The 115,343-nt window shown below is 69.7% G+C and carries 80 protein-coding genes and 9 pseudogenes (1 of these 89 running past the window's edge); 55 read left to right on the top strand and 34 right to left on the bottom strand.

What is annotated here, in order from left to right:
• Positions 1-214: 214 nt before the first annotated feature.
• A complete protein-coding gene (locus tag ACFY0T_RS02025) occupies positions 215-682 on the top strand; it encodes a hypothetical protein (protein WP_388863874.1) in 468 nt (155 codons plus the stop codon).
• A 186-nt stretch (positions 683-868) separates the two neighbouring features.
• On the opposite strand, the gene ACFY0T_RS02020 is transcribed toward ACFY0T_RS02025, so the two are convergent.
• The 3 genes and pseudogenes from ACFY0T_RS02020 to ACFY0T_RS02010 form a co-directional block, all read right to left on the bottom strand.
• Positions 869-1,951 carry an RICIN domain-containing protein gene (locus ACFY0T_RS02020; protein WP_388864204.1) on the bottom strand — a complete coding sequence of 361 codons (1,083 nt, stop codon included), beginning with the start codon at positions 1,949-1,951 and terminating at the stop codon, positions 869-871.
• Positions 1,952-2,064: 113 nt separating this feature from the next.
• Positions 2,065-3,648 (bottom strand): annotated as a pseudogene (locus tag ACFY0T_RS02015) (glycoside hydrolase N-terminal domain-containing protein); the annotation flags it as partial.
• Positions 3,649-3,892: 244 nt separating this feature from the next.
• Complete coding sequence (locus ACFY0T_RS02010; RefSeq protein WP_388863872.1) at positions 3,893-6,124, bottom strand: alpha-L-fucosidase; 2,232 nt, start codon at positions 6,122-6,124, stop codon at positions 3,893-3,895.
• A gap of 465 nt (positions 6,125-6,589) precedes the next feature.
• Here ACFY0T_RS02010 and ACFY0T_RS02005 point away from each other — a divergent pair, with 465 nt between their 5' ends.
• The 12 genes from ACFY0T_RS02005 (at position 6,590) to ACFY0T_RS01950 (ending at position 18,271) form a co-directional block, all read left to right on the top strand.
• Entirely contained in the window at positions 6,590-7,651 is a 1,062-nt protein-coding gene (locus ACFY0T_RS02005; protein WP_388863870.1) for a sugar ABC transporter substrate-binding protein, read from the top strand.
• A 54-nt stretch (positions 7,652-7,705) separates the two neighbouring features.
• Positions 7,706-9,268, top strand: coding sequence for a sugar ABC transporter ATP-binding protein (locus ACFY0T_RS02000; RefSeq protein ID WP_388863868.1), 1,563 nt, complete (start codon positions 7,706-7,708; stop codon positions 9,266-9,268).
• Positions 9,261-10,304 (top strand): ABC transporter permease, encoded by a 1,044-nt coding sequence (locus ACFY0T_RS01995; protein ID WP_388863866.1) that lies wholly within the window; start codon positions 9,261-9,263, stop codon positions 10,302-10,304. The genes ACFY0T_RS02000 and ACFY0T_RS01995 overlap by 8 nt, the downstream gene beginning before the upstream one ends.
• An 87-nt stretch (positions 10,305-10,391) precedes the next feature.
• Complete coding sequence (locus tag ACFY0T_RS01990; RefSeq protein WP_388863864.1) at positions 10,392-11,726, top strand: L-fuconate dehydratase; 1,335 nt, start codon at positions 10,392-10,394, stop codon at positions 11,724-11,726.
• Complete coding sequence (locus tag ACFY0T_RS01985) at positions 11,719-12,621, top strand: amidohydrolase family protein (RefSeq protein ID WP_388863862.1); 903 nt, start codon at positions 11,719-11,721, stop codon at positions 12,619-12,621. The genes ACFY0T_RS01990 and ACFY0T_RS01985 overlap by 8 nt, the downstream gene beginning before the upstream one ends.
• Positions 12,612-13,049 (top strand): RbsD/FucU domain-containing protein, encoded by a 438-nt coding sequence (locus ACFY0T_RS01980; RefSeq protein WP_388863860.1) that lies wholly within the window; start codon positions 12,612-12,614, stop codon positions 13,047-13,049. The genes ACFY0T_RS01985 and ACFY0T_RS01980 overlap by 10 nt, the downstream gene beginning before the upstream one ends.
• Positions 13,046-14,089, top strand: coding sequence for a zinc-binding dehydrogenase (locus ACFY0T_RS01975; protein ID WP_388863858.1), 1,044 nt, complete (start codon positions 13,046-13,048; stop codon positions 14,087-14,089). The genes ACFY0T_RS01980 and ACFY0T_RS01975 overlap by 4 nt, the downstream gene beginning before the upstream one ends.
• The gene (locus tag ACFY0T_RS01970; RefSeq protein ID WP_388863856.1) at positions 14,086-14,847 is read left to right on the top strand and encodes an SDR family oxidoreductase; all 762 of its coding nucleotides are present in this window, start codon (positions 14,086-14,088) and stop codon (positions 14,845-14,847) included. Before ACFY0T_RS01975 ends, ACFY0T_RS01970 begins: the two co-directional genes overlap by 4 nt.
• Positions 14,844-15,476, top strand: coding sequence for a bifunctional 4-hydroxy-2-oxoglutarate aldolase/2-dehydro-3-deoxy-phosphogluconate aldolase (locus ACFY0T_RS01965; protein ID WP_388863855.1), 633 nt, complete (start codon positions 14,844-14,846; stop codon positions 15,474-15,476). The genes ACFY0T_RS01970 and ACFY0T_RS01965 overlap by 4 nt, the downstream gene beginning before the upstream one ends.
• On the top strand, positions 15,473-16,510 hold the full coding sequence (locus tag ACFY0T_RS01960; RefSeq protein WP_388863853.1) for a PfkB family carbohydrate kinase: 1,038 nt from the start codon (positions 15,473-15,475) through the stop codon (positions 16,508-16,510). Before ACFY0T_RS01965 ends, ACFY0T_RS01960 begins: the two co-directional genes overlap by 4 nt.
• A gap of 34 nt (positions 16,511-16,544) precedes the next feature.
• Positions 16,545-17,558 (top strand): aldo/keto reductase, encoded by a 1,014-nt coding sequence (locus ACFY0T_RS01955; RefSeq protein ID WP_388863851.1) that lies wholly within the window; start codon positions 16,545-16,547, stop codon positions 17,556-17,558.
• The gene (locus tag ACFY0T_RS01950; protein WP_388863849.1) at positions 17,549-18,271 is read left to right on the top strand and encodes a FadR/GntR family transcriptional regulator; all 723 of its coding nucleotides are present in this window, start codon (positions 17,549-17,551) and stop codon (positions 18,269-18,271) included. Before ACFY0T_RS01955 ends, ACFY0T_RS01950 begins: the two co-directional genes overlap by 10 nt.
• 18 nt (positions 18,272-18,289) lie before the next feature.
• Here the strand turns inward: ACFY0T_RS01950 and ACFY0T_RS01945 are convergent, their stop codons facing one another.
• Positions 18,290-19,714, bottom strand: a complete 1,425-nt coding sequence (locus tag ACFY0T_RS01945; RefSeq protein WP_388864202.1) for a family 43 glycosylhydrolase — start codon at positions 19,712-19,714, stop codon at positions 18,290-18,292.
• A gap of 401 nt (positions 19,715-20,115) precedes the next feature.
• Between ACFY0T_RS01945 and ACFY0T_RS01940 the strand changes: the two genes are divergently transcribed.
• Positions 20,116-21,549, top strand: coding sequence for a glycoside hydrolase family 43 protein (locus ACFY0T_RS01940; RefSeq protein WP_388863847.1), 1,434 nt, complete (start codon positions 20,116-20,118; stop codon positions 21,547-21,549).
• Positions 21,550-21,604: 55 nt separating this feature from the next.
• Here ACFY0T_RS01940 and ACFY0T_RS01935 read toward each other — a convergent pair whose 3' ends face one another.
• The 3 genes from ACFY0T_RS01935 to ACFY0T_RS01925 form a co-directional block, all read right to left on the bottom strand.
• The gene (locus tag ACFY0T_RS01935; protein ID WP_388863845.1) at positions 21,605-22,981 is read right to left on the bottom strand and encodes a glycoside hydrolase family 43 protein; all 1,377 of its coding nucleotides are present in this window, start codon (positions 22,979-22,981) and stop codon (positions 21,605-21,607) included.
• 151 nt (positions 22,982-23,132) lie between these two features.
• Positions 23,133-24,701, bottom strand: a complete 1,569-nt coding sequence (locus tag ACFY0T_RS01930) for an alpha-L-arabinofuranosidase B (protein WP_388863843.1) — start codon at positions 24,699-24,701, stop codon at positions 23,133-23,135.
• A 233-nt stretch (positions 24,702-24,934) separates the two neighbouring features.
• Positions 24,935-26,362 carry a glycoside hydrolase family 43 protein gene (locus ACFY0T_RS01925; protein WP_388863841.1) on the bottom strand — a complete coding sequence of 476 codons (1,428 nt, stop codon included), beginning with the start codon at positions 26,360-26,362 and terminating at the stop codon, positions 24,935-24,937.
• Positions 26,363-27,406: 1,044 nt separating this feature from the next.
• Here ACFY0T_RS01925 and ACFY0T_RS01920 point away from each other — a divergent pair.
• Complete coding sequence (locus ACFY0T_RS01920; RefSeq protein WP_388863839.1) at positions 27,407-29,362, top strand: alpha-L-fucosidase; 1,956 nt, start codon at positions 27,407-27,409, stop codon at positions 29,360-29,362.
• 287 nt (positions 29,363-29,649) lie between these two features.
• On the opposite strand, the gene ACFY0T_RS01915 is transcribed toward ACFY0T_RS01920, so the two are convergent.
• From ACFY0T_RS01915 to ACFY0T_RS01895, 5 genes and pseudogenes are all read right to left on the bottom strand, one after another.
• Complete coding sequence (locus tag ACFY0T_RS01915; protein WP_388863837.1) at positions 29,650-31,296, bottom strand: glycoside hydrolase family 27 protein; 1,647 nt, start codon at positions 31,294-31,296, stop codon at positions 29,650-29,652.
• Between the two features lie 92 nt (positions 31,297-31,388).
• The gene (locus ACFY0T_RS01910) at positions 31,389-32,813 is read right to left on the bottom strand and encodes a non-reducing end alpha-L-arabinofuranosidase family hydrolase (protein WP_388863835.1); all 1,425 of its coding nucleotides are present in this window, start codon (positions 32,811-32,813) and stop codon (positions 31,389-31,391) included.
• A 103-nt stretch (positions 32,814-32,916) separates the two neighbouring features.
• Positions 32,917-35,226 carry a beta-L-arabinofuranosidase domain-containing protein gene (locus tag ACFY0T_RS01905; protein WP_388863833.1) on the bottom strand — a complete coding sequence of 770 codons (2,310 nt, stop codon included), beginning with the start codon at positions 35,224-35,226 and terminating at the stop codon, positions 32,917-32,919.
• A 162-nt stretch (positions 35,227-35,388) separates the two neighbouring features.
• Positions 35,389-35,592, bottom strand: coding sequence for an RICIN domain-containing protein (locus ACFY0T_RS01900; protein ID WP_388864200.1), 204 nt, complete (start codon positions 35,590-35,592; stop codon positions 35,389-35,391).
• 121 nt (positions 35,593-35,713) lie between these two features.
• A pseudogene (locus ACFY0T_RS01895) lies at positions 35,714-37,474 on the bottom strand (family 43 glycosylhydrolase); the annotation flags it as partial.
• 755 nt (positions 37,475-38,229) lie between these two features.
• Between ACFY0T_RS01895 and ACFY0T_RS01890 the strand changes: the two are divergent.
• Positions 38,230-39,587 (top strand): annotated as a pseudogene (locus ACFY0T_RS01890) (glycoside hydrolase family 43 protein).
• 73 nt (positions 39,588-39,660) lie between these two features.
• On the opposite strand, the gene ACFY0T_RS01885 reads toward ACFY0T_RS01890, so the two are convergent.
• Positions 39,661-40,767 (bottom strand): ricin-type beta-trefoil lectin domain protein, encoded by a 1,107-nt coding sequence (locus tag ACFY0T_RS01885; RefSeq protein ID WP_388863831.1) that lies wholly within the window; start codon positions 40,765-40,767, stop codon positions 39,661-39,663.
• Between the two features lie 471 nt (positions 40,768-41,238).
• Here ACFY0T_RS01885 and ACFY0T_RS01880 point away from each other — a divergent pair, with 471 nt between their 5' ends.
• On the top strand, positions 41,239-41,802 hold the full coding sequence (locus tag ACFY0T_RS01880; RefSeq protein WP_388863829.1) for an MBL fold metallo-hydrolase: 564 nt from the start codon (positions 41,239-41,241) through the stop codon (positions 41,800-41,802).
• A 99-nt stretch (positions 41,803-41,901) separates the two neighbouring features.
• On the opposite strand, the gene ACFY0T_RS01875 is transcribed toward ACFY0T_RS01880, so the two are convergent.
• Positions 41,902-43,794, bottom strand: coding sequence for an amidohydrolase (locus ACFY0T_RS01875; RefSeq protein WP_388863827.1), 1,893 nt, complete (start codon positions 43,792-43,794; stop codon positions 41,902-41,904).
• A gap of 101 nt (positions 43,795-43,895) precedes the next feature.
• Between ACFY0T_RS01875 and ACFY0T_RS01870 the strand changes: the two genes are divergently transcribed.
• The gene (locus ACFY0T_RS01870) at positions 43,896-44,951 is read left to right on the top strand and encodes a LacI family DNA-binding transcriptional regulator (protein WP_388863825.1); all 1,056 of its coding nucleotides are present in this window, start codon (positions 43,896-43,898) and stop codon (positions 44,949-44,951) included.
• 137 nt (positions 44,952-45,088) lie between these two features.
• Positions 45,089-47,522: pseudogene (locus ACFY0T_RS01865) on the top strand (SpoIIE family protein phosphatase).
• A gap of 127 nt (positions 47,523-47,649) precedes the next feature.
• On the opposite strand, the gene ACFY0T_RS01860 reads toward ACFY0T_RS01865, so the two are convergent.
• Entirely contained in the window at positions 47,650-49,992 is a 2,343-nt protein-coding gene (locus ACFY0T_RS01860; protein WP_388863823.1) for an alpha-L-fucosidase, read from the bottom strand.
• A 340-nt stretch (positions 49,993-50,332) separates the two neighbouring features.
• On the opposite strand from ACFY0T_RS01860, the gene ACFY0T_RS01855 reads away from it, so the two are divergent.
• Both ACFY0T_RS01855 and ACFY0T_RS01850 read left to right on the top strand, forming a co-directional pair.
• Positions 50,333-51,772: an RICIN domain-containing protein gene (locus ACFY0T_RS01855; RefSeq protein ID WP_388863821.1), complete on the top strand. Its 1,440-nt coding sequence runs from the start codon at positions 50,333-50,335 to the stop codon at positions 51,770-51,772.
• A gap of 109 nt (positions 51,773-51,881) precedes the next feature.
• Positions 51,882-53,429 (top strand): non-reducing end alpha-L-arabinofuranosidase family hydrolase, encoded by a 1,548-nt coding sequence (locus ACFY0T_RS01850; RefSeq protein ID WP_388863819.1) that lies wholly within the window; start codon positions 51,882-51,884, stop codon positions 53,427-53,429.
• 117 nt (positions 53,430-53,546) lie between these two features.
• Here ACFY0T_RS01850 and ACFY0T_RS01845 read toward each other — a convergent pair.
• Positions 53,547-54,096 (bottom strand): annotated as a pseudogene (locus ACFY0T_RS01845) (TetR/AcrR family transcriptional regulator).
• Positions 54,097-54,286: 190 nt separating this feature from the next.
• On the opposite strand from ACFY0T_RS01845, the gene ACFY0T_RS01840 reads away from it, so the two are divergent.
• From ACFY0T_RS01840 to ACFY0T_RS01830, 3 genes are read left to right on the top strand one after another with little or no spacing between them, the layout of a single operon-like run.
• On the top strand, positions 54,287-55,633 hold the full coding sequence (locus tag ACFY0T_RS01840) for a flavin-containing monooxygenase (protein WP_388863817.1): 1,347 nt from the start codon (positions 54,287-54,289) through the stop codon (positions 55,631-55,633).
• Complete coding sequence (locus tag ACFY0T_RS01835) at positions 55,630-56,508, top strand: SDR family NAD(P)-dependent oxidoreductase (RefSeq protein WP_388863816.1); 879 nt, start codon at positions 55,630-55,632, stop codon at positions 56,506-56,508. Before ACFY0T_RS01840 ends, ACFY0T_RS01835 begins: the two co-directional genes overlap by 4 nt.
• Entirely contained in the window at positions 56,505-57,935 is a 1,431-nt protein-coding gene (locus tag ACFY0T_RS01830) for an aldehyde dehydrogenase family protein (RefSeq protein WP_388863814.1), read from the top strand. Before ACFY0T_RS01835 ends, ACFY0T_RS01830 begins: the two co-directional genes overlap by 4 nt.
• A gap of 79 nt (positions 57,936-58,014) precedes the next feature.
• On the opposite strand, the gene ACFY0T_RS01825 is transcribed toward ACFY0T_RS01830, so the two are convergent.
• The 5 genes and pseudogenes from ACFY0T_RS01825 to ACFY0T_RS01805 form a co-directional block, all read right to left on the bottom strand.
• Entirely contained in the window at positions 58,015-59,076 is a 1,062-nt protein-coding gene (locus ACFY0T_RS01825) for an AraC family transcriptional regulator (protein ID WP_388863812.1), read from the bottom strand.
• Positions 59,077-59,217: 141 nt separating this feature from the next.
• Positions 59,218-59,802: a dihydrofolate reductase family protein gene (locus ACFY0T_RS01820; RefSeq protein WP_388863810.1), complete on the bottom strand. Its 585-nt coding sequence runs from the start codon at positions 59,800-59,802 to the stop codon at positions 59,218-59,220.
• A 202-nt stretch (positions 59,803-60,004) separates the two neighbouring features.
• Positions 60,005-60,822: pseudogene (locus ACFY0T_RS01815) on the bottom strand (sensor histidine kinase); the annotation flags it as partial.
• Positions 60,823-60,878: 56 nt separating this feature from the next.
• Positions 60,879-62,630: a cellulase family glycosylhydrolase gene (locus ACFY0T_RS01810; RefSeq protein WP_388863809.1), complete on the bottom strand. Its 1,752-nt coding sequence runs from the start codon at positions 62,628-62,630 to the stop codon at positions 60,879-60,881.
• A 203-nt stretch (positions 62,631-62,833) separates the two neighbouring features.
• Positions 62,834-63,412 carry a hypothetical protein gene (locus ACFY0T_RS01805; protein WP_388863807.1) on the bottom strand — a complete coding sequence of 193 codons (579 nt, stop codon included), beginning with the start codon at positions 63,410-63,412 and terminating at the stop codon, positions 62,834-62,836.
• A 625-nt stretch (positions 63,413-64,037) separates the two neighbouring features.
• Here ACFY0T_RS01805 and panD point away from each other — a divergent pair.
• The 3 genes from panD (at position 64,038) to ACFY0T_RS01790 (ending at position 65,589) form a co-directional block, all read left to right on the top strand.
• Positions 64,038-64,457 carry an aspartate 1-decarboxylase gene (gene panD / locus ACFY0T_RS01800; protein WP_388863805.1) on the top strand — a complete coding sequence of 140 codons (420 nt, stop codon included), beginning with the start codon at positions 64,038-64,040 and terminating at the stop codon, positions 64,455-64,457.
• Between the two features lie 53 nt (positions 64,458-64,510).
• A complete protein-coding gene (locus ACFY0T_RS01795) occupies positions 64,511-64,855 on the top strand; it encodes a GNAT family N-acetyltransferase (protein ID WP_388863803.1) in 345 nt (114 codons plus the stop codon).
• 101 nt (positions 64,856-64,956) lie between these two features.
• The gene (locus ACFY0T_RS01790) at positions 64,957-65,589 is read left to right on the top strand and encodes an aspartate/glutamate racemase family protein (protein ID WP_388864198.1); all 633 of its coding nucleotides are present in this window, start codon (positions 64,957-64,959) and stop codon (positions 65,587-65,589) included.
• Between the two features lie 565 nt (positions 65,590-66,154).
• Here ACFY0T_RS01790 and gndA read toward each other — a convergent pair.
• Positions 66,155-67,594 carry an NADP-dependent phosphogluconate dehydrogenase gene (gene gndA, locus ACFY0T_RS01785; RefSeq protein WP_388863801.1) on the bottom strand — a complete coding sequence of 480 codons (1,440 nt, stop codon included), beginning with the start codon at positions 67,592-67,594 and terminating at the stop codon, positions 66,155-66,157.
• A gap of 398 nt (positions 67,595-67,992) precedes the next feature.
• Between gndA and ACFY0T_RS01780 the strand changes: the two are divergent.
• Together ACFY0T_RS01780 and ACFY0T_RS01775 are read left to right on the top strand one after the other, a co-directional pair.
• Positions 67,993-68,343 (top strand): annotated as a pseudogene (locus ACFY0T_RS01780) (transglycosylase family protein); the annotation flags it as partial.
• A gap of 150 nt (positions 68,344-68,493) precedes the next feature.
• Positions 68,494-69,192 (top strand): annotated as a pseudogene (locus ACFY0T_RS01775) (peptidoglycan DD-metalloendopeptidase family protein); the annotation flags it as partial.
• Here the strand turns inward: ACFY0T_RS01775 and ACFY0T_RS01770 are convergent.
• Positions 69,182-70,471 carry a DMT family transporter gene (locus ACFY0T_RS01770; protein WP_388863799.1) on the bottom strand — a complete coding sequence of 430 codons (1,290 nt, stop codon included), beginning with the start codon at positions 70,469-70,471 and terminating at the stop codon, positions 69,182-69,184. The pseudogene ACFY0T_RS01775 and the gene ACFY0T_RS01770 sit on opposite strands and share 11 nt — an antisense overlap.
• A gap of 210 nt (positions 70,472-70,681) precedes the next feature.
• Between ACFY0T_RS01770 and ACFY0T_RS01765 the strand changes: the two genes are divergently transcribed.
• The 7 genes from ACFY0T_RS01765 to ACFY0T_RS01735 all read left to right on the top strand — a co-directional run bounded on the left by ACFY0T_RS01765 (position 70,682) and on the right by ACFY0T_RS01735 (position 79,196).
• Entirely contained in the window at positions 70,682-71,443 is a 762-nt protein-coding gene (locus ACFY0T_RS01765; RefSeq protein ID WP_388863797.1) for a (2Fe-2S)-binding protein, read from the top strand.
• Between the two features lie 85 nt (positions 71,444-71,528).
• Positions 71,529-72,680: a glycogen synthase gene (glgA, locus tag ACFY0T_RS01760; protein WP_388864196.1), complete on the top strand. Its 1,152-nt coding sequence runs from the start codon at positions 71,529-71,531 to the stop codon at positions 72,678-72,680.
• Between the two features lie 79 nt (positions 72,681-72,759).
• Positions 72,760-73,980, top strand: a complete 1,221-nt coding sequence (gene glgC / locus ACFY0T_RS01755) for a glucose-1-phosphate adenylyltransferase (protein ID WP_388863795.1) — start codon at positions 72,760-72,762, stop codon at positions 73,978-73,980.
• A gap of 423 nt (positions 73,981-74,403) precedes the next feature.
• Positions 74,404-75,732 (top strand): wax ester/triacylglycerol synthase family O-acyltransferase, encoded by a 1,329-nt coding sequence (locus ACFY0T_RS01750; RefSeq protein ID WP_388863793.1) that lies wholly within the window; start codon positions 74,404-74,406, stop codon positions 75,730-75,732.
• Positions 75,733-75,844: 112 nt separating this feature from the next.
• Positions 75,845-77,368 carry an SDR family NAD(P)-dependent oxidoreductase gene (locus tag ACFY0T_RS01745; RefSeq protein WP_388863791.1) on the top strand — a complete coding sequence of 508 codons (1,524 nt, stop codon included), beginning with the start codon at positions 75,845-75,847 and terminating at the stop codon, positions 77,366-77,368.
• Between the two features lie 128 nt (positions 77,369-77,496).
• On the top strand, positions 77,497-78,162 hold the full coding sequence (locus ACFY0T_RS01740) for a hypothetical protein (protein ID WP_388863789.1): 666 nt from the start codon (positions 77,497-77,499) through the stop codon (positions 78,160-78,162).
• A complete protein-coding gene (locus tag ACFY0T_RS01735) occupies positions 78,159-79,196 on the top strand; it encodes a hypothetical protein (RefSeq protein ID WP_388863788.1) in 1,038 nt (345 codons plus the stop codon). The genes ACFY0T_RS01740 and ACFY0T_RS01735 overlap by 4 nt, the downstream gene beginning before the upstream one ends.
• Positions 79,197-79,233: 37 nt before the next feature.
• On the opposite strand, the gene ACFY0T_RS01730 is transcribed toward ACFY0T_RS01735, so the two are convergent.
• From ACFY0T_RS01730 to ACFY0T_RS01715, 4 genes are all read right to left on the bottom strand, one after another.
• Positions 79,234-80,847 carry a serine hydrolase gene (locus ACFY0T_RS01730; protein ID WP_388863786.1) on the bottom strand — a complete coding sequence of 538 codons (1,614 nt, stop codon included), beginning with the start codon at positions 80,845-80,847 and terminating at the stop codon, positions 79,234-79,236.
• Positions 80,848-80,982: 135 nt separating this feature from the next.
• Entirely contained in the window at positions 80,983-81,789 is an 807-nt protein-coding gene (locus tag ACFY0T_RS01725; RefSeq protein ID WP_388863784.1) for an SDR family oxidoreductase, read from the bottom strand.
• A gap of 81 nt (positions 81,790-81,870) precedes the next feature.
• Positions 81,871-82,431, bottom strand: a complete 561-nt coding sequence (locus ACFY0T_RS01720) for an inositol oxygenase family protein (protein WP_388863782.1) — start codon at positions 82,429-82,431, stop codon at positions 81,871-81,873.
• Between the two features lie 96 nt (positions 82,432-82,527).
• Positions 82,528-83,685 (bottom strand): permease, encoded by a 1,158-nt coding sequence (locus ACFY0T_RS01715; protein WP_388863780.1) that lies wholly within the window; start codon positions 83,683-83,685, stop codon positions 82,528-82,530.
• Positions 83,686-84,119: 434 nt separating this feature from the next.
• Here ACFY0T_RS01715 and ACFY0T_RS01710 point away from each other — a divergent pair, with 434 nt between their 5' ends.
• The gene (locus ACFY0T_RS01710; protein WP_388863778.1) at positions 84,120-84,296 is read left to right on the top strand and encodes a hypothetical protein; all 177 of its coding nucleotides are present in this window, start codon (positions 84,120-84,122) and stop codon (positions 84,294-84,296) included.
• An 82-nt stretch (positions 84,297-84,378) separates the two neighbouring features.
• Positions 84,379-84,861, top strand: a complete 483-nt coding sequence (locus ACFY0T_RS01705; RefSeq protein ID WP_388863776.1) for a GNAT family N-acetyltransferase — start codon at positions 84,379-84,381, stop codon at positions 84,859-84,861.
• A 52-nt stretch (positions 84,862-84,913) separates the two neighbouring features.
• Here the strand turns inward: ACFY0T_RS01705 and ACFY0T_RS01700 are convergent, their stop codons facing one another.
• Together ACFY0T_RS01700 and ACFY0T_RS01695 are read right to left on the bottom strand one after the other, a co-directional pair.
• Entirely contained in the window at positions 84,914-86,254 is a 1,341-nt protein-coding gene (locus ACFY0T_RS01700) for an amidase (RefSeq protein WP_388863774.1), read from the bottom strand.
• 323 nt (positions 86,255-86,577) lie between these two features.
• On the bottom strand, positions 86,578-88,014 hold the full coding sequence (locus tag ACFY0T_RS01695) for an amidase (RefSeq protein WP_388863772.1): 1,437 nt from the start codon (positions 88,012-88,014) through the stop codon (positions 86,578-86,580).
• Between the two features lie 99 nt (positions 88,015-88,113).
• On the opposite strand from ACFY0T_RS01695, the gene ACFY0T_RS01690 reads away from it, so the two are divergent.
• From ACFY0T_RS01690 to ACFY0T_RS01680, 3 genes and pseudogenes are all read left to right on the top strand, one after another.
• Positions 88,114-88,965: a helix-turn-helix domain-containing protein gene (locus tag ACFY0T_RS01690; protein WP_388863770.1), complete on the top strand. Its 852-nt coding sequence runs from the start codon at positions 88,114-88,116 to the stop codon at positions 88,963-88,965.
• Between the two features lie 101 nt (positions 88,966-89,066).
• On the top strand, positions 89,067-89,801 hold the full coding sequence (locus tag ACFY0T_RS01685) for a class I SAM-dependent methyltransferase (RefSeq protein WP_388863768.1): 735 nt from the start codon (positions 89,067-89,069) through the stop codon (positions 89,799-89,801).
• Positions 89,802-89,879: 78 nt separating this feature from the next.
• Positions 89,880-90,218, top strand: a pseudogene (locus ACFY0T_RS01680) (carboxymuconolactone decarboxylase family protein); the annotation flags it as partial.
• A 494-nt stretch (positions 90,219-90,712) separates the two neighbouring features.
• Here ACFY0T_RS01680 and ACFY0T_RS01675 read toward each other — a convergent pair.
• Complete coding sequence (locus ACFY0T_RS01675; protein WP_388863766.1) at positions 90,713-91,756, bottom strand: LacI family DNA-binding transcriptional regulator; 1,044 nt, start codon at positions 91,754-91,756, stop codon at positions 90,713-90,715.
• Positions 91,757-91,990: 234 nt separating this feature from the next.
• Here ACFY0T_RS01675 and ACFY0T_RS01670 point away from each other — a divergent pair, with 234 nt between their 5' ends.
• From ACFY0T_RS01670 to ACFY0T_RS01635, 8 genes are all read left to right on the top strand, one after another.
• The gene (locus ACFY0T_RS01670) at positions 91,991-93,280 is read left to right on the top strand and encodes an ABC transporter substrate-binding protein (RefSeq protein ID WP_388863764.1); all 1,290 of its coding nucleotides are present in this window, start codon (positions 91,991-91,993) and stop codon (positions 93,278-93,280) included.
• 6 nt (positions 93,281-93,286) lie between these two features.
• The gene (locus tag ACFY0T_RS01665; RefSeq protein WP_388863762.1) at positions 93,287-94,225 is read left to right on the top strand and encodes a carbohydrate ABC transporter permease; all 939 of its coding nucleotides are present in this window, start codon (positions 93,287-93,289) and stop codon (positions 94,223-94,225) included.
• Positions 94,222-95,133: a carbohydrate ABC transporter permease gene (locus ACFY0T_RS01660; protein ID WP_388863760.1), complete on the top strand. Its 912-nt coding sequence runs from the start codon at positions 94,222-94,224 to the stop codon at positions 95,131-95,133. Before ACFY0T_RS01665 ends, ACFY0T_RS01660 begins: the two co-directional genes overlap by 4 nt.
• 38 nt (positions 95,134-95,171) lie before the next feature.
• Positions 95,172-96,404, top strand: coding sequence for a glycosyl hydrolase (locus tag ACFY0T_RS01655; protein ID WP_388863758.1), 1,233 nt, complete (start codon positions 95,172-95,174; stop codon positions 96,402-96,404).
• A gap of 55 nt (positions 96,405-96,459) precedes the next feature.
• The gene (locus tag ACFY0T_RS01650) at positions 96,460-98,460 is read left to right on the top strand and encodes an endo-beta-N-acetylglucosaminidase (protein WP_388863756.1); all 2,001 of its coding nucleotides are present in this window, start codon (positions 96,460-96,462) and stop codon (positions 98,458-98,460) included.
• A gap of 29 nt (positions 98,461-98,489) precedes the next feature.
• A complete protein-coding gene (locus tag ACFY0T_RS01645) occupies positions 98,490-101,507 on the top strand; it encodes an alpha-mannosidase (protein WP_388863754.1) in 3,018 nt (1,005 codons plus the stop codon).
• Between the two features lie 238 nt (positions 101,508-101,745).
• The gene (locus ACFY0T_RS01640; protein WP_388863752.1) at positions 101,746-103,953 is read left to right on the top strand and encodes an MMPL family transporter; all 2,208 of its coding nucleotides are present in this window, start codon (positions 101,746-101,748) and stop codon (positions 103,951-103,953) included.
• 229 nt (positions 103,954-104,182) lie between these two features.
• Positions 104,183-105,163 carry a GlxA family transcriptional regulator gene (locus ACFY0T_RS01635; protein ID WP_388863750.1) on the top strand — a complete coding sequence of 327 codons (981 nt, stop codon included), beginning with the start codon at positions 104,183-104,185 and terminating at the stop codon, positions 105,161-105,163.
• A gap of 136 nt (positions 105,164-105,299) precedes the next feature.
• On the opposite strand, the gene ACFY0T_RS01630 is transcribed toward ACFY0T_RS01635, so the two are convergent.
• The 3 genes from ACFY0T_RS01630 to ACFY0T_RS01620 all read right to left on the bottom strand — a co-directional run bounded on the left by ACFY0T_RS01630 (position 105,300) and on the right by ACFY0T_RS01620 (position 107,838).
• Positions 105,300-105,947 (bottom strand): HD domain-containing protein, encoded by a 648-nt coding sequence (locus ACFY0T_RS01630; protein WP_388863748.1) that lies wholly within the window; start codon positions 105,945-105,947, stop codon positions 105,300-105,302.
• A gap of 142 nt (positions 105,948-106,089) precedes the next feature.
• Complete coding sequence (locus tag ACFY0T_RS01625; RefSeq protein WP_388863746.1) at positions 106,090-106,527, bottom strand: OsmC family protein; 438 nt, start codon at positions 106,525-106,527, stop codon at positions 106,090-106,092.
• A gap of 30 nt (positions 106,528-106,557) precedes the next feature.
• Positions 106,558-107,838, bottom strand: coding sequence for a YbfB/YjiJ family MFS transporter (locus ACFY0T_RS01620; RefSeq protein ID WP_388863744.1), 1,281 nt, complete (start codon positions 107,836-107,838; stop codon positions 106,558-106,560).
• Between the two features lie 354 nt (positions 107,839-108,192).
• Here ACFY0T_RS01620 and ACFY0T_RS01615 point away from each other — a divergent pair, with 354 nt between their 5' ends.
• Positions 108,193-108,972, top strand: coding sequence for an MIP/aquaporin family protein (locus ACFY0T_RS01615; protein ID WP_388863742.1), 780 nt, complete (start codon positions 108,193-108,195; stop codon positions 108,970-108,972).
• Between the two features lie 144 nt (positions 108,973-109,116).
• Here ACFY0T_RS01615 and ACFY0T_RS01610 read toward each other — a convergent pair whose 3' ends face one another.
• Entirely contained in the window at positions 109,117-109,818 is a 702-nt protein-coding gene (locus ACFY0T_RS01610) for a FadR/GntR family transcriptional regulator (RefSeq protein WP_388863740.1), read from the bottom strand.
• Positions 109,819-110,029: 211 nt separating this feature from the next.
• On the opposite strand from ACFY0T_RS01610, the gene ACFY0T_RS01605 reads away from it, so the two are divergent.
• The 5 genes in view from ACFY0T_RS01605 to ACFY0T_RS01585 are tightly spaced (at most 46 nt apart) and all read left to right on the top strand, a layout consistent with a single transcriptional unit that may run on beyond the window.
• The gene (locus ACFY0T_RS01605) at positions 110,030-111,118 is read left to right on the top strand and encodes a sugar ABC transporter substrate-binding protein (RefSeq protein ID WP_388863738.1); all 1,089 of its coding nucleotides are present in this window, start codon (positions 110,030-110,032) and stop codon (positions 111,116-111,118) included.
• Positions 111,115-112,650: a sugar ABC transporter ATP-binding protein gene (locus ACFY0T_RS01600; protein ID WP_388863736.1), complete on the top strand. Its 1,536-nt coding sequence runs from the start codon at positions 111,115-111,117 to the stop codon at positions 112,648-112,650. The genes ACFY0T_RS01605 and ACFY0T_RS01600 overlap by 4 nt, the downstream gene beginning before the upstream one ends.
• Positions 112,643-113,677, top strand: coding sequence for an ABC transporter permease (locus tag ACFY0T_RS01595; RefSeq protein WP_388863734.1), 1,035 nt, complete (start codon positions 112,643-112,645; stop codon positions 113,675-113,677). The genes ACFY0T_RS01600 and ACFY0T_RS01595 overlap by 8 nt, the downstream gene beginning before the upstream one ends.
• A gap of 46 nt (positions 113,678-113,723) precedes the next feature.
• Positions 113,724-115,079, top strand: a complete 1,356-nt coding sequence (locus ACFY0T_RS01590; RefSeq protein ID WP_388863732.1) for an L-fuconate dehydratase — start codon at positions 113,724-113,726, stop codon at positions 115,077-115,079.
• Positions 115,076-115,343: the 5' end (the start) of an SDR family NAD(P)-dependent oxidoreductase gene (locus tag ACFY0T_RS01585; protein ID WP_388863730.1), read on the top strand. It continues 488 nt past the right edge of the window; the window shows 268 of its 756 coding nt (coding positions 1-268); the start codon lies at positions 115,076-115,078; the stop codon falls past the right edge of the window. Before ACFY0T_RS01590 ends, ACFY0T_RS01585 begins: the two co-directional genes overlap by 4 nt.

The raw sequence follows: 115,343 nt of genomic DNA, 5'->3' as shown, positions 1-115,343 counted from the left end.
GCGGGCAAGTCCAAGGTCCGGCTGTTCCTCAGGCGCGGCGAAACCTGGACCTATGCCACCGCCGGCACCCGCGTCACTGCCGCCGAACTGCGCGCTTGGCTCCAGCTCGGCCTGGACGGACGGGATGTCCTACGGGAGGGCTGGGACGGCCGGATCACGGTCCGGTTCACCGTCACCGACGGCGATCGCACCTCCGCGGACGAGGTGATGCTGCGTGCGCGCCTGGCTCCGGCCGGCGCACGCGGAGGTGTCGTCGGTCGAAGTCGACGACGAGGCGATCCGGTTGACGGGCTCGCTCCACGGATCGACGGCGCGGGCGCACCACTACCGCTTCATGGCCCGGCTCCAGGCGAACGGCGGCCGCCTCATCGACGCCCCTTGTCCTGTCGATCCGTACGGCGAATTCCACATCACCCTGCCGGTCGACCTGGTGGCGGAACTCCATCCCGGCGGAGAGGCGCTGTGGGATCTGCGCCTGAGCGCGTATGGCGGGGCGGAGATCCGCCTGGCGATGGTGACCGGCGATCTCGTCGACCGCCGGGACGTCAGCGTGTTCCCGGCCATCCGGTGCGCGGGCCCCGGCGGTGGACTGTCGCTGCGGCCCCAGCTGACAGGTGATCACGACCTGGTGCTCAGAACCGCCGATGCGGTGCTGGGCAGACCGTACAGGGGAGTCTCGTGAACACCGCTCCGGGCCCTGCGCGATGACCCACCTGCCGTGCGCGCCGAATCCGCCATGGGTGCCGACGGCGCTCCAAGAAGGCATCGCATGCGTTTCCGGCGGATTCAACAGCGTGGTGTTGCTGTGCTGGGGCCTGCTCATGGGCATCGCCTTGGCCGGCACACGGGTGAAGTAGCGCGGTGACGGTCAGAGGGCGACGAGTTGCCACTGCTGGTTGGTTCCGTCGCCGACGGGCCACTGGATGACGCGGGCGCCGTCGTTCGCTGATCCGCCCTCAACGTCCGCGCACAGCCCGTTGCGGACGTTGACGAGCCGGACGTATCCGCTGCCCGCGTCGACGAGCTTCCAGTGCTGATTGTCGCTGCTGTTGTCCTGCCACTGGATGAGCTGGGCTCCCTGGCTGGAGCCTCCGGGGCTGTCGATGACCTTGCCGCTGTGGCGGGCGGCGAGGCGGAAGGAGCCGTCGGCGTCGGGCTGGAGCCGCCACTGCTGGTTCTGGCTGCCGGACCAGCCCCACTGGATGATTTTGGCGCCGTCGGCGGTACTGCCGCTGGTGACGTCGAGGACCTTGCCGCTGCGCCGGTTGACGAGCCGGAAGAAGCCGCTGAGCAGGGAGACGGTGATGTCCGTGCGCTGGCCGGCGGCCAGCGAGACCTTCTTGGCGTGGGTGCCGAGGGAGGAGGGCGTGACGGTGGCCGTGGTGGTCACGGAGTTCATGCCGCGGCGGCTGATCAGGGTGACGTCCTGGTTGACGGCGGAGGTGACGGACAGCTTGGCGGTCCGCGCGTTCAGGTCCCAGTCGAAGCTGTGGATCCGGATCCGGCCGCGGGCCCGGACCCCGGTGATCGTGCCCTTCGGCAGCTGGTCGGGCAGGGCGGGGAGGATCTCCAGCACCCCGGGCCGGCTGTAGATCAGGGCCTCGGCCAGCACGCCGGGGATGGCGTTCGCGGCGTCGGCGTTGTAGATGTCGAGGTTCGGGTTGTGGGAGGTCATCAGCGACTTGAAGACCATGTTGTTGCCGAGGATCTTCCGCAGGTTGCCGTAGACCTGTCCGCCGTCCTTCAGCCGGGCCCCGGCCAGTGCGCGGTGCAGGCTGCCGTGGGCGGAGACGTTCTGGTCGCCGCGCAGCTCGAGGGCCCGCTGCGCCGGGCGGACCAGGGAGGGCTCGTCCTCGGGGTTGATCTCGTGCAGCGGCCAGGCGCCGTAGAGATGCTGGACATGCCGGTGGTTGTAGTTGTCGGTGAGGCTGGGCCAGGACCATTCGGCCAGTGCGTTGTCGCTGTTGACGCGGTAGTCCGGGTCTTCTTCAGCAGCGCCGTCCAGCGGGCGACGCCCTGGCCGCTGCCCTGTTCGACACCGAGGGCGTTGGCTGCGTCGATGGCGGCCTGGAGGGCGTGCTTGCCGGCCATGATGTCGCCGGTGGCATTGATCGAGAAGTAGACGCCGGTGTTGCCGGGGGCGTTCTCCATGGAGAAGGACGGTACGAAGACCGACTTGCCGTTCGCGTCGGTGCGGGTGAGGAAGTCCTCGTAGAACAGGGCGAGTTCCATCAGTGCGGGACCGAGCTTGTCGCGCAGGAACGCCTGGTCGCCGGTGACCTCGTAGTACTCCAGGAGCGGGTAGAGCAGCCAGTCGGCGCTGCCGGTCCAGCAGTGGCCGGGGAAGTTGCCGTTGTTGAAGTGGAGCATGTGGCCGTACTCGCCGTCGGTGCGGGACGGGGCGAGGAAGCCGCGGGCTCCGTAGAGGTTCTTCGCGTTGGTGCGCCAGTCGTCGAGCTGGCCGAGGATGAGGTTGAAGTAGCCCTCCATGGCCTCGGTCAGATCCAGGATGTTGCCGCCCGCGACCTGGAGGTTGATGTTGGCGTCCGTGGTGAAGTCGTCGGCCCAGGCGGCGCCCCACGATCCGGCCCAGATGCCGGTGAGGCGGGGTGGCAGGATGCCGCTGGAGCTGATGAAGAAGTAGCGGCCGGAGTCGTAGAGACGTTCCAGCAGCGCCGTGTCGATGACACTGCGGTCGGCGTTCTGACGGGAGATCAGTTCGCTGACGGAGAGCTGCCGGTCGGCGGCCGGCACGTTCAGGTCGAGGCGGGAGCGGTCGTAGAGATCGGTGTGCAGGGTGGTGTGCCGCGAACGCAGCGCGGCGTAGTCGGTGCCGAGCGCGGCCAGTTGGGCGTGCAGCGGCTCGGAGTCCCAGCCGGTGGACGACTCGTAGCGGCCCAGCTTCGTCAGCAGCAGCACCCTGGCCGCCCTGGCCACCACGATCGTGGAGCCGTTGACGGTGACCGTGGCGCCGGTGCCCGAGGCGACGACACGGGTGACGCCCTCGTAGCCGAAGGCGCCCTGCCCCGAGGGGTAGGTGCCGCGCAGGTTCAGGTAGCCGGAGCCGCCTGTGACGGTGGCACGCGTGGTGAAGCTCAGGCTGCCGGGCAGACCGTCGAGTGCGGTGTGGACGCTCAGTGTGGTGTCGACGGTACGGCCGGAAGCGGGTATCAGCTCGTGGACGATGACCTTGTCGGCGCGGGAGACGAACGCCCGGCGCGTCCAGGTGCCGAACTGATCTGTCCAGCTCGAACTCACCTCGCCGGTACGGAAGTCGGTGACCCGCCCGTAGTTGTTGACCGTGGTCATGCCCGGGGTGTCGATGCGCAGTTCGTACGCGGGGTGGTAGGCCTGCGTCCAGCGCAGCGACCAGCCCGCGGCGAAGTCCCGGTTGGCCCCTGCGTAGTCACCCGCGAGCGCTTTGTCGCGTGCGCCTTCGAGACGGCCGGAGATCACCGGCGGGGTCACGTCACGGGTGCCGTTCGGCAGCACCAGCCGGTGGTAGTTGAACACCACCTTCTCCAGGGCGGGAGCGCCGTACAGCACGGCCCCGTATTCGCCGTTGCCGGTGAGGAATCCGTCGGTCCAGGAGGTGGCCGGGGAGGTGTCGTGGATGCCGCGCTCGGGGAGCGTGATCTGCGGTGGCACGGCCGCTTCCGCCCGTCCCGAGAGCAGGCCGCCGGGCAGGGCGGCGGCTCCTGCGGTCAGTGCGACCGCGGTGAGGAACCGTCTGCGGTCGATGGGGCTGGCCGTCACGGGGACTCCTTTGTCCGGTCGGCGGTGCGTGGTGCTGGGGGAGTGGAGCGGTGACCCACCGTCGTGGTGACCCACCGCCGCCCGGTCGACTTGGAACGGAATCCGGGCGGCGGCGGGGGGCCGGGGAAAAAGGGGCTCAGAGGGCCGTGAAGGTCCACAGCAGGTTGGTGCTGCTGCCGTACGTCCACTGCTTGGTGACGGAGCCCGAGGCGACGTTGCCGCCGCCGTCGAGTACCAGGCCGGTGGTGCGGTTGGCGATCGAATAGCGGTCGCCGCCCCGGTGGGTGATCTTCCACTGCTGGTTGGTGCCGCCGTTCCAGGGGGCCTGTCGGGCTGGAGAGCCGTTGTCGGTGGCGCCCCAGCTGTCGGCGACCATGCCGTTCGTGCGGTTGACCAGCCTGTAGTAGCCGCCTCCGACCGCCTCCGCCTGCCATTGCAGGTTGGAACTGCCGTCCCAGGTCCACTGCTTGAGGTTCGACCCGGAGGCCACGTTGCCGCCGCTGTCCAGGGCGAGGCCGTTGGTGACGTTGGTGATCCGGAAGTACGTCGCCGGGTTGAACTGGACCCTCAGCGAGGTGATCTGGTCGTTGTTGCCCGTGACCCGCAGATCGGGGTTGTCGGCGGTGAACGTCCAGGAGGTGCCGGTGAAGTTGTCCCCGGAGTAGCCGACCACCTGGTAGCCGGGGGCCGGCCTGAGGGAGGAGAGGGTGCGCGCGCCCAGTCCGGCCGCGGTCAGGTCGGCCGCGGTGTAGTCGCCGACGGTGAACACGGCGGCGCTGCCGGTGTAGTTGACGTCCGCAAAGGCGACGGCTCCGGCGAGCGGCCGCAGGCCCGGGATCGTGCCGGAGAAAGCGAGCTTCAGGACGTAGGCGCCCGCACTGTAGGGCGCCGAGGACGGCAGGGTGACCGCGAGGCCGGAGGAGTTGTGGACCGGCGTGGGCAGGTCGATGTAGGTGCCGGCGGTGGAGCCGAGGAGCTTGACCGAGGTCAGCGACGAGAGGTTGATCCGGTCCGAGCCGAGGGTCTTGATCGTCAGCGAGCTGCCCGGCCAGCCCAGGACGGTGGCGTACAGGACGTTGTTGGCCTTGTTGCGGGTGAAGCGGATGTCCTGCGCGGTGCCGGCGTGCGGGGTGGTGAACGAGCCGCCGCCCATCTTCGTCGGGCCCTCGCCGTACGCCGTCCAGGCGCGGGTCGAGTACACCGACTCGCCGAAGCGCTTCAGGTGGTCTCCGATACCGAGCAGGATGTCCTTCTGCGCCTGGGGGATGGTGCCGTCGGCCATCGGAGCGATGTTCAGCAGCACGTTGCCGTTCTTGCTGACCCGGTCGATGAACGAGTGCAGCATCTGCTGGGTGCTGTAGTAGCCGATGCCCTGGGTGTAGCACCAACTGCTGCTGGAGATGCTGTCGTCGGTCAGCCAGTACGGGGTGGTGATGTCGGCCGGGCCGCCGCGTTCGTAGTCGAAGACCTCGCCCTTGCCGTTCATGCCGTCCTTGTACGTGGCGACGACCTCACGGCCCCAGCTGTTGGCCTGGTTGTAGTAGTACGCCAGGAAGTTCAGGCGCTGTGTCTCGTCGACGGCGTCCATCCTGAAGTCCTGCCACAGGATGTCGGGCTGGGCGCGGTCGATGACCTCCTTGAGCTTGTCGAACCAGAGCTGGTTCTCCGCGGCCGGGCCCAGCTGCCCGTACAGCTTCTTGAGGCTGCTGTCCGTCTGGGCGGGGACGTGTTCGTAGAAGCCGTTGAAGTTGTACGCGTGGTGCATGGCCACCAGCAGCTTGAGGCCCTTGGCGCGGATGGCCGTGGAGAAGAGCCGCAGCAGGTCCAGCCCCGGGCCTTTGTTCACCGAGTTCCACTCGTTGACCTGGCTGTCCCACATGGAGAAGCCGTCATGGTGCTCGGCGACCGGGCCGGCGAACCTGGCGCCGGCGTCGACGAACAGCTGCACCCACTCGTCGGGGTCGAACTTCCCGCCGGCCGACTTCAGCTTCGGCGCGAACTTCACGAAGTTGCCCGCCAGGTCCTGCGCTCCGTTGATGAAGTTGTGGTACGGCCACGCCGACGGCTGGCCATAGGTCGCGATGTGGTGCTGGTTGGCGTTGCTGCCCGCCTGGTACATGCTCCGCGGGTACCACTCGTTGTCGTAGGCGGGGACGCTGAAGACGCCCCAGTGGAAGTAGATCCCGAACTTCGCGTCCTGGAACCACTCCGGGGCCGGCGGGTGCTGGTCGACCGAGTTCCAGTCGGGCGTGTACGTGCTGGGCGCCGCCTGGGCGATGCCGGCATCGAACACACCTCCGGCAACGGCCGCCGCGGCCACGCAGGTGGCTCCGGCCAGGAAGCGGCGTCTGTTGATCGAACTCGACATGGAGACATCCCTGGTGCAGAGGGGGGACAGGGGAATGCGCGGGGACACGAGTCGGCGCGGCTGCTGTGCACAGGGCGCCGCTTGTTACGCATGAAGGTCCGCCATGTCTCCCTGGGATGTCAACTGGTGTGCAGGGATGAAAAGCGCCGTACGGTCAGGCAATTGGCTCCATTTATGCAATTTTTGATGTGATTTGCGACTGCCCAAACATGGCATGTCTGTCAGGGCCTCGTGGTCGATTGGGGCCATTCATCGGCGAGAATTGATGGGATGGATCTTGCTCCTGTGCAGTGTCATCCTGTCCCCGGGCGGACTGTGAGCTGGAGTTTCGAAACGGATCAAGCGAGGGGCTGGACAGCACGCCAGGGAGGCGCCTATAAACATCCCATCTCTACTGCACGGCGATACATAGACGTCGTCGAGGCGAAACATCTCCCGCTACGGGACCGGCGCGAGGAAGCACCGATGAGAGTCAGAACCGCCCTCTGTTCAGCCGTCTCCGCCCTGTCCGCACTGGCGTTGCTCAGTGCGTGCGGCAGCGGTTCCACCACTTCGGCGTCGAGCGACAAGCCGCTGGTCGGCGTCGACTACCCCCGCTCCGACACCGACTTCTGGAACTCCTACATCAAGTACACGCCCCAGTACGCCAAGGAGCTGGGGCTGGACCTGAAGACCACCAACTCGCAGAACGACGTCGCCAAGCTGACCGCCAACGCGCAGACGTTCATCAGCCAGGGCGTCAAGGGCCTCGCGATGGCCCCGCAGGACACCGCCGCCATCGCGCCCACCCTCGCGCAGCTGGAGGCGAAGAAGATCCCCGTCGTCACCGTCGACACCCGCCCCGACACCGGCAACGTGTTCATGGTCGTGCGCGCCGACAACCGCGCCTACGGCGAGAAGGCCTGCCAGTACCTCGGCACCAAGCTCGGCGGCAAGGGCAAGGTGGTCATGCTGCAGGGCGGCCTGGACTCCATCAACGGCCGTGACCGCACCGAGGCGTTCAACGAGTGCATGAAGAAGAACTACCCGGACATCAAGGTGTTCGGCGAGGCCACCAACTGGGACGGCGCCGTCGCCGCCCAGAAGCTGCAGACCGACCTGACTGCCAACCCGGACATCAAGGGCATCTACATGCAGTCCAGCTTCGCCCTGTCCGGCACGCTCCAAGTCCTCAAGCAGAGGGGTCTGTTGGTGGACCCGAAGGACAAGAAGCACGTCTTCGTCGTGTCCAACGACGGCATCCCCGAGGAGCTCAAGTCCATCGCCGAGGGCAAGATCGACGCCACGGTCTCCCAGCCGGCCGACCTCTACGCCAAGTACGCCCTGTACTACCTCAAGGCCGCGATCGACGGAGAGACGTTCAAGCCCGGCAAGACCGACCACAACAGCACGATCATCCAGGTTCGCGACGGCCTGCTCGAGGACCAGCTCTCGGCCCCCCTCGTGACCGCCGACGGCGGCACCTACGGCGGCGTGCCCAGCATCAAGAGCGACGACAAGTCGCTGTGGGGCAACAACCTCGGCTGATTCCTCCGATTCCTCATCGGAATGGCAACGGCTCACGAGAACAAGGCGGTTGAGATGAGCGACGGGGAGCGAGCAGTCACCCCCGTGCCCGCCCCGGCGGACGACGGACGGGTCCCCGCGGACCCGCCCGTCGTCGAGGCGACGGGCATAGTCAAACGATTCGGTCCGACGGTGGCCCTGAACGGCGCCCGGATCACCATCAGGCCCGGCGAAACCCACGCGCTCGTCGGCCGCAACGGAGCCGGCAAGTCGACCCTGGTGTCGGTCCTCACCGGCCTGCAGGCCTCCGACGAGGGAACGGTGACCTTCGGCGGCGAGCCGGCCCCCCGGCTGAGCGACCGCGACGCCTGGCGGCAGCGCGTGGCCTGCGTCTACCAGAAGTCGACGATCATCCCCACCCTGACCGTCGCCGAGAACCTGTTCCTGAACCGGCACGACCACGGAGCCAGCCGCCTCATCAGCTGGCAGGCCACCCGTCGCCGGGCGCAGGAACTGCTGTCGACCTGGTCGGTGGACGTCGATCCGCAGACCCCGGCCGGTGATCTGAGCGTAGAGCAGCGGCAGTTCGTCGAGATCGCCCGCGCGCTGTCCTTCGGGGCGCGGTTCATCATCCTCGACGAGCCGACCGCCCAGCTCGACGGGGCGGCGATCAACCGTCTCTTCGACCGCATCCGCGACCTGCAGCGCCAGGGCGTGACCTTCCTGTTCATCAGTCACCATCTCCAGGAGGTCTACGAGATCTGCGACATGGTGACGGTGTTCCGCGACGCCCGGCACATCGTGACCGCGCCGGTCGCGGAGCTCCCCCGTGCCGACCTCGTCGCCGCCATGACCGGCGAGGCGGCGGCCGACCGGGGCGAGGAACGGGCCGGCACCCTCGACCCCGGCGCCACGGCCGCACTGAACGTCCGCGCGCTGCGGGGCGACGGGTACGACGACGTCAGCTTCCAGATCGGGGCCGGCGAGATCGTCGGCCTCGCGGGCGCCGCCGGCAGCGGGCGCACCGAGGTCGCCGAGACCGTCGTAGGGCTGCGGGCGGCAACGGCGGGCGACGTGGAGATCGCCGGGACGCGGCCCCGGCCGGGCAGCGTGCCCGCGGCGCTCGCCGCCGGCGCCGGGTTCGTCCCCCAGGACCGGCACCACCAGGGCTTCGTTCCCGACATGTCGATCGCGGACAACGCGACCCTGTCCGTTCCCCGCAGGCTCGGCCCCAACGGGTTCCTCAGCCGCGGCCGCCGGGACCGGCTCGCTGAGGGCATGATCGAGAACCTCGCGATCAAGACCCCGGGCCCCGAACTGCCCGTCTCCGCCCTCTCCGGCGGCAACCAGCAGAAAGTCGTCATGGCCCGCGCCCTCGCCGACGACCCCCGGCTGCTGGTCCTGATCAACCCGACCGCGGGCGTGGACGTGCGCTCCAAGGAGTTCCTCCTCGGCAAGGTCGAGGAGACCGCGGAGACCGGCACCGGAGTGCTCATCGCCTCCGACGAACTCGACGACCTGCGCATGTGCGACCGGGTCCTGGTGATGTTCCAGGGCCGTGTGACCTCGGAGATCGCCCGCGGCTGGCACGACCACGACCTCGTGGCCGCGATGGAAGGAGTGGACCTCCATGCCTGAAACCGTCCTCGCGGACACCGCCGCAGCCAAGGCCCCGGAGCCTGAGGCGAAGCGGACCGCGCTGCTCGGCGGCCGGATACCCCTGGCCCGGCTGCGCGATCTCGCGCTCGTCCCGGCCATCGTGGTCATCGCGATCGTCGGACAGATCGTCAACCCGGTCTTCCTGCAGGCCGACAACCTCATCAACGTCCTGCAGACCATGTCCGAGATGGCCCTGCTGGTCCTCGCCCAGACGATGATCCTGATCGTCAAGAAGATGGACCTGTCGCTCGAGTCCACCATGGGTCTCGCACCCGGCGTCGCGGCCTGGCTGGTGGTACCGGCCGGCGCGGGCCACGGACTCGGACTGCTCCCCGGCGCGTGGGCCATCCCCGTCACCCTCGCCGTGGGCGCGCTCGTCGGCGTGATCAACGCCCTGCTGATCATCCGCTTCGGCCTCAACGGCTTCATCGTCACCCTCGGCATGCTGATCGTGCTGCGCGGTGTCCTCACGGGCATCTCCGGCGGTCAGACCTTCTTCCAGCTGCCGGAGTCGATGCTCTACCTCGGCACCGCCGAATGGTTCGGGATGCCGGCGTCCATCTGGATCTGCCTGGTGCTGTTCGCCGTTGCGATCGTGGTGCTCGGCTGGACCAGCTTCGGCCGCTCGCTGTACGCCATCGGCGGCAACGTCGACGCCGCGAAGGCCGCCGGCATCCGCACCGACCGGGTGCTGTGGATCGTCATCGTCACCGGCAGCGTGCTCGCCGCCCTCGCCGGACTGATGCTCTCCGGACGCCTCGCCTCCGTCGCCTCGGCGCAGGGCAACGGCTACATCTTCACCGTCTTTGCCGCCGCCGTCATCGGCGGGATCAGCCTCAACGGCGGCAAAGGCACCATGTTCGGGGCCTTCAGCGGCATCCTCCTGCTGTTCATGATCCAGAACGTGCTCACGCTCGGCGGCGTCCCCGCCCAGTGGATCGGCGCCCTCAACGGCCTGATCATCCTGGTCGCGCTGACCATCTCGCGCATCACGGGCGGCAAGGTCCAGGAGTGAACCCGGCGGCCGTCCGGGCCGCCCTCCGACGCCCACATCTCGTCGCAAGGGGCTGTATCTGCCCCTGCTGTCACAGGAGTTGCCGCCATGTCATCCGCCCTGTCCGCTTCCCCGGCCTCTGCCCGCATCACCGCCCTGGACGTGCTGGACGTGCGTTTCCCGACGTCCGAGCACCTGGACGGGTCGGACGCGATGAACCCCGAACCCGACTACTCCGCCGCCTACGTCGTCCTGCGCACCGACGCCGGCGACGGGCTCGAGGGCCACGCCCTGGCCTTCACCACCGGCCGCGGCAACGACGTCCAGGCCGCCGCCATCGCGGCCCTCGCCCCGCACGTGGTGGGCCTCTCGGTCGAAGAAGTCTGCGGCGATCTCGGCGCGTTCTCCCGCTCCCTCGTGCACGACCCCCAACTGCGCTGGCTGGGACCGGAGAAGGGCGCCATCCACATGGCCACGGGCGCGGTCGTCAATGCCGCCTGGGACCTGGCCGCCAAGCGGGCCGGCAAGCCCGTGTGGCGCTTCCTCGGCGAGATGTCGCCCGAGGACCTGGTCGCACAGGTCGACTTCCGCTGGCTCAGCGACGCCCTCACCCCCGAGGAGGCACTGGAGATCCTGCGCCGCGCCGAGCCGGGCCGCGAGCACCGCATCGGCCACCTGCTCGACCAGGGCTACCCCGCCTACACCACCACCCCCGGCTGGCTCGGCTACTCCGACGAGAAGCTGGCCCGCCTGGCCCGCGAGGCCGTTGCCGACGGCTTCACCCAGATCAAGCTGAAGGTCGGCGCGTCCCTGGAGGACGACGTACGGCGCATGCGCACCGCCCGCGAGACGGTCGGCGACGGCATCCGCATCGCGGTGGACGCCAACCAGAGATGGGACGTCCAGGCCGCGATCGACTGGATGAGCGCCCTGGCCCCCTACCAGCCGTACTGGATCGAGGAGCCCACCTCACCCGACGACATCCTCGGCCACGCCGCCGTGCGCAAGGCAGTCAGCCCCATCAAGGTCGCCACCGGCGAGCACATCGCCAACCGGGTCGTCTTCAAGCAGCTCCTTCAGGCCGGCGCGGTCGACATCGTGCAGATCGACTCCGCGCGGGTCGGCGGCGTCAACGAGAACATCGCGATCCTGCTGCTTGCCGCGAAGTTCGGCGTGCCGGTCTGCCCGCACGCGGGTGGCGTGGGCCTGTGCGAGATGGTGCAGCACCTGTCGATGTTCGACTACGTCGCCGTCTCCGGCACCACCGAGGACCGGGTCATCGAGTACGTCGACCACCTGCACGAGCACTTCGTGGACCCGGTACGCATCGTCGACGGCCACTACCTGGCGCCGACGCTGCCGGGGCTGAGCGCGCAGATGCACGCCGAGTCCCTCAAGGAGTACGCCTACCCGGACGGCCCCGTCTGGACCGCTCGTGTCTGACGTCCAGGGCCTCGTCGACGCCCACCACCATGTGTGGGACCTGGACCTCCGGCCGCAGCCCTGGCTGGACGAGCCAGGGCACGAGCCGATCCGCCGCGACTTCAGCTCACACGCCCTGCGATCGGCCGCGACCCGGCCGATCGCCGGACGGCGGCTGACGAGCACGGTGGTCGTCCAGTGCGTCGCCTCCGTGCCCGAGACACGCGACCTGCTCGCCCTGGCCGACAGCGACCCGCTGACCGGTGCCGTCGTCGGCTGGGCGGACCTGACGTCCCCCGCGATCGGCGACGTACTCGACGACCTGCGGACCGGGCACGCGGGCCGGTACCTGCGGGCCGTACGCCACATTGTGCAGGGCGAGTCCGACCCGCACTGGCTCCAACGGCCCGACGTTGAGCGGGGGTTGCGGGCGGTCCGGGAGCGCGGGCTCGGTTACGACGTGCTGATCCGCAGCCACCAGCTCCCGCAAGCGATCCGGCTCGCGGAACGGCTCCCCGAGCTGCCGCTCGTCCTGGACCATGCCGGCAAGCCGCCGATCGCACGGCAGGAACTGACCGACTGGACCCGGTGGGTGCGGACACTGGCCAGGCATCCCCACGTCCGCTGCAAGGTGTCGGGTCTCGTCACCGAGGCCGACCACGATACGTGGACCGTCGACGACATCCGCCCCGTGTGGGACGTCCTGCTCTCCGCCTTCGGTCCCGACCGGCTGATGTTCGGCTCCGACTGGCCGGTCTGTGTCCTCGCCGGCGGCTGGAACCGCTGGCCCGCCACCATCGACGAACTCCTGGACGGCTGCTCCGGCACCGAGATCCACGCGGTGCTCGCCGGCACCGCGACCGCCTTCTACCGCCTGACCCCCGCCCCCACGAAGGAGGGGACACCGTGCTCCTGACGGAACTGCTGCACCCCGGCATCCTCGAATCCCTGGCCGGAGCCGGCCACGGCGCCCGTGTGCTGCTCGCCGACGGCCACTACCCCGCGAGCACCGCCACCGGCGAGCGCGCCAGAACCGTCCACCTCAACCTGGCCCCCGGCCTGCTGGACGTCACCACCGTCCTCGACGTTCTGCTGCGCGCGCTGCCCGTCGAGTCGGCCCACGTGATGGTGCCGCCCGAGGGCGAACCGGAGCCGCCGGCCATCGCCGAGTACCGCTCGATGCTGGCGCCCCTCCCGGTCGAGACGCTCGGCCGCTTCGAGTTCTACGACGCCGCCCGATCGCCCGACCTGGCGCTGGCGATCGTCACCGCCGACACCCGTACCTACGCCAACCTGCTGCTGACCATCGGCGTCCGCGCTGAAGGGACCCTGACGACACGATGACACTCGCCGTCCGTTACACATCCGCCCGCACCCTGGACACGGCTCCGGCACTCAGTGCGTCGCCGGGTCCCGATGAGGTGGAACTCGCCCCGGCCTACGTCGGCATCTGCGGCACCGATCTGCACATCTTTCACGGCGACATGGACGCCCGGGTGAGCGCCCCCGCCGTCCTGGGACACGAGATGTCCGGCCGGGTCGTCCGCGTCGGTTCCGGCGTGGAGGGCTGGCAGCCCGGCGACGCGGTGACCGTGATGCCACTGCGCTGGGACGACACCTGCCCGGCCTGCCGCGCGGGCCATCAACACATCTGCCAGCACCTCGACTTCATCGGCATCGACTCCCCGGGCGCGATGCAGCAGCGCTGGATCGTGCCCGCCTCGACGCTGATCAGGCTGCCCGACTCCCTCCCCCTCGACCGGGCCGCGCTCGTCGAGCCGACGGCGGTCGCCGTGCACGACGTGGGCCGGGCCGAGGTCGCCGGGGGCGAGAAGGTGGTCGTGGTCGGCGGCGGCCCCGTCGGCATCCTCATCGCGTTGGTCGCGCGGGCCTCGGGCGCCGAGGTCCGGGTGGTGGAGCTGAGCGCCCACCGCCGTCTGCTGGCCGAGGAGCTGGGGCTGACGGCCTGGAACCCGGCCGACGACGACGTACCGGCACTGGTGCGGGAGTGGACCGGGGACGCGGGCGCGGACGTCGCCTTCGAGGTGTCCGGCGCGGCGGCCGGCGTGGACACGGCGGTCGACGTGCTGGGAGTGCGAGGCCGCCTGTGTCTTGTGGCCATCCACCCCCGGCCCCGCGAGGTGAACCTGCACCGCTTCTTCTGGCGCGAACTCACCCTCATCGGCGCACGGTTGTACGACCGCTCCGACTTCGAGAAGGCGGTGACCCTGGTCGCAGACGGCACCATCCCGGCCGAGCGGCTGATCAGCAAGGTCGTCCCGCTCACGCAGGCGCCCGCCGCCTTCGAGGCCCTGGAGGGCGGCGGCGACGTGATGAAGATCCTCGTGGACTGCACCGACGACGCCCAGGGAGCGGCCGTATGACCGCCTTCGACCTCACCGGAAGGCTCGCCGTCGTCACCGGAGCCCGGCGCGGCATCGGCCGGGCCATGGCCCGTGCCCTCGCCGAGGCCGGTGCGGACGTCATCGGTGTGAGCGCTTCGCTGGAGGAGTCCGGCAGCGCGGTGGAGAAGGACGTCCTCGCCGCTGGCCGCTCCTTCGAGGCGATCCGGACCGACTTCGCCGACCCCGCCGCCGTACGGGCCCTGGGCGCAGACCTCGCCGGGCGCGAGCGGCCGGTGGACATCCTGGTCAACAACGCGGGCACGATCCGACGTGCTCCGGCCGCCGAACACAGCGACGCGGACTGGGAGTTGGTGCTCCAGGTCAACCTCAACGCGCAGTTCGCGCTCACCCGGGCGGTCGGCGCGTCGATGGTGGCCCGCGGCCAGGGGAAGGTCATCTTCACGGCGTCGCTGCTCAGTTTCCAGGGCGGCATCACGGTCCCGGGCTACACCGCGGCCAAGCACGGTATCGCCGGTCTGACCAAGGCGCTGGCCAACGAGTGGGCCCCGCGCGGGGTGAACGTCAACGCCCTCGCCCCGGGCTACATCGCCACCGACAACACCCAGGCCCTGCAGGACGATCCGGTGCGCAGCAAGGCGATCCTGGACCGCATCCCGGCCGGCCGGTGGGGCAGCGCGGACGACCTGGCGGGCGCCACGGTGTTCCTCGCCTCGGACGCCGCCGCCTACGTCCATGGCGTCGTCCTGCCCGTCGACGGCGGATGGCTCGGCCGATGAACGGCACCGACCCGGCCACCGTACTGGCAGGAGCCCGTCTCCTGCCGGTGCTGACCGTGCCGTCCACCGCGACCGCCGGCCCGCTGGCCGACGCGCTCGCGGCGGGCGGCGCCCGGTGCGCCGAGGTCACCTTCCGCACCCCCGGCGCCGAGCAGGTGCTCAAGACGATGGCCGCCCATGGGGGGCTCACCGTCGGCGCCGGCACGGTCCTCACGTCCGAGCAGGCGGAGCGGGCCGTGGCGGCCGGGGCCCGCTTCGTGGTCTCGCCCGGCTTCGACGAGGAGGTCGTCGCGAAGTGCCGCGAGCTGGGGGTGCCTGTGGTGCCCGGTATCGCCACCGCCACCGAGCTGATGCGCGCCCTGAAGGCGGGCCTCGACACCGTCAAGCTCTTCCCCGCCGAGCCGCTCGGCGGCCCGCGGACGCTGCGAGCGCTCGCGGCGCCTTTCCCCCGGACGCGCTTCGTACCGACCGGCGGGATCGACGCCTACCGCATGGCCGCCTACCTCGCCGACCCGGCGGTCCTCGCCGTGGGCGGCAGCTGGATGGCCACCGCTGCCCTTCTGGATCGGGGCGACTACGAGGAGATCCGCCGACTGACCGCCGAGGCGGTCGAGAGGAGCATGACGTGATCGACGTGGTGGCCCTCGGCGAGGTGATGCTGCGCTTCGACCCGGGCGAGGGGCGCATCCGCACCGCCCGCACCTTCCAGGTCTGGGAGGGCGGCGGCGAGTACAACGTCGTCCGCGGACTGCGCCGCTGCTTCGGCCTGCGCACAGCCGTCGTGACCGCTCTCGCCGACAACGCGGTGGGCCGGCTGGTCGAGGACCTGATCCTCCAGGGCGGCGTCGACACCTCGCTGATCCGCTGGGTGCCCGACGACGGCATCGGCCGCACCGCCCGCAACGGCCTGAACTTCGTCGAGCGCGGCTTCGGGGTCCGCGGCGCGCTGGGCGTCAGCGACCGCGCGCACACCGCCGTCTCCCAGCTGCGGAAGGGTGACGTGGACTGGGACGCCGTGTTCTCAGCCGGGGTGCGCTGGTTCCACACCGGCGGCATCTTCGCGGGCTTGTCCGACACCACGGTGGACGTCGCGGGCGAGGCCATGGCCGCGGCCCGCCGCCACGGTGTCACCGTCTCCTACGACCCCAACTACCGGCCCAGTCTGTGGGCCGGCCGGGGCGGCGCCGAACGGGCCCGCGAGGTCGACCTGCGGCTCGCCCGGCACGCCGACGTCGTGGTGGGCGCCCTGGGCCTGGCCGGGACGTACCCGGGACAGGCGCGCATCGGGGCCGGCGAGGCGGCGGACGCGCTCGCCGAGGTGGCCGGCCTGCTGCCCGAGGCGAAAGTGCTGGCAACGACCCTGCGCGCCGTGCCCTCGGCCGGGGTCAACGACTGGTCCTCGGCCGCCTGGTCCGCTGAAACCGGCTTCGTCACCGGCCCGCGGATGCCCGGCCTGCAGGTCCTGGACCGCATCGGCTCCGGCGACGCCTTCGCCGCCGGCCTGATCCACGGACTGCTCAGCGAAACCGGCCTGGAGCGCGCCCTGGCCTACGGCACCGCCCACGGCGCGCTCACCATGACCACGCCCGGAGACGTCTCTATGGCCTCGCTCGCCGAGGTCGAGGCGCTCATCGCGGGCGGATCGGCCCACGCCAGACGCTGACCGGCGTCACTCACCCGTATCCCAGGAGCACGTCTTGCACCAGCGGAAGATCCAGAACACGTCCGTCTCACTCACCGAGCTCGGCTTCGGGGCTTCCGTGATCGGCAACCTCTACCGCGTCACCCCGGTCGACGACGCGACCGCCGCCGTCGATGCAGCCTGGGAGGCCGGCCTGCGGTATTTCGACACCGCACCGCACTACGGCCTCGGCCTCTCCGAGCGCCGCCTGGGCGCCGCCCTGCAAGGTCGCCCGCGCGACGAGTACGTCATCTCCTCCAAGGTGGGCAGGCTGCTGGTGCCCAACGAGGAGCCGCGCGGCGTGGACAGCGAGGGCTTCGTCGTACGGGACGACCTGCGCCGGCAGTGGGACTTCAGCCGGGACGGCGTGCTCCGCTCCATCGAGGACACGTTGGAGCGCACCGGCCTGGACCGGCTGGACATCGTCTACCTGCACGATCCGGACGACCACTGGCGGCAGGCGGCCGAGGAGGCCATGCCCACGCTCGCGGAGTTGCGCGACCAGGGCGTGATCGGTGCGATCGGCGCCGGCATGAACCAGTCGGCGATGCTCGCCCGCTTCCTGCGCGAGACCGCCGCCGACGTGGTGATGCTGGCCGGTCGCTACACACTCCTGGACCAGTCGGCGCTGGACGAGGTCCTGCCCGCCGCGCGGGACCTCGGCAAGAGCGTGGTGGCGGTGGGTGTCTTCAACTCGGGACTGCTCTCCCGTGACCGGCCCACCGAGGGCATGAAGTACGACTACCAGGACGCCCCGCCGGCTCTGGTCGCCCGTGCCCGGGCGATCGCCGAGGTCTGCGCGGCACACGGGACCACCCTGCCCGCCGCCGCGATCGCCTTCCCGTACACGCATCCCAGTATCATCAACGTCACCCTCGGCATGCGGACTCCGGAACAGGTCAGACGAAACATGGAACTCCATGATCAGCGCGTCCCCGACGGTCTCTGGGACGATCTCCGCGCTCAGGGGCTGATCAGGTCGGACGTGCCCGCGGGGCATGGTGGGGGGAGGGATCCGCGGTGTCTCTGACGGACAAGGCCATCGATCAGATCCGCGAGCTGATCCGGACCGGTGCCCTCCCTCCGGGCTCGAAGCTCCCACCGGAGCCGGACCTGGCCGCTCAGCTGGGCCTGTCCCGCAACCTCGCCCGCGAGGCGGTCAAGGCGCTGGCCGTGGCGCGGGTCCTAGAGGTCAGGCGCGGCGACGGCACGTATGTGACCAGCCTCCAGCCGAGCCTGCTGCTGGAGGGGCTCGGCGGCGCGGTGGAACTGCTGCAGGGCGACTCGGTCGCGCTGCAGGACCTCATGGAGGTACGGCGGCTCCTCGAACCGATGGCCACGGCCCTTGCCGCCACGCGGATCTCAGATGAGCAGCTGGCCGAAGTGAAGCGGCACCTGGACGCAATGCGCGAGGCCCGCGACGACGTCGAACAGCTCAACGCCCACGACGTCGCCTTCCACCGCGCCGTCGTCTCGGCCACGGGCAACGAGACCCTCCTCACCCTCCTGGAAGGGATCTCCGGCCGCACCCTGCGCGCCCGCATCTGGCGCGGTCTGGTCGACGACAAGGCCGCGGGCCGCACCCTCGCCGAGCACGAGGCGATCTTCAACGCCCTGTCCACCCGTGACGCCGCCCTCAGCCAGGCCGCCGCACTGCTGCACGTGAGCAACACCGAGCAGTGGCTGAGGGAGCACCTGCGCTCGGCCGAGCCCTTCCCCGTCCGGACGGCAGAGCGGAAGTGACGGGCGGGCGCCGCCGGCTCACTGGGTGTAGAAGGTGGCGTCTGCCCGGTCGGTCGTCGTACTGAGAGCCTGGACGTACAGCAGGTAGTTGTAGTGGCGGATGTAGCGGCCCGGGAGGTTGTACGACTCGTACGAGACTCCGGCGGAGTCCGCGAGGCCGGCCCGGGCGGTGAAGGAGGCGTCGGACGCGAACTGCGCCGTCCCGTCGTTCTTCTCCACCCACACCTCGTAGTTCTTGTGGCGCAGGAAGTAGCCGGGGAAGTTGGCCGACTCCAGGGAGACGGTGCCCGTGCCGGCGAGGCCGGTGACGACGCGGAACTGCGAGTCGGCCAGCGGGGAGACGTTCGGCTCGATCTTGGCGCGGTACTCCCAGTGCCGAATGAACCGGTCGGGGAAGTTGTACGAGGAGAGCCGGATCGGGGTGAGACCGTCGGCGACCGGGATGCCGAAGTCGGGTGTGCCGTCGGCCTTCCAGTAGATCTTCTGGACGCGGGTGCGGCGGTTGGGGTCGTTGAGGGGGTCGCCGCTGATGTCCTTGTAGCTGCGGTCGTGGTAGACGAGGATGTCCGACTTGCCGTCCTCGGAGACCGTGAACTGGTTGTGCCCGGGGCCGTACTGGCTGGTGGCGGCGAAGCTGGCGAAGACCGGGCCGGCGCTCTTGGCCCACGACGAGGCGTTCAGCAGGTCGGCCGAGGCGGACGCGGTCAGCATGCCCATGCAGTAGTTGGCGTCGGTGGCGCTGGCCGAGAAAGTCAGGAAGACCTTGCCGCCCCGCTGGATCACGGCCGGGCCCTCGTTGACCGTCTGGCCTCCGGCGGTCTCCCATGAGGCGGTCGGCCGGCTGATCATGACCGGGGTGCCGGTGATGGTCCATGGGCTGGACATCTGCGCGATGTAGATGTTGGTGCCGCGGCCGACGGCCGGGTCGTTCTGCGCCCAGGCGAGGTAGCGGGTGCCGTTGACGGCGAAGGTCGTCGCGTCCAGGGAGAAGGTGTCCAGCGGCAGGGCGATACGGCCCTTCTCCGTCCAGGTGCCCGTGATCGGGTTCGCGGCCGTGCACTCCAGGACGTAGGGCCGGATCCTCCAGATGTCGTTGGCGGCGCCGGCGGCGAAGTAGATGTACCACTTGCCGTCGATGAAGTGGATCTCCGGAGCCCATATGTGGGCGCCCATCTCACCGGTGGAGTGCTTCGTCCAGATGGTCGTCTCGGCGGCCGACGTGAGGCCCTGGATCGTGGTGGCCCGGCGCAGCACGATCCGGTCGTACGCCGGAACCGTGGCGGTGAAGTAGTAGAAGCCGTCCGTGTGCTTGAAGATGTGCGGGTCGGCCCGCTGCTCGGCGATGGTGTTCGTGTACGTCACACCGGGGGAGGCGGGCACGGCGGCGTGGGCGGTACCGGCCGAGACACCGGTGATGGTGGCGGCGGCCGAGCCGGCGATCATGCCGAGGACCGTTCGACGGGTGAGTGCAGGTCTCACGGAGTACTCCCGCTGGTGCTGGTGCTGGTGCTGGTGGTGCGGCGATACCGCCTGTTCACACATTGCCGGTATATCGAACGCCGTTCGTAAACTCGGCCAGAAGATAGGGTCTGCGCCTACCCCCGTCAACACTTGTCACGCAAGTATCCCGAGCGTGTCGGATATGTTGACGCGCCTTGATTCCCCTCTTAAGGTCTGCCCGATCTTACGAACGTCATTCGATATCTCGTACAACTCGGCTGGTCGGACAGCACGCTGACTACCGAAGCATCCCCCGAGGCTCGCTGTGGCCGAACTCCGAACGCTGCCGGGCCCGGACGAGAGAGCGCCCGGGGTGGCATCTGACAGAACGACAGGAGATGTACATGCGCACGTTTCTCTCCCGGCTGACGGCGATACTGGCCGCCGCCTGCCTGCTCGTCACAGGCCAAGTCCTGACCGCACCGGACCGGGCGGCCGCCGCCGATCCCGGCTACCTGATGGTGCACTTCACCGGGGAGGGGTCGACCAATCAGCAGATGTACCTCTCGCACAGCACGGACGGCCTGCACTGGAGTGACCTCAACGGTGGCGGCATGGTCCTGCGCTCCACGGTCGGTACGAAGGGGGTGCGAGACCCCGCCTTCGTGAGATCCCCGGACGGCAGCAAGTACTGGATCATCGCGACCGACCTGTGCATCAGTTGCGGGCAGAACTGGGACACCGCCATCAACAACGGCAGCCGCAACCTGGTGGTGTGGGAGTCCACCGACCTGGTCACCTGGTCGCAGCCGTGGCTGCTCAACGTCGCCGGCGCGATCCCCGACGGCCGCAACGCCTGGGCGCCCGAGGCGATGTGGGACCGCGAGACCAACGACTACGTCCTGTACTGGGCGACGAACGTGCCCTTCAACGGCGCGACGAAGCACCGCATCTTCTACGCCCACACCAGCGACTTCCGCACCGTCACCACCCCGCAGACCTACATCGAGCGCCCCGGCTCCCAGGAAATCATCGACACGCAGATCATCGAGATGCCCGCCGGAGTGGGCAACTACCGCTACGTGCGGGCCTCCGGCGACGGTCAGATCACCCTTGAGGGCAGCAACTCGATCCTCGGGACGTGGACCAACCTCGGTAACCTCTCCGGCATCGGCCTCACCGGGTCGATGGTCGAGGGCCCGATGTGGATGAAGTTCAACGGCACCAACAAGTGGGCCCTCTACCTCGACCAGTACGCCTCCGGCGGCGGTTACATGCCGGCCCTGACGACCAATCCGTCCGATCCCGCCTCCTACCAGAAGCAGGCGTCGGGAAGCTACAACATGGGTGGCACGAAGAAGCGCCACGGCTGGATCATGAACCTGACGGCCGCCGAGGAGAGCCGCGTGCTCGCCCGCTGGCCCAACACCCCGGCCCAGCGGCTCCAGTCGTACAACTTCCAGGACCGGTACGTGCGCCAGACCAACTTCGACGTGCGCATCGACCCGAACGTCAGCCCCATCGAGGACTCCAGGTTCCGGCTGCGGACCGGCCTCACGGGCACCGGCACCGTCTCCTTCGAGTCGGTGAACTACCCCGGGTACTTCCTGCGGCACGCCAACTACGACTTCCAGCTGGTCCGCAACGACGGCAGCAGCCAGTTCGCCCAGGACGCGACCTTCCGGAAGGTCGCCGGGCTCGCCGACTCCACGTGGTCGTCGTTCCAGTCGATCAACTATCCGGACCGGTACATCCGCCACTACGCGTACGAGCTGAAGCTCGACCCGATCACCACCGCGACGGGGCGCAGCGACGCCACCTTCCGCGTGACGAACTGACCCGACACCGACAAGAAGGATGCCGGCGCCTCCGGGAGAGGTGCCGGCATCCGTGTCAGTACCAGAGGGAGAACGTGGCGTCGGCCCTGCCGACGGCGGTGGAGATCGGGTCGATGCGCAGCACGTAGTCGTAGTGCCGGATGTAGCGGTCCGGGTAGTTGTGAGAGCGGAACGACGACCAGGACGGGTCGGCGAGCCCGGCGGTCTTGTGGAAGGTGGCGTCCTGGGCGAACCTCGTGGTGCCGTCGTTGACGTCCAGTCGCAGCTGGTAGGAGGAGTGCCGCAGGTAGCGGGTGGGTTGGCTGACGGACTGGAAGGAGACGCCGGAGGAGTCGGCCAGCCCCGGCACCACCTTCCATTCCGAGTCGGTGTACGGGTCGAAGGGGTACGGGTCGATGCGGCCGATGGAGTCGGCGTGCCGCCAGTATCTGTCGGGGAAGTTGTAGGACTTCAGCCGGTTCCAGGCGGGCTTGCCCCACTTGGTGACCAAGGTGTCGTACACCGTCTGGGGGATCGGCTGGATGGTGGCGTGTTTGGAGTTCAGCGGCTGGGTGTAGACGCGCCGGTCGGTGGCGGTCCAGGTGCCGGTGGAGAGGTCGCTGGTCTGCCAGGCGTAGAACAGCGCGTTGGCGTCGCCCCACAGGTACCAGGTGCCGGAAGCCTGGGCGAGGATCGGGGCCTCGATGCCACCCAGCGGCGCCAGGCCCGAGGTGAAGACGGTGAAGCTGCCGGGGGCGAGGGAGGTGGACTTCGCCCCCACGAGCTTGTTGTGGCCCTTGAAGTACAGGTAGTTGACACCGTTCACGTTCATGACCAGGGAGCCGTCGATGACGTCGTAGCCCGGGTCGAAGAAGACCTGCGGCGACGTCACCGTCTGGAAATCCGTGGTGTAGTTCACCATGATCACGTTGTGTCCGCTGCTGTTGACGGCCGAGTAGATGATGGCGTACCGGCCGCGGGAGGCGTCCCAGAAGGCCTCGGGCGCCCAGCTGTGGGTGGCCATCGAGTGCAGTTTCAGCAGGCGGTAGTTGTCGAAGGAGCGCAGGTCGGCGGAGTCCCACACGTGGATGACCTGGCTCTGCTTCGTCCAGTCGGTTCCCTTCAGGTTGGTCGCCATGACGACGTAGGTGCCGTCCTGCTTGGGCAGGATGAAGGGGTCGCGCAGACCACCGTCGCCCCCGGTCGGGGTCACGACGGGGTTGTTCTGGTTCAGCGGCATCCACTGCAGCGCGTCGGTGCTGACCGCGAGGTGCAGGCCGTAGTCCGTACCGAGGTTTCTCGGTGACTGGGTGAAGTAGCCCATGACGAACGGGTCGCCCGTCGCGGCGCTCGCGGACTGGCTTCCGAGGGTCAGCGCGCCGGTCATGGACAGCGGCACGGCCGCGGCCATGCCGAGGAACAGCCGGCGCGACGGGAGGGGGGTTGCGCTCATCTGGTGTCTCCAGGGGTGCAGAGAACGGGGAAGTGACCGCCGCGTCGAAGGACGATCTCGATCGATGTGTCGAACATCGTTCGGTGAACGGTGGTGGCGCCCGAACCCGTGGGCGGCCCGGTCAGGAGACGCCCACGGGTTCGGTCCCTCGTCAGCTCCAGGGAGACGCGGTGAGCCAACTGGTGTCCTGGGCCCACGACCTCGTGGCGTCCCAGGTGTTGGTGCCGCCGTTGCTGGCTATGTAGGCCGTGTAGTTGTAGTGGCGGATGTACTTCGTCGGGAAGTTGACGGACTGGAAGGAGGTGCCGACCCCGCTGTTGCCCGCGGTGGGGCAGAAGGTGGCGTCCTTCGCGAACGAACTGCCGCCGCCGTCGGTGTTCAGATAGAGCTGGTAGCTGGAGTGGCGCAGGAACTGGCCGGGCTTGTCGGCGGACTCGAAGGACAGGCAGGAGGTGTTGGCCAGGCCGGCGCGGACGATCCAGGTGGCGTCGGCCTTGTCGGTGGCCGAGCTGGCGGAGTTGATGCTGGAGATGACGACCTTGGTGTCGGCGTCGTTGTGGCGCAGGTAGTGCGAGGTGCAGCAGGGCGAGGTGGTGGCCTTCAGGGAGACCCGCGAGCCGGGAGTGAGGGTTCCGGTGCTGGTCGAGCCGCTGTTGTAGCCGGCGGCGGTGATGTTGGCCTGGACGGCGTTCTCGGTGGCGTCCGAGGGGTAGCCCTGGGTCATGACGCCCTCGTAGAAGGTGCCCTGGCCGGTGTTGCTGTTGTCGCCGCCGATGCCGAGGATGATCGCGCCCTGCTTCTTCATCGGGTTGTAGCCGTCGGCGTTGGGGCGTACGCCGTTGTAGAAGGTGGACAGGTCGCCCGACTGGGCGTTGCCGCCGCGGATGGCCCACTGGTTCGGGCCGCCCTTGACGATGGCGGTCACGAACCGGTGGTTGATGGTCGGGTCGCCCGCGTTGAATCCGCGGTTGACTCCGGAGAACAGGCCGTTCTCCAGATCGGCCATGATCCAGGGGCCGGGGCCACTGCCGGAGCCCCAGCCCGTGCTGTTGCCGAAGTAGATGGCCTCCATGGTGCCGTTGCCGTCGTCGTTGCCGGTCGTCTCGGCGTTGCCGTAGTCGAAGCAGCAGCCGGCGTTGTAGTGCGTGCCGTCGAAGATCGCGTACATGCCCTCGGGCTGGTCGCCGGTGGCGATGCCGTTGGTGTTGTTGTTCCGGTAGCCGGTGCCGGGGGCCACGTAGACGCCGTACGCCTTGTGTCCGCCGACGGTGATCGGCGCCTCGAAGGCGTTGGCCAGGTTGTCGTTCCCGTTCTCGGCAGGCCCGGGCCAGTGGCCCCTGAGCGCCTGGGTGAGGTTGTTGCCCTTGGGGGACTGGTCGTAGATGACGGTGATGACGCAGCTGGTGTTCGCGCAGAAGGAGTCCTGCTGCGCGGCGTCGGCGACACCTCCGGCGGTGAGCAGGCCGATGTTCTTGGTCGTGTTGTCGGAGGCGCGCTTGACCTGGTACAGCGGGCCGTTGTACGTCCCGTACAGGGCGCGGGTGGTGCTGTGCGCGGCGACGCAGGGGGTGCCGCCCGCGGCGTAGATGTCGCACGGTCCCTGGGTGGCGGCCTGCGAGGTGGTGGCCGTGGCGGTGAGCAGGCCGGCGGCGAGCGCGGCGGAGGCCCCGGCGGCGAGGAGCGCGCGTCTGACGCTGCGTATCCACGGTGGTCTGATCATGCAGAACTCCTTCTCGAGGTGGGGTGTGAGGTGAGGCGTCGGCGCACCCGTGGCGTCCGGATGCGCCGACGCCACGGGTTGCGTTGACGCCTCCGGGGCCGGTGCGGCTTCGGCCTTCCTCGGCACCGGTCCCGGGGCTGGTTGCTCGTCAGATCCAGGGAGCGACGGGTGGCGGATGCCAGGAGATGCCCGCGCCTTCTCCCTGGAGGCGCCGGCATCCCTGTCGGTGTGGGTCAGCTCGTCACACGGAAGGTGGCGTCGCCGCGTCCCGTCGCGGTGGTGATCGGGTCGAGCTTCAGGTAGTAGGCGTAGTGGCGGATGTACCGGTCGGGGTAGTTGTACGACTGGAACGACGACCAGGTGGAGTCGGCGAGGCCGGCGACCTTGCGGAAGGTGGCGTCCGCGGCGAACTGGCTGCTGCCGTCGTAGAGGGCGAGCTGGAAGTCGTAGTTGGCGTGGCGCAGGAAGTAGCCGGGGTGGTTCACCGACTCGAAGGAGACGGTGCCGGTGCCCGCCAGGCCGGGCCTGAGCCGGAACTGGGCGTCCTCGATGGGGCTGACGTTCGGGTCGATGCGCACGTCGAAGTTGGTCTGGCGCACGTAGCGGTCCTGGAAGTTGTACGACTGGAGCCGCTGGGCCGGGGTGTTGGGCCAGCGGGCGAGCACGCGGCTCTCCTCGGCGGCCGTGAGGGTCGTGATCGCGCCGTGGCGCTTCGGGGTGCCGCCCATGTCGTAGCTGGTCGCATCCTGAAGCCGGTAGGTGCTGACGTCGAACGGGTTGGTCGTCAGGATCGGCCTGTATTCGCGGACGCCTTGCGGGTTGTTGTAGTCGATGTAGAGGGCCCACTCGTTGCGGTCTCTGAACTTCATCCAGACCGGGCCTTCGACCACGTTGCCGGTGAGACCGATGCTGGAGAGGTTGCCGAGGTTGGTCCACGTCCCCAGGATCGAGTTGCTGCCCTCGACGTTGTTCTGGCCGTCGCCGGAGACCCGCAGGTAGCGGTAGGGGCCGGTACCGGCGGGCACCTCGGTCATCTGGGTGTCGACGACCGGCGTGCTGCCGGGCGGGTCGATCCAGATCTGCGGGGTGGTGATGGTGCGGAAGTCCTTGGTGCGGGCGGAGTAGATGCGGTACTTGAAGATGCCGTTCACCGTGGCGTTCGTCGCCCAGTACAGGACGTAGTCGTTGGTCTCGGGATTGAAGATCGCCTCCGGCGCCCACGCGTTCTTTCCGCCGGGAATCAGTCCGGCGGCGCCGAGCAGCCACGGCTTCGACCAGGTCACCAGGTCGGTCGACTCCCACACCACGAAGTTGGGGCTGCCGTTGGTGTACGTCGAGCCGCAGCGGATGCACAGGTCGGTCGCGATGATCCAGTACTTGCTCCCGTCGGGAGAGCGCACCAGTGCGGGGTCGCGGACCCCCTTCGTGCCGATCATGGAGTTCAGGACCGGCGCTCCGCCGTTGAGGTCGTTCCAGTGCAGGCCGTCGGTGCTGTGCGCGAGGTACAACATCTGACCGGTCGCGGAATCACCGGTGAAATGCACCATCAGGTAACCAGGGTCGGCGGCGGTCGCACGCTGGGGTGCGGTCAGGGCTTGGCCTGTGAAGAGCAGGCATACGGCGAGCAGCATCACCGTCAGCCGGGCGCGAAGCGCGGACATGTCGATCTCCTGTCGTTGTGCAGCTGCCACCGTCGGGCGAAGGGGGGAAGCGAGGTGGTGGGTGAATCTCGCTCTCGATGCGGGCGGGACAGGACCGGTTACTGCACCATCGGGAAGGGGGCGGATCCGGGCAACGGTGCGCCTGCCGTGTGCGGCTGCGTCACGGCTGTCGCCCGGGTGGGGTGGTCGTTGTACGGGCCGGACGGACGGTTGGCGATCGGAGCGCGCGTGGGGGCGGCGCGGTGAGACGGGCTGCGGGTCGCCCGACGGCGTTCCCTCCCCGCGTTGGGCCGGGAAGCGCCGTCCCCAACTCCGTGTCCGACCAGCCAGATTGTGCGATATGTCGAACAATGTTCGTATGGTCGGCTGACAGTAAGTGGGGGAAGCGGGCGGCGTCAATACATCCGACAGTCGTCGTCCGTCGCGCGTGAACATCGGGTTGGGTTCGTGGCGCCCAAGCCCTGACTCCCCGGCAACTCCGGGGGATTGGGGGGCTGATCCCTTGGGCGAGGGTGAGGGTGACGGTGAGGCCGGCCTGCAGGGCGCGCATCAGCTCGGTGGCGGAGGCGACGCCGGAGTACCGGCTCGGCGTCGGGGTGCGGAACGTGACCTCGGTGCACCGGGCGCCGCCCAGCGCAAGCGCGTCGGCCGGCGGTCCGGCAGTCGCCGTGCCCTGGCGTGGTCGACCTCAGCGCCCACGGGCGGCTGCCGACAGAGGAGTTGGGCCGGCCAGCCGGGACCGGGCCGCGACGCCCCTGCGTATACGTGATGCGCTGACTGCTTGCACCTGCGGGCTTCCCCCGTGGCGGCCCACCCTTCGCGCAGCCCCGAAACATTGCATGTCTGGTACTGAACAAGAGGGTTATAGCGCCCATTTGGTACAAGAAAGTGATCCAAGAGGCAGCTTTCATCCCTGCACACCCGTTGACATCTGGACGTCACATGGTCGAACTTCGTGCATAACCTCAGACGTTCCACAACCGCGGGCGGTGCACGTCCCCTCTCCCCCGACACGTCGATCCACCCGAAACCGGGAGTACACCCATGTCGTCAGACAGAAGACTGTCCCGTCGCACCCTGCTGGGCGCCGCGGGTGCCGCTGTGGCCGCGAGCGCGCTGCCCGTGATCCCCGCATTGTCGCCTCTGCTGGCGGAGGCGGCCGCCGCGGACTCCCAGACCAATCTCAGCAACCTGGTGAACATGCGGTTCGGCATGTTCAACCACTTCAGCCTGGGCACGTTCACCAACCAGGAGTGGGCCGCCCCGAACCAGGACCCGGCCCTGTTCGCGCCCACAGCCGTGGACTGTGCCCAGTGGGCCGATGCCGCCGCAGCGGCGAAGATGAGCTACGGCCTCCTGACGACCAAGCACCACGACGGCTTCGCCCTGTGGCCGAGCGCCTACGGCACCCAGAACGTCGCCAACAGCTCCTACAAGCAGGACGTGGTGAAGGCGTACTGCGACGCCTTCCGCGCGAAGGGGCTGAGGGTCGGCTTCTACTACTCGATATGGGACCGCACCTTCGGCGTCGAGGCGTGGGAGAGCCGGCACAAGGTGTCCGGCCTCGAGATCACCGATGCCATCCAGCCCAGCGACATGACCTTCATCCTCGGTCAGATCACCGAGCTGCTGACCAACTACGGCACCATCGACATGTTCGTCACCGACGGTTACGCGTGGCAGATGGGCCAACAGGCCGTCTCCTACCAGCGGATCCGTGAACACGTGAAGTCGCTCCAGCCGGACATCGTCATGATCGACCATGGTGCGCTGTCGGTACCGTGGCTCGGCGACGCGATCTACTTCGAGGAGCCGCTGGGCGTCACGGCGCCGGCCGGAAACACCTACGCCGCCACGCAGGGACAGACGATCAGCAATGGCTGGTTCTGGCATCCGACCACGCCGACCGACAGCCTGATGAGCAAGGACGCGATCCTGTCCCACCTGGCGGACCTGGAACCGAAGTACACCTCTTTCATCCTCAACTGCCCGCCCAACCGCAACGGCAGGCTGGACACCAACATCGTCAACCGGCTCGCCGAGGTCGGGGCGGCATGGAGCCCGAACACCTCCCGCCCGCCACTGCCGACGCAGATGCCGCGTGCCGAGCACCCCGTGACCCCCGTCAGCGCCTACGCGACCGGATTCCACACCGGCGAGGGACCGCTCAACGCCATCGACGGGCTGAGCGACAGGAACTACGAGACCTGCTGGTCGACGTGGGGCCTGTCCCCGGCCCTGCCGCACTCGATCACGATCGACCTGGGCGGAGTGTGGAGCAACGTCTCCACCCTTGAGTACCTGCCCAAGCAGTGGAACCGCAGCAACTCCACCGACGGCGACATCACCTCGTACACCATCTCCACCAGCACCGACGGTACGCACTTCACCCAGGTCGCCACCGGCACCTGGGCCGGCGACCGCGCCACCAAGGTGGCCGAATGGCCCGCCCGGAACGTAGGCTTCGTACGGATCCAGGCCAACGCGGCCACCGGCGGCTACGCCAACATGGGCGGCGTCAGGATCGGCGGCCGGACGGCCAAGCCTGCCCTGGTGTCCACCACGCTGCCCGGCGACGGCACCGTCTACCGGCTGGTCGCCCGGCACAGCGGCAAGGCCGCCGACGTGCAGAGCGGGGGAACCGCCAACGGCACCAACGTCCTGCAATGGCCTTGGCTCAACAAGACGAACCAGAAGTGGACCTTCGCCTCCACCGGCGACGGCTACTACGAGATCAAGGGTGTGGGCAGCGGCAAGCTCATGGAGGTCGCGGGTCTCTCCCGCGCCGACGGCGGCAACGTCGGCATCTGGTCGGACTCCAACGTCCCCCAGCAGCACTGGGCCGTCACGCCCACCGGTGACGGCTACTACTTCCTGATCAACCGCTACAGCGGGCTGTGCCTCGCCGTCGACGAGGGCAGCACCGCCGACGGAGCCAACATCGAGCAGCAGCCGTACGCGTCACTGACGCGACAGCAGTGGCAGATCATCGCCGTCTGACGATCCCGACGACGGGCGACGATTCCATCGACGCCCGTCGGTTGGCTTTTTCGTACGGACCGTGGAGATGTCCGCGCCCTCCGCGGTCTGCCGTTCGCCGGCGCGGCGCCTCGTGCAGAGGCACCTCGGCGGACGTGACCTGTCACAGGAGCGCGTGGCCGGTGACCGCGGCGATGCGTTCGAAGTCCCGGTCCCGGTGCAGGAGGGGCAGTCCCCGCAGCTTGGCCTGCTGTCGAGGGACTGCCCTCTTCCGATCGGACACCTGCCTGCGTGGCAGGGGCGGCGGGTTACGGGAGCGTGGTCCACTTCTGGTTGTTCTGGCCGTTGCAGGTCCACAGGATGACCGCGGTCCCGTTGGCGGTGCCGGCCCCGTTGGCGTCGAGGCACAGCCCGGCGTGGGCGTTGCGGATCGACCCGTCGGAGCCGACGGTCCACTTCTGGTTGTCCTGGCCGTTGCAGGGCCAGATGATGACCGGCGTGCCGTTGGTGGTGCCCTGGTTGTACGCGTCCAGGCACTTGTCGCCGAAGACGCGGATCTCGCCACCGGCCCACGTGGTCCACAGCTGGTTGGCGGCGGTGTGGCAGTCCCAGAGCAGTGTCTTGGTCCCGGCCGCGGTGGAGGCGTTGTCCACGTCGAGACAGCGCCCGGACCCGGTACCGCGCAGGCGGGCGGTGGTGGCGGCCAGCGGGCTGCCACCGGTCACCCGGAACACGGCCACGCCGTGCGCGGGGACGCTCGCCGAGATCTGCCCGGACGTGCTCGACGTACCGCCGGTCCACAGGTCCGTGAGGGTGAACGAGCCGCCGGACAGGCCGACTTGCGCGGCCGTCGTGGTGACCGTCGCGTCGCCCCCTCCCCGGTTGAACAGGCCCACCGCGACCGAACCGTCGGACAGGGACTTGGCGAACACCTCCGTGCTGCCGTCGTCGCGCACCCTGCGCCCGCCCGCGCCCAGCGAGTCCTGGTTCACCGCCAGCAGACGCGGGTTGCGCAGGATGGCGCTCACGTCGGCGGACATGGTGCGGATGTCGTTGCCGGCCATGAGCGGGGCACCCATCAGTGCCCACAGGGCGAAGTGGGAACGGGACTCCGTCAGGGACAGGCCGGGGCGGCCCACGACCAGCATGTCCGGGTCGTTCCAGTGCCCCGGGCCCGACTGCGCCGCGAGCGGCGCGTTGACGTCCAGGACGTTGCCGACGCCCATCGGGTAGCTGTTGGTGTTGCCGTTCTGCCAGATGTCGAGCAGGTCCTCGGTCGTCCGCCACAGGTCGGCGACCTCACCCCAGTTGAACTTGTCGCCGGTGGGGGCGTGGAAGCTGTTGGGGTTGATGCTGTAGACGATCGGCCGCCCCGTGGCGCGCAGGGCGTCACGCATGAGGGTGAACTGTGCGACCTGCTCGCCAAGGGTGCCGCTGCCGGAGCACCAGTCGTACTTGAGGTAGTCCACGCCCCACGAGGCGAACGTGGCGGCGTCCTGGGCCTCGTGGCCCTTGCTGCCCGTGGACCCCGGGTAGGTGCCCACGCCCTGCGCGCACGTCTTCTCGTTGGGCGCCTGGTAGATGCCGAACTTGAGGCCCTTGCTGTGGATGTAGTCGCCGAGCGCCTTCATCCCGCTGGGGAACTTGGACGGATTGGCCCGCAGGTTACCCGCCGCATCGCGCTGCGGGTCGAACCAGCAGTCGTCGACGACGACGTAGCGGTAGCCGGCGTCCCGCATGCCCGAGGACACCATCGCGTCGGCGGCCTCGCGGACCTGCGCCTCGGTGATCCCGCACCCGAAGCTGTTCCAACTGTTCCAGCCCAGCGGCGGGGTCAGCGCGGGGCTGCCCGGTGCGGCCTCGGCGGTCGTGCCGGTGGAGGCGGTGACGCAGGTGGCGAGCGTCAGCGCGGTGGCTGCGAAGAGGCGCAGCACTCGTCTGTGCAGGGGGGCCATACAGGATTCCTTTCCAGGAGACAAAGCGAGAGCCGCTTGTGACCGTGCCTGGCAGGCACGGTCACAAGCTTCTGGTCAGGTGCGCGCGGGTATCAGCGCTGCAGGGTGAGGACGCCCGGCCGCCAGGGCAGCTCGTTGTAGGGCATGCCCGGGGTGACGGAGGCGGGGGACAGGCCCTGGTAGAGGAACTGCAGGTTGCAGGGGTCGATGGTCTTGGTCTGGTCGGGGTTGTTGCGGACCAGGTCACCGTGGCTGATGTCGTTGGTCCAGGTGGCGCCGCTGTTGGCCTTGCCCGCGAAGGGGTTGGACTCGGTGGCGGCCTGCGGGGTCCACGGACCGTTCAGACTGGAGGCGGTGAACGACCGGAAGTAGCGCCCGTTCGCACCGATCGCCTCGACGATCATGAGGTACTGGTTCTGACCCTGGACCTTGTAGACCTCCGGTGCCTCGAACAGCTTCTCCCTCGTGTCGGTCATGACTGTCTTGTACGAGGAGCCGAAGCTGCCCGGGAAGTCCCCGATCGGCATGCTCGCCTGGTAGATGTCGCCGTTGTCGCCGGCGAAGAACATGTACATGGTCTTGTCGTCAGCGATCAGCGTCTGGTCGAGCGGGCCGCCGCCCGGGATGCTGCCGGTGAACAGCGGCTGCGGGGAGGACCAGCCGTTGGGGTTGGTGGGGTCGCTGGACGTGCGGTAGATGAAGGGCGAGGCACCCCACTGGGAGGCCAGCACCCAGATGTTCTTGGGCGCGAAGTAGAACAGGGTGGGCGCCACCGCGGACTGGCTCATCCCGGTCTGGCCGGCCGACGCCATGTCCGACCAGTTCGTGAAGGGACTGAACGCCATCGAGCCGTACGACGTCCCACCCGACACGTTCGAGGCGTAGACCAGGTGCTTGCCGTTGTACGTCACGTTGGTGAAGTCCTTCACCGAGTTCCACCCGTTCGCCGGCTGCGCCAGCGCACCCGTCGACGTCCACCGGTACGTCGACGGAAGTGAACACGTGCCGCCCCCCGGTGCGGACAGGCCGGTCCACTTCTGGTTGTTGCCGCCGTGGCAGTTCCACAGCTGCACCGCCGTGCCGTTGGCCGTGGCTCCGCCCGACACATCCAGGCACAGCCCGGACTCCACGGCGACGACCGTGCCGTCGGAGTTCACCCGCCACTGCTGGTTCGTGCCGCCGGTGCAGGACCAGATCACCGGCCGGGTACCGGCTGTGTTGGCGTGGCCCGGGACGTCCAGACACTTGTTGCCGTACACGGTCAGCTGGTTGCTGTCGGTCAGCGTCCACTGCTGGTTGGTCCCGCCGTGGCAGTCCCAGATCTGCACGTTCGTGCCGTCGGTTTGGCCGGCGCCCGGGACGTCCAGACACCGGCCGGAACCGACACCGCGCAAGGCGCCACTGGTGGCCGCCTGAGCGGGGTTGGCGACGAGCATCGCCGCCAACGAGACCAGGGCCGCGACCGCGGCGGCGAGCACCACAGACAGTCGTCCGCGGCTAGTACCTAAGTTGCGCATGAGGACCTCGCAATCCTGTGTGCACGAATGTTCGGGGTACCGAATGATGGTCGACGTGCCGAGCGGGCGGGAGGGCGGAGAACGGCCAAGTTCCGCGACAGGCCTAGTTCACCAAGATGCGCCACCGGTTGTCGGCGGTGCCGTTGTCCGAGTCCTGGACGGCGAACGCGCCGACGGCGGTGGAGTTGTTCGCGATGGCGAGCAACTTGCCGCTGTTCTCGTTGCGGATCTTGTAGGTCCCGTCTCCCTGGTCGAGCAGCGTCCATCTGTGGTCGGCGGTGCCGTTGTCCGACCACTGCAGGACGGTGGCGCCGTCCGTCGTGGACATGTCCAGGACGCCGAGCACCTTGCCGCTGTGGGCATTGCGGAAGCGGACCTTGTTTCCGTCGGTGACCATTTGCCAGTTGTGGTCGGCGGTGCCCGAGTCGTTCCACTGCAGAGCGCGGCCACCGTCGGCCGTGGACATGTTCTGGATGCCCAGCACGAGACCGCTGCCCACGTTGGCGAGACGGACGGTGTTGCCGGTGGTGTTCCAGTAGACGGTGTAGTTGTGGCCGTGCGCGTCGTGGAACGGGCCCAGGTTGACGCTGGAGCCGTTGGCGGTGGCGGTGAAGGCGAGCGAACTGCTGCTGGTCCGTTTGACCGAGGACGTGTTCAGCGACGGGAGGGAACTGAGCGAGGTGTCGCCGTAATTGCCGGACAGGACCACCGGGCCGTAGGTGATCGCGGCGACGTTCGCGTTGTCGTTGGCCGGTCGTATGCCGACCCGCATGGGCAGGCGGACGGTGACGGTGTCGCCGGAGACCCACGAGCGGCTCAGGGTGGCGTAACTGCCGGGGGTGGTGGGGATGTTCTGCGCCGTGCCGTTGACGCTGATGGTGGCCCCGGTGGTCCAGCCCGGGATGCGGATGCGCATCGCCCAGGTGCCGCTGACGTTGCCGGTGACCTGCAGGGTCGTGGTGTCGCTGACGGGGTATGTCGTGGTCTGGGTGACGGTGATTCCGCGCTCCGACCAGTTGAGCACCGAGGGCACGAACAGGTTCACGATCAGCGTGTCGTCGCTGTGGAAGTAGATGGAGTCCATCAGCCTGGTGTGCATCTCCAGGCCTGTGCCCTGGCAGCACCAGAAGGTGCCGTAGTCGGTGCTCCAGGTGCCGCCGCCCCACGCCGGGCCCACACCGCGTCGGCCTCCCGGGTTGAGTGAGGTGAAGTAGGTGACGTGGCCGTGGTCGTCGGCCGGGTTCTGCTGGCCGATCATCTGGTTCAGCCACGCCCGCTCGTAGTAGTCGAACAGCGCTGCCCGGTTCGGATCCAGCGCGAACAACTCCCTCGTGAGAGTGAGCATGTTGAAGGTGTTGCAGCTTTCGCACGTGTCCTTGTTCAGGTAGGCGGCGATGGCGTTCGGGGCGCGGAAGTGCTCCGCCTGGCTGTTGCCGCCGATGGCGTAGGTGTGCGCGTTGACGGTGATGTTCCAGGCGTTGGTGGCGATGTCCCGGTAGCGAGTGGTGCCGGTGGCCTTGTACTCCCGGGCGGCCCCGATCCACTTGGGCACCTGGGTGTTGGCGTGCAGTCCGTTGAGCTGGTCCTGGTTGGCCGCCAGCGGGTCGAACACCGCGGCGTGGTCGAACCGCCGGGCGGCGGTGAGCCACCGCGCGTCGCCTGTCTGCTGGTAGAGATCGGTCAGCACGGTGTTCATGCCGCCGAACTCGGTTTGCAGCATGGCCTGCATCTGCTGGCTGGTCAGCCTGCCGGTGCGCCAGTCGACCCATCCCGCCAGGGCGAGCAGCACGTCCCGGGCCTCTGTACTGCCGATGTGGCGCCACACGTCCAGCAGGCCGACGAGGGTCTTGTGGATGGTGTAGTACGGCACGTTGCCGTTGCTCAGGGTCCGCTGCTCGAGAGCGGTGAAGTCGGACTCGGGGTACCCGGAGAGGTACCCGGTGTTGAAACCGGCGGCGCTGTTGTTGGCCTGGCACTTGGCCAACTCCGCGACCATGTGGGTTGCCTTGTCCCGACAGGTGGTGTCCCCGGTCACGGCGTACAGCTGTGCCCAGGCCGTGAGGAAGTGCCCTTGGACGTGGGTGCGGAAGGGGAACGTCGGCGCGTCCCAACCGCCGGTGGCAGCCGCGCCGTTGGTGGACAGCCGATGGTTGGCGCGAAAGTTGTACAGCAGCCGGTCGACATCGACGAACCGCAGGTAGTTCTGCGTACGGTTCTGGTTGTCCAGCCACCGGCTTGCGGTGAGCCGGACCTGGTCGAGTTCGAAGGGGTGCGCGGAGACCCCGATGTCGGCCCTTGCGGGAGGGATCGCCGCGTGGGCGGGAGAACTGCCGATGAAGGATCCGGTGGCAGAGGCGGCGACGGTTGACCCGGCTACTTGCAGCAGGCGCCGTCTGCTGACGGAGGAAGACATCTTGAACCTTTCGGTGAGGGGAGAGTGACTGCTTGGTCGTCGATGCGTCCGCTCACATGTCCGACGGTCGGGTGCGGCAGGTCACGGGGCTTGTGTGCTGCCGATGTGGCGCGGCGATGGGGGCGCCCCTTGCTCGAGCGTGCAAGGCCCCCTTCAGGGGCCCTAGTTGGTGACGCGGTGGAAGGTCCATCGTTGGTTGGAGCTGCCGACGTCGCGGTACTGGATCAGTGCGGCACCGTCGGCCGTGCTGCCTCCCTTGACGTCGAGCACCTTGCCGCTGTTGCGGTTGACCAGGACGAACTCGCCGCCGGTCTGCGGGCGCAGCTGCCACTGCTGGCTCGTGCGGCCGTCGGCGGTCATCTGCACGACCGCCGCGCCGTCCGCCGTGGAGGACCCTGCCACGTCGAGCACCTTGCCGCTGCGGACGCAGGATGGTGTGGTAGCCGTCCCCGGTGGACTGGAAGGCCCAGTGCTGGTTCGACGCGCCGGTGTCGGGCCACTGGATCACGGCGGCGCCGTCCGCGTTCGACGCACGGTAGACGTCGGCGACCTTGCCGCTGCGCACGCTGACGCACTTGTAGGCCCTGGTGGGCGCGATGGTGTATTGCACCGAGTCGACGTCGACGTCGACGTGGCCGGTGCCGTTGGGGTTGTAGGTGTAGAGGCCGAGCCGGTCGCCGCGGTATCCGCCCCAGGTGAGCTGGTAGGTGCCGCCGAACGAGGTGAAGACGTTTCCGTCGAGGCTGTAGGAGAACCGGCTGACCCCGTTGACGTCCCAGGTGGTGCGCAGCCACACGGCATTCTGCGTGATCGCCGGGCCGTAGGTCAGGGTGCCGCCGGCGTTGTGTGCGATCGTGGTGGTGGTCCCTGAACGCCGGACGCCCAACCCTGCGTAGGTCGCCGCGTAGTGGCACAGTCCGGCGTGCTGGCCGTCGGCGAGGCCGGCCAGTTCGAGGCGGACGGTCACCGTCGCGCCGCCGGCCGTGCGCAGCACCCGCTGGGTGAGGGTGTTCCCCACCTTGGTCAGGTTGTTTGCCACCAGCGGGGCGAACGCCTTCAAGCGCAGGTAGCCGGGGCGTTCGGTCAACGACCAGTGGTCCGCGCGCGGCTGGTAGTACCACTCCCACTGCGGCTTGAGGCGGGTGTCGGTGAACAGGTCGCTGGTCACCATGGCGGGCAGCGCGTCGACCGGCATGCCGGGCGTGCCGCCGGCGGGCACCCGGCCCGTCCACACCATGTTGCCTATGCCGTCGGCGCCCACCTCGCCCAGGATCGGCCAGCCGTCCACCCAGGTCACCGGCAGCAGGGACAGCACGCGTCCCTCCCAGTCGCCGTGGCCGTGGTGGGTCACGAAGTACCAGGCGCCGTCCGGAGTCTGCACCAGACCGCCCTGGTTGGGCTCGCGGTCCACCGAGGCGTTGACGTGCTCCAGTTGCCGGGTCTCGAACGGGCCGTAGAGGCTGGAGCCGCGGTTCATCATCAGCACCCGGCCCTCGGACTTCACCTCGCTGAACAGGTGGTAGTAGGTGCCGTTGAACTTGTACAGCTTGCTGGCCTCGCTGCGCGACGACTGGTGGATGACCGTGGACGGACCGACCAGCGCCTTCCCGTCCTCGGACAGCTTGAACAGGTGGATCTTGTAGCCGTCCGCGTAGTGCGTGGCGACCAGGTAGCCCTGCCCGTCGTCGTCCCAGAACGGGCACGGGTCGTCCCAGCCGGAGGTCCGCCACACCGCCGTCAACGGCTCCCACGGCCCGGCCGGCGACGGGGCCGACGTCATGAAGAAGCCTTCGTCGGGAGTGTTGAAGTACACCCAGTACCGCCCCGCGTGGAAGCGGAGGGCGCCGGCCCACACGCCACGGCCGTAGCGGTTCATCCGGTCCCAGTTTAACTCCGGTCCGATACGGGTGACATCGTCGACCGCGCCGCCGAGCGTGCGCCAGTTGACCAGGTCCTTGGAGTGCAGGACGGCCATGCCGGGCGAGTACCCGAACGTGCTGGTGATGCCGTAATAGTCGGAACCGACCCGTAAACAGTCCCAGTCGCTGAAGTCGCCCGGGATGATCGGGTTGACGTAGGTGCCGTCGCCCTGGTCGCCCCACGTGCCGGCCGGAGGTACGGCCGCCGCCGCCCTGCTTGCCGGCAGCAGGCCCGGCAACACGAGCGCCCCAGCGCCGACCGCGGCGAGCCGGCCGAGCTGTCGTTTGGTGATGTCCACGATCTGTCCTTTGTTCAGAGGGCGTCGCATGTATAGGCGGCTCTTCGACGCGGAACACGGCCTCGCACAGACACCGGTACGGCCCGGAAAGCGTCGTCACCGCCTATGCCGGCGATCTGCCGTATGAGCCGGGAGTACGCCGCCCGCTCCCGATTCGGCTTTCTGGGCCTTGAGGGATCCTGTCCCGCCGGATCTCGAAGCCCATCACCACCCCTGAACCGGGATGTTGCGACGACCAACAGGTGTGCGCCGGAGCCGTTGGTGACGGCGAGCGGAACGCGATGGCGGCGAAATTCGCTGCCCGGGCGCGGAGTTGGAGAACATCAGGGTGTTCGACGATCTGTTGGCCAGGGAGACCTCGGTGCCGATGAGGCCGGCGGGGGCGGTCATCAGCAGCACGGCACGGACCGGGGCGTCTCCGCACAGACGTCTCGCGCCTGGAAAGCGCGCGGTTCGGGGCATGGGGGGTGGGTTCCTTCCGGAGGCGGGACCGCTCTCGCACCGCGAATGACCGATATTCCGAACGTGGGTCGAATTGCCGGACCGGGGTCGGCGCCGAACGTAAAGGGTGCCCCGTACGGAAGTCAATGTGTGTGACAGTGCGGCTTCTCCGTTATCCGGGCGGCGCGAAATGCGCAGGAAGGGTACTCGTCGGAAACATTGACGGAACCACAGCTCAAACCTATCTTCTGCTCGAAGTTCCGCACGCTGGTCGTTATTTCGAACAATCGCATCCTTTGTCGCGGCGGCTCGGCCAAGCGGGCTGGCCGAGCCCGGAGGAAGAGTTGAACAGAACCGTAAGAACACTGCTCGCCCTGCTGGGCCCACTGCTGCTGGTCCTTCTGGGTGGCGCCGTCCTCCAGGGCACTGCCTCCGCCGCCGCCCCGCCGGCCGGGCAGGCCACGCGCTACACGATGACGGCGTTCACCAACAGCAGTGAGTCGAACCTGTACGTGTACGACTCGCCGGACGCCACCGGTTTCACCCTGCAGAAGGGCCCCGCCTACACCCGCCGTCCGGACTGATCCGGGACCCCAGCATCTTCAAGCACACCGACGGCTTCTACTACCTCACTTACACCACCAACTGGACCGGGAACACGATCGGTTTCGCCCGGAGCGCCGACCGGGTGAACTGGACGTTCCTGTACAACTACACGATCCCGGTGAGCGGGCTGACCCGTACCTGGGCGCCCGAGTGGTTCATCGACACCGACGGCAGCGTCAACATCATCGTGTCCGTGACGACGGCGAGCACCGCCACCGCCTTCACCCCCTACAAGATCACGGCGACCAACTCCGCGCTGACCACCTGGTCCGCGCCCAGCCAGCTGTCCGGCATCGGTCCGAACAACATCGACGCCTTCATCGTCAAGGTCGGCTCCACCTACCACGCGTTCACCAAGAACGAGACGACGAAGTACATCGAGTACGCCACCGCCTCCAGCCTCACCGGCCCCTACACGATCCAGAAGACGGGCGACTGGGCCGGATTCGGCAGCTGGGTCGAGGGCCCGGCCCTGGTCCAGCTCGACAACGGCGGCTGGCGCATCTACTACGACGGCTACCGCGCCGGGAAGTACTGGTACAGCGACAGCTACGACAACTTCGCCACCTGGTCCACCCCCACCGAGGTGCCCGGGCTGTCCGGCTTCATCCGCCACGCCACCGTGCTGAAGGAGACGGTCTCCGGCGGTGTCACCCTGTCCACCAACACCACCAGGTCGCTGCGGTCGGTCAACTACCCCGACCGGTACGCCGTGGTGCGCTCCGACAGCCTCGGCTACATCGACCCGGTGAGCGCCTCCAGCAGCACCGCCGTCAAGCAGAGCGCCACGTTCACCGTCGTACCCGGCCTCGCCGACGCCAACTGCTACCCCTTCCGCGACTCCTCCGGCCGCTATATGCGCCACTGGGACTTCCGGATCCGCTTCGACAGCAGCAACGGCACCGACACCTTCAAGAAGGACGCCACCTACTGCGCCCGCCCGGGCACAGCCTTTGGTTCCGTCCGCCTGGAGTCGTACAACTACCCCGGCCGCTATATCCGCCACTACAGCTACGCACTGCGCGTGGACCCCTACCAGGACACCGACACGTTCCGCGCCGACAGCTCCTTCACGGTGGTCAGCCCCTGGGCCTGACCTGTCCGACCCACCCCCTTGCATGTTCTCCCGGGATCTGAGCCAGGAGAGGCCCAGATCCCGGGAGCCGGTGTCATCCGGCGGTCAGCGTGGTCCACTTCTGGTTGGAGCCGCCGTTGCAGTCCCACAGCACGAGCTGTGTGCCGTCGGTCGTGGAGGAGCCCGGAACGTCGAGGCAGCGGCCGGAGACGGGGTTGCGGTAACCGCCGTTGTAGGGCTGCCAGACCTGGTTGGCGCCGCCGTGGCAGGCCCAGAGCTGCACCTTGGTGCCGTTGGCGGTGGCCCCGCCGGCGGCGTCGAGGCACTTGCCCATGGAACGCAGGGTGCCGTCGGTGTAGGCGGACCAGTACTGGTTGGCACTGTCGCCGCAGCTCCACGTCTGGACGGCGGTCCCGTCGGCGGTGTTGGCGCCGTTGACGTCCATGCACTTGCCGGCGATGCCGGACTGCACGCGGGCGGGGGCGGGGGCGGGGTTCTTCAGCCACCCGGCGCTGTCCGCGGTCTGGACACCACGGTGGAAGGCGTCGGCCATCTTCTGGTAGCCCGAGTCGTTGGGGTGCAGGGGGTCGGCCAGGTCGGCCGTGGTCAGACTGCTCATGTCGACGAATGCGACGTGTTTGCCCGCGGCCTGTGCGTCGCTGACGATTTGCCGGGTTGCCTGGTTGTACGTGCCCCGGAACCGCTCCTCCGAGCTGCTGGTGGACACGACCAGGGAGGCGACGAGGACGGTTGCGTCGGGGACGTCGGCGGTGATCTGGTTGACCAGCGACCTCAGTCGGGCGATGGCGCTGTCGACCTCGGAGGCTCCTTGGAGGTCGTTGGTGCCGATGTGCAGCGTCACGACGTTGGGCCGGTAGCGGGTCAGCGAGGCGTCGGCGAGAGCGGCGATCTGGTCGATGCGGTACCCGGAGTGGCCTTCGTTGTCGGGGTCCGACATCGAACCGTTCCGCCCCGTGCCCACGAAGTCCAGCGGATGGCCGTCCGCGGCAAGCTTGTTCCACAGCGGACCCCGGTAGCCGTTGCCGGTACTGCTTCCCACACCCCAGGTTATGGAGTCGCCCAACGGCATGACTCGTAAGGGTGTGTTGGAGGCGGCGGAGGCGGGGGTCACACCCGTCGCTGTCACCCCGAGCGCGGCAGCGACAAGCGTGATCAGAGGTAGAGCCCAGGACTTTCTCATGCAGCGTCCTCTTCTACGAGTTGTTGCTGAGTCAGCGGGTCTGATCGCCGTTCGTGTCAGTGCTCGGGTGAGCGTTGACAACACCGAGCGCCCGAAGCGGCCTCACAAGCGCACCCGTATAGATACCACGATCCCCGGCTGTAACATCCCATGAATACAAGAAAATCTGAGATCGGTGGCGCGAGGACGAGCCTTGCACCCTTGTCTCCCAAGTGCGCTGCTCCTGCGGTCTGTTCGTCGCCGCATCCCTCTCTGATATTGGCTCGTTAACATCCCATGTCTGCCGGGAGTGTTCGACCCTGTCGAAGGGACTGGGCTCGGCCCGTGCCTGTGTACCTCAACAGCCTTGTGATGGCTTGTGGTTAAGGCCTTAATCACTCAGCGTACCCAGCGACGGTGGCCGGGACGGCCGCCGGGTCCGGCTCGTACGGCCCCCACACCGCACCGATCACCTCATCCGAGGAGCCCTTCATGACCGCTGCCTTCCACGTCCTGACCACCGGCTACGCCGACACGCGGGTGGCCGGAACCGTCACCCTGCTCGTCGACGGCGAGACCGTCGCGATCGTCGATCCCGGCATGGTCGCGGACCGCCGACTCATCCTGGACCCGCTCGCGCACCACGGGCTGAGCCCCGAGGACGTCACCGACGTGATCTTCAGCCACCACCACCCGGACCACACGCTGAACGCGGCCCTGTTCCCCGAAGCCCGCTTCCACGACCACATGGCGATCTACCAGAACGACATCTGGGAGGACCGCGATGCCGACGGATACCAGCTGTCGCCCTCGATCACGCTCATGACGACGCCCGGCCACACCGCGCAGGACGTCAGCACCCTGGTCACGGTCGACGAGGGCCTGGTGGTTCTGACCCATCTGTGGTGGACCGCCGAGGGGCCGGTCGACGACCCCTTCGCGCCTGATCGCGAACAACTGCGGGCGGCCAGGGAGAAGGTCCTGGCCCTCGGCCCGGCACTGATCGTGCCGGGACACGGGGCGCCGTTCGTGCCGTCGGCGTCGACGCCCGTCTAGCCTGCCTCACACCTTCGTCGCCCAGCCGTGGACCATCGCCGCCCACGCCTTCCGCGCCCCCGCCCCCTCGCGTGGGCCGGGGCGCGGCGCCTGCGCGGGTCAGTGGCCTCGGCAGCAGGAGTCCCCCGGCGTCCGGCCCGCGCCCAGCACGCCCATACGCCTGCCCACCTCGGCTCGGGCCTGTCCGGTCTCCGAGTCGGCGTCGTGGACCACCCGTCCGGAGATCAAGGTGTACCGGACTGCGGTGGCACGGATCTCCTTCACCGGGACCTTGGTGACGTCCCGGTCCAGAACGATCAGATCCGCCCGTTGGCCCGGCCGCACGGTTCCCGAACCGCTGTCGTGCAGCTGGTGTGCCGCCCCCGCGGTGTGCATGACCAGCGACTGGGTCCGGGTCAGCGCCTCGGCGGCGTTCAGAGGGGGCTGGTTCTCCTCGGGGTTGCTGCGGTCGATCGCGGTGGCGATCTGGGTGAAGGGGAGCAGCGGGTCGACCGGCCAGTCCGAGCCGCCGGCCAGCCAGGCCCCCGCCCGGGCCAGGCTGCGGGCCGGGTACAGGCGCGCGTACCGCTCCGGTCCGAGGTAGGGCCGCAGCGAGTCGCGGGTGAACACGGAGGGCATCGCCCACTGCAACTGCATGCTCGCCACCACTCCGGCCCGGGCGAAACGCCGGTAGTCGTCGGGGTGCACCAGTTCGAGGTGGGTGACGGTGTGCCGCCGGCCACGGCGGCCGGGGCGGGCGACGGCCTCGTAGGCGTTCAGGGCCGTGCGTACGGCGCGGTCGCCGATGGCGTGGGCGTGCGTCTGCCAGCCGTCCGCGTCCAGGGCGCGGACCAGAGCCCGGTAGTCCCGCTCGCTGACATGCAGATCGCCCCGGTGATCGGTCGGCCTGCCCTCGGCGTCCAGATACGGGGTCAGCAGGGCGGCCGTCTGCGCCGGGAACTCCATCACGCCGTCGAGGAACACCTTGGCGGTGGTCAGTCGCAGCGTGTCCGGCCCGGCGAAGCGCCGCCGGATGTCGCGCAGGTACTCGGCCGCGGCTCGGGGCTTCTTGGCGAGGTCCGCGTCGATCAGCAGCGCGGGGGTGATGCGCTGCGGCAGCAGGCCCTTCTCGATGAGGTCGGCGTAGGTCGTGACGGTGTCCTCGCCGCTGGCGGCGTCGAGAAAGGACGTGATGCCGGCGGCCAGCAGCGCGCCGGCCATCCTGGCGTGGGCGGCCTCGACCCGGTCGGGACTCGGGGGAGGAATCACCCGGGAGACGAGCCCTTGGGCGTCGTCCTTGAGCAGGCCGGTCGGTTCTCCGGCGGCGTCGCGGACGATCTGTCCGCCCGCCGGGTCGGCGGTGGTGCGGTCGACACCCGCGAGGGCGAGCGCCCTGCTGTTGAGGAGGCTGTTGTGGAAGTCGGAACCCTGCAGGTAGATCGGGCGCCTGGTGTTCAGCGAGTCGAGCAGCTGCTTGTCGGCCACGGTGCCCGCGGGCAGCAGGCCGGCCGGGTTCCAGTCGGTCACCTGGAGCCAGCCGTCCGGTTCCTGCGCCGCCGTCGCGTCCACCATCTCCTGAAGTCTCGCCCGGAGTTGGGGGACTGTGACGGCCTCGTTGCGCAGCGACGGGTTCAGGGACTGTATGGCCGCCCCGAGCGGGTGCATGTGCCCGTCCTGGATGCCCGGCATGACGGTACCGCCGTCGGCGTCGACGACGACGGTACGGCGGCCGATGCGACGGCGGATCTCCGCGTCGGACCCGACCGCGAGGATCTTTCCGTCGCTGCCGATGGCCGCTGCCTGTGCTGACGCGCCGGCGTGGGTTCCGGTGAACACCCTTGCGTTCAGCACCACGGTGGTCACCTGCACCGGCGGTCGGCCGGTCGCGGCCCGTGCCGCCGTACCGGCACCGGCCACCGCGAGGGCGCCCGCCCCGGCCGCAGCCAGAAAGGTCCGCCGGTGCAGCGGGCCGCCCGCAGGCCCGTCGAGGGGGCCGTCGTGGACATCTGGCATCTCATCACTCCTCACCCGGCGGCCGTTCCGGTCGCCGTCGCCCGGTACGCTGAGTGATTAAGTTCTTAACCACAAGCGTTCACAGGGCAGTTGGGGTACGCATGGAGAGCTCTCGTGCCTGGCGGCGTCCCACGCTCGGCGCCGTCGCCGTACGGGCCGGGGTGTCCACGGCCACGGTGTCGAACGCGCTCAACGGCACCGGGCGGCTGTCCGAGGCGACCAGGCAGCATGTGCTGGCAGCGGCACGCGAACTCGGTTACGCCCCGGCCAGCACGGCCCGTGCCCTGGCCCGAGGGGGCACCGGAGTGCTCGGGCTGACCATGACGACGTACGGGGACCTTCCCGTCTCGTACACCGAGATCCCGTACTACGCGCAACTGACGCTGGGCGCCATGGCGGCGGCCCACGAGCGGGGCTATCTGCTCCTGGTGATGCCGAGTTCGATGTCACCGTGGATGTGGCTCAACACCCCCATGGACGGCGTCATCCACGGCGGACCGCGCGCCGAGGACCCGGTGCGGGCCATCCTGCGGGAGCGCGGGATCCCGATGATCAGCGAAGGCCGGCCGCCCGAGCCGCACCGGTGCGACGCGTGGGTGGACGCCGATCACGAAGCGGGCCTGCGCCTCCTGCTCGACCACCTCGCGCGGTCCGGCGCGCGGCGGATCGGCCTCTCCCTGCCCCTTCATGACGACGCGTACCCGCGCCTGATCGCGCACGCCTACCGGTCCTGGTGCGACGAACAGGGCGTGTCCGCCCTCGTGGAGGAGTACGCCTCGCTGCCCGACTACTTCACGGCCGAACAGGACGCGGTCGGCCGACTGCTCGACCGCGATCCGCGACCGGACGCCGTGATCGGCGTCTACTCGGACTCCGGTCACAACATTCTCGCCGCCGCCCGGCGCCAGGGGCTGAGGGTGCCGCAGGACCTGCTGGTGGCGTGTGTCAGCGAGGATCCCGACTACGCGACGACGACCCCGCCCGTCACCACGCTCAGCCTCCGCCCCGACCTGGTGGGCACCGAAGCGGTCGATCTGCTGATCGCCCTGATCAACGCCCGCAGCGGCGTGGAACGGCGCCGGCTCGTGCAGCCGGTGCTGGTCCCGCGCCGATCCACCCGGCGCGCGGTGTCCCGCACCGACAGGACCGGCGGGTAGATGCTTCCGCGGCACGGCGTGCGACGCCAGTCGGCCGGTTGAGCGGAGTGTGCCGGGGCGGGATGCTGGAGGCAGCGCCCGTGACGGTTGACGCAACCTTGCTGGGGCGCGACAGGAACGACGTCGGAACACATTCCATGGACAACGAGCCCGATACGACCACAGAAGCAAAGGGCGCGGGAGCACCCGAGGACTTCGCCGTCGTCATCGACACCCGCGGAGCCGTCCTGGCGTGGAGCGCGGGAGCGAGGCGGTTGCTCGGGTACGAGTCCGACGAGGTGGTCGGCCGGCCGGCGGCCTATCTGCTGGCCGCGAGGCTGCCCACCGCGCTGCGGGGCCACCTGGCCGCCAGGGAGCCGTGGACGAGCGATCTCTCGCTGCGGAAGCGGGACGGAGACCGTGTCAAGGTGCAGCTCCGGGGCACGCCACTGGCGGACGCGGACGGCGGGACCCACTGGATCGTCACCCCGGCGGCGGTGACGTACCCCGCCTCGCCGACCGACGCGGGGACGGCGGAGCTGTGGGAGCTCACACTCGCGCAGCTCCCGTTGCCCGTGGCCGTCTACGACCATGAGGCACGGTTCGTGGCCTGCAACCAGGTGATGAGCCGTGCCATGGGGCTCACACAGGAGGAGATGAGGGGCCTGACGTTGTGGGAGATCTATCCCACCCCGCCCCTGGACGAGATCGACCGCCTGCAGCAGCAGGTGGTGCGCACCGGTGAGATGATCTTCCGTGAGGAGCAGCCGTTCCGAGCCTCCGGCGAGGTCCGCGATCACGCGTGGTCGGTCTATCTCTCCCCGCTGAAGGACCCGGCGGGCGAGGTGCTGGGGCTGTCGGCATTGGTGATCGACATCACCGAGCAGTACTGGGCCCGGCGCCGCCTGGCGGTGCTGAACGACGCCGGCGCGCGCATCGGCAGCACTCTGGACGTGACCCGGACGGCCGAGGAACTGGCCGAGGTCGCGGTGACCGGCTTCGCCGACTTCGTCACCGTCGACCTGCTGGAGTCGGTCGTCCGGGGCCACGAGCCGCAGCCGATACCCCCAAAGACGCCGGTCGTCTGCCGCCGTACCGCCCAACGCTCGGTGCTCTCGGGCTGCCCGGAGTCCGTGGTCCGGGCGGGAGACACCGACGTCTATCCTCCCGGCTCCCCACCGGCCGAGGCGCTGATCACCGGCCGGGGCGCCTACTACCGTGCGGGCGACCCGCGGCTGCGCGCGTGGTCGACGGCCTCCCCGGCCCGTGCCGAGAGCATGAGGCGATTCCGGATCCACTCGGTGATGATGGTGCCGCTGCGAGCCCGGGGCGTCACCCTGGGCGTGATGCATCTCCTGCGGCACCGCACCGCTGACGCCTTCGGCGAGGACGACCTGGTGCTCGCCGAGGAGATCGCCGCCAGGGCGGCGGTGAGCATCGACAACGCCCGCCGTTACACCCGTGAGCGCCGGACCGCGCTCACCCTCCAGCGCAGTCTGCTGCCCGAGCGTCTGCCACGGGCGGAGGCGGTTGACCTCGCCCACCGGTACCTTCCCGCCGGTTCGGGGGACGAGATCGGCGGGGACTGGTTCGACGTCATCGCGCTGTCCGGGGGACGGGTCGCGGTGGTGGTGGGCGACGTCGTGGGCCACGGCGTGCACGCCTCGGCCACGATGGGTCGTCTGCGCACCGCGGTACGGACCCTCGCCGACGCCGACTTCGCGCCCGACGAGCTGCTCACCCGGCTGGACGACCTGGTCATCCGCCTGGACCGGGAGGAGGGCCCTGAGGCGCGACGGCAGGCGGAGGGGGCCTCGGGAGAGGTCGGGGCCACCTGCCTCTACGCCGTCTACGACCCCGTCGCCGGCGTGTGCGACATGGCACGGGCCGGGCACCCGCCGCCCGTCCTGGTGACCGCCGACGGCACGGTACGCGTCCTGGACCTGCCCGCCGGGCCGCCGCTCGGCCTGGGGGGGACTGCCCTTCGAGGCCGCCCGGATCGAGGTGGGCGAGGGAAGCCTGCTCGCTCTCTACACCGACGGCCTGATCGAGGCTCCCGGCCGCGACATCGACGTCGGACTGGACCTGCTGACCGAAGCGCTGCGTCGCCCGGCCGCCGGCCTGGAGGAAGTCTGCGACGAAGTGCTGCGCAAGGTACGGCCCGACCCGCCTGCCGACGACATCGTCCTGCTGCTGGCCCGCGCCTCCGGTTTCCGCGCGGACCAGGTACGCACCTGGCAGGTGCCGGTGGACCCCGCGGCCGTCGCCGGGACCCGCCGGATGGCGAGCGAACAGCTGGCCGCCTGGGGGCTGGCCGAGCTCGACTTCTCCACCGAGCTGATCGTCAGCGAGCTGGTCACCAACGCCAGCCGGTACGGCGACGCCCTCATCGAGCTGCGGCTCATCCGCGCCGACGTGCTCATCTGTGAAGTCTCCGACGGCAGCAGCACCGCCCCGCACCTGCGGCGGGCCCGCGTCTACGACGAGGGCGGACGCGGACTGCTGCTCGTCGCCCAGGTGGCCGAGCGCTGGGGCAGCCGCCACACCGCCGCCGGCAAGACGATCTGGGCCGAACAACCTCTGCCTCACTGAGCGTCCCGGCGACTCACACCGCGACGATCTGTCTGCGTCCAGCCCAGCCTCCGGACTCCAGGCGGCCGGAGGAGAGGTACGCCGCGGGGACCGCGCCGGCACGCGGCACGACCCCCGCCCGGCGTCGTCACAGCGCGAGGATCTGCCAGTCCTGGTTGGACCCGCCGGTGGCGGGCCACTGGATGACCGAAGCGCCGTCTGCGGTGGAGGCGTCCTTGACGTCGGCGCACCATCCGTTGCGGACGTTGACGAGCTGGTGGTAACCGCTGGTCTGGGAGGGCACCAGCTTCCACGACTGGTTGTCGCCGCCGTCGTCGGTCCACTGGTTCAGTCCGTCGCCCTGGGCGGAGCCGCCCGGGCTTTGAAGGACCTTGCCGCTGCGGACGTTGGACAGCCGGTAGGAGCTGTCGGTGTTGGGCAGCAGTTTCCACTGCTGGTTGGTACCGCCGCTCCACGGCCACTGGATGACGGCGGCACCGTCGGCGGTCGAGGCGCCGCTGACCTCCAATACCTTGCCGCTCTTGCGGTTCACCAGCCGGACGGTGCCGACGTCCCCGCTGAAGGGCCGGTCGTAGACCTCCAGGCTGCGGATCGATGCCCAGACACCCGAGGACAGACCGGTGACCGTCACCCGTACATACCGTGCCTGCGCGCGGAAGACCGAGACCTGCACCTGACTGGTGCTGGTGGTGGCGGTCAGGTCGGCCAGGGTGGTCCAGTTGGCGTTGTCGGTGGAACCCTCGATCCGGTAGCGGTAGTTGGTGGCCGGGGACTCCCAGGCGATACGGGTTCCGGTCAGCGACCTCTCCGACCCCAGGTCCACCTTCAGCCACTGTCCCGTGTTGCCGTTGCTCGCGCACCAGCGGGTGGCGGTGGAGCCGTCGACGGCCTTGGCCGCGGTGTTGCCCTTGGAGGTCTCCTCGCTGCCGGCCGTGGCCGTCCTGCCGACGGCGATGTCGGCCGGCTGCACGGAGCGGTCCAGCGTGACGCCGACGACGCTGTCCTCGGGGATGCGGGTGCGGTTGATGCCGGTGATCGTCACCTTGCCGTCCGAGCCGACGGTGTACGACAGGTCGGTGCCCGTGGCGACCTCGAAGACGCGGGTGACCTTGGCGTCTCCGGCGGACGGGGTGGTGAAGGAGGTGCCGCTGTAGCCGGGCAGCAGGTGGACGTAGAAGGTGTCGCCCTTGTACGTGAAGCCGTACTGGCCGTCCACCGGTTCCCACGGCCCGCCGCGCGTGCCGTAGACGGCCTGGCCGCAGGTGGACAGGAAGGAGCCGACCCTGCGCACCGCTGCCGCCTGGTCGGCGGGGACCACGCCGGTGCGGTCGGGGCCGACGTTGAGGAGGACGGTCATGTTGCGCACCCAGGAGTTGACCAGGATGTTCATGATGTTGCCGAAGCTCATCACGGGCGCGCCCGCCTTGTAGCCCCAGGCGCCGCCGATGGTGAAGCACTTCTCCGCCAGTCTGCCGGTGCGCATCGCGCCGCTCGGCACGGAACCGCCTTCCTCGCTGGTGAAATCGCCGATCCAGCCGGAGCGCAGAGTGGTGACGATGTCGGGCTGGTGCTTGCGCGCCAGGCCGGTGAGTCCCAATGGCTTGCCGGTCGCGGAGTCGGTCTCGCTGTAGGCGGAGTCCACCGGCCACTCGTTGGCGGGGTCGCGGAACTTGCCGGGCTCCCAGAAGAAGGCGGCGTCCGCGTCGGTACCCTGCTGGCCGAGCCAGCCGCCGTCCCACCACAGGTCGTCGATCTTGCCGTACTGGGTGACCAGTTCCTTGACCTGTTGGTACACCTCGTTCTTCATGATCCGCGCGTTCTCCTTGTGCGCGGGATCGGTGACGTAACCCCACGCGTTCGGGAGGCAGTTGGTGCCGCGGACGTCGTAATAGCCGGGGTAGCGCCAGCTCAACGGCGAGTAGTACAGGCCCACCCGCAACCCGGCGTCGCGCACGGCGGTGACGTACTGGGCGATGAAGTCGCGCCGCAGGGGCGCCTGTCCGCTGTGCCAGGCGTTCGGGTGTGTGGACGGCCACAGCGCGAACCCCTCGTGGTGGCGGGCCGTGAGGACGGTGTACTTGGCGCCCATGTCCTTGGCCAGCTGCGCCCAGTCGGCAGGGTTGTACGCACTGGCGGTGAACTGCTCGCCGGTGGCGTCCGTGAGGTACTTCCGGTAGTTCTCCGGGGTGACGGCGGCGTTCTCCATGTACCACTCGCCCTTGGCCGGGCCGGAGTAGACCCCCCAGTGGATGAACATGCCGAGCTTGGCGTCCTGCAGCCACTGGATCTTCTCGTCTGACTGCTGCTCGATGCCCAGGTCCGGCTGGGGGACCCGCAGCGGGAGGAGCGGCAGCGGCGGTGGGGAGGAGGCGGCGTGGGCGGGGGTCGCCAGCGTCGGCGAGACGGCTGCGGCAACCGTCATGGCGGCCATGCCGGTCAGCACTCTGCGGCGACTGATCGGTTCGGGCAAGGTTCTCTCCTGACTGTTCACAGAACAGCACGGGCGGTGTGCCGGTTCAGGTTCAAAGCGAGCGGGTCGAGGGGCGTCCCGGTGATGGACTCCATGCCGCAACGCAACAGGAACATTGGATGTATTAGCGAGTATCGAACAGGCAGTTGTCCAGTAATCAGACGCAACTGCCTGATGCAACAGGGCTTTTACGCCATCACTCTCTGGACTGTCGACTCTTGACATGGGATGTATCTACCGTGCCGTAGCTCTTGACGAGGACATGCCTGGTACCTACTGTCCTGCGACGGATCAAACAGATTTCAACAACAAGAAGCCTGTCGCTCGGAGCGGAGTAGCAATGCTCGGACGTGCGTTATCCCCTCTTCTCGTCCTTGTCCTGGGCGTGTTCACACTGCTCGTCGCCGGCGCGCCGGCCCAGGCAGCCCCGGTCACCGTGACCAACGGGACGCAGTTCGCCGACACCACGGGAGCCGTGGTGCACGCACACGGCGGCGGGGTGATCAAGGTGGGCGCGTACTACTACTGGTTCGGTGAGAACCGGAACGCCGACAACACCTTCAAGGCCGTCTCCGCCTACCGCTCGACCGACCTGAAGACCTGGGAGTTCAGGCGCAACGTGCTGACCCGGACCAGCGATCCCGAGCTGGCGGTCGCCAACATCGAGCGGCCGAAGGTCATTTACAACAGCACGACCGGCAAGTTCGTGATGTGGATGCACAAGGAGAACGGCAGCGACTACAACCAGTCCCGTTCCGCGGTAGCCGTCTCCGACACCGTCGACGGCGACTACACCTGGCGGGGCAGCTTCCGGCCGCCGTCCGGTACGACGTCCCGGGACATGACCCTGTTCAAGGACGACGACGGAACGGCGTACCAGGTCACTTCCGCGGCCGGCAACGCCGATCTGCACATCTACAAGCTCACCGCCGACTACACCGGCTACGACAGCCTGGTCGTCAACCCGTGGCCGAACAACTATCGCGAGTCGCCCGCGCTGTTCAAGCGCGACGGCGTCTACTTCATGCTCACGTCCGGCACCAGCGGCTGGAATCCCAACCAGCAGAGGTACGCCACCGCCACCAGCCTGGCCGGCCCCTGGACCGCCATGGCCGAGATCGGCGACGCCACCGCCTACGGCTCCCAGACGGCGTTCGTGCTGCCGGTGCAGGGAACCTCGGGCACCTCCTACCTCTACATGGGCGACCGCTGGGGCAACTCCATGGGCGGCACGGTCAACGACTCGCAGTACGTCTGGCTGCCGCTGACCTTCCCGACCAGGACCACCATGAACCTGCCCTGGTACCCGCAGGTCGCCATCGACACGGCCGCCGGCACGGTCACAGGAGTGGGCGGCGGCCCTCACCACAACCTGGTTGCCCGGCACAGCGGCAAGTGCCTCGACATCACCGACAACTCAGCCGCCGACAGCGCGGTCGCCCTGCAGTACACCTGCACCGGCGGCCTCAACCAGCAGTGGCGGCTCCAGGACGCGGGCGACGGCTACGTCCGGGTGCTCGCCCAGCACAGCGGTAAGTGCCTGGATGTCGAGGGGGGCTCCACCGCCGACCGTGCGTCCGTGAACCAGTACCACTGCACGACGGGCACCAACCAGCAGTGGCGGTTCGATGACCAGGGAGGCGGCTACTACCGCCTGGTGGCCCGGCACAGCGGCAAGTGCCTGGACGTCGCGGACGCCTCGACGGCCAACGGCGCCCGCCTCATCCAGTGGCCCTGCGGTACCGGCGCCAACCAGCAGTTCCAGCGGCCCGCGGTGTGAGACGGGCGGCAACGCCGACCAACGATTGCAGCAGCAGCGCGCCCCGGCCCCGCCCGGGGCGCGCCCCCCCACAGCGGCGAGGCAGCCGCACTCAGTGAAGGAGACACAGATGACGGGCATGCGTACGGCATGCAGGGTCCCGTGGTGGCGACGCGGGAGGCGAACGGCCGTGCTCGCCGCGGTGACCGCCCTGATGGCAACGCTGCTGACCGGGTTGGGTGCCGCCGGTACGGCGCAGGCGGCCACCGTGGACACGAGCGCGTGGTACGTGCTGGTCAACCGTGGCAGCGGCAAGGCGCTGGACGTGGCGGGCGTCAGCACCGCCGACGGGGCGAGCCTCACGCAGTGGACCCGCACCGACAATGCCAACCAGCGGTTCCAGTTCGTGGACTCGGGCGGCGGCTACTACCGGTTGAAGGCGCAGCACTCCGGCAAGGTGCTGGACGTCTCCGGCTACTCCACCGCCGACCACGCGGACATCGTGCAGTGGAGCGACACCAACGGCACCAACCAGCAGTTCCGGTTGTCCGACTCGTCGGACGGTTACGTCCGTCTGATCAACCGCAACAGCGGCAAGGCCGTCGAGGTCGACAACGCCTCCACCGCAGACGGCGCCAAGGTCGTGCAGTTCACCGACTGGGGCGGGGCCAACCAGCAGTGGCAACTGGTCCGCGTCGACAGCGGCAGCGGTGGCGGCTCACTGCCGTCGACGTTCCGGTGGTCCTCCAGCGGCGTTCTGGCCGGCCCGAAGCCGGACGCCCAGCACAGCACCGTGGCCATCAAGGACTTCTCGGTGATCCGCCACAACGGCCAGTGGGTGGTCTACGCCTCGGCCGTGGGCCCGAACTTCGGTTACGGGCTGGAGCAGTTCAGCTTCAGTGACTGGTCACAGGCCGCGTCGGCACCACACTCGTACCTGGACCAGTCGCCGATGGGACCGGGCTACCGGGCCGCGCCCCAGGTGTTCTACTTCGCGCCGCAGAACCTGTGGTACATGGTCTACCAGACCCCTGCGCCCACCTACTCCACCAGCACCAACCCCGCCGACCCGAAGTCCTGGTCCGCGCCGCGCACCTTCATCGCCCAGGAGCCGCCGATCGTCACCCAGAACAAGGGCAACGGCACCTGGATCGACTTCTGGGTCATCTGCGACACGGCAAACTGCCACCTGTTCTTCAGTGACGACAACGGCCACATCTACCGTGCCGAGACCAGCCTGGCGAACTTCCCGAACGGTTTCGGGAACACGCAGATAGTGATGTCGGACACCAAGAACAACCTGTTCGAGGCGACCAACGTGTACAAGGTCGCCGGCAGCAACCAGTACTTGCTCATTCAGGAGGCCATCGGCAACTCCACAGGCCGGCGCTACTTCCGTTCCTTCACCTCGACCAGCCTCACCGGCGGCTGGACCCCCCTCGCCCACACGTGGGACGAACCCTTCGCCGGCCGCAGCAACGTCACCTTCCCCGGCGGCGCCTGGACCCAGGACATCAGCCACGGCGAGATGGTCCGCGCCGGCAACGACCAGACCCTCACCATCGACCCCTGCCGTATGCAGTACGTCTACCAAGGCATGGACCCCAACGCCGGCGGTGACTACAACTCGCTGCCCTGGCGGATGGGCCTGCTCACCCAGACCAACTCCCCCTGCTGAGCGCCCGAACCGTCATTGAGCATCCACGTCACCCCGCCGGGCAACCCGCCCGGCGGGGTGACGTGCTGTCTGCCCGGCGCCACGGCAGCCGCTCACACCTGCCGGCCGCGGGCGCCCTCAGGCCATGGCCAGGACGGCGGAGATCAGAGCCCGCATGCAGACCCTTTCGGCCTCCTCGTCCGGCAGTGAGAGGTGCTGCATCGTCAGCCCGTCGAAGCCCGCGAGGAAGAACCTTGCGATCGTCTCGGCGGGCTGGGCGAGCTGGTGCCCGGCGCGTTCGGCGGCCTCGCTGATCAGCTTCGTCGTCACGGCCGAGATGTCGCGGTGGTGGCCGTGCAGAGCCTCCTGGAGATGGGGCGTGCGCAGGGCGAACATGGACAGTTCCGTGAGGAGCTGGTAGGACGCGGGCTGTTCGAGCACGGTGTGCCACAGGGCCTCGGCGAGTGTGACGATCGTGTCCTCGAAGCCCGTGTCCGTGGGCGCCGCGTGCTCCACCTGGGTGACCAGGTCCTGGGTGAGCTGCTCCATGACGGCCCGGTACAGATCTTCCTTCGTGCCGAAGGTGTAGTGCACCGTCGCCTGGGCCACACCGAGCTCTGCGGCGATGGGCACGGGTGGCGGCCGTGATCAGTCGGGGGCGGCGCTCCGCCGCCGAAACATGAGCCACGGGAACATCACAGCGACTCGGTCAAGTGAGCAAGCCATTCGATCAGGTCCCCGCCTCGGCGGCCCGGGCAGCAGCGGCCTCCCTCTGGCCGCTGCGGTCCCCTCTGTGGCCGCAGGGGTCAGTTCCCGCTGGTCGCCCGGTGCATAGGTTCCCGGCAACACCTGAGACATCCGAGAAAGGAGGCGGGCTGGTGAGTGAGAACCAGTACGACACCTGTGTGATCGGTGCGGGACCCGCAGGGCTGGCGGTCGCGAGGGCGCTGGCCGAGCGCGAGCTCCCGTACACGCACATCGAGCGCCACACGGGACCGGGCGGGCTGTGGGACATCGACAACCCGGGCAGCCCGATGTACGAGTCGGCACACTTCATCTCCAGCAAGTCGCTCTCCGGCTTCGGCGGCTATCCGATGCCGGGCCACTTCGCCGACTACCCGCCGCACCGGCAGATCCTGTCCTACCTGACGTCGTTCGCCGAGGCATACGGACTGCGGGACCGGATCGAGTTCGGCACCGAGGTCCGCAGCGTGGACAAGAACCCGGACGGCACCTGGACGGTCACCCGGGCCGACGGCCGGGCCGGCACACACCGGCAGGTCGTCGTGTGCACGGGCGCGCAGTGGCACCCCCATGCCCCCGACCTGCCCGGCGACTTCACCGGAGAGATCCGCCACACGGTCACCTACCGCAGCAGCGGTGAACTGCGGGGCAAGCGGGTGCTGGTGGTGGGTGCGGGGAACTCCGGGCTGGACATCGCCTGCGACGCGGCGCGGTCCGCCGACCACGCGGCGATCAGCATGCGCCGTGGTTACTGGTTCATACCGAAGCACCTGTTCGGCCGGCCGGTGGACACCATCGCCGCGGGCGGACCCCACCTGCCGATGTGGCTGCAGCAGAAGCTGTTCGGCGGCCTTCTGCGGCTCGTCAACGGCGACCCGCGCAGGCTCGGTCTGCAAAAGCCCGACCACAAGCTGTTCGAGACCCACCCGGCCATCAACTCGCTGCTGATCCACCACCTCCAGCACGGGGACATCACGGCCAGGCCCGGCATCGCGCGCACCGAAGGCAGGACGGTGCACTTCACCGACGGCACCAGCGACGACTTCGATCTGATTCTGCTGGCCACGGGATACGTCCACAAAGTCCCCGTCGCGCAGAAGTACTTCGGCGACGAGCAGCACCCCGACCTCTACCTGTCCTCCTTCTCCCGCGAGCACGAGGGCCTGTTCGGCGTCGGCTTCGTGGAGACCAACTCCGGTGCCTACCAGCTCTTCGACAGCCAGGCCCAGTTGATCGCCTCCTTCATCCGGGACGCGAGAGGCGGGCTGCCCGCCGCCGAGCGGTTCGCCCGGATGATCCGCAGCGACCGGCCGGACCTGTCCGGCGGACTGAAGTTCGTCGACTCGCCACGCCACACCGGCTACGTCCACAGCGACGCCTTCGTGAAGTACCTCGGCAAGGTCGCCGAAGGGATGGGCTGGCGTACCGCGGGCCTGCCGCCTCGGGCGACGTCCGTGCGACAGGAGGCGGTGGCGTCATGAGGTACGACTTCCGTGACAAGGTCATCCTGGTGACAGGCGGTGCCGGAGGCATCGGCAGCGCCCTGTGCCATCGCTTCGCCGCGGGCGGTGCCCGTCTCGTCGTGGTCGACGTCGACGAGGTGCGGGCCAAGCGGACCGCTGCCGATCTGCCGGGGAGCGGGCATGCCGGCATGGGCTGCGACCTACTGGACCGCCTCGCGGTGGAGCAGATGCTCGACGGCGTCGCGGCCACCCATGGCCGTATCGACGCCCTGGTCAACAACGTGGGCATGACCAGCTCCGAACGGTTCGACGCGCGCAGCGTCGAGAGCATCGAGCGGGAGATCGATCTCAACCTGGTCTCCCCGCTGGTCACGACCCGGCTCGCCATCCCGCTGCTGCGGGCCTCGGGCGACCCCCGGGTGATCACGACCGTGTCCCTCGGCGGGATCTTCCCGCTGGGCGAGACCCCCATCTACACCGCCTCGAAGTTCGGACTGCGGGGCGCGATGCTCGCCATCGGGCTGGACCTGCGAGGCAAGGGCATCAAGGCGGGTTCGGTGCTGCCGTCGGCGACCGACACGCGGATGCTGCGCCAGGAGGCCGTCGAGGGCGGGAACTCCATGCAGTTCCAGGACGCGCCGCAGCAGCCGTCCGATGTCGTCAGGGCGGTCGTGAGTCTGCTGGACAAACCCCGTCTGGAGGCCTACGTCAGGCCCGGCGAGTCCCGGCTGGTGCGGTGCGCGATGCTGGCGCCGAATCTGCTGCCCCGGCTCTTCCCGCTGTTCCGCAAGCGGGGTGAGCGGGGCATGGCCCGCTATCTGGAGGACCTGCGACGCAGGGGACTGGCCCGTCAGGTCGGCGGCGACCGGTGGGAACTGGTGGAGGAAGCATGAGCGGAACGCACAGCACCGGTTACGAGAAGACGCTCGACGTCGTCAATCCCGCGACGGGTGAGCTGATCACGACCGTAGCGGCGGCGAGAGAACAGGACGTCGCGCTGGCCGCCGAGCGGGCGCACAGGGTCTTCGAGAGCGGCGTCTGGGCCGGCCGGTCCCCGCGGGAGCGGGCCGCTGTGCTGCTTCGCCTGGCCGACCTCATGGAGCGCGACGCCGAGCTCCTGGCCCGGATGGACTGCGAGGACGCGGGCAAGCCGATCACGGAGTGCCGCACGGGCGACGTGCCCGGGGCCATCGAGGCGATCCGCTGGTTCGCGGAGGCAGCCGACAAGGTCTTCGGCCGCGTCGCCCCCACCGGTCACGAGAGCCTGGGCCTGGTGATCCGGGAACCGGTTGGGGTGGCCGCCGCCATCCTGCCCTGGAACTACCCGCTGGCGATGGCCGCCTGGAAGGTCGGGCCCGCGCTCGCCGCGGGAAACTCCCTGCTGCTCAAGCCCGCCGAGGCCACCCCGCGCTCCACCCTGCACCTGGCCGCTCTGGCGGCCGAGGCAGGCCTGCCGGACGGTGTGCTCACCGTGCTGCCCGGCCACGGGACCGTCACCGGTACGGCGCTCGCCCGCAACCCGCTCGTGCGCGCACTGTCGTTCACCGGATCCACTGCCACCGGACGCCGCATCCTGGCCGACGCGGCGGAGACCAACTTCAAGCGTATCTCCTTGGAGATGGGCGGCAAGAGCCCCCAGGTCCTGATGGCTGACGCGCTCGAGTACGGCGACGAACTGATCGACAACATGATCGAGGCCGCGTTCCTGACCATGGGGCAGAACTGCACCGCCGGCTCCCGCGTCCTGGTCCACCACAGCATCGCCGAGGAGGTGCTGGACCGGTTCACCGCCACCGCGAAGGGCCTCACCATCGGCGATCCGGCCGACGCGCACACCCAGGTGGGGCCGCTCATCAGCCGTGCCGCCCTCGACCGGGTCGCGGCGGCGGTGGACGCCGCCCGCTCCGCCGGAGCCCACATCCACACCGGCGGGCTGCCGCACGGTCTGCCGCCGCGCGGTGCCTACTACCCGCCCACCGTGATCAGCCGGGCCCCGGCGGGCAGCGACGTGCTCACCAGGGAACTGTTCGGCCCCGTCGTCACCGTCCAGACCTTCACCTCTCAGGACGAGGTGGTGCGGTCGGCGAACGCCACCGAATACGGGCTCGCCGCCTCGGTGTGGACCCGCGACCTCGACGCCGCACTCCGGCTTGCGCGGCGCATCGAAGCCGGGGTGGTCTCCGTCAACGCGTACAGCGAAGGCGACATCACCACCCCGTTCGGCGGATGGAAGCAGTCGGGGTTCGGTGGTGCGGAGAAGTCCACCGACGCCTTCGCGCAGTGGACCAGAGAGAAGACCGTCTGGATCCGCACGCGTTGAATCGTTGGTCCGTTGGTCCGTTGGTCCGTTGTTCCGTTGGCCCGGTGGGCCGACGGCCCGATGGCGCGTGGGCACTCCCTTACTGTTCCGCGACCTCCCCGCGCAGCCGGGCCGGGGTCACCCCGTGCCAGCGGTGCACCGCCCGCCGCAGTGCTCGCACGTCGGAGAAACCCGCCTGCCGGGCGATGTCCCGCAGGGTCGGCTCGGGTCGGCGCATCAGCTGCTCGACCCGCTCGCGGCGCACCCCGTCGACGACCGCCTCGTACGTCGTGCCGCACTCGGCCAGACGACGGCGCAACGTGCGCTCGCTGGAGGCGTGCCGTCGGGCCTGTTCGACGAAGGACGGCACGTCGGGCAGGCTCTGCGCGATCGAGATCTCCAGCGCCTCCAGCAGTTCCTGCTTGTCGCGCCTCGACGCCACCTGCTCCTCCAGGAGCTCCACGACCGCGGTGTAGGTGACCCGGTCGCGGCCCGGCATCGGCCGCCCGGCCCACGCCGTGGGGAACACCAAGCGGTTCCCCACGGCGTCGAACCGTACCGGGCAGCGGAACAGCTCGGTGAACGGCCCGATGTCACGTGGGGCGGGGAAGGCGAACTCGACGCTCTGCGGCACGAATTCCTCCCCGGAACTCAGCCGCGTGAGGGCGACGACGCTGGCGAACGCCTCCTCCGCGAGGAAGACCGCGACCGCCGGATCGAGGGCGGGATCGGGCAGTTCGGCCCGTAGCACGTAGCCGGTTTCCTCCGCCCCGGCAGACCAGACCACCATCGCCCCGGACAGGTTCTGGAAGCGCACGCCCGTCTCGATGGCCTCCCGCAGCGTTTCAGCGGCCATCTGGGCGAACCCGAGGAGCCCCCATGCGGTCAGGTGCTGCGCCGCACCCACCCGCAGACCCAGGTGAGCGTCACCGGTGAGCTTCAGCGCACGCCGGATGACGGCACTGCCCTGGCGGTAGGAGACCCGCAGCGCCGCCGAGCGCATCATCACCTCGTCCAGCCCGACCCGGCTCAGCTCGGGCCGGAGGTCGATTCCGTACCCGTCGGTGACCGGGGTGAGGCAGCGCAGGATGTTCGGCGGGATGGTCGCCGAGGTGCTGCGGCTGGTTCCCGGCGACTGCGCCGGGGCGGGGCTGTCGGACATGGCGTTCCTTGTGACCGGGCGTTGCTCGTTGCGCACACAGTAGAAGGGTTCTCGCCCGATGCCGCCCTGGCCGGGGTACGGCTCAGGCGCATGAACTGCTCCAGGAACTAACTCGTCCAGCCACGCCACCGTCCGCAGGACTCAGACGTGCAGGGTGGGCCGGTAGATCAGCTCTTGGATACGGCCGTCGAGGGTCCGGCTCTCGATCAGCTCCAGGTCGAAGTCGGCTGCACCCTGGAAGATCGGGTCCACCCCGGTCTGACCGGTGATCACAGGGAAGAGCGTCACCTGGACGCGGTCCACCAGACCGGAGGCCATCAGCGCCCGGTTCATCGACAGACTGCCGTGCGAGCGCAACGGCACCTCGGACTCCTCCTTGAGCCGGGTGACGATGTCGACGGCGTCGCCGCTCACGAGGGTCGCGTCCGGCCAGTCGAGGGGTCCTTCGAGTGTCGTCGACACCACCGTTGTCGGCATGTTCCTCATCCGGATGTTCACTGGGTCACTCACCTCGGACTCCTCGGTGCCCGTGCCCAGCACCTGCACGAACTGCCGAAAGGTGTTGGCCCCGAGGACCAGCCGTTGCTCCTCGCCGTACAAGGCGAGGCGGTGATCGAGAAACTCGGGACCTTGCTTGCCCCAGTAGCCGCCCCAGTCGCCGTCGCTGTTGTAGGAGCCGTAGCCGTCGAGGCTGGAAAAGACGTCGAAGGTGTAGGTAGCGGTCATGATGCTCTCCTCTGGTGCGGTTGATCGAGTGTGTGGACACAGACCGGAACCGACGCCGAAACTCATCGCCGTTCAACTCCTGGAGTCCGCCGCGCCACCCGCGGCTGTGGCGTTCACCAGCCCCACGAGCCGTCCCTTCTGTGGCCCCGCCGCCGAGGGCGGACTCCTGACTCCGACCGGTCTCAGTCCGTACTGACCGGTCTCAGTCCGTACTGAGGGGAATCCGCAGCCGCACACGGTAGCCGCCCTCCGCGGTCGGCCCCGACTCCAGGGTGCCGTGCAGGATGTCGGCCCGTTCCCGCAGACCGACCAAGCCCTGCTGCGATCCGGGGAGGGACAGGGAGGTGCGCACGGGCGAGGTGTTGGTGACGTCTCGCCTACGTCGCCGCCGTCCTGCCACAGCTCGACGGCGGCCGTGGCGCCCGGGGCGTGCTTGCGGACGTTGGTCAGCGCCTCCTGGACCGTGCGGTAGATGGCCCGTTGGGCGGGTGTGCCGACGGTGGCCGGAAGCTCATCCGTCAGCTGCGCGTGAGTGCCGCTCGACTCCACCAGTTTGCGCAGGTCCGCCAGGGTGGGCTGAGGCGTCAGCTCGGTGGCGCGGCCGCCGGAGGCGCGCAGCAGCGTGACCATGGTGCGTAGTTCGTCGAGCGTGGTGACGCTCAGCGAACGGATCGTGCGGGCGGCCTCTTTGGCGTCCGCGTCCTTGCTGGCGACCTGCAGGGCTCCGGCCCGTACGGCGATCAGGCTCACCTGGTGGGAGACCACGTCGTGCATCTCGCGGGCCAGCTGGGCACGTTCGCGGGCGAGCACGGTCTGGGCGTGCAGTGCCCGCTCGTGTTCCCTGGCCTCCTCGATCTCGACCAGCCGCCGCGCCAAGTCCCGTTGCGCCTGGAGGAGCTGGACGAAGAGGACGGGGGCGACAGCGGTCGCAAGGCTGTACACGAAGATGACCAGCGTCATCGTCCGGCCGAGATCGGTGAGGCTGGCCAAGGGCCACGGAACGCTGCTCGCGACGGCGGCCGAGGCTGAGCGCGGTGCCCGTCCGGGAGCCTCCCCGGGCGGGCACCGGCCTCAACTCAGGACGTCGTACCGGTCACCGTGCTTCCGGACTTGGTCACGTAAGACGTCACCGTGGCACCGCTCCAGAAGTGGAAGGTGAGCTTCACGCGCGCGTTGTCCTTCACCGCGTCGAGGAAGGCGGGAGTGAGGCGGATTGCCTCCTTGGGGTAGTCCGGCGCGAAGGCGGTGTTGAACTGCTGGTACGGAGTCCAACTGGTCGGACCGGCGTTGCCGCCGTCGGCGTACTCGGCCTTCATCGTCGCCAGCACATCACCCCGGAACTGCGTGGGGATGCGGAACGAACCGGCCGTTCCGGTCGTGCCGGACTGCACCGGGGCGTCGTGGCTGATCACCTGGATTCGCCAGGGGACGCCTCGGGAGAACTCGGCGCGGAGCGTCGCCTTGACCCCGTAGGAACGGTCGCCGACGAGCCGGGTGAGCGTGGCCGCCTTCAGGGTCAGCCGGTTGCCGGAAAGGGTGTAGTCCCTGCCGTTGACCAGCTTGGTGGTGCCCTGCTTGAGAGCGGTGAAGGTGGTTCCGTTCAGGTTCAGGGTGAGCGTGCGGTCCTTGACGGGGCCGGACTTCGGTACGAACACGTTGTCCGAGAAGGCGGCTGCGGAGCGCGTCGTCCAGCTCGACTTGATCTGTCGGTACAGCCCGGGATCCTTCCACTGGAGCTTGCTGCGATCGTAGAAGGCACCGTTGTCCCACAGGACGGTGGTGACCTTGTTGGTGCGGGCTGCGTGGCCGAGCGCCTCGAAGTACTTCAGCATCTCGCCGCGTTCCACTGCGCCGGGACCGTGGTCGTAGCCGAGCAGGCCGTACTCGCCGAGGACGACGGGGATCCCCTGGGCGACGAAGGTGTCGCGCATCCGCCTGAACGTCTTGTCCAGGTCTCCCCGGGCCTGCGCGTCGAAGCGGGTGGAGCCGGCGACGTTCACGCTGAACGGGAAGTAGCCGTAGTAGTGCACGGTGGCGATCAGCCGGGGGTCGTGCAGCGACTTGATCGTGGTGGCCAGGTTGTCCATCAGCCGCTGGTCGGGGGTGCAGACCTCGGTGGGCAGCATGAGCAGGCGCTTGGTGTTGTTGCCCCCCGACGCGCGCACGACCTTGTGGAAGGACGTGTTCAGCTCGTTGAGCAGCTCGGTCTGGCGAGCGTTGTCGGCGTTGTCGAACTTGGGCTCGTTGATGCTCTCGAAGACCAGCTTGGCGGACTCGTTCCGGAACGCCGTGGCGAGCTGTTTCCAGGTCGTGTTGAAGCGGGCCAGCACCTTGTCGTGCTCGGTGGACATCTTGCTGGTCCACTGCCATGAGTCGTGATGGACGTCGAGGACAACGTAGAAGCCCTCATCGATCGCCCAGTCGACGACGTTCCTGACCCGGCTCAAGTACGCCGGATCGATGGTGTAGTTCGGCGCAGCTCCCTGGTGGTCGCTCCAAGTCACCGGGATGCGGATGCTGTTGAAGCCCTGGGCGTGGACCTTGTCCAGCAGGGCCTCGGTGGTGCGGGGCTGGCCCCAGTTGGTCTCGTTGGGGATGGCGTCCAGGCTGTTGCCCAGGTTCCAGCCCGGCTGCATCGCGGCCACGGCCGCCATCGCGTTGTCGGGAACCGGGGCCGTCGCCGCAGATGCCTTGGGCTTGGCGTCGTCGCCGAACGTCCCGAAGACCGTGCCGTAGGCCATGACGCCCCCGGCGATCAGGGCCAGCGGTGTACCCACTGCAAGCCGAAGCCGGCGTCGGCGGTGCTGTGGGGCCTGCTGCTTCTTCATTGCTCATCCGTTCTGGAAGATCGAGCCGGTGTCGCCCCTTAGTGGCCGCCGACGGGCAGGAGGTTGCCGTCATCCACAGGCAATGCACAGACACGGCCGCCGCCCTCTGCAGAGGGACCGGCTGTTCGCCTCATGGGACCGGGTGCGTGTGCCAGGTAGCGGGTTCAGTGCTTCAGACGTCCCGGAGCGGCAGCGGGCATCGACTACACGGTGCCGCATCCTTCGCCCGGGACTTCTTCGCTGGACGAACTCGTCGGAGATACCGACCACTTCATGCGGATCTCGAACGTCGACGGCCTTTTCACCGGCAGCGACTTCGGAGGGGGATGTCGGTGTCGGCGTTGTAGCGGCGGATCCGGCGCTGGAGCTGGAGGACTTCGGACGACGTGGGCGGTGACGTCGCGGGGGTTGTGGGCGGCGGCGCGTTCGGCCTCGTCGAAGGTGGCTACGAGATTGCGGCGTTCGATCTTGGTGGGGGCGACCAGCACGAGCAGTAGGTTCGCCTCGGTGCCGGCCTCGTGGAAGATGCGGGTGCTGCCGCCGCCGGCGTCGACCACGATCGCACCGAATTCCGGGCGCTTGGCGCGGATGTACTCGGCGATGCCGTCGAACGGGTGTCGCTCGACCACCAGGTTCTCGGGGATCTCGAAGCCCTCGGCCTGGGTGACCTTGAACCAGTCGTAGTCCGCTTCCTGGTACGCGCCGCGCTCGGCGGCGTGCAGGGCCTTGCGTCGGACCGCGACACCCGTGCTGCCGTATTGCTTGGCGAGGTTGTCCCACACTTGGTCGGCTCTGCGGCGTGGACGGTATCGGCGTCCGGGAGGCTGTTACCGAAGCCCCCCAGGCATGCGGCGTGAGGGTCCCAGGTCTCCCCGCTGCGGTGGGGGCCGTGGTCTGCGACGCGGCTCAGGGGCCGGTAGGTGGTGACGTGGGAGACCGTGGCGGGGCTGACGAGCTCGCCGACCGTTTGGGCGAGGCGCTGGTGTGGAGCGCTGCTGATCATGAGGGCGGCACTGCCAAGGCCCTGGTGGACGAAGGCGTCGTGGCCCATCAGACGGCCGAGGACGGCGGAACTGATGTCGGCCGCCGTGGCCGTATCAAGGGTGAGCTACTCCTCACGTACCGGGTCGGGGGATCTGAGTGGTATGGAGGCGAAACGGCAGAACACGGGCACCGTGGCTGGGGGCACTGCCGTCGCCGAGGTACCAGGTCGAGCCCTCGCGGCCGTGGCCCACCCGCAGCCGGCGTAGCCCGCCTGATGACGCGTCACGAAAGTCAGCAACGAGTCAGTGTGAGCCCTGAAACACCTGCGGACAGCTGACCGACCATGCGAATCGTTGTACGCTCCGAAGACCGCCCTTGACCTGCAAAAAGCGGGCAGGGAGCAGACAAGTCGGGAGTTTCTCCGTGCTTCGCACCATGTTCAAGTCAAAGATTCACCGTGCCACGGTCACCCAGGCCGACCTGCACTACGTCGGGTCCGTCACCATCGACGCCGACCTGCTCGACGCCGCCGATCTGCTGCCCGGCGAGCTCGTCCACATCGTCGACATCACCAACGGTGCCCGCCTGGAGACGTACGTCATCGAGGGCGAGCGCGGCTCGGGGGTCATCGGCATCAACGGGGCGGCGGCCCATCTCGTCCATCCCGGAGATCTGGTGATCATCATCAGTTACGCTCAGGTCTCCGACGCCGAGGCGCGGGCGCTGCGGCCGCGGGTCGTGCACGTGGACCGCGACAACCGGATCGTGGCCCTCGGGGCCGATCCGTCCGAGCCGGTGCCGGGCTCGGACCAGGAGCGCAGCCCGCAGGCCGTCACCGTCTGATTCCTCGGCGAGGATTCGGCGGACCCGAGGACCCGAGGACCCGAGGAGTGTCCATGAGCGACGTAGAGATCCGCGACGATCGGGCGGGCGGCCGCCTGGAGGCGTTCGCCGGCGACGAAGTCGTCGGCCACATCGAGTACTTCGTCCTCGAAGCGCCCGCCCGGGCCCTCGTCCCCGTGCACACCATCGTGGAACCCGAGCACGAGGGCCAGGGCATCGCGGGATCCCTCGCCCGTGAGCTCTACGCCATCGCCGCGCGCGAGGGCATCGTGGTCGCGCCGCTGTGCCCCTACGTCGTGAAGTGGGCGGCGCGCCACCCCAAGGAGGCCCCGGCGGCCGACCCCCAGCTGCTGGATGCGGCGGTCGATTGGCTCAAGGCGCACCCCGGGCGTTTCTGATGCCGATCCCGGCCGCCGGGGCGAGGGCTGTGCGGTCGCCGGGCGGGACGCAGACCGTGCGATCCCCGGGCGGGGCCAGGACCGTGTCGTCCCCGGGCGGCGTGCTCGCCCTGCTGCACACCTCGCCCGTGCACGTCCCCGTCTTCGACGCGTTGCGCGACGAGGCCCACCAAGGGCTGGAACTGCGGCACTTGGTGGCCGAGGAGCTGCTGACCCGAGCCCGCAGCGAGGGACCCGACGCGGTGGCCGACGAGGTGCGAGCGGTGCTCGACCGGGCCGTCGCCGAGGGCGCGCGGGCCGTGCTCTGCACCTGCTCGACCCTCGGCGGCGTCGCGGAGCGGGCGGGTGCCGAGGTGCCCGTGCTCCGTGTCGACCGACCGATGGCCGCCGCCGCGGTGGCCGCGGGCCCGCGCATCGTCGTCCTCGCGGCGCTGGAGAGCACCCTGGAACCGACGGTCGCCCTCGTCGAGGAGGAGGCTCGCCGCGCACGGCGCCCCGTCGACGTACGGACCGTGCTGATGGAGGGCGCGTGGGGACTCTTCGAGGCGGGCGACACGGACGGGTACGCCCGAGCGGTGGCGGCCGCTGCGGACGCGGTCACCGACGCCGACGCGATCGTCCTCGCCCAGGCGTCCATGGCTCCCGCCCAGCACCTGACCGCGACCTCGACCCCGGTGCTGTCCAGTCCCCGTCCGGGGCTCGCCGCCGGAGCGGGCGCGGCGCGGGACGGGTAGTCGGTCCTGGTGGCGGACGCCGAGTAGGCCCACCTGGTCTGCATCCCTCGCGCGACGGGGTGAGTGGGTGCGCGGGGGCCGGGTACGTGGGGGACAAGTCCAGGGCCGACGTACCGACTGGCTGGAGGACACCATGACGCATCCGTTCCCCGACCCGGTGAAGCCGGGCCCCACGCCGGGCCCGGGCCCAGACCGCCCGGAGCCCTTCCCGGACCCGGGCCCCCTTCCCTCCCCGGAGCCCGTCCCCACTCCGTCCCCGATCCCGAAGCCACCGGGCCCCGACCCGGTACCGGAACCGGAGCCCCAGCCGGGGCCGTACACCTGAGTGGACATCGAGCAGAGGAGGTCCCAGCAGAGCGCGCCTCTAACAGAGGGTGAGAATTTCCCATCCCGGGACTCCATCGCGTGACCGCCCCGTCCCTGCCGATGTGGCCACAGGGGACCGCGTACGACGTGGCCCCAGGCGTGGTGGCGGGGGACGGTGGGTCCGCGATGGGTGGCACGCGACGGTGCAGGGGCCGACCGGTGACCGCATCGCGACACCCGTCGGCCCCGCTGCTGCCTTCTAGGCGGACACCTCCGACCGGTCCCCGCCCCACAGCGTGTGGAACGACCCCTCCCGGTCCGTACGGCGATACGTGTGCGCGCCGAAGAAGTCGCGCTGCCCCTGGGTGAGGGCGGCGGGCAGGCGCTCGGCGCGCAGGGCGTCGTAGTAGGCGAGGGCGGCGGAGAAGCCGGGTGTGGGCACGCCCTGGCGGGTGGCGGCGACGAGCACCTCGCGCCAGTCGTCCTGGGCCGCCGCGATCTCCTGCGCGAACGTCTTGTCCGACAGCAGGCTCGGCAGATCGGGCCGGGCGTCGTACGCGGCGCGGATGCGGTCGAGGAAGGCCGCCCGGATGATGCAGCCGCCGCGCCAGATCGAGGCGACGGAACCGAGGTCGATGTTCCAGTCGTACTCGTCGCTGCCCGCGCTGATCTCGTGGAAGCCCTGCGTGTACGACACGATCTTCGACGCGTACAGCGCCTGTTCCACCCGGTCCGCGAAGGCCGCCGCCTCGGACTCATCGAGCTGCGTCGCCTTCGGACCGGCGAGTCCGCGTGAGGCGGCGCGCAGGTCGGCGTGCCCGGACAGGGAACGCGCGAAGACTGCCTCCGCAATGCCCGACACCGGAACGCCCAGGTCGAGCGCGATCTGCACGGTCCAGCGGCCCGTGCCCTTCTGCTCCGCCCGGTCCTGGACGATGTCCACGAAGGGCTTGCCCGTCGCCGCGTCCACGTGCGACAGGACCTCGGCGGTGATCTCGATCAGGTAGGAGTCGAGCCGTCCGGTGTTCCAGGTGCGGAAGATGTCCGCGATCTGGGCGGGGGAGTAGCCCGCCACATCGCGCAGCAGCTGGTACGCCTCACCGATCAGCTGCATGTCGGCGTACTCGATGCCGTTGTGGACCATCTTCACAAAGTGCCCGGCGCCGTCGGGGCCGACATGCGTCACGCACGGCGCCCCGTCCGCCGCCTTCGCGGAGATCTTCTCCAGCATCGGACCGAGCGAGTCGTACGACTCCTTCGAACCGCCCGGCATGATGCTCGGCCCGTGCAGGGCGCCCTCCTCGCCGCCGGAGACGCCCGTGCCGACGAAGTGGATGCCCTGCTCGCGCAGTGCGCGCTCGCGGCGCCGGGTGTCCGCGAAGTGCGCGTTGCCGCCGTCGATGATCATGTCGCCCGGCTCCAGGAGCGGGGCGAACTCCTGGATCACCGCGTCGGTCGGATCGCCCGCCTTCACCATGATCACCAGGCGCCGCGGCCGCTCCAGCGCCGCCACGAACTCCTTCGCGGTCTCGGCCGCCACGAACTCGCCCTCGTGGCCGAACTCCGCAACCAGCGCGTTCGTCCGCGCGACGGTGCGGTTGTGCACGGCGACCGTATAGCCGTTGCGTGCGAAATTGCGGGCGAGATTGCGCCCCATGACCGCGAGACCCGTGACGCCGATCTGGGCTGAAGTGCTCATACGGTTGGCTCCTAAGAGATCCTGGAATCGGTGATGCCAGTCGTGCTCGTCAGTACTGCCGGTCCTGCTCGTCAGTATTGTCCCCGGCCATCTTGACGCGTCGGGGATAGGTACGCAGAAGAACCCCTCGGCGCCTCATCGGCCGACGCCGCCGCTCAGGGGTGAGCTCCGGTCGTTGTGAGGGCTTGCCGGTCCCCGCCGCCGGCGGCTACTTCGTGGGGTCGGTGGCCCACTGCACGAAGTACGCACCCCGACCGCACACCACGGTCGAGTACGCGAAGCGATCCGGCACGAGGTGACGTGGCGTCAACGTGGGGCCGACATCTCCTGGGTGACGGGGCGCCACCGCACCGGAGGTCACGCGAGGGCTCAGCAGCACGACCGATTGCTGTCTTGTCATGGCCTGTTCGCAGCGCTTACTTTTGCCGCTCCTGACGCATGTCGAGGGGGGCTTGCTCATGGCCGTACGCGGTCGGCACCGCCGGTATCAGCCCAACAGGATCAACCGCGCCTCACTCACCGTCACGGCCGGCGGCGCGGGCATCGCGCTCCCGCTGGTCACCTCCGGTGTCGCCCACGCGGCCGATGTGGGCACCTGGAACAAGGTGGCCGCCTGCGAGTCCAGCGGCAACTGGAGCATCAACACGGGCAACGGCTACTACGGCGGGCTGCAGTTCACCCAGTCCACCTGGGAGGCGTACGGCGGCAAGGTCTACGCGCAACGCGCGGATCAGGCCACCAAGGACCAGCAGATCGCCATCGCCGAGAAGGTGCTGAAGGGGCAGGGGCCCGGCGCCTGGCCGGTGTGCTCGGTCCGCGCGGGTCTGACCAGGGGCGGCGACACCCCCGACATCAGCCCGTCCGGCACCTCGCCCCAGACGGCGCAGCGCTCGGTGCGGGACGTGAAGCCGCAGACCACGCCCCAGTCGCGGGCGGGCACCGCCGAGATGTACACCGTCGTCCACGGCGACACGCTCTCCGGCATCGCGGACTCCCGGCAGGTCCGGGGCGGCTGGCAGCAGTTGTACGCCGCGAACCGCAAGACCGTCGGCGCCGACCCGGACCTGATCCTGCCGGGCCAGCGGCTGAACCTGCACGGCAAGGCGCAGACACCCGTACACACCGAGAACGCGCCGACGCCGACCCAAAAGTCCTCGGTCGACAAGACCGCCTCGGACAAGGCCAAGAAGGCGCCTTCGTTCGTCGCCCCGGTGAACGCGGCGACCGGCACGCCCTACCACGCCGCCGGCTCGTCCTGGTCGAAGGGCTACCACACAGGCATCGACTTCCCCGTGCCCACCGGGACGTCCGTGAAGGCGGTCACGGACGGCCATGTCGTGAGCGCGGGCTGGGGCGGTTCCTTCGGCTACCAGGTGGTGATCCGGCACGCCGACGGCCGCTACACGCAGTACGGCCACCTGTCCGCGATCTCCGTGAAGGCGGGGCAGAGCGTGGTGGGCGGCCAGCGCATCGGCCGCTCCGGGTCCACGGGCAACAGCACGGGCCCGCATCTGCACTTCGAGGTGCGGACGGGGCCCGGCTTCGGCACTGACATCGACCCGGTGGCCTACCTGAGGGCGGGCGGCGTCAGGATTTGACGCGCGTGCGGTGGCGGTGGACGAAGGGCATCGGGACGTACGGCCCGCCGCACAGGACGGTGTAGTAGGGCAGCTCATCCACCGCTACCGGTGCATCGTCCTGTGAGGTGCCCTCCACCGCGGGCACCTTCATGGGCGCGGGTACGAAGACCTCCTCCTCCGGCGCGAAGAGGGGCCCATCCGGGACGATGACGTCCTCACTGGCTGCGAACGCGCCCTCGGCGGGTCCGAAGACCTCCTCGCGGACCCCGGTGACACCCTGCTCGGGAAGACCCGCGAGCAGCCCCTCGACCTCCGCTTCGGCGGTCGTGGTGAGGGCGGCGAGGTCCGACCCGGCCCCGACAGGCACCGGCACCGACTGGATCGCCACATCCGCGGGAACTGGGTCGAGCGTGCCGGCGTCGGAGGCCGACAGGGCCGCGGGCCCGGCCGGTACGGTCGTGCGCCGCGTGCCACCGAGCCGCTCCGTCGTGAGCAGGATCAGACCGCCGGCGGCGACGACCCCGCAGCCCAGGGCGAGCGCGGTGCCCGTCGTGCCGTAGCGGAAGGTTTCGCCGAACATCGTGATGCCGACGGCGGCCGCCACGACGGGGTTCACGACCGTCAGCGTGGCCAGCGGCGCCGCCAGGCCACCGCCCCGGTAGGCGGCCTGCGACAGCAGCATGCCGGCCGTGGCGAAGACACCGATCACGGCGAGGCTGGACAGGTCGGCCAGCGAGACCTGCTGGGACCAGTCCACCGCGACGGTCTTCGTGAACACCGAGGACATGCTGAAGGCGATGCCCGCGGCGACCGCGAGCAGCACACTGCGCACCGCCGGGTGCCGGTGCGCGGCGCGGCCCGCCACCATCAGGGCCGCCACCGAGCCGCCCGCCACCACGGCCAGCGCCACGCGCTGCGCGTTGCCCAGGGACTGTGCGTCCGAGGCGCCGACCAGCGACAGCAGGCCCGCGAGGCCCACCGTGGCCATGATCGCGCCGCGCCAGGCGGTCGCCCCGGCCCTGCGGCCGACGAAGAGGGCCGCCATGGGTAGGGCGAAGACTATGGTCAGCGCGCCGAGCGGCTGTACGAGGCTGAGCGGGCCGTAGGCGAGGGCCACCACGTGCAGCAGCCCGCCCAGTCCGTTCAGCGCCACGGCCGCCCACCAGCTGGGCCTGCGCAGCGGCGCGTAGGTCTGGCCGGGCGAGGTCAGGGCCACCTGCTCCTGAACGATCGCGCCGCCCGCGTACGCAACGGCGGAGACGAACGAGAGCAGCACGGACAAAGCGAGGGCGCTCATGAGTCCCTCCTCTGCGTACGGCGGGCGCGGTCTGCCCGGTGCGACGAACGGTCGGCTTCCATGGCAACAACAATGCCCCGCGAATTAGTTCGCGTCGTCGTACCTGAGCAGGCATTGAGTCCTACTGCCGATGGAGTACGAATCGCCCACTGTCCTCCCCAAGGTGGGTTACAAGGACCGCCGACCCGCTGGTGGAAACCCCTAGGGGGCTTGGTACTACTGCTCTTCGTGGACCTCGACCCCGAACTCGCGGCGCTCGGCTCGCTCGGCGGCTTCTTCGTACTACGCACCGGTGTACCGCCGCGCGGCCCGCTGCCCACCCTCGCCCAGGCGTACGCGGCACCTCAACTCGATGCCCAGAAAGAGGTTTACACGGATCCGATAACTTTTCGCGTTCGGAAAATCATGCAAAGTCTCCGCGCGCCGGAGCGGCGGATCGCGGTCTCGATCGCCCAGCAGGGCCTCGCGGCCCGGCTGTGGTCGATCGCGCTCGGCGCCGCCGCGCTGTACGGACAGGTGCCCGACCTCGATCCGGAGCTGCTGCGCTGGGATCCGGACGGCAGCGCTCCGGACGACCTGTGGCTGTCCGAGGTGCGCGCCCTGCCCGTCACGGCCGTCGACGAGGTCGTACGGGCTGGTCACCTCGCCCCGCTCGCGGCGGTCCTGCACTCCCGGTACCGTGTCTCAACAGGCCTGTTGTGGGGCAACGCGGGCTCCGCCCTGGCCGGGGCCGTACGCCAGCTCGACCGCTGGGCCCGGGCCAACGGGCGTCCGGAGGTGGGCGACCGGGCCCGCACGATCGCCTCCGTGCTCTTCGCGCATCCCGACCTCTCCGGCACCCTCGACTCCCGCACGCTGCGCCGCCGCAGCTGCTGCCTCTACTACCGCGTGCCCGGCGGCGGACTGTGCGGTGACTGCTGCTTCTTGCGCCCGCCGTGGCCCGCGAACGGCTCGGCCGCAGGCCGTTCCTGACAGTCGTGGTCGTCGCGTGGTCTTCCCCAACTGCCGCGTGTGAGTGACCATGAGGGGCACCAGCCGCTACGACGGGGGGTTCTGTGTGCGCGTGGGACTGCTGACCCGGGAGTACCCGCCGGATGTGTACGGCGGTGCGGGCGTCCATGTCGAGTTCCTCGCACGGGAGTTGCGCGGCCTCACGGAGCTGGATGTGCACTGCTGGGGCGAGGGCGGCGCGGGCGGCGTCGTACGCCACCGGCCCTGGCCCTTGCTCGACGGCGCCAACGACGCCCTGCGCACCTTCTCCGTGGACCTCTCCATCGCCGCCGCCCTCGAAGGCCGCGAACTCGTCCATTCGCACACCTGGTACGCCAACCTCGCCGGCCACTTCGGCAAGCTGCTGTACGGCATCCCGCACGTCATGACCGCCCACTCGCTGGAGCCGCTGCGCCCCTGGAAGGCCGAGCAGCTCGGCGGCGGCTACGCCCTCTCCAGCTGGGCGGAGCGCACCGCCATCGAGGCCGCGGACGCCGTGATCGCCGTCTCCGGCGCGATGCGCGAGGACATCCTGACCTGTTATCCGGCCCTGGAGCCGGCCAAGGTGCGCGTCGTGCACAACGGCATCGACACCTCCCTCTACCGGCCGGACCACGGCACGGACGTGCTCGAACGCATCGGCCTCGACACCGGCCGCCCGTACGTCCTGTTCGTCGGCCGCATCACGCGCCAGAAGGGCGTGCCCCAACTGCTGCGCGCGGTACGCGACATCGACCCGGCCGCGCAGGTGGTGCTGTGCGCGGGCGCCCCCGACACCCCGGAGATCGACCGGGAGTTCCGCGATCTCTACCAGGAGCTGAGCGGCGTACGCGAAGGCGTGCACTGGATCCCGCAGATGCTGCCGCGTCCGGACGTCATCCAACTCCTCACGCACGCCGCCGTGTTCGTCTGTCCCTCGGTGTACGAGCCGCTCGGCATCGTCAACCTGGAGGCGATGGCCTGCGGAACGGCCGTGGTGGCGTCCCGGGTCGGCGGGATTCCCGAGGTGGTCGAGGACGGCGTGACGGGCGTCCTGGTGCCGGTCGAGGAGAACTTCGAGGCTTCCCTGGCGATCGCCCTCGACTCGCTGCTCGCCGACCCCGAGACCGCCCGGCGCATGGGCGAGGCCGGACGGCAGCGCGCGGTGGGGGAGTTCGGCTGGGACGCGGTGGCCCGGCGGACCGTCCAGTTGTACGAGGAAGTCCTCAAACCGGGGTAGCCATCCGACAGGCGTAGTTCAGCAGCAGGGCCGGCCCGGCGACCGGGCGGGGCCCGACCGGGCGTAGAGGGGCGGCGGCATGCGGCGCGGTGGACCTTCGGTGCTGGGAATCGTACTTGCGGGGGGAGAGGGCAAGCGTCTGATGCCCCTCACCGCGGACCGCGCGAAACCCGCGGTCACCTTCGGCGGGACGTACCGCCTCGTCGACTTCGTACTCTCCAATCTCGTCAACGCCGACATCCTGCGCATCTGCGTCCTGACGCAGTACAAGTCGCATTCCCTGGACCGGCATGTGACCACGACCTGGCGGATGTCGAGCCTGCTCGGCAACTACGTCACGCCGGTCCCGGCCCAGCAGCGGCTCGGCCCGCGCTGGTACCTGGGCAGTGCCGACGCGATCCTGCAGTCCCTGAACCTCGTGTACGACGAACGGCCCGACTACATCGCGGTGTTCGGCGCCGACCACGTGTACCGCATGGATCCGCGGCAGATGCTCGCCCAGCACATCGAGGGCGGCGCGGGCGTGACCGTGGCCGGGATACGGGTGCCGCGCGCCGAGTCCTCGTCCTTCGGGGTCATCAGCCCCGGCTCCGACGGCCAGATCGTGCAGGGCTTCCTGGAGAAGCCCGCCGACCCGCCCGGCCTGCCGGACGACCCCGAGTGCGTCTTCGCCTCCATGGGCAACTACATCTTCACCACCAAGGCTCTGGTCGAGGCCCTCCAGCGGGACGCCGAGGACGAGCACTCCGTGCATGACATGGGCGGTTCGATCCTGCCCATGCTCACCGACCGGGGCGAGGCGCAGCTGTACGACTTCAGCGACAACCACGTACCCGGAGAGACCACCCGCGACCAGGGCTACTGGCGCGACGTCGGCACCCTCGACGCGTACTACGACGCCCACATGGACCTGATCGCCGAGCGCCCCGCCTTCAACCTCTACAACCGCAGCTGGCCCATCTACACCCACTCCGGGCAGCTGTCGCCGGCGCGATTCAACGCCGGGGGCATCGCCAGCGAGTCCATCATCAGCGCGGGCTGCCTCATCCGCGGTCAGGTCACCCGGTCCGTGCTCTCACCGGGAGTCGTCGTCGACCCGGGAGCCGTCGTCCAGGGCTCGGTCCTGCACGACAACGTCCACATAGGGCGGGGCGCGGTGGTGCGCGGCGCGGTCCTCGACAAGAACGTCGAGGTGCCGCCGGGCGCGACGATCGGCGTCAATCCGGAGCGGGACGCGGAGCTCTACACGGTCTCCAAGGGCGGGGTGATCGCGTTGGGCAAGGGTCAGCTGGTGTCGTAGACCTTCGAGGACGGCCCTGGTGTGCTCCGCGAACACCGGGGCCGTTGTCATGTCGGGACATCGTCACGCGCCTGCCATGTGGACAACGATGTCGACCCTCCGGAGATCTCCCGTATGCGCGGACGGAGCCCCGTACGGCCGTACGTCTCGGACGAACGACGCGCTGTGAGCTCTGCGCTGCGCTCGCTCTCCGTCACGGTCGGCGCCGAGCCGCGGTCGCGGACGGAACAGACGTTCAGTGACGGAATACAGCCGCGCCTCAGACGCACCTCAGCCACCACTTGAGACCCTTGAGCCCCGCTCCTCCCACGAGGGGCTGGACTTAATCTGCTGTTAACTGAGCGTAGCTTGATCGTACTTGACCGTAATCGCTTCTCGGAGGTTGACTGCTTGCCCACCCACCGTCGACGCGAGAGCAAGCCTTTGACTTCTGATCTCCTCGCACCACTCGACCTGGCGTTCTGGAACATCGAGTCCGCCCAGCACCCGATGCACCTGGGTGCCCTCGGCGTCTTCGCGGCCCACTCGCCGACCGCCGGCGCGCACGCCGCCGATCTGCTCGCGGCCCGCGCGGTCGCGGTGCCGGGGCTGCGCATGCGGATCCGAGACATGTGGCAGCCACTGGCCCCCCTCGCCTTCGGGAGCGCGGCCCGTGAGCCCGCGCCCGACTTCGAGCCGCTCGACCACGTTCGGCTGCACGCGCCCACCGCGGACTTCCAGGCGGTCGCGGGGCGGCTGATGGAACGGCCGCTGCAGCGCGGCCGGCCGCCGTGGGAGGCGCACGTCCTGCCCGGCGAGGACGGCGTGTCGTTCGCCGTGCTCTTCAAGTTCCACCACGCGCTGGCCGACGGGCTCAGGGCGCTGATGCTCGCGGCCGCCATCATGGACCCGATGGACATGCCGGAGCCCCGCCCGCGCCCCGCCGAGCCGCCCCGCGGGCTCTTCCCGGACGTGCGCCGGCTGCCGGGCCTGGTCCGCGGCACCCTCTCCGACGTGGGCCGCGCCCTCGACATCGGCACCTCCGTCGCCCGCGCGACCCTGGGCGTACGCTCCTCGCCCGCTCTGACCTCCGAGCCCACCGGCACCCGGCGCACCGCCGGCGTGGTCCTCGACCTCGACGACGTGCACCGCGTGCGCAAGTCCGTCGGCGGCACCGTCAACGACGTCCTGATCGCCGTCGTCGCGGGCGCCCTGCGCAACTGGCTCGACGAACGCGGCGACGGCAGCGAGGGGGTCGCGCCCCGCGCCCTGATCCCCGTCTCCAAGCGCCGCCCGCGCACCGCGCACCCACAGGGCAACCGGCTCTCCGGCTACCTGATACGGCTCCCCGTCGACGACCCGGACCCGCTCGGACGGCTGCGGGCGGTGCGTACGGCCATGGACCGCAACAAGGACGCGGGGCCCAACCGGGGAGCGGGCGCCGTCGCGCTGCTCGCCGACCACGTGCCGCCGCTCGGGCACCGGCTCGGCGGGCCCGTCGTCGGCCAGGCGGCCCGGCTGCTGTTCGACATCCTCGTCACCAGCGTGCCGCTGCCCAGCCTCGGCCTGAAGCTCGGCGGCTGCCCGCTCGCCGAGGTCTATCCGTTCGCACCGCTGGCCCGCGGGCAGGCGCTGGCGGTCGCCGTGTCGACGTACCGCGGGCGGGTCCACTACGGGCTGGTCGCCGACGCGAAGGCCGTACCGGACCTCGATCTGCTGGCCCGTGCGCTGTCCGAGGAGGTGGAGACGCTGAACGCCGCCTGCCGCTCCTGACGGCCGATGATCACCTCGGGTTTGGTGCCGCGCACCATTGCTCCGTAAAATTCCGCCTTCGAAAGCGAGCGCGGTTCGAACGCGGCGCACAACCCGAGGAACGGCAACGGCGATGACGGTGACAGAGGACGGCCAGGCGGCTCTCGCCGTGGACACGGCAGAGGACGACCGGGCGACTTCCGCCGTCGACGCGGCAGAGGTCCCGTACGGGCCCGGCATCGACCCCGAGCGGCTGGCCGTCTGCCTCAGCGTGCTCGACGAACTCGAGAAGATCGAGGTCGACCACCCCGACGCCATCGCGGTGCGGCGCGCCACCGCGGGCGTCTACCGCACGGTCAAGCAGCGCCGCCGCCAGGAGCGCCGGGCCGCCAAGACCGCGCACGACAAGGCGGTCACCGAGGCCACCGCGACCGGCTCCGCCCAGCGCATCGACGACGAGACGGAGGGCATCCTGCCCTCGTCCGTGACCGAGGCCGGCGAGATCGCGGGGATACTCCAGCGCCCGCGCTCCTGCTACATCTGCAAGTCGCGGTACGTCGAGGTCGACTACTTCTACCACCAGCTCTGCCAGAACTGCGCCGCTGAGAACCGCGCCCGCCGCGACGCCCGCGCCGACCTCACCGGCAAGCGCGCGCTGCTCACCGGCGGCCGCGCCAAGATCGGCATGTACATCGCGCTCAGGCTGCTGCGCGACGGCGCGCACACCACGATCACCACGCGCTTCCCGAACGACGCGATCCGCCGCTTCAAGGCCATGCCCGACAGCGACGAGTGGATCGGCCGGCTGAAGATCGTCGGCATCGACCTCCGTGACCCCGCCCAGGTCGTCGCGCTCGCCGACTCGGTCGCCGCCGAGGGCCCGCTCGACATCCTGATCAACAACGCGGCCCAGACCGTACGCCGCTCTCCGGGCGCCTACAGCGAGCTGCTCGCCGCCGAGTCCGGCCCGCTGCCCGCCGGTGAGCTGCCGCCCGCCGAGGTGATCGGCACCTTCGGCTCCGGCGCCGTGGCCGCGCTCCCGGTCGCCGGGGGCGGCGCGCTGACCGCGCAGGACGTCACCGACCTGGCCCTGGTGTCCGGCTCGGCGTCTCTGGAGCGGATCGCGGCCGGTACGGCGATCGACGCCGGCGGGCTCGTCCCCGACCTGCACGACACCAACAGCTGGATCCAGTCCGTGGAGGAGGTCACGCCGGTCGAGCTCCTGGAGGTCCAGCTCTGCAACTCCACCGCGCCGTTCATCCTCATCAGCCGACTGCGCGCGGCCATGGCGGCCGCCGACGCCAAGCGCACGTACATCGTGAACGTCTCCGCGATGGAGGGCGTCTTCAACCGCGGCTACAAGGGAGCGGGCCACCCGCACACCAACATGGCCAAGGCGGCCCTGAACATGCTCACGCGCACCAGCGCCCAGGAGATGTTCGAGAAGGACCGCATCCTGATGACCGCCGTCGACACCGGCTGGATCACCGACGAGCGCCCGCACCCCGACAAGATGCGCCTCGCCGACGCGGGCTTCCACGCCCCGCTCGACCTCATCGACGGCGCGGCCCGCGTGTACGACCCGATCGTGCGCGGCGAGCAGGGCGAGGACCTCTACGGCGTCTTCCTGAAGGACTACGCGCCCGGCAAGTGGTGAGCCCGGGAGGGAGGCACGGGGCGCGCGTGCGTTCCGTGCTCCCCTCGTGCGCCCTTGCGTACAACCCGTAATGCCGCCACTCTCTGGTTCCTGACGACGCTTCAGGACTGCCGAGTAGCATGGCGCCCATGACCGAGTTGTTCGCGTTCATCGACGACGCCATGTCCAGCTCGCACGACCCGGAAAAGATCATCGTGGCGGTATGCGAAGACGGCTGGCTGCGCGAGCATCTGATGGCAGCGGCAAAGGACAGGGCACTTCTTTCCGACACTCTGTGCTATCGGCATCCAAACGGTTTCTACAAAATGAAGCTGCTTTCCGCGGGCGCTGATTCATGGGCCCTGCGGATTCACGTCTGGGACGGTCCCGTGGCGCAGTCCGATGTGCACGACCACCGGTGGGACTTCTCCTCCTACATCGTCTCCGGCGAGCTGCTCGAATCGCAGTTCTCCCTTGACCGCGACGCGGGTTCGACGCCCGTCTTCGCATTGGCGAAGCGAGCGTCGTCGGGCGAGTACCGGTACACGCCCGACGGAGTGGGACGCCTGAGCGAGACGTCCCGCACCCGGCGCGCCGCGGGCGAGTCGTACACCCTCGACCACCGCGTCCTGCACCGCGCCGATCCCGCCGACGGATACCCCGTCGTCACGGCCGTTCTGCAGGGCAGGGACCTGAGGCGCAGCACCACCGTCGTCCCCGCCGTCGAGCGCGCCGAGTCGACCACGGTCGTCCGGCTCGGCTCCCGGGACGTCGCGGATCTCATGGAATGGGTGGCAGAAAGGCTGGTCGCATGACCACGTCCGCTTCCGGTGGTGTCGACGGCGTCCGAATATTCGCCAAGTACGCGCGGTTATGGGCCGTCATCGTGATGCTGGCGTCCACCGTGGTGGGGGTTCTGCTCACTTTGTGGGGCGTTTTCTTCGACCTGGACAAGGATCTCTCGACCGCCCTCGCGGCGATCGGGGAATCCGTCATCGCCTCGGTCCTCGTCTATGTGATGGTGTCGCTGTTCCTCGATCCCGTGCGACAGCGGCTGCAGGCCCAGGAACTCGCCGGCTATGCGATCGACGTCGCCCACTCCCAGTTCCAGGAGCGTTTCGAGGCCTCTTTGCCGAGCGGAGTCTTCGAGTCGGCCGATGTGCCCAAACTTGCTTTCCGCGAGGCGTTCGAGGCACTGCTCGTCACGTCCACGCGGTACGACAGCAAGGGCTCGGCCGCTGAGTTCGCCACCTTTCGCCTGGCCCTGGGCAGCCGGAAGCGTGCCTTTCGCCGACTGGACCAGATCAGACTCTGCATCCTCGATCCGCGTGCCGAGGAATGCCTGCGGGCCCATGTGATCATGCGTCAGCGCGAACAGCGTGGCAACAGAGCGCAGGAGACCATCGAGCAGGGCATCGAGGCGCTGCGCCGACAGGTCTTCATCTCCCTCACCGCCCTGCACGATCTGCGCGCCTCCCTCCCGACCCATGTCTATCTCCACCGTGACCTGCCGTTCTTCCGGTGCGAGATGTTCGACGGCGGCATGTTCCTCACGTACAACCTCGACGGCACGGAGTACCCCGAGAACCTGCAGTTCTCCTCGCGGACCCGCCCCTACCGCGCCTACCACACGGGTCTCGACATGACGCGGCGGTTCGCCTCGAAGGAGATCCGTTTCGGCTCGGAGTCGGCGCTCGGCGTCGACTCGGATCCGCGCTTCCTCGACCTGCTCGCGGAACTGGGCTGCCGGACGCCGCTGGAGGAACTGCGCGCGGACCGGGACGAGCGGTTCCGGCGATTCAGCGCACAGTTGCGGGAGGCGGGGATCGACGAGGGGGACATCTTCTGACGGCCCGGGCTCCGCGACGGCTCAGCGGTGCGACGGCTCAGCGGCGGGTGAACGTGCCCAGGCCGTCCTGGTCCCAGGCCTCGACGGTCACCTTCGACGCCGTGTCGCCGCTCGAACCTCCGGATTCGGCGTCGACCTTGAACGTGACCCCGGACAGCCCGGTCGCGTTCTCCCCGACCGTCCGGAAGCTGAACGTGTCGCCGTCGAAGTGGGTGAGCCGGAACGCCATGTGCTTCGGGCCCACGCGCATGGTGAGCCCGTCCTGGCCGGCGGTGACGGTGAGCGGACCGTAGAAGTCGTTGTCGTACGTGCCCGTGTACGCGTCGTCGGACCGGGCGGCGGCCGCGTTCCGCGGGGTCTTGGTGTAGTCGGTGGGGGAGCGGCCCTGCGCCTCCTGCTGTTGGTACACCTGGTCGACCAGCGTGAGCCAGTCGGCCGTGGGCTTCCCGTACTGGGCCGTGTCGAAGAAGTCCAGCGCGACGGAGTCGGCGAGTCCCACCGGTGCCCCGTTGGTGAGCACGGCGATGCCGAGCTGCTCGCCGGGCAGCATCGTCACATTGGTGTTCGCGCCGAGTTCGAAGGCGCCGGAGTGGCTCAGGCGCAGTCGGCCCTGGTCGTCGTAGCTCACGTTCCAGCCGAGGCCGTAGAAGCCGGCGCGGCCCGCCGGGGCGCGCGGAGGCTGGGCGACGATCTCGGGCAGGTGCGTGCGCTCCAGAGGGGCGGCGGCGATGATCTGCCTGCCGTCGAGCTTCCCGTTCGCGAGCTGCAGACGTATCCAGGTGCCCATGTCGCGTGCCGTGGAGCTCGCGCCGCCCGCGGGCGACTGGGCGTCGGCGTCACGCACGTACTTCGCCTGCCAGGTGCCGTCCGCGGCCTTCACATGAGTGACGGCCTTGTCCTCCGCCTTGTCGTAGTCGGCGAAGCGGGAACTGGTGGAGTTCATGCCGGCGGGGCCGTAGAGCGTGTCCTCGGCCAGCTTCTCCCACGTCGTGTCCTTGACGTTCGCGGCCGCCTGGCCCGCGGCGGTGACCCCGTAGTTCGTGTACGCGTAGCTCGCGCGGAACGGGGTCAGCGGCTCGTACCGCAGATGGTCCAGGATGTACGTCCGGTCGTAGCCGAGGTCCTCCAGGAGGTCACCGGCGTGGTCGGGCAGACCGCTGCGGTGCGAGAAGAGGTCGGCGTACGTCACGTGCTCGGTGACCCAGGGGTCCTTGAGCGCGAAGCCGGGCAGATGTCCCGCGACGGGGTCGTCCCAGGTGATGGCCTTGCTGCCGACGACACCCGCGACCACGGTCGAGGACAGCGGCTTGGACAGGGACGCCAGCTCGAAGACCGTGTCCGGGTCGACGGAAGCGGACTGTCCCACGTGGCGCTCGCCGAAGCCCTTCAGATAGACGACGCGGTCCTTGTAGACCACGACGACGGCGACGCCCGGAACGCCGGTCTTCTTCATGCCGTTCTGGACGATGCCGTCGAGCTTGCCTACGGCGTCGTCCACCTTCGCCCGGGTGAGCTGCGGTGGCGGCTGGGGCGGCGGGGCCGCGGCCGAGGCGGATCCGGAGGCGGCGTAGCCCGCGGAGAGCAGGCAAGCCACAGCCGCTGCCGTGAGCGCCGTCCTTCTGCGGTGTCTCGCCTGTCGCCCGACACCCATGAGCACATTGAACGCGCGGTCGCGGTCTTTGTCCTGTGGAGTCGGGGCTTCAGGACGTGGTCCCGCGGGGTCGGGGGCTCCAGGACGTGGTCCCGCGGGGTCGGCCGGACGTCGTCCGCGGGGACGGCGGTGCCTCTAGGCGTCCGGTGTCCGGGTCCGCAGACGCTCCTGGACACCGTGGCCGGGGGAGGCCGTGTACGCGGCCCTGACCCGGGTGCCCCCGTCGACCAGCAGATCGGCGCCGGTGACCCACTCGGCCGCGTCCGAGGCCAGCCACGCCACGGCCCGGGCGATGTCCTCGGGCCTACCGAGGCGACCCAGGGGGAGTCCGGCGCCCAGCTCGTCCTCGGAGTGCTCCCAGACGAAGCGGGCCATCTCGGTGCGGACGAGGCCGGGGGAGACGGAGTTGACCCGCACCTTCGGGGCCAGCTCGCCCGCGAGCTGCTGGGTCAGATGCAGCAGGGCGGCCTTGCTGGTGCCGTACGCACCCACCTGGGGGCCGACGTGCCCAGCGCCCTCCGTACACACGTTCACCACCGCGCCGCCGTGCTCGGCCATCCACGCCCGCCACACGCACTGCACCAGCCGCAGCGGTGCCTCGACGTTGACCGTGAAGGCCTCGCGCCAGCGGTCCGGGTCGGCGTCCATGAGGGGGCCGTAGGGCTGGTTGGTCGCCGCGTTGTTCACCACGACGTCGATGCGCCCGAACTCCCGCAGCGCCAGCTCGGCCAGCTCCCGCGGATGCGCGGGGTCGGCGACCGAACCCGCGAGCCCGATGCCGCCGACCCGCTCGGCGGCCCGGGCCACCCCGTCCGGATCCCGAGCGGTCACGCACACCCGCGCTCCCGCGTCGGCCAGCGCCTCTGCGACGGCGAGGCCGATCCCGCGCGAGGCCCCGGTGACGATGGCGGCCCTGCCCTCGAGCCCGTTCGGCGACGTCATCCGCGTACGGTCTCATGACGGACCGTCAGCCAACAGCCCCCAGCCGTCCGTCAGTGTTCACAGCCCCACCAGTGAACGCCGTCAGTCGACAGCCCCGAGTCGCGAATGCTGGGCCGCCACCAGCTCCAGGACCGTGCGCCAGTCCTCCATGACCCCGGCGTCCAGGCCGACGACCTTGCCCGCGTCGTCGGCCTGCCGCAGCGTGACCGCGTCCTCCGCGAGCGGATCGTGCTCGAACGCGGCCGCCTCCCACGGTGTCATGGCGCCGCCCTGCACGGTCAGGGTGAACGCGCTCTGCGGGGACAGCCCGCGGCCCGGCGACGTCGTCGCCAGAGAGCGCTTCGCCGCCACGTGCAGTCGTACGAGGCGGGAGACCCGTTCGCCGAGCAGGGGCCGTACCGCGTCGGCGGCGTGGTCGGCGTGCCCGGCGTCGTCGCCCGGCCTGAGCAGATGCCCTATGTCGTGCACCAGGCCCGCCACCTGGAGTTCCTTGTCGCTGGGATGACCGCGGCGCAGCAGCGCGGCGGTCTGCAGTGCGTGATCGTGCAGATCGACCGGGTCTCCACTGCGGTCCGGGGTGTCCCAGGCGCCCCGGCAGGCGTGCAGCAGATCCATCAGCTCCTCGACGCTGCGCAGCTCCATGCGTCAGTCCTCCCGCGAGAAAAGCCGTTGACGAGCGTCAGCAGATCATGGCTGCCTTGCGAATCGGCCAACGGGACCTGAACTGCACACCCGTGTTCAGTGGTGGCCGTGCCGGTCCGCCGGTTCCTGGGCGCCGCCCATCATCCGCATCATGGCGAGCCCTCCCGTCCGCAGGAATCGCCACACCAGAGCCGCCGCCACCAGCAGAAAGGCGATGTTCAGCCAGGTCGTGTAGTTCCAGGTGACACCCTCCATGGGGATCTGCGCGTCGGCCTGGTCGGGGATGAGCCCGAGGCCGCCGAAGACGAACTCCACGACGTATCCGGCCAGCACCATGGCCGTATAGAAGGTGACCAGCAGGAAGGCGGTCATGCGCGCCCCGTAGTACTTCCGGTAGATGTTCAGGATCGGCAGGATCAGCAGGTCCGCGAAGATGAACGCGACCACGCCGCCGAAGCTGATGCCGCCCTTCCAGAGGACCACGGCCAGCGGTACGTTCCCGATGGAACAGACGAACGAGGCGATGGCCACCAGCGGCCCGACGAGCGGGCCGATCAGCTTCGCGGCCAGCGGATGCCCGTCCAGGAAGAGGGAGCCCCAGAACGCGTCCGGCACCCAGGCCGCGATCGCGCCCGCGATCAGCAGACCGATCACCAGGTCGCGCAGGATCGCCGCCCACTCCATGACGAAGACGCGCGCGACCGAGGTGTAGCCGTCGGCGGACAGCAGCCGTCGCACGAACGGCCCGTCCCGACGGACTGACATGTCCATCGCCGCATGCCCTTCCATGGATCCGGCGATCCCCTGCTCCGCCTGCTCCCGGGCCTGCCCCAGCAGCCGCTCATGCAGGAAGAGCCGGAAGAGCACGGCCAGCAGCATGATCATGACCGGTCCGCCGACGAATTCCGCGAGAGTGAACTGCCAGCCCATCAACAGGGCGAGGAGGACGCCGAGTTCGATCACCAAGTTGGTCGAGGCGATCTCGAAACCCATCGCCGCCGTGAAGTGCGCGCCCTTGCGGAACAGTGAGCGCGCGAGCGCGACGGCCGCGTACGAGCAGGACGAGGACGCCGCCCCGAGCCCGGCGGCCAGCGCGAGCGTCCGGGGCCGGTCGTCGCCGAGCAGTCGCACGATCGTCGCCCGGCGCACCACCGCCTGGACGACGGCGGACAGCGCGAAGCCGAGGATCAGCGCCCAGGTGATCTCCCAGGTCATCGATCCCGTCAAGGACAGTGCGTGCAGGATCGCGTCCATCGGCTCCGTTCTCTCGGTTCGACTCTCTCCCGGTCCGTGGGATCAGGCATGACCCGTGGCCGCTTCAGTGACCCTGCCCACAGTCGATATTGAGCCGAATGGGTGGCGTCGAAGAGGGCATCGTGTTTCAAATCGCCGCAGATCGGGGCCTGATGGGCGCTGAACGACTTGCGACAGTAACCTCTTGTTTTCAGCCCCATCGAGCGGGCACCCGCTCATTTGGTTACCCTGTATCAGACGGACAGCCTTTCTGGGTTCCACCCACACCCATGGTCCGTCCCGGGACAAGCCGGTCACCACGGCCTGCTCTCAGACGAGTTACCGGCGCCACCGCGTCCCTAACTGCCTTCGACTCAAACCCGAGCGGACGTCAGGCGACCGGAGCAGACCGGGCCAGACGTCCCGAGGGTGACCCGACACATAAGGAGTGCGCGGTGACACCGGAGAAGACGAATCGCGATCAGCGCCCCAAGGAACGCACGGAGCGCGCGGGCCGTGGGCCCGAGAAGAAGCTCGGCAGCCTGGACGTATGGGCCAGGTCCGCCCCGATCCGCCTCGCGGGTTACGAGGACGACCTCGCCGAGCCCCACATCCTGCCCAGCGTCGACTGACCCGAGCGGGAACCATCGCGATCGACCTCCGGCAGGACCCATCGCGATCGCCGATCGGCATGGGCGTGTCAGACTCACGTCCATGCTGATCAGAGAAGCCGCGGCCGACGACTGGCCGCGGATTTGGCCTTTCTGGCACCGGATCGTCGCGGCCCGCGAGACCTACGCCTGGGACCCGGACACCTCCGAGGAAGCCGCCCGCGCCCTGTGGATGGGCCCGGGCAAGCGGGTGTACGTCGCCGAGGACGACACCGGAGCGATCGTCGGCTCCGCCTACGTCACCTCGAACTACGGCGGTCCCGCCGCCCGCATCGCCAACGCCGGATTCATGGTCGACCCGGACCGCTCCGGACAGGGCATCGGCCGTGCGCTCGCCGAGCACATCCTCGCCGCGGCCAGGGCCGACGGCTACCGGGGCATGGTGTTCAACGCCGTCGTGGAGACCAACCCGGCCGTCCAGCTGTGGACAGCGCTCGGCTTCACGATCCTCGGCACCGTGCCGGAGGCGTACGAGCACCCACGGCACGGGCTGGTGGGGCTGCACATCATGTACCAGGCGCTGTGACCGAGTTGAGCGAGGGTCTCTGGCCGGCTCTCGCCGCGAGTGGTGCCGTTCTCTAGTCGAGTGGTGCCGTACGCCGCCATGGGTGCAGTTCCTCCAGCTGTCCCGCCACTTCGAGGAGAACCGACTCGGAGCCGGGACGGCCGACGAGTTGGACGGCGCAGGGGGCGCCGCTCGGCAGCGTCCCGAACGGCACCGACATCGCGGGCCAGCCGGTCAGGTTCCACGGCGGAGTCATGGGCGAGTAGTTCGTGTTGGCCACCAGGTTGCGCAGCCAGCCCCGCTCGTGCCAGGCCGCGGCGGCGGGACCGCGCCGGGCGAGCGCCGGGGTGAGCAGCACGTCGTGCTCTTCGAAGAACGGCTCCAGGCGCGCCCGCAGCTGCTCGCGGCGCTCGCCCTTGCGGATGCCGACCAGGAAGCGGCGACCGACGGCGGCGTGCACGCGGGTGCGCCGGGTGAGCCGGCGCGGGTCGAGCTCCTCGGCGTCCACCGCGGTGCCCGCCGTCCAGTGCGCGAGCGAGGTCGTGCTCAGCCAGAGCGGGTATGGCGGGTCGGAGGGGCGCACGTGGTGGCCCGCGCCGGCCAGCAGTTCGGCCGCCTCCCGTGCGGCGGTCGTATACGGACGGCTGACGCTCACGCCGACGAGGGGGCTGCGCTCGGAGAGGGCGACCTTCCGGGTGACGGTCTCCGAGGGAGGTATCACCTCGGTGTCCGCGAGGATCGAGAACATCAGCCGGGCGTCCTCGACCGAGGTCGCGAGCGGACCGTTCTCCGACATGCCGAACCAGTCGCCGTGACCGATGCCGGCCGGGACCACGCCGTAGCCGGGCTTCAGGGTGACCAGACCGCAGTTGGCGGCCGGGATGCGCAGGGAGCCCATCCCGTCGTTGCCGAGCGCGATCGGCACCATCCCGGCGGAGACCGCGGCCGCGCTGCCGCCCGACGAACCGCCCGCCGTGCGGGAGAGGTCCCACGGGTTGCGGGCGATGCCGTGCACGCCGTCCGTGGTGCCGAAGACGCAGAGCTCGGGCACGTTCGTCAGGCCCACGACCACGGCGCCCGCCGCGCGCAGCCGGGCCACGGTCACATGGTCGTGGTCGGCGGGCGTGTCGGGGGTCGCGGCGGAGCCGTTGCGGTTCGACTCGCCGCGCACCGGCAGGTTGTCCTTGACCGCCACGGGCACCCCGGCGAGCGGGAGTTCGCCGAGATCCTTGGTGGCCAACTCGTCGGCCTCCGCCAGGGCCGCCTGTGCCCGCAGGGTGCGAAAGGCGCCGACGCGGCTGTCGAGCCGCTCGATCCGCGCGAGGTGTTCGGCCACCACTTCGCGGGGCGTGACCCGCTTCTCGCGTACGGCTGTGGCGATCTCGGCGGCGGTCCGGCCGACCCAGGTGGTCACGGGCGCTCCTTGTCGTCCTCGGTCCTGCTCCGTCGTACTCGTGAGTAGTACGGGAGCACTCTGCCCGGAGGTGGGGTGCCGCGTCGAGGCCTGGAGGCGGGCTGCCGCGTCGAGGCCCGGAGGTCGGCTGCCGCTGTCCGTCTCAGTCGATCGTGTGCAGGGCGAGCCGGTGACCTGGGACGCCCGTGATCAACTGAGACGAGATCCAGGCTCTGTCTCAGTTGATCGTGGGCACCTGTGTTCTATCTCCAAGGATCTGGTCCCCCGTCTCAGGTGATCTGGCCCTCTTCTTTCTGGTCTGGCCTCGGGAAGAGCCTCCGTACTCAGCTGACGGGCGGGCGGCGATCGGTCCAGGGGTGTGCGAGTTCGAGGGTGCGAGACACCTGGAGCAGGAGGTCTTCCCGCCACGGTGCGGCGACGATCTGGACGCCGACGGGCAGGCCGGTGGCATCGTCGTGGTGGATGGGGAGGGAGATCGCCGGTTGGCCTGTCACGTTGAACACGGACGTGAACACCCCCATCGGGTAGCTGTTCAGCAGTGCCCTCAGGGGATCGTCGTCGATGCCTGCCCGCCAGGCACCGACGAGCGGCGGGAGGCACGCCATCGTGGGCGTGACCAGGAGGTCGAAGCCGGCGAGGAAGCCTTCGACGATGCGCCGCGACAACTGTTGGGTCTTCCTCACCCCTTCTGCGTAGGACCACGAGTCGATCGATCGTGCCGCGTCACGCAGGGCACGATTGTGGGGCTGGACACGGTCCGGGTCCGCGAGCGCGATCCCGCTGCCGCCGACGTTCCAGATGGTCGTGAACGCCGCCACCAGCTCGTCGGTCGGGGGGAGCGGAAGGAGAGTGTCGACGAAGTCGTGACCGGCCGATTCGAGCGTCCGAAGAGTGACGGTGACGGCTTCAGTACACGCCGGGTGCACGTGTATCCCGTCGATCGGGGAGTCGGTGAGCGCACCGATCCGCAGCCCGGTCGGCATGTCCGTCTTCATCGCGGTGGCGAAGGACCTGTGCGGGGCCGGGGGTGACCACCACGCGGCCGGATCATGGCGTGCGAGCACATCGAGGGCGGCCGCGGTGTCTGCCACCGTGCGGGTGAGCACGCCGCTGGTGGCGAGACCTTCTACGTTGACGGTCGCGTTGGTGACCAGGCCACGGGTGGGTTTGAGCCCGACGAGGCCGTTGCACGACGCGGGGATGCGGATCGACCCGCCACCGTCTTCGGCGTGGGCGATGGGCGCCATCCCGGCGGCGACGGCAGCGCCCGCTCCGCTCGACGACCCGCCCGGCGTGCGATCCGGGTCCCACGGGCTGCGCGAGATGCCCAGGGCTTCGTTCTCGGTGAAGGGCAGGGCACCGAACTCGGAGGTGGTGGTCTTGCCGAGCAGGATGAACCCCGCGTCCACGAACCGTTGCACGACCGGGTCCGATGCTGCGGCCGGCGCCTGCCCGGCGCCGGCGGACCCATGGGTGGTGGGCCATCCGGCCACGTCAAGCAGGTCCTTGATCGGCAGCGGGACGCCGTGGAACGGCGGGAGGTCTTCGGCCGACGGGGTCCGCGCTATGGCATCAGCCGCGGCAGACGCGGCTTTGCGGACGTCGTCGTCGGCCCGGTGGCAGAAGGCGTTCAGCCGGGGGTCGAGCTCGTCCATCCGCTCGAGATAGCAATCGGCCACCTCGACCGGGCTCACCTCCTTTCGGCGTATGGCTGCGGCGAGTTCGACGGCCGGCGTGAACGGGTCAATCGGCGAGTGCATCACGAGCGGTCCTTTCTGGTCCGCGGTGCTTACGGAAGCCGTCAGTGTCGTCGCGTCTCCGGCATCGCGTCTTGGATGAATGTCGCGTAGCTTGCCGACATGCGATCCGCCGATTCGGCTCATGACGCTGCGGCGGTGTGGGACATCGCCACCCCGTCGCGGCCCGGCCTGCTGCCAGGGGTCAGCATGGCCGGATTCCGCGCTCGTACCACGGAGTTCGTCGACCTGGACGTTGTCCCGTATCCGGCTGTCACGGTGGCCGTCGACTTGGGCGATGAGCTGCTCGCCGTCGACGACATCAGCGGCCGCCGGCAGAACGGCAGTGTCGTCGTCGGACTCGTGCCCAGCGGCGTTCGAGGGCGCGGGCGTGACATCGAGTGCCTGCAGGTACGGCTGTCACCGCTGGTCGCGCACGCGGTGCTGGGCGTCTCTTCGGAGTTGGGCGGGATGGTGGTCTCCCTCGATGACCTTTGGGGCCGCGATGCCGTGCGAACCCAAGAGCAACTGCGCGCTGCCGGGTCATGGGACGACCGGTTCGCGATCGCGGAGGCGGCGCTCGTTCGACGACACGAGGCAGGCCGAGCGATCGAGCCTGAAGTCGCCTTCGTGTGGGGGCAGATGGTGACGAACCGGGGAGGGGTTCGGGTCGAGCGGCTGGCAGCCGAGGTCGGCTGGAGCCGTAAGCGTCTGTGGTCCCGATTCCGAGCCCAGATCGGTCTCAACCCCAAGCGCGCTGCTCAGCTTGTCCGTTTCGACCACGCGGCCCACCGTCTGGCCGCGGGTCACAGCGCCGCACGGGTGGCGGCGGAGATCGGCTACGTCGACCAGTCCCACCTCCATCGGGATGTCATGGCCTTCGCCGGTGTGACGCCCACGGCCGTTGCGGTCGCGCCGTGGCTTGCGGTCGACGACGTCGCGTGGGCCGCCCCCGAATACCTGTCCACAACTTGACCGACGGTCTGCACCCGGTAGGCGTGAGGCCGGTGGTGGTGGGGGCCACGGGGGAACATTTCTCCAAGACGCCCGGCAGTTGAGGTCGTGACACTGCGCGTATGTCAAAGAACAGGGATGACTCCCCACTGCCGCGCCTTCAGCGGCCGCGGTACGGCGTTGACGCTCCAGCGTTCGCGGCGGTACTCGGCGCCGCCGGCACGGCCTGCTGCCTGGCCGCCGGCCGGTGGCGGCCGGGACGGAACGCGATGCTGACTGCGGGGACGGTACTGCTTGCCCACACCGGCATTTACCTGCACACCACACTCCACGGCAAGCTGCGCATCTGGAGGCGGGAGCTGGACCAGGCCGACTTGAAGGGTAACGAGCAGCTGCTGGACCTGGGCTGCGGTCGCGGCGCGGTGCTGATCGAGGCGGCCAGGCGGCTGCCGACGGGACACGCCGTGGGCGTGGACCTGTGGTCCGGAAAGGACCAGAACGGCAACCGGCCCGAAGTCACGCTCGCCAACGCCGCTGCGGCAGGGGTCGCCGACCGGGTGGAAGTACATACGGCCGACATGACCGCGTTGCCGTTCGCGGACGGCTCCTTCGACGTCGTGACGAGCGCGCTGGCGATCCACAACATCCCGTCGCCCGAGGGGCAATACCGCGCGGTGGACGAGGCCATGCGGGTGCTGCGCCCGGGCGGGCAGTTGCTCGTCGCCGACTTCTGGCCCATGGCCAGGAAGTACGCCGCGCACATCGGCCAGGGCACGCTGCGCGGACTCGGCCCCGGGTACTGGTACGGCGGCCCGTGGCTCGGCGTCACACTGCTGCATGCCGTCAAGGGGCGCTGAGCATGTTGCACAACTCCTGAGCTGGGCCTCTCCCCGGCATGGCCGGGGGGGTTAGGGCTGACCGCGTGCGGGCGGGGGCACCTGCGGGCCAGCCAGATCAACGGCTGCAGCCCGTGCGTATCTGCCGGGGTCGAGTCGGCGAAGAAGAAGGGTGAGACCGATGAGCGGCTGCACAACGTGGTCACGTGGCGCGAGACACCCTTCTTCAGCGAGGAGGAGCGGTCAGCGCTCGCGCTGACCGAGGCCGCCACCCGGCTCCAGGACGGCGCCCCGGGCGTGACCGACGAGATCTGGGACGCCGCCGCCGACCACTTCGACGAAAAGCAGCTCTCCGCGATCATCCTGAACATCGCGATGACCAACTTCTTCAACCGGATCAACCGCACGCTCCGGGAGCAGGCCGGCAAGACCTGGTGAGCTGGGCGGGGCGTCACCCGTCCGAGGGCCGCACCCTCCCGAAATCAAGGGATGACGCCCCGCCGGTCGAGACACCGAAATCACGAGCTGGACGACCCTGAAAGGAAGACCGCAGAACTTGCCAGGGGCCGCTCAGTAGTAGGGGAGGGGCAGGCGACAGGTGCGGAGGTCAGTCGCCGGCCGTTTGGTGAGGCGGCGGGTGGTCTCGTCGTGGAAGAGGATGCTGAGGATCTCCCACCTGTTGAAGTGAAGCGCCATGGTGTAGTCGCCGACACGATCTCGGACCCACTTGATGAGAGGGTCGGAGGCTCTTCTTGACTGCTGTCCGACCGCCGCCAGACCGGGTCCCGGGTCCGACCGCCGCCAGACCGGGTCCCGGGTCCGACCGCCGCCAGACCGGGTCCGACCGCTGCCAGATCGCGTCCGACTGCCGCCGGACCGCTGTTCTGCCGCTCAAGGGGTAGACGTCGCCGCGACGTCCACCCCTTGCGTTCTCACGCCCCGCAGGGCCCCGTACTGTCCCGCTCGATCAACCGCGGCACCGGCACCTGCACCGTCCGTGCCGGACCGCCGTCCAGCAGTGCGGTCAGTTCCCGCGCCGCCGTGCGCCCGAACTCCACGGTGTCGCGGGAGAGCGCGGACAGCCACGGCTTGACCATGCGGCACAGCGCGGAGTCCTCCCAGGCCACGACGGACACGTCACCCGGCACGGAGAAGCCCAGCTCCGTCGCGGCGGCGACCCCGGCGACGGCCATCACGTCGTTGTCGTAGACCAGCGCGGTCGGCGGTGTGCCGCTCTCCAGCACCCGGCGGGTGACGGCCGCGGCTTCCGCGTCCGAGTAGTCGGTCGGCACCGAGCGCACCTCGGCCAGACCCCGCCGCTCGGCCTCCGCGCGCAGGGTGCGGATCCGGCGCTCGGTGTGGGCGAGCCCCGGCAGGCCCGCGATGTGCACGATCCGACGGTGGCCGAGCGCGTACAGCTCGTCCACGACCGCGGCCATCGCGCCCGCGTCGTCCGCCCAGACGACGGAGAGCCCGGGATGCCGGGCGTCCGGCGCACCGCCGATGACCACGGCGGGCAGGCCCAGCTCGTCGAGCAGGTCGGGTCGCGGATCGTCGACGCGCGGGTCGACCGCCATCACGCCGTCCACGCGGTGCTCGGCCCACCAGCGCCGGTAGACCGCGCACTCGGCGTCCACGTCCTCGACCACCTGGAAGAGCAGACCGAGATGACGCTCCGCCAGCACTTCCTGGATGCCGGAGATCAGCTGGAGGAAGAACGAGTCCACGCCGAGTGTGTCGGCGGGGCGTGCCACGACCAGACCGACGGTGGCGGCTCCCTCGCCGGACAGCTGGCGGGCCGCCGTACTGGGCCGCCAGCCCAGCTGCTCGGCGACCCGGCGGACCCGGTCGCGGGTGACCTCGGAGACCCCGGGCCGGTCGTTGAGCGCGAAGGAGACCGCGCTCTCGGAGACCCCGGCGCGCCGCGCGATGTCCTTCATCGTCGGCCGGCGCGCGGGAGACCGCTTGGCTGGCACGTTGGCTCCCCATTTCTCCGAGCTGCTTCTCCGAGCCGCGCACTAATGCGCTTGAGTGGTAGAAGCCTAAAGCGCATTAGTCATGGTCCGCAAGTTCCCGCGCATACGGCTTTGACCTGCACTAATGCTGTGCAGATTCATTTAGCTGGAACGAATCCATTGACTTTCCCCGAGCGTGCCGGGCAAGGTCGCTGGCGCCACCACCCGCCGACGCCGCAAGGGAGCCGTGTCACCGTGCCCATACCCCGCAGAGCACTTGTCGCCGCCGCCGTCGCCCTCGTCCTGCCGCTGAGCGCCTGCGGCTCCGGTGACGACGGCGGCGGTTCGACGGACGCCTCCGGCAAGGTCGAGGGTGACATCACCTTCCAGACCTGGAACCTGAGGGCCAACTTCAAGCCGTACTTCGAGGGCGTGATCGCCGACTTCGAGAAGAAGTACCCGGGCACCCATGTGAAGTGGATCGACCAGCCCGCCGAGGGCTACGCCGACAAGATCAGCGCGGACGCGGCGGGCGGCACCCTGCCCGACGTCGTCAACGTCTCGCCGGACCTGGTCGCGCCGCTGGCCAAGGCGGGCCTCGCGCTCGACCTCGACAAGTCCGCCGCGAAGTACAAGAAGGAGTACCTGGACGGCGCCTGGGCCAGCCACCAGATACCGGGCATGACCGGGACGTACGCCTTCCCCTGGTACCTGAACACCGGGCCGCTCTTCTACAACAAGTCGCTCTTCAAGAAGGCCGGACTCGACGCCTCCAAGCCGCCGACGACGTACGACGAACTCTTCGCCGACGCCCTGCAGTTGGCGAAGAAGAGCAAGGGCAAGGTCGCGACGCTCGCCAACGTGCCCACCGTCGAGGACTTCGGCCGCTACGGCGTCGAGCTGATGAACAAGGAGGGCACCGGCTTCGCCTTCAACGATGCCAAGGGGGTCGAACTCCTCACCAAGTACAAGGAGTTGTACGACGCCAAGGCGCTCGACCCGCAGGCGCTGACCGCGACCCCGGAGTCGTCCGGCAAGAAGTTCCTCACCGAGGCCGTCGCCATGAACCCGGGCAGTGCCCTGGACCTGGGCAACTTCAAGAAGCAGGCGCCGAACCTGTACAAGGACATCGGCATCACGGACCAGATCACCAGCACCGGCAAGGTGAACATGTACGTGATGGGCGTGATGGTCAACTCGCGCACCAAGCACACGCCGGCCGCGGTCGCCTTCGCGCACTACGTCACCGACGCGCAGAACCAGATGTCGTTCGCCAAGAAGGTCGCGATCTTCCCGAGCACCGCCGGATCGCTCGACGACCCGTACTTCACCAAGGAGGACGGGACGGACGAGACGCGGGTGCGGATCGCCGCCGCCAAGTCCCTGAAGAACGCGGTGAATTACACACCGGTCCTGTTCAGCGAGCAGATGAAGACCGCGCTGCGCAACGAGGTCGCCAAGGCGCTCCAGGGCAAGGAGAGCCCCAAGGAAGCTCTTGACAACGCTGTCAAGGCCTGCGACCGGCTGCTCCAGCAGCAGGGCTGAACCACTATGGCGAGTTCTTCCGGCATCTCTGAGGGAGCCCGACGCGGGGCGCGGACGGCGCGCCCCGTTTCGCGGGTCCGGCGCCAACTGCCCACCAGTCCCTGGCTGTTCGCCGCCCCAGGGCTCCTGGTCGTAGGCGTCTTCATCCTCTATCCCTTCGTCTCCACGCTGGTCAACGCCTTCACCGACCGCCGGACCCTGATCCCCGGCAGGTTCGTGGGCCTGGCCAACTTCCGGGAGCTGCTGCACGACGAGATGTTCTGGATCGGGCTGCGCAACAGCGCGCTGTACGTCGTCGGGGTCGTCCCCGCGCTCGTGCTGCTGCCGCTGCTGCTCGCCCTGCTGGTCCAGAAGAACATCCCCGGCATCACCTTCTTCCGGTCGGCCTTCTATACCCCGGTCGTCGCGTCGATCGTCGTGGTCGGCCTGATCTGGGTGTGGCTGCTGGACGAACGCGGCCTGGTGAACGCGCTGTTGGAGGCGATCGGCGTCGGCAGGGTCGGCTTCCTCAGCGACCAGTGGCTGCTCCTGCTGAGCGCCATGGCCGTCACGGTCTGGAGAGGGCTCGGCTACTACATGATCATTTACCTGGCCGCGCTCGCCAACGTGCCGCGCGAGCTGCACGAGGCCGCGCAGGTGGACGGCGCGGGCGCGATACGTCGCTTCTTCACGGTGACCGTGCCCGCCGTCCGTTCCACGATGGTGCTGGTCGGCGCGCTCTCCTCGGTCTCCGCCTTCAAGGTGTTCTCCGAGGTCTACCTGATGGCGGGCCCGGACGGCGGTCCGGCGGGGGAGGACACCACCCTCGTGATGCTCGTCCAGCGCACGGGCACCGGGCTGACCGGCCGAGTCGGCTACGCCTCCGCCATCTCGGTCGTGGTCTTCCTCGTCACCGTCGTCCTGATGCTGCTGGTGCTGCGTGCCGACCGGAAGGAGGAGGCGTGAGCGTCATCGAGAAGGTACGACCGGTGGAGCGCCGGGAGGCGGCACCCGAACCCCGTCGGCGTCTCACCGACGAGCACGGCCGCCGCATCCGAGTGTGGGAACTCGCCCTGCGCTACCTGCTGTTGCTCGCCGTCCTCGCACTCACCGTCGGCCCGTTCCTGTGGCAGCTGTCGACCTCCCTCAAGGGACCGCACGAGGACATCTTCAGCTCGCCGCCCACGTTCCTGCCCGGCGACCCGACGCTCCACAATTACCAGCGCGTCGCCGACACCATCCCCGTCTGGGACTACGCCGTCAACTCGCTCAAGGTCGCGGCCGCCAACGTCGTGACGAACTGCGTCGGTGCGGCGCTCGCGGGGTATGCGCTCGCCCGTCTGAAGTACCGCGGCCGGCGCGTCGCCACCCTCGTCTTCATCCTGGCGATGCTCGTCCCCGCGGAGAGCATCATCATCGCCCAGTTCACGACCATGCGGGAACTCGGCCTCAACAACACGCTCATCGGGGTCGTCCTGCCCGCCTGCGTCAGCGCGATGAACGTACTGCTGATGCGCAACGCCTTCCTCAACCTGCCCTACGAGATCGAGGAGGCCGCCTTCGTCGACGGGGCGAACGCCTGGCAGCGGTTCCTGCGGATCGCGCTGCCGTCGGTGAAGGGCACGCTCGCCGTGGTCGCGATCTTCGCGTTCATGGGCGCCTGGGACGACTTCCTGTGGCCGCTGATCGTGCTGAGCGACCCGTCGAAGTTCACCCTGACCATCGGACTCAACTATCTGCACGGCACCTTCGCCAACGACGAACGGCTCGTCGCCGCGGGCACGATCATCGCCGTGGCACCGCTGATCGCTCTCTTCGCCTGTCTCCAGCGGTACTTCTTCCGCGGCGTGGGCGAGGGCGCCGTGAAGGGCTGAACTCCCGCCATCCCGATTCGCTTCGCAAGGACCCCCGCATGCCTGCTGCCGTGCGCTTCGGCGTCAACTACACCCCGAGCCAGGGCTGGTTCCACCACTGGCTCGACTTCGACCTCGACGCGGTACGCGCCGATCTCGACTCGATCGCCGCGCTCGGCCTGGACCACATCCGGGTCTTCCCGCTGTGGCCCTACTTCCAGCCCAACCGCACACTGATCCGCCCGCGCGCCGTCGAACAGCTCGTCGCGCTCGCCGACGCGGCCGCTGAACGCGGGCTCGACATCAACGTGGACGGACTGCAAGGACACTTGTCGAGCTTCGACTTCCTGCCCGCGTGGACGCAGACCTGGCACCGGCGGAACATCTTCACCGATCCGGAGGTGGTCGAGGGGGAGGCCGCGTACCTGCGCACCCTGGCCGCCGCGCTCGCCGACCGGCCGAACTTCATCGGCATGACCATCGGCAACGAGGTCAACCAGTTCGCGGCCGGACCGCACCCCGACCCGGACCGCATCACACCCGAGCAGGCGGAGGCATGGCTTCGGCGCCTGCTCGCCGCCTGCGCGCAGGGCGCCCCGGGCAAGCTGCATCTGCACGCCTCCTACGACGCCGCCTGGTACCAGGACGACCAGCCGTTCACGCCTGAGCACGCGGCCCGGCTCGGCGCGGTCACCGCCGTGCACTCGTGGGTGTTCAACGGGACGGCGCAGCGGCACGGCCGGACGGGCGTCGCCACCGAGCACCACGCCGTGTACCTCATCGAGCTGTCCAAGGCCTGGGCGGACGACCCGCGCCGCCCGGTCTGGCTGCAGGAGGTCGGCGCGCCCGCCCCGCTGATCCCCGCCGAGCACGCGGCCGCCTTCACCGAGGCGACCGTCGCGAACGCCCTCGACTGCCCCGACGTATGGGGCGTGACCTGGTGGTGCTCGCACGACGTCAGCCGCGACCTCGCCGATTTCCCCGAACTTGAGTACAGCCTGGGCCTGTTGACCAGTGACCGGCGGACCAAGCCCGCAGGGGAGGCGATCGCCCGGATCGCCCAGCAGGGCCGGCCGGTCGCACCCGCCGCGCGCACCACCGCACTGGTCGTCGACACTGCACCCGGCCGTTCCGTCTGTGCACCCGGCGGCCCGGTCTTCGAGGCCTTCGCCCGGCTGACCGCCGACGGAGCCCGTCCCACCGCCGTCCTCGCGAGCCGCGCCGACGACACGGAACACCTCGCGGTCCGGGGCATCACCGAGGTCGTCACCCCTGATCAGGTCATCCAGTGACCGCAGGCACCACCGAAAGCACCGTAGTCCGTCCCCCAACGATACGGAGCACACAGTGAACCTCAGCAGACGCACCGTCCTGCTCGCCGGAGCGGGAGTGGCCGCGGGACTCGTCCCCGGCCTGTCGGGTACGGCGGCCGCGGCGCCCCGCGACCTCCGGCCGTACGCCTCCTACTGGTACCCCGACTCACTGCCCTCGGGCAGCCCCGGCAGCGGCATCACCTGGCGCAGCCTCAAGGCCTGGCGCGCCGACAGCGACACGGACCTGGCGTTCAACGCGGCGTCCGTGCCGCTCGCCGCGCGCTTCACGCCGACGCCCGCGAACACGACGGCCCGCTCCGGCCAGGCGCGCATCCAGTCCCTGGTCTCCTTCGGCCCCACGTCGAGCAATCCCTCGCAGGGCGCGGCCACCGCCGACTACTACGCCCTCACCCACTGGGCGTACGTCGACGAACTCGTCTTCTGGGGCGGCTCGTCCGGGGAGGGCCTGATCCTCGCGCCGAACGCGCCGATCGTGGACGCGGCCCACCGGCACGGCGTGTCCGTCCTCGGCAATGTCTTCCTGCCGCCCGTCGCCTACGGCGGCCAGCTCCAGTGGACCCGCGACCTCGTCCAGAAGGACGCCACCGGGCACTACCCGCTCGCCGCGCAACTGGTCGCCGTCGCCGCCGCGTACGGCTTCGACGGCTGGTTCGTCAACGCCGAGACCGGCGGCGGCAACACCGCGCTCGCCACCGACATGCTGGGCTTCCTCAAGGAGCTGAAGGCCCTCGGGTCGGCGAAGGGGCAGCGCGTCACCTGGTACGACTCGATGACCACGAGCGGTTCGGTGAGCTGGCAGGGGGCGCTGAACAACCAGAACAAGGCGTTCTTCCAGGCCGCCGACTCCATGTTCATCGACTTCCGCTGGTCCCAGAGCAGTCTGGCGTCCTCGGGAGCGACGGCCCAGCAACTCGGGCGCAACCGCTACGAGTTGTGGGCGGGCGTCGACGTCGAGGCCAACGGCACCAGTACGTCCGTGAACTGGGACGCGATCGTGCCGACCAACAGGGCGCACATCACCTCCATCGGCTTCTACCGGCCCGAATGGACCCGCAACCACCTGCCCGCCAGCCGCACACCCGGCGACTTCCACGCCGCCGACGACAGGTTCTGGACCGGCTCCTCCCTCGACCCCGCCAAGCCCGACACCACGGCCAGTTGGCGCGCCCCCGCCGTCTCCGTCGCCGACCGCTCGACGGTCACCTCCATGCCCTTCGCGACCGTCTTCAACACGGGCCACGGACTGAAGTGGCACGAGAACGGCGAGGTCACCTCGGACGCCGCATGGAACCATCTCGGTCTCCAGGACCGACTGCCGTCCCGCCGCTGGGTCGTGCGAACCAGCGGCGGGCGCCCCGCCGTCACCTTCGACTTCGCCGACGCCTGGCGCGGCGGCAGCAGTCTCCTGGTCGACGGCGCCCTCGACGCACCCGCCACGCTGGACCTGTACGCGACACGGCTGCCGCTCGGCTCGGACACGGTGGTCGAGCTGACGCACCGTGTGGACTCCGGAGCGGTGCGGGTCGAGCTCGCCGTCGCCACCGCCGAGCCGGGCACGGCGGGTGGGGTGCCCCCGTACACGTACTTCCCCCTGAGCGCGAGCGGCGGCTGGGAGACCTCGACCGTGCGGCTCACCGGCCTGTCGGGGACCGTGCGCGCGCTCGGCGTCCGGCTGACCGGCACCGGCGGGCCCGTGCGCTGGCGCCTTGGCGGGCTCGCCGTCCGGGACGCGGTGGTGAACCCCGCCGCGCCCACCGACCTGCGCGTCACCGACGCCGACGGAGGCAACCTGCGCTTCGCCTGGCAGGCCGCGCCCGGCCCCGTACGCCACTACGAGCTGTACCGGACGTTCCCCGACGGCACACGCCGCTTCCTCGGCGGCACCTGCCAGCGCGCGTTCTACGTCGGCTCTCTCGCCCCCGAGCAGGGTGAGTCGGCCGCGCGGTTCGAACTGCGCGCGGTGGGGGAGCTGTTCAGCGTCTCGACGCCCGCCACGACCACCCACACCTGGTAGCCCGCACCCTCACCCCACGGAGCACTCTCATGCATGACGACCGCACCCTGGTCGAAGCCCGCCTCAAGCGCGTCCTTGACGAGCGCATACGCCCCGCCGTGTACCCCGAGTCCCTACCGCTGGACGTGGCGGTGTGGCACGCGCCCGGCGAGCCGGTACCGGTCGCCGAAGGGCTCGCGGCCGTACCGGAGCCGATCGAGGTGGGCGCGCGCTGGGGTGCTCCATGGGGCACCAGCTGGTTCCGCGTCACCGGGACCGTCCCGCAGGCGTGGGCCGGAAAGACCGTCGAAGCCCTGCTGGACCTCGGCTTCGACGAGAACATGCCGGGCTTCCAGTGCGAGGGTCTCGTCTACCGCCCGGACGGCACTCCGGTGAAGGGCCTCAACCCGCGCAACCAGTGGGTGCGGATCGGCGCCCCGGTCGAGGGCGGCGAGGAGGTCCGGCTGCACATCGAGGCCGCCTCCAACCCGGTCATCCTCGACTACCACCCCTTCCTGCCCACGCAGTTGGGCGACAAGGAGACGGCGGGCAGCGAGCCGCAGTACCGGCTGGAACGCATGGATCTCGCGGTCTTCGACGAGACCGTGTGGCAGCTCGTCATCGACCTGGAGGTCCTCGGCGAGCTGATGGCCGAGCTGCCGGTGGAGTCCGCGCGGCGCTGGGACATCCTGCGGGCCGTGGAGCGGGCGCTGGACGCGGTGGACCTTCAGGACGTGGGAGGCACTGCGGCCGCGGCACGCGCGCGCCTGTCGGACGTCCTGTCCGTGCCCGCCGTCCCCTCCGCGCATCGCATCAGCGCCGTCGGGCACGCGCACATCGACTCGGCGTGGCTGTGGCCGCTGCGCGAGACCGTCCGCAAGGTGGCGCGCACGACCTCGAACATGACCGCACTCCTCGAGGACGAGCCCGACTTCGTCTTCGCCATGTCGCAGGCCCAGCAGTGGGCCTGGGTGAAGGAGCACCGGCCCGAGGTGTGGGCGCGGGTGAAGAAGGCGGTGGCCGACGGGCGGTTCGTGCCCGCCGGTGGCATGTGGGTCGAGTCGGACACCAACATGCCCGGCTCGGAGGCGATGGCCCGTCAGTTCGTGCATGGCAAGCGGTTCTTCCTCGACGAGTTCGGCATCGAGAACGACGAGGCCTGGCTGCCCGACACCTTCGGCTTCGCCGCCGGACTGCCCCAGATCATCAAGGCGGCGGGCTCCAAGTGGCTGCTCACGCAGAAGATCTCGTGGTCGCAGACCAACAAGTTCCCGCACCACACCTTCCAGTGGGAGGGCATCGACGGCACCCGGATCTTCACGCACTTCCCGCCCGTCGACACCTACAACTGCTCCATGAAGGGCAGCGAAATCGCCCACGCCGCGAGCAACTTCAAGGACAAGGGCGTCGCCCGGCACTCCCTCGCCCCCACCGGCTGGGGCGACGGAGGCGGCGGCACCACCCGCGAGATGGTCGCCAAGGCGGCCAGGCTCCGCGACCTCGAAGGCTCCGCCACCGTGGTGTGGGAGACCCCCGAGAAGTTCTTCGAGAAGGCGGCGGCCGAATACCCCAACGCCCCCGTGTGGGTGGGCGAGTTGTATCTGGAACTGCACCGCGCCACCCTCACCAGCCAGGCGAAGACCAAGCAGGGCAACCGCCGCAGCGAACACCTCCTGCGCGAGGCCGAACTGTGGGCGGCGACCGCGGCCGTACGGACCGGATTCCCTTACCCGTACGAGGAGTTGGACCGTATCTGGAAGACGGTGCTGCTCCACCAGTTCCACGACATCCTGCCTGGTTCGTCCATCGCCTGGGTGCACCGGGAAGCGCGCAAGACGTACGAGCGGGTCGCCGAGGAGCTGGGCGGCATCATCGACGCGGCCCAGCGCGCGCTGGCGGGTGAGGGATCGACGGCGCTGGTGTTCAACTCGGCGCCGCACACCCGGGACGGCGTCCCGGCGGGCGGCGCCGGTGCACCCCACGTCGAGGGCGAGGCCGCGCTCGCCCCGCGCGTGAACGGCGGCTACATCCTCGACAACGGCCTGCTGCGCATCGAGATCGACGGGCGAGGGCTCGTCGTCTCCGCGTACGACCTCGTCGCCGACCGCGAGACGATCGCGCCCGGACAGGCCGCCAACCTGCTGCAGATCCACCCCGACTTCCCGAACATGTGGGACGCCTGGGACGTCGACGAGTTCTACCGCAACACGGTCACCGACCTCGTCGACGCGGACGAGGTCGTGCCTGGTGAGGACGGCGTGTCGGTCCGGATCGTACGGTCCTTCGGCGCGTCGCGGGTCACCCAGCTGCTGTCGCTCGCGCCGGGCCGGCGGCGGCTCGGCATCGACACCGAGGTCGACTGGCACGAGACCGAGAAGTTCCTCAAGCTCGCCTTCCCGCTCGACGTGCACGCCGAACGGTACGCCTCCGAGACCCAGTTCGGGCACTTCCACCGGCCGACGCACACCAACACGTCATGGGAGGCCGCCAAGTTCGAGGCGTGCAACCACCGGTTCGTGCACCTCGAGGAACCGGGGTGGGGCGTCGCCCTGGTCAACGACTCGACGTACGGGCACGACGTCACCCGGACCGTCCGTGCCAGCGACTCCGGTACGACCACCACCGTGCGGGTCTCGCTGCTGCGCGCCCCGCGCTTCCCCGACCCCGAGACCGACCAGGGCGTCCACCGCTTCCGGCACGCCCTGGTGCCGGGCGCGGCGATCGGCGACGCGGTGCGCGAGGGGTGGCGGATCAATCTGCCGGAGCGCCGGGTGACCGGTTCCCGGGAGGTCGCGCCACTGGTGAGCGTCGACCAGGACGCGGTCGTCGTGACCGCGCTCAAGCTGGCCGACGACGGCAGCGGTGACGTGGTCATCCGCTTCCACGAGTCCCGCGGCGGCCGGACACGGGCCACGCTCAGGGCGGGCTTCGAGGTGGCCGGGGTGACGGTGACGGACCTGCTGGAGCGGCCGCTGCCGGATGCCGCGCAGCCCGAGCGGAGCCAGGACCGGATCACACTCTCGCTGCGGCCGTTCGAGCTGGTGACGCTCCGGCTCGAGCGAGGCTGAAGCCTTCACGCCCCGGGCCGTCCGGGCTCTTCCCGGGCGGCCCGGCGTGGCGGCCCGGGAAGGCCTCCGTCGCGAGGACGAGGCCCCGGCTGCCTCGTCCGCGCGACGGAGCGGAAACGTCGTCATGAGTGCTGACGGCGGCGGCTCCGGGCGAAGCGAGGCTGGACGGGTGCCCTGGGCCCCGGTCCAGGCGCGCTCCCCCCGAAGCATCACATCGACATGAGCGGAGCACTCCCGCGTGGCCACATTCCTCTACAAGCTGGGTCGGTCGAGTTTCAGACATCGACTCCTCGTCGTCCTGTCCTGGGTGACGCTGTTCGTGCTCGCCGGACTCGGTGTGGCCACCGCCACCCCTCCGGAGCCGAGTTCCTTCTCCATGCCCGGCACCGAGGCCCAGCGGGCCTTCGACCTGTTGGACGAGCGCTTCCCCGGCCCCGCCCCGGACAGCGCCTCCGCCCGCCTTGTCTTCCAGGCGCCGGAGGGACGCAAGCTCACCGGTCCCGCCGCCCGGACGGTGATCGAGAAAGCAGCCGTTGAGCTGCGGCAGGGTTCCACGCAGGTCGCCTCGGTGGCCGACCCGTTCCGTGCCCATACGGTCAGCAGGGACGGTACGACCGCCTATGCGACCGTCACCTACAAGACCGGCGTGGCGTCGCTCACGGAACGGACCAAGGACTCCCTGCGGCACACGGCACAGTCCGCACGGCACAGCGGGATGGCCGTCGAGGTCGGGGGCAGCGTCCTGCAGCCGAAGGAGGAGCAGGGCTCGGAGACCATCGGTCTCGTCATCGCGGCGTTCGTGCTGCTCATCACCTTCGGATCACTGGTGGCCGCCGGTCTCCCGCTGATCACCGCCATCTTCGGCGTGGGCGTCGGCGTGTCCACCATCGGGGCGCTCGCCCACACCCTCGACCTCGGCGACACGACGCCCACGCTGGCGATGATGCTGGGACTCGCGGTGGGCATCGACTACGCGCTGTTCATCGTCACCCGATACCGGGCGGAACTCGCCGAGGGCCATGACCGTGAGGAAGCCGCGGGCCGTGCGCTCGGCACCGCCGGTTCCGCGGTGGTGTTCGCCGGCCTCACCGTCATGATCGCCCTGGCCGGCCTCTCGGTGGCCGGCATACCGGTCCTGACCAAGATGGGGCTCGCCGCCGCGGGTACGGTCGCGCTGGCCGTGCTGGTCGCGCTCACCCTCCTGCCCGCCCTGCTCGGTCTCGCGGGCAAGCGCATCGTCGGTCGCAGGGAACGCAAGGGCCGACCGAAGAAGCGCGGGTCCAGGCCCACCGCGGGCGCCCGCTGGGCGGCTCTCGTCCTTCGGCGTCCCCTCCCGGTGCTGGTGGCGGGGGTGGTGGGCCTGGGGGCCCTGGCGATACCGGCCGCCTCCCTGGAACTGGGCCTGTCCGACGAGGGCTCCCTGTCCGCCGACACCACCCAGCGCAAGGCGTACGACATGCTCTCCGTCGGCTTCGGGCCGGGCCACAACGGACCGTTGGTCCTCGTCGTCGACGCGAAGGACGGCGGCGACGTCCGGAGCGCGGCCCAACGGACGGTCGCGGCGGTGCACCGGGTGGCGGGCGTGGCCGCCGTCGGCCCCGCGGCCTTCAACAAGTCGGGCGACACGGCCACGATCACCGTGGTGCCGTCGTCCGGTCCGGGCAGCAAGCAGACCGAGGAACTCGTCGGAAAGATCCGCGACACGAGCGCGGACATCAAGTCCGCGACCGGCGACCGGGTGTTGGTGACCGGGCAGACCGGCATGAAGGTCGCTTTCTCGAAGAAGATGAGCGACGCCCTGTTGCCCTATCTGGCCCTGGTCGTGGGCCTCGCCTTTCTCCTGCTGATGGTGGTCTTCCGCTCGGTGCTCGTCCCGCTCAAGGCGGCCCTCGGCTTTCTGCTCTCCGTGGGCGCGGCCCTCGGCGCCGTCGTCGCCGTCTTCCAGTGGGGTTGGGCCGCAGACCTGTTCGGCGTCGACCAGCCCGGCCCCGTCATGAGCACCGTGCCGATCTTCATGGTCGGGATCGTCTTCGGCCTGGCCATGGACTACGAGGTCTTCCTCGTGACACGGATTCGCGAGGCGTACGTCCGTGGGGAGACCCCCGACGGCGCAGTCGTCGCCGGATTCCGGCACGGAGCCCGTGTGGTCGCCGCAGCAGCGGCCATCATGACGGCCGTGTTCGGCGGCTTCCTCGGAGCCGGCGAACAGTCGGTGAAGCTGATCGGATTCGGCCTTGCCATCGCCGTCGTCCTCGACGCCTTCGTCGTCCGCATGGCGATCGTGCCCGCCGTGCACGCGCTGCTCGGGCGCACGGCTTGGTGGCTGCCGCAGTGGCTGGGGCGACTGCTGCCCGACGTCGACGTCGAGGGTGAGAAGCTGCGCAGGAAACTGGAGGGCCGACGCTCCGAGACGGCGCGGCCGGAGGCTGAACTCGTGCGCGGCTGACGGTCTAGCCCGTCGGGGTGTGGCCCGGCCGGTCCGCGCGGACCAGCCGGGCCCACGGGCTGCGGACCCGGGGGAGGCGGGTGTCGTATGGCCGCATGTGTGGGGGGTCCGTCCGGTACGGAGGGCCGTCAGGTGCAGCAGCCATGACAGGCTCGCTGCGGCGGAGGGAACCGGCCGTGCGCCGGCCCCTTCGGTTGCCGGGTATTGCTCCAGGGACAAGGATCCAGGTATGGACGCCGTGCCGTCTCATCAGGTCGTGATGGTGGTCTTCGACGGTGTGCAGATCCTCGACGTGACCGGCCCGCTGGAGGTGTACGCCGCGGCCAACGAGTACGGGGGCAACTACCGGATCGCGACGGCCTCCGTGGACGGCAAGCCGGTGACGGCCACCGCGGGCGTGCGTCTGGTACCCGACCTGGCGCTCAAGGACGTCGACTTTCCCGTCGACACCCTGATGGTGCCGGGCCGCCCGGACTGGTGGGCGGCGGTCTCGGACACGCCGCTCATCGAGTGCATCTCCCACCTCGCGTCCCGCTCCGGCACCGTGGCCGCCGTCTGCGCGGGCGCGTTCCCGCTCGCCGCCACGGGCCTGCTGGACGGGCGCCGGGCCGCCACGCACTGGCGGTTCGTGGCCGACCTGGCCGCGCGTTACCGCGGTATCGACGTCGACAGCGACGCCATCTTCGTGCGCGACGGGCGCTTCATCACGTCGGCCGGGATCACCGCGGGCATCGATCTGACCCTCTCGCTCGTCGAGGCCGACCTGGGCGCGGACGTCGCGCGGGCGGCGGCCAAGCAGCTGGTCGTCTTCATGGCCCGCCCCGGCGGACAGTCCCAGTTCTCGGTGCGGCAGAGCGCCAAGTACGGGACGGACTCCGTACTGCGACAGGTACTGGACGACGTCACGGCCGATCCGCGCGCGGACCACACCCTCTCGACGATGGCCCGGCGGGCCGGCGTCAGCGAGCGCCACCTCACCCGTCTGTTCCGGGCGCAGACCGGAATGACCGCCGCACAGTTCGTGGAACGCATCCGGCTGGAGGCTGCCCAGGCGCTCCTCGAGAGCGGCAGTGACCCGCTCGACTCCGTGGCGCGGGCCAGTGGCTTCGGCTCGGTGGAGACCATGCGGCGGACCTTCCGCCGTCTTCTCGGGGTCACCCCCGGGGCGTACCGCGACCGGTTCCGCTCCACGCGGCAGGTCGGCGCCTGACCGGTCCGGACACCGGCGGCGCGCAGCAGGGCGCCCGGACGGACGTCTGCCTCCGGTCCCGTGACGGGCCGGAGGCAGACGTGCCGCGGTGCCGGCGTACGGCGGGTTCGCGAATCACGTACGGCGGGTTCGCGGATCACTCGGGCCAGTCGGAGCCGAGGATGACGTCGACGAAGTCCTCCCGCTCGTATCCGGGCAGGTACCGCTGCAGTACGTCGGCCTTGACGTTGCCGAACGTCGTCCGCGGACGGTGGGCGGTGCCGGCGGTGAACTCCTCGAGGATCCGCCGCTTGAAGTCGGGCCGTGGATGAAGGGCGACGACCTCGCCGAGAGCCCGTTCTCCGATCTCTCCGAGGCCGATGCCGAGCACGTCGGCCTCTACTCCGGCGGTGACGAGCGCGATCTCGGGCGCCATGTGCCACGGGATCTCGGGGGTGGTGTGCAGCGCGATGCCCTGCCACACCAACTGGGCCTCGTCGGGGCTGATGCCGTGCTCCAGGAGGAAGCGGCGGGCCTCGTCCGCACCGTCGATCTCGAAGCGCTGGTCGTCGCGGCGGTAGCGCTCGGTCAGCCCGAGGTCGTGGAAGAGCGCGCCGACGTAGAGGAGTTCGGGCTGTGCGTGGATCCCGCGGGACAGGCCGCGCAGGGACCCCCAGAGGAAGACGCGCCAGGAGTGGTGGAAGACGGTGGGGGAGGCGGCTTCCCGGACGAGCTCGGTGGCCTCGCGGGCGAGTCGGCTGTCGGGCACGGGGATGCCGGCGATCTTGGACTGGGCCGTGGTCATGAGTTTCTCCTGTGAGGGATCGGGACGAGAGGGATCTGAGGGCGGGAGCGTCAGGGACGGGGTGCCGCGCCACGAGAGGTCGCGGATTCCCGAAGGGGCGAACGGCTCCGTGAGTCAGGCGGTGCCAGTCGCCCCGGTGCGCTCAGACCGTGACGGGCGTTGCGGGCGTGCTCGTCGTGGCGGCGGGGCGCGCGGTGAATCGGGTGTGGACGTCCACCGAGTCACCGAGCATGCGCTGAACGGGGCAGCGCTCGGCGATGTCCGCCAGCCGGTCGATCTGCTCCGCATCCAGATCGCCCGTGATCTCCACGTCCTTGACGATCTGTTCGTGTGAGCCGACTCTTCGCTCCGTGCGGGCGCTCACCTCGATGCCGGTGAGCTCCCAGCCCTTGCGTTCCGCGTACATGCGCACGGTCATCGAGGTGCACGCCCCGAGGCCGGCCAGAAGCAGCTCGACCGGCGTGGGTCCGGTGTCGGTGCTGAAGGGGACGGGCTCGTCGGAGAGCAGGCGGTGCGGGCCGATGTCGATCGCACGGGCCAGGCGGCCGTTCTCCCGGACGCGGACGGTTCTTGCGGACATGGTGCTTCCTCCTCGCGGAGGTTCGAGTGGCTAGTTCTGCTCGACGGCCGCGGGTGACACGACGGGCGTGGCCGGTTGAGCGGCGGGTGCGGGCGCGGTCGCGGTGGCCGACGGGGCTGTGGAGCGCTCGCGCTGGGTGAGCGCGACGGCGGCGGAGAGGGCCAGCAGGACGACGGACAGCCACAGGCCCTTGGCGATACCGCCCTCGGAGTCGGACAGGATTCCGGAGATCAGGGGTCCCACTGCCTGACCGACGCTGAAGGCGACCGTCAGCCAGGCGATCCCGGAGGTCCAGGCGTGCTGCGGCAGCATCCGTCGGGCCAGCACGGTGATCGAGGTCGGACCGGCCATGAAGGCGGAGCCGAAGACCACCGCCGAGACCATCGCTGCGGCCGTCGCATCGGACAGCAGGACCGGGAGGACACCGACCAGGACCACCGCCGAGACGAGCGCCGGAGCCCTGCCACCGCGGAGCCTGCCGATGATCCGACCCCAGACCAGCAGGGTGGCCAGCGCGCTGGAAGCGCCCAGGACGATGAAGAATCCGGCGGTGCTCCACGTGCCCAGACCCTGTTCACGCAGCAGCGCGATGACGAAGGTCATGTATGAGACGTAGCCCGCGCCGAAGAGCACGTACCAGACGAACGAGGGCGCCAGCGCGCGCAGTCCGGACCCGCCCTGTGCGGCGGCGGCCGGCGGGGCCGGCGGCACGGCCTGGGCGGCCCGGGCCGCGGGCCCGGCGGCGAGCAGCGCCAGCAGTCCCATCAGCAGCCAGCCCGCCTGCCATCCGGACGCGCCCCACGCGGTGAGGGCGGCCGGTACGACGAGGCCCGAGAGGACCACGCCGATGCCGACCCCGGCCATGTAGACGCCCACCAGGGCCGCCGAACGCTGCTGGCGGCCACCGGTGTGCACGCGCGAGGCCAGGGCCGAGCCGACGACGAAGGTGACCGCGGTGGACAGGCCGCCGACGAAACGCAGCACCGACAGGGCGGTGAAGTCGCTGGTGAGCCCGGAGGCGAGCAGCGCCAGGGCACTGATGACGATGCCCACGACGAAGCTGCGGCCGGCGCCGAGGCGTCTCGACCACCAGGCCGCGCTGGCCGCTCCGATGATGTAGCCCAGCGCGTTGGCGGTGTTCAGCCCGCCCGCGGCCGCGTACGACCAGTCCAGTTCGGTCCGCATGGAGGGCAGGAGCAGCGCGTAGGCGAAGCGCGTGAACCCCAGCGCCACGACCGGCCCGGCGGCCAGCCCCAGCGCGACCATGTACTCCGAACGCGGGCGGGCGGTGCCCGCACCCAACGTGTTCATCGTGTCTTCCTCGCGAACTCGAATGATCGACGGCGCCGCCGTGCGGCGGACCCGGTCCGTGCCCCGGTGGGCCGGACACCCGAATCAACCCGGTGCACGTCCCCCGCCATGACCGTCCTGCGGGACATGCCGCCCTCGTATCGGGACATCGCGTCGGCCGGGCCGCCGCGCCGGGCTCGCTCCATGCCCTCCGCGTGCCGGATCCCCGGGATCCGACGAGTCCGCATCCGCGTCGTCGCCCGGGGCGGGTGTCCGGAAGCGAGGGCCGTCTGTCCCCGTCCGGGGCCTGTTCCCAGCGCGTGTCCGTGGTCTTTGGACAGCGAGACTCACCTTGCGACACAGGAGCCGGCCACCGTGACCACATCCACCCGAAGTGTTGGGCCCCCGTCCGGGCCGTCGACCAGGGCCGCGCGGCGTCCGGCGGTGCTGTGGGCGGCGGAGTTCGCCGCGACCGCGCTGATGCTGCTGGCCATGACGCTCCTCTTCCGCCACCTCTTCCACCCCGGAGCGTGGCTGCACGCCCGCCTCGCCTCCGGCGACCGCCGCCTGCTGGCGGACGCCCTGGTCAGTGGCGCCGTGGTGGCGGCGCTCGTGGCCTCGCCCCTCGGCCGTGTCAGCGGCGCCCACATGAACCCGGCGGTCACCGTCGCCCTGTGGGCCGCGCGGCACCTGCCGGGCCGTCAGGTGCCGCTCTACCTGTCGGCGCAACTCGTCGGATCCGCGACCGGCACCGGCGTGGGCCGATTCCTGGCCGGGCCGGCGGTGGCCCATCCGGACGTGAACTACGCGCTGTTGAAGCCCGTCGGCGAGGTGCCGGGCGCGGTGGTCGCGATCGGGGAGGCGATCGCCACCGGCATCCTGCTGGTCGTGGTCGTACGGCAGGCGCGTGATCCGGCGCTGGGCGGGGCGGCGCCGGTGACGGTCGGAGGGCTGCTCGCCGCGCTGATCGCCTGCACCGCGCACGGCACGGGCGGAAGCCTCAACCCGGCCCAGCAGTTCGGGCCCTGGCTCCTGGCCGGGGCGCCCGGTTCACTGTGGCCGTACGTGGTCGGCCCGTTGGCCGCCGCCCTGGTGATCGGCGCTGCGGCCGCCGCCCTGACAGGTCCCGCCGACCGTGACCGGTTCCGGTGGTGAGAACTGCTCGTCGCCGTCGCGCGCAGGCCCCGCTGGCGGAGCTCTCGTCCGCGCTCACCCAGGTCCCGATGTGTGGGTGGCGTGTCCCTGTGGGTGCTGTCGCCCGCCGTGGTGGGGGCGTGAACTGGCAGACGGATCAGGTGATCACGGCTTGAGCTGGGTCCGCAGCCACTGTTCCACCTCGCCCACGTGCGCGGCCGCCGCCGCTCTCGCCGCCTCCGGATCGTGCGCCACCAGCGCCCGGTGGATCGCCGCGTGCTCGCGCCGGGTGCGCTCGAAGGCGCCCTCCTCCTGGTAGCCGCGCCAGACGCGGGCGCGGAAGGTGCGCGAGGAGAGGCCCTCCAGGATGGCCGCCATCGTCTCGTTGCCGGCGGCGGCCGCGATCTCGCGGTGGAAGGCCAGATCGTGCGCGAGGATCTCCTCCGGATCGTCCGTCGCGTTCATCGCCGTCAGGTGCTTCTCCACCTCGGCGAGCTGGTCGGGTGTGATCCGCGCGGCGGCCAGCGCGGTCGCCGTCGACTCCAGGATCCGGCGTAGTTCCAGCAGCTCGACCAGTCGCCGGCCGCGCGAGAGATCGGCCACGACACCGAAGGTCTCCAGCAGGTCGCCGGCTTCCAGCTGGGTGACGTAGATGCCCGATCCGTGCCGCGCCTCCAGCACACCGAGGACCGTGAGCGCACGGATCGCCTCGCGCATCGAACTGCGCGAGATGCCCAGCTGGGCGGCGAGATCACGTTCGGTCGGCAGCCGCTGCCCCGGCTCCAGTCGGCCCTCGCGGATCATCGCCTTGATCCGCTCGATGGCGCGCTGCGTCACGGTGCCCTTCTGCGGGGCCGGCTCGTCCACGCCATTTCCTCCTGTTGTCGGGTGCGCCGCAGTCTAACGACCGGAGTGGTCGGACCACTATGGCCTGAGAGTGGGAAAAATTGGCGTCGAAGGGTGTTGTCAGGGGGAAGTGGTCTGATAAATATTCGTCCCGGTCGGTAGAGGGACCTCCGGCCGCGCATTCCTGCTCGATCATGCTCAGTCTCGATCACGCTCAATGAGGAGCCGTCAGATGGCCGGCAGAACAGTGCGGAACAGGCGACAGGACAGGCGCAGCTCATCGCGGGCGGTGCGTGCGGCGGCTGCGGCCGCCTGCGCGGCCCTGGTGCTCGCGGCATGCGGCAGTACCAAGGACACCGGCTCCTCGGGCAGCGGGGGAGGCGGCGGCACCGGCAAGGTCGGGGTGATCCTGCCCCTGCTGACCTCGCCGTTCTGGCAGTCGTACAACGACTACGTCCCGAAGATGGCGAAGTCGCAGGGCATGGACGCGCTCAAGACCGTCAACTCCAACAGCGACCCGTCGCAGCAGATCACCGACATCAACAACCAGCTCAACCAAGGCGTGAAGGGCCTCGTCGTGGCCCCCTTGGACAGCGCCGCCATCGCCGCGGGGCTCGACCAGGCCGAGCGCAAGGGCGTGCCGGTGGTCGCCGTCGACGTGGCGCCCGACAAGGGCAAGGTCGCCATGGTCGTCCGCGCCAACAACGTCGCGTACGGCGAGAAGGCCTGCGAGTACCTCGGCAAGCAGATCCCCTCCGGCAAGGTCGTGCAGATCATGGGCGACCTCGCGTCCGTCAACGGCCGGGACCGCTCGGAGGCGTTCCGGGCCTGCGTGAAGAAGAACTACCCGAAGCTGAAGGTCCTGGAGATCCCCGCCAAGTGGGAGTCCGACACCGCGGCCTCCAAGCTGGACACCCTTCTGAACGCCAACCCCGACATCAAGGGCATCTACATGCAGGCGGGGGGCGTCTACCTCGCGCCCACCCTCCAGACCCTCAAGTCCAAGAACATGCTCAAGACGGTGGGCCAGAAGGGCCACATCGCCATCGTCTCGAACGACGGCATCCCGCAGGAGTTCGACGCGATCCGCAAGGGCCAGATCGACGCCACCGTCTCGCAGCCGGCTGACGCCTACGCCCAGTACGGCATGTACTACATCAAGGCCGCGATGCTGGGGAAGACGTTCAAGCCCGGCCCGACCGACCACGACTCCGAGATCGTCAAGCTGCCCAGCGGCATCCTGGAGGACCAGCTGCCCGCGCCGCTGGTGACCAAGGACAACGTGGACGACCCGAAGCTGTGGGGCAACACGGTCAAATGAGCACCCCACGTGTGAGCCCCCCACTTGAGAGCCCCTCACCCGCGGTCCCTCCGCTGGTCGAGGCACGCGGGATAGCGAAGCGGTACGGCCCGACCGTCGCCCTCCAGGACGGTCGACTCACCGTCCTGCCGGGCGAGTCCCACGCCCTCGTCGGCCGCAACGGCGCGGGCAAGTCCACCCTCGTCACCATCCTCACCGGTCTCCAGGCCCCCGACGAGGGCACGGTCCGCTTCGACGGCGAGCCCGCGCCCCCGCTCGCGGACCGCGACGCCTGGCGCCGCAAGGTCGCCTGCGTGTACCAAAAACCCACGGTCGTACCGGAGTTGACGGTCGCCGAGAACCTCTTCATCAACCGGCAGCCGCTCCAGCGGGGTTTCATCAACTGGCGCAGACTGAGGAGTGAGGCCGCCGAACTCCTCGACACCTGGGACGTCCACGTCGACCCCGAGGCCCGCACCGCCGACCTCAAGGTCGAGGACCGCCAAATGGTCGAGATCGCCCGGGCGTTGAGCTTCGGTGCCCGGTTCATCGTCCTCGACGAACCGACCGCCCAGCTCGACAACCGCGAGATCGAGCGGCTGTTCAGCCGTATGCGCGCACTCCAGGACTCCGGCGTCACCTTCCTGTTCATCTCGCACCACCTCCAGGAGGTGTACGAGGTGTGCCAGACGGTCACGGTTCTGCGCGACGCCCGCTGGATCACCACCGCGCCGGTCGCCGAACTCCCCCGCCCGGCACTGGTGGAGGCCATGGCGGGCGAGTCGATCGCCGAACTCGCGCCCACGCACACGTCCGTGACCGCGGACGCGCCGGTGCTGCTCGACGTCAAGGGGCTGACCTCGGGCGCGTACGACGGCATCGACCTCACCGTCCGTCGCGGCGAGGTCGTCGGCCTCGCCGGATCCAGCGGCAGCGGCAAGATCGAGCTGGCCGAGTCGTTCGCCGGACTGCACACGCCGACCGGCGGAACCGCTCGACTCGACGGCGAGCGGCTCCCGTTCGGTGACGTACAGGCCGCGCTCAAAGCGGGCGTCGGCTGTGTCCCGCGCGACCGGCACGACCAGGGGCTGGTCTCCGGGATGAGCATCGGCGACAACGCGACCATGAGCGTCCTGAACCGTCTCGGCCGCCACGGCTTCATCGGCACGGACCGCAAACGCGGCTTCGCCACCGAGCTGATCGAGCGCCTCGACATCCACACCGAGGGCCCCGAGCAGCCGGTCTCCGACCTGTCCGGCGGCAACGCGCAGAAGGTCGTCATGGCCCGCGCCCTCGCCTCCGACCCCCGCCTCCTCGTCCTGATCAACCCCACCGCGGGCGTCGACGTGAAGTCCAAGGAGTCCCTGCTGTCCCGCATGGACAGTGCGCGGGAGGACGGCACCGCCGTGCTCGTCGTCTCCGACGAACTCGACGACCTGCGCCGCTGCGACCGCGTCCTCGTCCTGTTCCACGGCCGCGTCGTCGCCGAGCACCCGGCGGGCTGGCACGACCACGAGCTGATCGCCTCCATCGAAGGAGTGGACCATGGCTGACACGAAGGCCCCGTCGGCCTCGACACCCACCTCCGTGCGAGCCCCCGACCCCCATGCCGCCAAGGCCGTGCTGCTCCGCCGGGCCCGTGAACTCGCCCTCGTACCGGCCCTGTTGGTGCTCATGGTGCTCGGCGCGATCGTCAACGACTCGTTCCTCACCGAACGGAACCTGATCTCCATCCTGGGCGCCTCGGCGGCACTCGCGATGGTGGTCCTCGCCGAGTCGCTGGTGCTGATCACCGGCAAGATCGATCTGTCGCTGGAGTCGGTGGTCGGCATCGCGCCCGCCGTCGGCGCCCTGCTGGTACTGCCCGTCGCGCAGTCCGGCTGGGGCACGGAATGGCCCGCCGCGCTCGCCCTCCTCGCGATCCTGGTCGTGGGCGCGGTCATCGGCGCCTTCAACGGCATCCTCGTGGTGAAGTTCAAGCTCAACGCCTTCATCGTCACGCTCGCGATGCTGATCGTCCTGCGCGGGCTGCTGGTCGGCGCCACCAAGGGCAAGACGCTGTTCGGCATGCCCGACGCGTTCTTCTCGCTGGCCACCACCACCTTCCTGCGCGTCCCGCTGTCGGTCTGGCTGGCCGCGGTCGCCTTCGGCGTCGCCGGGCTGATCCTCAAGTACCACCGGATCGGCCGCGCCCTCTACGCGATCGGCGGCAACGCGGAAGCGGCCCGCGCCGCCGGTATCCGCGTCGACCGGGTGGTGCTCGGGGTGTCCGTCGTCGCGGGCGTCCTCGCCTCGGTCGGCGGGATCATGCAGACCGGCTACGTCGGCGCGATCAGCGCCAACCAGGGCAACAACATGATCTTCACGGTGATGGCGGCGGCGGTCATCGGCGGCATCAGCCTCGACGGCGGCAAGGGCACCATGTTCGGCGCCCTGACCGGCGTACTCCTCCTCGGCGTGGTGCAGAACCTGCTCACGCTCGCCCAGGTGCCGTCCTTCTGGATCCAGGCCATCTACGGCGGAATCATCCTGGTCGCCCTGATGATCGCCCGTGTGACCACCGGCCGCGCCCAGGACTGACCTCGCTCGATTTCGAACGCAACTGTCCCGGACCGAAAGGCCTCCCGTGTCCCCAACTGGCGTCCGTATCACCGCGGTCGACACCTACGACATCCGGTTCCCCACCTCGCGCGAGCTCGACGGCTCCGACGCGATGAACCCGGACCCCGACTACTCGGCGGCGTACGTCGTACTGCGCACCGACGCCGCCGACTTCCCCGAGGGGCACGGCTTCACCTTCACCATCGGGCGGGGCAATGATGTCCAGGTCGCCGCGATCGACGCGCTGCGGGGGCATGTGGTCGGACGGTCCGTCGACGAGCTGTGCGCCGACCCGGGCTCCCTCGGCCGGGACCTGATCGGCGACAGCCAGCTGCGCTGGCTCGGACCCGAGAAGGGCGTGATGCACATGGCGATCGGCGCGGTCGTCAACGCCGTATGGGATCTGGCCGCCAAGTGCGCGGCCAAGCCGCTGTGGCAGCTGCTCTCCGACGCCGAGCCGGAATGGCTGGTGCGCCAGGTCGACTTCCGCTACATCACGGACGCCCTCACGCCCGAGGAGGCGCTGGAGCTGCTGCGCCGCGGGAAGGCAGGGGCCCAGGAGCGCACCGCCCGGCTCGTCGAGCGTGGCTTCCCCGCCTACACCACCTCGCCGGGCTGGCTCGGCTACAGCGACGAGAAGCTCACCCGGCTCGCCGCCGAGGCCGTCACTGACGGGTTCACGCAGATCAAGCTGAAGGTGGGCGCGGATCTCGCGGACGACATACGCCGCTGCCGGGTCGCCCGTTCCGTGGTCGGCCCGGACATCCGCATCGCGATCGACGCCAACCAGCGGTGGAACGTCGACGAGGCGATCACCTGGACGCGGGCCCTCGCCGAGTTCGACCCCTACTGGATCGAGGAGCCGACGAGCCCCGACGACGTCCTCGGGCACGCTACCGTCCGCAAGGCCGTCGCCCCCGTGAAGGTCGCCACCGGAGAGCACGTCCAGAACCGCATCATCTTCAAGCAGCTGCTCCAGGCCGGCGCCATCGACATCCTGCAGATCGACGCGGCCCGCGTCGGCGGCGTCAACGAGAACCTCGCCATCCTGCTCCTCGCGGCCAAGTTCGGCGTGCCCGTCTGCCCGCACGCGGGCGGCGTCGGGCTGTGCGAACTCGTCCAGCACCTCTCGATGTTCGACTTCGTGGCGCTGTCCGGCACCACCGACGACCGGGTCATCGAATACGTCGACCATCTGCACGACCACTTCCTCGACCCCGTGGTGATCCGCGAGGGTCACTACACGGCACCCTCCGCGCCCGGCTTCTCGGCCGCCATGCGACCCGAGTCGATCGCGCGGTACACCTACCCCGGCGGAACCTTCTGGACCGCCGACCTCGAGACGAACGACAAACCCGACAAGAAGGGCCAGGCGGCATGAGCGACTTCGAGGGCCTGCGGGCCCTGGTGACGGGCGGCGCCTCCGGCATCGGCCGGGCCACCGCCGAGCTCCTCGCCGCGCGCGGCGCGCAGGTGGCCGTCCTCGACCTCGACCCGTCGTCGGTCGAGAAGCCCCTGCTCGGCTACCGCGCCGACGTCACCGACGACACGTCCGTACGGGAGGCAGTGGCCGCGGCGGCCGCGGACCTCGGCGGTCTCGACGTACTGATCAACAACGCGGGCATCGGCGCCCAGGGCACCGTCG

Origin of the sequence: Streptomyces sp. NPDC001530, assembly GCF_042894545.1 — a bacterium.
Classification (GTDB): Bacteria; Actinomycetota; Actinomycetes; order Streptomycetales; family Streptomycetaceae; genus Streptomyces.
The sequence above is the reverse complement of the archived record's forward strand: the minus strand, read 5'-3'. Positions and strand labels throughout refer to the sequence as shown.

Bases quoted from the DNA above. Each gene is read 5' to 3' on its own strand.
- ACFY0T_RS01975 (WP_388863858.1), top strand. From the start codon at position 13,046: ATGACACTCGCCGTCCGTTACACATCCGCCCGCACCCTGGACACGGCT.
- ACFY0T_RS01695 (WP_388863772.1), bottom strand. From the start codon at position 88,014: ATGCACTCGCCGATTGACCCGTTCACGCCGGCCGTCGAACTCGCCGCA.
- ACFY0T_RS01630 (WP_388863748.1), bottom strand. From the start codon at position 105,947: ATGACCACGGCCCAGTCCAAGATCGCCGGCATCCCCGTGCCCGACAGC.
- ACFY0T_RS01820 (WP_388863810.1), bottom strand. From the start codon at position 59,802: ATGACCGCTACCTACACCTTCGACGTCTTTTCCAGCCTCGACGGCTAC.
- ACFY0T_RS01745 (WP_388863791.1), top strand. From the start codon at position 75,845: ATGACGGTGACAGAGGACGGCCAGGCGGCTCTCGCCGTGGACACGGCA.
- ACFY0T_RS01835 (WP_388863816.1), top strand. From the start codon at position 55,630: ATGAGGTACGACTTCCGTGACAAGGTCATCCTGGTGACAGGCGGTGCC.
- ACFY0T_RS01720 (WP_388863782.1), bottom strand. From the start codon at position 82,431: ATGGAGCTGCGCAGCGTCGAGGAGCTGATGGATCTGCTGCACGCCTGC.
- ACFY0T_RS01875 (WP_388863827.1), bottom strand. From the start codon at position 43,794: ATGCCAGATGTCCACGACGGCCCCCTCGACGGGCCTGCGGGCGGCCCG.
- ACFY0T_RS01715 (WP_388863780.1), bottom strand. From the start codon at position 83,685: ATGGACGCGATCCTGCACGCACTGTCCTTGACGGGATCGATGACCTGG.
- glgC (WP_388863795.1), top strand. From the start codon at position 72,760: ATGCGGCGCGGTGGACCTTCGGTGCTGGGAATCGTACTTGCGGGGGGA.
- ACFY0T_RS01885 (WP_388863831.1), bottom strand. From the start codon at position 40,767: ATGAGAAAGTCCTGGGCTCTACCTCTGATCACGCTTGTCGCTGCCGCG.
- ACFY0T_RS01945 (WP_388864202.1), bottom strand. From the start codon at position 19,714: ATGATCGCCGGCTCGGCCGCCGCCACCATCACCGGTGTCTCGGCCGGT.
- ACFY0T_RS01940 (WP_388863847.1), top strand. From the start codon at position 20,116: ATGCGCACGTTTCTCTCCCGGCTGACGGCGATACTGGCCGCCGCCTGC.
- ACFY0T_RS01595 (WP_388863734.1), top strand. From the start codon at position 112,643: ATGGCTGACACGAAGGCCCCGTCGGCCTCGACACCCACCTCCGTGCGA.
- ACFY0T_RS01825 (WP_388863812.1), bottom strand. From the start codon at position 59,076: ATGTCCGACAGCCCCGCCCCGGCGCAGTCGCCGGGAACCAGCCGCAGC.
- ACFY0T_RS01855 (WP_388863821.1), top strand. From the start codon at position 50,333: ATGCTCGGACGTGCGTTATCCCCTCTTCTCGTCCTTGTCCTGGGCGTG.
- ACFY0T_RS01665 (WP_388863762.1), top strand. From the start codon at position 93,287: ATGGCGAGTTCTTCCGGCATCTCTGAGGGAGCCCGACGCGGGGCGCGG.
- ACFY0T_RS01655 (WP_388863758.1), top strand. From the start codon at position 95,172: ATGCCTGCTGCCGTGCGCTTCGGCGTCAACTACACCCCGAGCCAGGGC.
- ACFY0T_RS02005 (WP_388863870.1), top strand. From the start codon at position 6,590: ATGAGAGTCAGAACCGCCCTCTGTTCAGCCGTCTCCGCCCTGTCCGCA.
- ACFY0T_RS01705 (WP_388863776.1), top strand. From the start codon at position 84,379: ATGCTGATCAGAGAAGCCGCGGCCGACGACTGGCCGCGGATTTGGCCT.
- ACFY0T_RS01850 (WP_388863819.1), top strand. From the start codon at position 51,882: ATGACGGGCATGCGTACGGCATGCAGGGTCCCGTGGTGGCGACGCGGG.
- ACFY0T_RS01690 (WP_388863770.1), top strand. From the start codon at position 88,114: ATGCGATCCGCCGATTCGGCTCATGACGCTGCGGCGGTGTGGGACATC.
- ACFY0T_RS01605 (WP_388863738.1), top strand. From the start codon at position 110,030: ATGGCCGGCAGAACAGTGCGGAACAGGCGACAGGACAGGCGCAGCTCA.
- ACFY0T_RS01625 (WP_388863746.1), bottom strand. From the start codon at position 106,527: ATGTCCGCAAGAACCGTCCGCGTCCGGGAGAACGGCCGCCTGGCCCGT.
- ACFY0T_RS01740 (WP_388863789.1), top strand. From the start codon at position 77,497: ATGACCGAGTTGTTCGCGTTCATCGACGACGCCATGTCCAGCTCGCAC.
- ACFY0T_RS01925 (WP_388863841.1), bottom strand. From the start codon at position 26,362: ATGTCCGCGCTTCGCGCCCGGCTGACGGTGATGCTGCTCGCCGTATGC.
- ACFY0T_RS01685 (WP_388863768.1), top strand. From the start codon at position 89,067: ATGTCAAAGAACAGGGATGACTCCCCACTGCCGCGCCTTCAGCGGCCG.
- ACFY0T_RS02010 (WP_388863872.1), bottom strand. From the start codon at position 6,124: ATGTCGAGTTCGATCAACAGACGCCGCTTCCTGGCCGGAGCCACCTGC.
- ACFY0T_RS01995 (WP_388863866.1), top strand. From the start codon at position 9,261: ATGCCTGAAACCGTCCTCGCGGACACCGCCGCAGCCAAGGCCCCGGAG.
- ACFY0T_RS01810 (WP_388863809.1), bottom strand. From the start codon at position 62,630: ATGAAGAAGCAGCAGGCCCCACAGCACCGCCGACGCCGGCTTCGGCTT.
- ACFY0T_RS01730 (WP_388863786.1), bottom strand. From the start codon at position 80,847: ATGGGTGTCGGGCGACAGGCGAGACACCGCAGAAGGACGGCGCTCACG.
- ACFY0T_RS01880 (WP_388863829.1), top strand. From the start codon at position 41,239: ATGACCGCTGCCTTCCACGTCCTGACCACCGGCTACGCCGACACGCGG.
- ACFY0T_RS01830 (WP_388863814.1), top strand. From the start codon at position 56,505: ATGAGCGGAACGCACAGCACCGGTTACGAGAAGACGCTCGACGTCGTC.
- ACFY0T_RS01725 (WP_388863784.1), bottom strand. From the start codon at position 81,789: ATGACGTCGCCGAACGGGCTCGAGGGCAGGGCCGCCATCGTCACCGGG.
- ACFY0T_RS01600 (WP_388863736.1), top strand. From the start codon at position 111,115: ATGAGCACCCCACGTGTGAGCCCCCCACTTGAGAGCCCCTCACCCGCG.
- ACFY0T_RS01795 (WP_388863803.1), top strand. From the start codon at position 64,511: ATGAGCGACGTAGAGATCCGCGACGATCGGGCGGGCGGCCGCCTGGAG.
- ACFY0T_RS01970 (WP_388863856.1), top strand. From the start codon at position 14,086: ATGACCGCCTTCGACCTCACCGGAAGGCTCGCCGTCGTCACCGGAGCC.
- ACFY0T_RS01920 (WP_388863839.1), top strand. From the start codon at position 27,407: ATGTCGTCAGACAGAAGACTGTCCCGTCGCACCCTGCTGGGCGCCGCG.
- ACFY0T_RS01870 (WP_388863825.1), top strand. From the start codon at position 43,896: ATGGAGAGCTCTCGTGCCTGGCGGCGTCCCACGCTCGGCGCCGTCGCC.
- ACFY0T_RS01965 (WP_388863855.1), top strand. From the start codon at position 14,844: ATGAACGGCACCGACCCGGCCACCGTACTGGCAGGAGCCCGTCTCCTG.
- ACFY0T_RS01915 (WP_388863837.1), bottom strand. From the start codon at position 31,296: ATGGCCCCCCTGCACAGACGAGTGCTGCGCCTCTTCGCAGCCACCGCG.
- ACFY0T_RS01990 (WP_388863864.1), top strand. From the start codon at position 10,392: ATGTCATCCGCCCTGTCCGCTTCCCCGGCCTCTGCCCGCATCACCGCC.
- ACFY0T_RS01645 (WP_388863754.1), top strand. From the start codon at position 98,490: ATGCATGACGACCGCACCCTGGTCGAAGCCCGCCTCAAGCGCGTCCTT.
- ACFY0T_RS01935 (WP_388863845.1), bottom strand. From the start codon at position 22,981: ATGAGCGCAACCCCCCTCCCGTCGCGCCGGCTGTTCCTCGGCATGGCC.
- ACFY0T_RS01635 (WP_388863750.1), top strand. From the start codon at position 104,183: ATGGACGCCGTGCCGTCTCATCAGGTCGTGATGGTGGTCTTCGACGGT.
- ACFY0T_RS01910 (WP_388863835.1), bottom strand. From the start codon at position 32,813: ATGCGCAACTTAGGTACTAGCCGCGGACGACTGTCTGTGGTGCTCGCC.
- ACFY0T_RS02000 (WP_388863868.1), top strand. From the start codon at position 7,706: ATGAGCGACGGGGAGCGAGCAGTCACCCCCGTGCCCGCCCCGGCGGAC.
- ACFY0T_RS01735 (WP_388863788.1), top strand. From the start codon at position 78,159: ATGACCACGTCCGCTTCCGGTGGTGTCGACGGCGTCCGAATATTCGCC.
- gndA (WP_388863801.1), bottom strand. From the start codon at position 67,594: ATGAGCACTTCAGCCCAGATCGGCGTCACGGGTCTCGCGGTCATGGGG.
- ACFY0T_RS01620 (WP_388863744.1), bottom strand. From the start codon at position 107,838: ATGAACACGTTGGGTGCGGGCACCGCCCGCCCGCGTTCGGAGTACATG.
- ACFY0T_RS01905 (WP_388863833.1), bottom strand. From the start codon at position 35,226: ATGTCTTCCTCCGTCAGCAGACGGCGCCTGCTGCAAGTAGCCGGGTCA.
- ACFY0T_RS01930 (WP_388863843.1), bottom strand. From the start codon at position 24,701: ATGATCAGACCACCGTGGATACGCAGCGTCAGACGCGCGCTCCTCGCC.
- ACFY0T_RS01770 (WP_388863799.1), bottom strand. From the start codon at position 70,471: ATGAGCGCCCTCGCTTTGTCCGTGCTGCTCTCGTTCGTCTCCGCCGTT.